This is a genomic window from Ruegeria sp. CDSA193 (genome assembly GCF_059611885.1).
The window spans coordinates 112662-223968 of the sequence record NZ_JBXWPN010000001.1 but is presented as its reverse complement, the minus strand read 5'-3'; the positions used below and the strand labels follow the sequence as shown (position 1 = coordinate 223968).

General features: G+C 55.2%; 117 protein-coding genes, 1 tRNA gene and 1 other RNA gene (2 of these 119 only partly in view). 67 read left to right on the top strand and 52 right to left on the bottom strand.

What is annotated here, in order from left to right; genetic code table 11:
* Positions 1-547, bottom strand: partial view of a mechanosensitive ion channel family protein gene (locus AC2FLG_RS01160; RefSeq protein ID WP_496704671.1) — the 5' end (the start) only. Its footprint begins 1703 nt before the window's first position; 547 of the gene's 2250 nt are visible here — the first part of the coding sequence; its start codon is at positions 545-547; its stop codon lies off the left edge, out of view.
* A 277-nt stretch (positions 548-824) separates the two neighbouring features.
* The gene (locus tag AC2FLG_RS01155) at positions 825-1730 is read right to left on the bottom strand and encodes a LysR family transcriptional regulator (RefSeq protein ID WP_142633997.1); all 906 of its coding nucleotides are present in this window, start codon (positions 1728-1730) and stop codon (positions 825-827) included.
* A gap of 169 nt (positions 1731-1899) precedes the next feature.
* Between AC2FLG_RS01155 and AC2FLG_RS01150 the strand changes: the two genes are divergently transcribed.
* From AC2FLG_RS01150 to AC2FLG_RS01105, 10 genes are all read left to right on the top strand, one after another.
* Positions 1900-5319: an indolepyruvate ferredoxin oxidoreductase family protein gene (locus tag AC2FLG_RS01150; protein ID WP_496704670.1), complete on the top strand. Its 3420-nt coding sequence runs from the start codon at positions 1900-1902 to the stop codon at positions 5317-5319.
* A gap of 78 nt (positions 5320-5397) precedes the next feature.
* On the top strand, positions 5398-6276 hold the full coding sequence (locus tag AC2FLG_RS01145) for a lysophospholipid acyltransferase family protein (RefSeq protein WP_271946941.1): 879 nt from the start codon (positions 5398-5400) through the stop codon (positions 6274-6276).
* Between the two features lie 8 nt (positions 6277-6284).
* A complete protein-coding gene (murI, locus tag AC2FLG_RS01140; RefSeq protein ID WP_271946944.1) occupies positions 6285-7094 on the top strand; it encodes a glutamate racemase in 810 nt (269 codons plus the stop codon).
* 94 nt (positions 7095-7188) lie between these two features.
* Positions 7189-8217, top strand: a complete 1029-nt coding sequence (gene argC, locus AC2FLG_RS01135; RefSeq protein WP_496700241.1) for an N-acetyl-gamma-glutamyl-phosphate reductase — start codon at positions 7189-7191, stop codon at positions 8215-8217.
* 7 nt (positions 8218-8224) lie between these two features.
* Positions 8225-8671 (top strand): cytochrome c maturation protein CcmE, encoded by a 447-nt coding sequence (ccmE, locus tag AC2FLG_RS01130; RefSeq protein WP_142633987.1) that lies wholly within the window; start codon positions 8225-8227, stop codon positions 8669-8671.
* 121 nt (positions 8672-8792) lie between these two features.
* Positions 8793-9404 carry a holin-associated N-acetylmuramidase gene (locus AC2FLG_RS01125; RefSeq protein ID WP_496700242.1) on the top strand — a complete coding sequence of 204 codons (612 nt, stop codon included), beginning with the start codon at positions 8793-8795 and terminating at the stop codon, positions 9402-9404.
* On the top strand, positions 9395-9973 hold the full coding sequence (locus tag AC2FLG_RS01120; protein ID WP_496700243.1) for a holin family protein: 579 nt from the start codon (positions 9395-9397) through the stop codon (positions 9971-9973). The genes AC2FLG_RS01125 and AC2FLG_RS01120 overlap by 10 nt, the downstream gene beginning before the upstream one ends.
* Before the next feature lie 75 nt (positions 9974-10048).
* A complete protein-coding gene (locus AC2FLG_RS01115) occupies positions 10049-12013 on the top strand; it encodes a heme lyase CcmF/NrfE family subunit (RefSeq protein WP_496704668.1) in 1965 nt (654 codons plus the stop codon).
* A complete protein-coding gene (locus AC2FLG_RS01110) occupies positions 12010-12468 on the top strand; it encodes a cytochrome c-type biogenesis protein (protein WP_496691288.1) in 459 nt (152 codons plus the stop codon). The genes AC2FLG_RS01115 and AC2FLG_RS01110 overlap by 4 nt, the downstream gene beginning before the upstream one ends.
* A gap of 71 nt (positions 12469-12539) precedes the next feature.
* Positions 12540-13316 (top strand): enoyl-CoA hydratase-related protein, encoded by a 777-nt coding sequence (locus tag AC2FLG_RS01105; protein ID WP_142633977.1) that lies wholly within the window; start codon positions 12540-12542, stop codon positions 13314-13316.
* Between the two features lie 5 nt (positions 13317-13321).
* On the opposite strand, the gene bmt is transcribed toward AC2FLG_RS01105, so the two are convergent.
* Together bmt and AC2FLG_RS01095 are read right to left on the bottom strand one after the other, a co-directional pair.
* Positions 13322-14335, bottom strand: a complete 1014-nt coding sequence (bmt, locus tag AC2FLG_RS01100) for a betaine--homocysteine S-methyltransferase (RefSeq protein WP_496704667.1) — start codon at positions 14333-14335, stop codon at positions 13322-13324.
* A gap of 118 nt (positions 14336-14453) precedes the next feature.
* Entirely contained in the window at positions 14454-14771 is a 318-nt protein-coding gene (locus tag AC2FLG_RS01095; protein ID WP_271946966.1) for a DUF1476 domain-containing protein, read from the bottom strand.
* Positions 14772-14957: 186 nt separating this feature from the next.
* Between AC2FLG_RS01095 and purC the strand changes: the two genes are divergently transcribed.
* The 7 genes from purC (at position 14958) to AC2FLG_RS01060 (ending at position 23923) form a co-directional block, all read left to right on the top strand.
* Positions 14958-15713 (top strand): phosphoribosylaminoimidazolesuccinocarboxamide synthase, encoded by a 756-nt coding sequence (purC, locus tag AC2FLG_RS01090; RefSeq protein ID WP_271946969.1) that lies wholly within the window; start codon positions 14958-14960, stop codon positions 15711-15713.
* A 129-nt stretch (positions 15714-15842) separates the two neighbouring features.
* Positions 15843-16502: a MarC family protein gene (locus tag AC2FLG_RS01085; protein WP_271946972.1), complete on the top strand. Its 660-nt coding sequence runs from the start codon at positions 15843-15845 to the stop codon at positions 16500-16502.
* 95 nt (positions 16503-16597) lie between these two features.
* On the top strand, positions 16598-16828 hold the full coding sequence (gene purS, locus AC2FLG_RS01080) for a phosphoribosylformylglycinamidine synthase subunit PurS (RefSeq protein ID WP_496704665.1): 231 nt from the start codon (positions 16598-16600) through the stop codon (positions 16826-16828).
* A 22-nt stretch (positions 16829-16850) separates the two neighbouring features.
* A complete protein-coding gene (purQ, locus tag AC2FLG_RS01075) occupies positions 16851-17519 on the top strand; it encodes a phosphoribosylformylglycinamidine synthase subunit PurQ (protein ID WP_142633965.1) in 669 nt (222 codons plus the stop codon).
* Positions 17520-17555: 36 nt separating this feature from the next.
* Positions 17556-19334 carry a sensor histidine kinase gene (locus AC2FLG_RS01070; RefSeq protein ID WP_496691283.1) on the top strand — a complete coding sequence of 593 codons (1779 nt, stop codon included), beginning with the start codon at positions 17556-17558 and terminating at the stop codon, positions 19332-19334.
* Positions 19335-19346: 12 nt separating this feature from the next.
* Positions 19347-20681 (top strand): sigma-54-dependent transcriptional regulator, encoded by a 1335-nt coding sequence (locus AC2FLG_RS01065; RefSeq protein ID WP_142633961.1) that lies wholly within the window; start codon positions 19347-19349, stop codon positions 20679-20681.
* 506 nt (positions 20682-21187) lie between these two features.
* On the top strand, positions 21188-23923 hold the full coding sequence (locus AC2FLG_RS01060) for an Rne/Rng family ribonuclease (protein WP_496704663.1): 2736 nt from the start codon (positions 21188-21190) through the stop codon (positions 23921-23923).
* Between the two features lie 45 nt (positions 23924-23968).
* Here AC2FLG_RS01060 and AC2FLG_RS01055 read toward each other — a convergent pair whose 3' ends face one another.
* Positions 23969-24202, bottom strand: coding sequence for a sulfurtransferase TusA family protein (locus tag AC2FLG_RS01055; RefSeq protein ID WP_271946987.1), 234 nt, complete (start codon positions 24200-24202; stop codon positions 23969-23971).
* Positions 24203-24307: 105 nt separating this feature from the next.
* Between AC2FLG_RS01055 and AC2FLG_RS01050 the strand changes: the two genes are divergently transcribed.
* The 4 genes from AC2FLG_RS01050 (at position 24308) to AC2FLG_RS01035 (ending at position 28638) form a co-directional block, all read left to right on the top strand.
* Positions 24308-25060: a cytochrome c biogenesis CcdA family protein gene (locus tag AC2FLG_RS01050; protein ID WP_271946989.1), complete on the top strand. Its 753-nt coding sequence runs from the start codon at positions 24308-24310 to the stop codon at positions 25058-25060.
* Positions 25061-25123: 63 nt separating this feature from the next.
* Positions 25124-26338 carry a hypothetical protein gene (locus AC2FLG_RS01045; RefSeq protein ID WP_496704661.1) on the top strand — a complete coding sequence of 405 codons (1215 nt, stop codon included), beginning with the start codon at positions 25124-25126 and terminating at the stop codon, positions 26336-26338.
* Complete coding sequence (locus AC2FLG_RS01040) at positions 26335-27684, top strand: cytochrome P450 (protein WP_496704659.1); 1350 nt, start codon at positions 26335-26337, stop codon at positions 27682-27684. Before AC2FLG_RS01045 ends, AC2FLG_RS01040 begins: the two co-directional genes overlap by 4 nt.
* A 72-nt stretch (positions 27685-27756) precedes the next feature.
* Positions 27757-28638, top strand: a complete 882-nt coding sequence (locus AC2FLG_RS01035) for a fructose bisphosphate aldolase (RefSeq protein WP_281972141.1) — start codon at positions 27757-27759, stop codon at positions 28636-28638.
* A gap of 6 nt (positions 28639-28644) precedes the next feature.
* On the opposite strand, the gene AC2FLG_RS01030 is transcribed toward AC2FLG_RS01035, so the two are convergent.
* The 4 genes from AC2FLG_RS01030 to fumC all read right to left on the bottom strand — a co-directional run bounded on the left by AC2FLG_RS01030 (position 28645) and on the right by fumC (position 31098).
* The gene (locus tag AC2FLG_RS01030) at positions 28645-29247 is read right to left on the bottom strand and encodes a DNA-3-methyladenine glycosylase I (protein WP_496704657.1); all 603 of its coding nucleotides are present in this window, start codon (positions 29245-29247) and stop codon (positions 28645-28647) included.
* Positions 29248-29315: 68 nt separating this feature from the next.
* Positions 29316-29531 (bottom strand): ribbon-helix-helix domain-containing protein, encoded by a 216-nt coding sequence (locus AC2FLG_RS01025; protein ID WP_271947000.1) that lies wholly within the window; start codon positions 29529-29531, stop codon positions 29316-29318.
* Positions 29528-29704, bottom strand: coding sequence for a DUF4169 family protein (locus AC2FLG_RS01020; RefSeq protein ID WP_281972139.1), 177 nt, complete (start codon positions 29702-29704; stop codon positions 29528-29530). Before AC2FLG_RS01020 ends, AC2FLG_RS01025 begins: the two co-directional genes overlap by 4 nt.
* Complete coding sequence (gene fumC / locus AC2FLG_RS01015) at positions 29704-31098, bottom strand: class II fumarate hydratase (RefSeq protein ID WP_281994652.1); 1395 nt, start codon at positions 31096-31098, stop codon at positions 29704-29706. The genes AC2FLG_RS01020 and fumC overlap by 1 nt, the downstream gene beginning before the upstream one ends.
* Before the next feature lie 206 nt (positions 31099-31304).
* Here fumC and AC2FLG_RS01010 point away from each other — a divergent pair, with 206 nt between their 5' ends.
* On the top strand, positions 31305-31868 hold the full coding sequence (locus tag AC2FLG_RS01010) for a hypothetical protein (RefSeq protein ID WP_271947005.1): 564 nt from the start codon (positions 31305-31307) through the stop codon (positions 31866-31868).
* A gap of 34 nt (positions 31869-31902) precedes the next feature.
* On the opposite strand, the gene AC2FLG_RS01005 is transcribed toward AC2FLG_RS01010, so the two are convergent.
* The 7 genes from AC2FLG_RS01005 to AC2FLG_RS00975 all read right to left on the bottom strand — a co-directional run bounded on the left by AC2FLG_RS01005 (position 31903) and on the right by AC2FLG_RS00975 (position 36643).
* Entirely contained in the window at positions 31903-32361 is a 459-nt protein-coding gene (locus AC2FLG_RS01005; protein ID WP_496704655.1) for an SspB family protein, read from the bottom strand.
* Between the two features lie 76 nt (positions 32362-32437).
* Entirely contained in the window at positions 32438-33694 is a 1257-nt protein-coding gene (gene chrA, locus AC2FLG_RS01000; protein ID WP_496704653.1) for a chromate efflux transporter, read from the bottom strand.
* Entirely contained in the window at positions 33691-34494 is an 804-nt protein-coding gene (locus AC2FLG_RS00995) for a chromate resistance protein ChrB domain-containing protein (protein ID WP_496700252.1), read from the bottom strand. The genes chrA and AC2FLG_RS00995 overlap by 4 nt, the downstream gene beginning before the upstream one ends.
* Before the next feature lie 129 nt (positions 34495-34623).
* Positions 34624-35055: an ester cyclase gene (locus tag AC2FLG_RS00990; RefSeq protein WP_142633933.1), complete on the bottom strand. Its 432-nt coding sequence runs from the start codon at positions 35053-35055 to the stop codon at positions 34624-34626.
* Positions 35056-35155: 100 nt separating this feature from the next.
* Positions 35156-35501: a transfer-messenger RNA gene (gene ssrA / locus AC2FLG_RS00985) on the bottom strand.
* 37 nt (positions 35502-35538) lie between these two features.
* The gene (locus tag AC2FLG_RS00980; RefSeq protein ID WP_496688002.1) at positions 35539-35901 is read right to left on the bottom strand and encodes a DUF4345 family protein; all 363 of its coding nucleotides are present in this window, start codon (positions 35899-35901) and stop codon (positions 35539-35541) included.
* Between the two features lie 7 nt (positions 35902-35908).
* Entirely contained in the window at positions 35909-36643 is a 735-nt protein-coding gene (locus AC2FLG_RS00975; RefSeq protein WP_142633929.1) for a FadR/GntR family transcriptional regulator, read from the bottom strand.
* Positions 36644-36730: 87 nt separating this feature from the next.
* On the opposite strand from AC2FLG_RS00975, the gene AC2FLG_RS00970 reads away from it, so the two are divergent.
* The 17 genes from AC2FLG_RS00970 (at position 36731) to AC2FLG_RS00890 (ending at position 52521) form a co-directional block, all read left to right on the top strand.
* Complete coding sequence (locus AC2FLG_RS00970; RefSeq protein ID WP_496704652.1) at positions 36731-37522, top strand: DUF2182 domain-containing protein; 792 nt, start codon at positions 36731-36733, stop codon at positions 37520-37522.
* A 4-nt stretch (positions 37523-37526) separates the two neighbouring features.
* Complete coding sequence (locus AC2FLG_RS00965; RefSeq protein WP_142633927.1) at positions 37527-38231, top strand: DUF1326 domain-containing protein; 705 nt, start codon at positions 37527-37529, stop codon at positions 38229-38231.
* Positions 38232-38371: 140 nt separating this feature from the next.
* Positions 38372-39475, top strand: coding sequence for a dimethylsulfoniopropionate demethylase (locus AC2FLG_RS00960; RefSeq protein ID WP_281994646.1), 1104 nt, complete (start codon positions 38372-38374; stop codon positions 39473-39475).
* 85 nt (positions 39476-39560) lie between these two features.
* Positions 39561-40556 carry an acryloyl-CoA reductase gene (gene acuI / locus AC2FLG_RS00955; protein WP_496704651.1) on the top strand — a complete coding sequence of 332 codons (996 nt, stop codon included), beginning with the start codon at positions 39561-39563 and terminating at the stop codon, positions 40554-40556.
* Positions 40557-40742: 186 nt separating this feature from the next.
* Complete coding sequence (frr, locus tag AC2FLG_RS00950; RefSeq protein WP_142633921.1) at positions 40743-41306, top strand: ribosome recycling factor; 564 nt, start codon at positions 40743-40745, stop codon at positions 41304-41306.
* A 30-nt stretch (positions 41307-41336) separates the two neighbouring features.
* Positions 41337-42047, top strand: coding sequence for an undecaprenyl pyrophosphate synthase (gene uppS, locus AC2FLG_RS00945; protein WP_496704649.1), 711 nt, complete (start codon positions 41337-41339; stop codon positions 42045-42047).
* Positions 42044-42826, top strand: coding sequence for a phosphatidate cytidylyltransferase (locus AC2FLG_RS00940; RefSeq protein WP_496704648.1), 783 nt, complete (start codon positions 42044-42046; stop codon positions 42824-42826). The genes uppS and AC2FLG_RS00940 overlap by 4 nt, the downstream gene beginning before the upstream one ends.
* On the top strand, positions 42826-44001 hold the full coding sequence (dxr, locus tag AC2FLG_RS00935) for a 1-deoxy-D-xylulose-5-phosphate reductoisomerase (protein WP_496704647.1): 1176 nt from the start codon (positions 42826-42828) through the stop codon (positions 43999-44001). Before AC2FLG_RS00940 ends, dxr begins: the two co-directional genes overlap by 1 nt.
* A gap of 1 nt (position 44002) precedes the next feature.
* Positions 44003-45355, top strand: coding sequence for an RIP metalloprotease RseP (gene rseP / locus AC2FLG_RS00930; RefSeq protein ID WP_496693192.1), 1353 nt, complete (start codon positions 44003-44005; stop codon positions 45353-45355).
* Between the two features lie 92 nt (positions 45356-45447).
* Positions 45448-45576: a hypothetical protein gene (locus AC2FLG_RS00925; protein ID WP_271947040.1), complete on the top strand. Its 129-nt coding sequence runs from the start codon at positions 45448-45450 to the stop codon at positions 45574-45576.
* 128 nt (positions 45577-45704) lie between these two features.
* Complete coding sequence (gene bamA / locus AC2FLG_RS00920) at positions 45705-48065, top strand: outer membrane protein assembly factor BamA (protein ID WP_281972129.1); 2361 nt, start codon at positions 45705-45707, stop codon at positions 48063-48065.
* A 6-nt stretch (positions 48066-48071) separates the two neighbouring features.
* Positions 48072-48656 (top strand): OmpH family outer membrane protein, encoded by a 585-nt coding sequence (locus tag AC2FLG_RS00915; RefSeq protein ID WP_496704645.1) that lies wholly within the window; start codon positions 48072-48074, stop codon positions 48654-48656.
* A gap of 72 nt (positions 48657-48728) precedes the next feature.
* Positions 48729-49202 carry a 3-hydroxyacyl-ACP dehydratase FabZ gene (gene fabZ, locus AC2FLG_RS00910; RefSeq protein ID WP_496691266.1) on the top strand — a complete coding sequence of 158 codons (474 nt, stop codon included), beginning with the start codon at positions 48729-48731 and terminating at the stop codon, positions 49200-49202.
* Positions 49199-49984: an acyl-ACP--UDP-N-acetylglucosamine O-acyltransferase gene (gene lpxA, locus AC2FLG_RS00905; protein WP_271947043.1), complete on the top strand. Its 786-nt coding sequence runs from the start codon at positions 49199-49201 to the stop codon at positions 49982-49984. Before fabZ ends, lpxA begins: the two co-directional genes overlap by 4 nt.
* 4 nt (positions 49985-49988) lie before the next feature.
* Positions 49989-50783 carry an LpxI family protein gene (locus AC2FLG_RS00900; RefSeq protein WP_142633903.1) on the top strand — a complete coding sequence of 265 codons (795 nt, stop codon included), beginning with the start codon at positions 49989-49991 and terminating at the stop codon, positions 50781-50783.
* Positions 50783-51940, top strand: a complete 1158-nt coding sequence (lpxB, locus tag AC2FLG_RS00895; RefSeq protein WP_281994639.1) for a lipid-A-disaccharide synthase — start codon at positions 50783-50785, stop codon at positions 51938-51940. The genes AC2FLG_RS00900 and lpxB overlap by 1 nt, the downstream gene beginning before the upstream one ends.
* The gene (locus AC2FLG_RS00890) at positions 51940-52521 is read left to right on the top strand and encodes a hypothetical protein (RefSeq protein ID WP_271947048.1); all 582 of its coding nucleotides are present in this window, start codon (positions 51940-51942) and stop codon (positions 52519-52521) included. The genes lpxB and AC2FLG_RS00890 overlap by 1 nt, the downstream gene beginning before the upstream one ends.
* On the opposite strand, the gene mnmA is transcribed toward AC2FLG_RS00890, so the two are convergent.
* Entirely contained in the window at positions 52518-53663 is a 1146-nt protein-coding gene (gene mnmA / locus AC2FLG_RS00885) for a tRNA 2-thiouridine(34) synthase MnmA (protein ID WP_496704642.1), read from the bottom strand. The genes AC2FLG_RS00890 and mnmA overlap by 4 nt on opposite strands.
* A gap of 129 nt (positions 53664-53792) precedes the next feature.
* Here mnmA and sciP point away from each other — a divergent pair, with 129 nt between their 5' ends.
* The 4 genes from sciP to recG all read left to right on the top strand — a co-directional run bounded on the left by sciP (position 53793) and on the right by recG (position 59222).
* Complete coding sequence (sciP, locus tag AC2FLG_RS00880; protein ID WP_281994636.1) at positions 53793-54086, top strand: CtrA inhibitor SciP; 294 nt, start codon at positions 53793-53795, stop codon at positions 54084-54086.
* Between the two features lie 82 nt (positions 54087-54168).
* Entirely contained in the window at positions 54169-54885 is a 717-nt protein-coding gene (gene ctrA / locus AC2FLG_RS00875) for a response regulator transcription factor CtrA (RefSeq protein ID WP_281972126.1), read from the top strand.
* Between the two features lie 123 nt (positions 54886-55008).
* Positions 55009-57135, top strand: a complete 2127-nt coding sequence (gene ligA, locus AC2FLG_RS00870; RefSeq protein ID WP_496704640.1) for an NAD-dependent DNA ligase LigA — start codon at positions 55009-55011, stop codon at positions 57133-57135.
* On the top strand, positions 57132-59222 hold the full coding sequence (gene recG / locus AC2FLG_RS00865; protein ID WP_496704639.1) for an ATP-dependent DNA helicase RecG: 2091 nt from the start codon (positions 57132-57134) through the stop codon (positions 59220-59222). Before ligA ends, recG begins: the two co-directional genes overlap by 4 nt.
* 421 nt (positions 59223-59643) lie before the next feature.
* On the opposite strand, the gene AC2FLG_RS00860 is transcribed toward recG, so the two are convergent.
* Both AC2FLG_RS00860 and AC2FLG_RS00855 read right to left on the bottom strand, forming a co-directional pair.
* Positions 59644-60282: a MarC family protein gene (locus AC2FLG_RS00860; protein ID WP_496700262.1), complete on the bottom strand. Its 639-nt coding sequence runs from the start codon at positions 60280-60282 to the stop codon at positions 59644-59646.
* A gap of 60 nt (positions 60283-60342) precedes the next feature.
* The gene (locus tag AC2FLG_RS00855; protein WP_281972123.1) at positions 60343-60795 is read right to left on the bottom strand and encodes an iron-sulfur cluster assembly scaffold protein; all 453 of its coding nucleotides are present in this window, start codon (positions 60793-60795) and stop codon (positions 60343-60345) included.
* Between the two features lie 48 nt (positions 60796-60843).
* On the opposite strand from AC2FLG_RS00855, the gene hisI reads away from it, so the two are divergent.
* A complete protein-coding gene (hisI, locus tag AC2FLG_RS00850; protein WP_496704637.1) occupies positions 60844-61233 on the top strand; it encodes a phosphoribosyl-AMP cyclohydrolase in 390 nt (129 codons plus the stop codon).
* Positions 61234-61237: 4 nt separating this feature from the next.
* On the opposite strand, the gene gluQRS is transcribed toward hisI, so the two are convergent.
* The 4 genes from gluQRS to AC2FLG_RS00830 form a co-directional block, all read right to left on the bottom strand.
* Positions 61238-62134, bottom strand: a complete 897-nt coding sequence (gene gluQRS / locus AC2FLG_RS00845; RefSeq protein WP_496704635.1) for a tRNA glutamyl-Q(34) synthetase GluQRS — start codon at positions 62132-62134, stop codon at positions 61238-61240.
* On the bottom strand, positions 62131-62745 hold the full coding sequence (locus AC2FLG_RS00840; RefSeq protein ID WP_496704634.1) for a class I SAM-dependent DNA methyltransferase: 615 nt from the start codon (positions 62743-62745) through the stop codon (positions 62131-62133). Before AC2FLG_RS00840 ends, gluQRS begins: the two co-directional genes overlap by 4 nt.
* A 37-nt stretch (positions 62746-62782) precedes the next feature.
* Positions 62783-64123, bottom strand: coding sequence for a methylenetetrahydrofolate--tRNA-(uracil(54)-C(5))-methyltransferase (FADH(2)-oxidizing) TrmFO (trmFO, locus tag AC2FLG_RS00835; protein WP_496704632.1), 1341 nt, complete (start codon positions 64121-64123; stop codon positions 62783-62785).
* 261 nt (positions 64124-64384) lie between these two features.
* A complete protein-coding gene (locus AC2FLG_RS00830; protein WP_282021264.1) occupies positions 64385-65170 on the bottom strand; it encodes an enoyl-CoA hydratase in 786 nt (261 codons plus the stop codon).
* 58 nt (positions 65171-65228) lie between these two features.
* Here AC2FLG_RS00830 and AC2FLG_RS00825 point away from each other — a divergent pair, with 58 nt between their 5' ends.
* Positions 65229-65672 (top strand): PaaI family thioesterase, encoded by a 444-nt coding sequence (locus tag AC2FLG_RS00825; protein ID WP_142633872.1) that lies wholly within the window; start codon positions 65229-65231, stop codon positions 65670-65672.
* A 59-nt stretch (positions 65673-65731) separates the two neighbouring features.
* On the opposite strand, the gene AC2FLG_RS00820 is transcribed toward AC2FLG_RS00825, so the two are convergent.
* Positions 65732-65959, bottom strand: a complete 228-nt coding sequence (locus tag AC2FLG_RS00820) for a DUF1127 domain-containing protein (protein ID WP_496704631.1) — start codon at positions 65957-65959, stop codon at positions 65732-65734.
* Positions 65960-66058: 99 nt separating this feature from the next.
* Between AC2FLG_RS00820 and AC2FLG_RS00815 the strand changes: the two genes are divergently transcribed.
* The 4 genes from AC2FLG_RS00815 (at position 66059) to rpsI (ending at position 69100) form a co-directional block, all read left to right on the top strand.
* Positions 66059-67462 carry an aminotransferase-like domain-containing protein gene (locus AC2FLG_RS00815; protein ID WP_496704629.1) on the top strand — a complete coding sequence of 468 codons (1404 nt, stop codon included), beginning with the start codon at positions 66059-66061 and terminating at the stop codon, positions 67460-67462.
* 109 nt (positions 67463-67571) lie between these two features.
* Positions 67572-68003: a GNAT family N-acetyltransferase gene (locus AC2FLG_RS00810; protein ID WP_496704627.1), complete on the top strand. Its 432-nt coding sequence runs from the start codon at positions 67572-67574 to the stop codon at positions 68001-68003.
* 147 nt (positions 68004-68150) lie between these two features.
* Positions 68151-68609 carry a 50S ribosomal protein L13 gene (gene rplM, locus AC2FLG_RS00805; RefSeq protein WP_113790645.1) on the top strand — a complete coding sequence of 153 codons (459 nt, stop codon included), beginning with the start codon at positions 68151-68153 and terminating at the stop codon, positions 68607-68609.
* Between the two features lie 5 nt (positions 68610-68614).
* A complete protein-coding gene (rpsI, locus tag AC2FLG_RS00800; RefSeq protein WP_271947073.1) occupies positions 68615-69100 on the top strand; it encodes a 30S ribosomal protein S9 in 486 nt (161 codons plus the stop codon).
* 102 nt (positions 69101-69202) lie between these two features.
* Here rpsI and AC2FLG_RS00795 read toward each other — a convergent pair whose 3' ends face one another.
* From AC2FLG_RS00795 to AC2FLG_RS00745, 11 genes are all read right to left on the bottom strand, one after another.
* Positions 69203-70291 carry an SGNH/GDSL hydrolase family protein gene (locus AC2FLG_RS00795; protein ID WP_496704626.1) on the bottom strand — a complete coding sequence of 363 codons (1089 nt, stop codon included), beginning with the start codon at positions 70289-70291 and terminating at the stop codon, positions 69203-69205.
* A 153-nt stretch (positions 70292-70444) separates the two neighbouring features.
* Positions 70445-71110: a YrbL family protein gene (locus tag AC2FLG_RS00790; protein ID WP_496704624.1), complete on the bottom strand. Its 666-nt coding sequence runs from the start codon at positions 71108-71110 to the stop codon at positions 70445-70447.
* Positions 71111-71254: 144 nt separating this feature from the next.
* Positions 71255-72415, bottom strand: coding sequence for an ABC transporter substrate-binding protein (locus AC2FLG_RS00785; RefSeq protein ID WP_281994628.1), 1161 nt, complete (start codon positions 72413-72415; stop codon positions 71255-71257).
* A gap of 29 nt (positions 72416-72444) precedes the next feature.
* Complete coding sequence (locus tag AC2FLG_RS00780) at positions 72445-74331, bottom strand: AMP-dependent synthetase/ligase (RefSeq protein WP_496704622.1); 1887 nt, start codon at positions 74329-74331, stop codon at positions 72445-72447.
* A gap of 4 nt (positions 74332-74335) precedes the next feature.
* Positions 74336-75109 carry an ABC transporter ATP-binding protein gene (locus AC2FLG_RS00775; RefSeq protein ID WP_496704620.1) on the bottom strand — a complete coding sequence of 258 codons (774 nt, stop codon included), beginning with the start codon at positions 75107-75109 and terminating at the stop codon, positions 74336-74338.
* Positions 75106-75870 (bottom strand): ABC transporter ATP-binding protein, encoded by a 765-nt coding sequence (locus AC2FLG_RS00770; RefSeq protein ID WP_496704619.1) that lies wholly within the window; start codon positions 75868-75870, stop codon positions 75106-75108. Before AC2FLG_RS00770 ends, AC2FLG_RS00775 begins: the two co-directional genes overlap by 4 nt.
* Positions 75867-76964: a branched-chain amino acid ABC transporter permease gene (locus tag AC2FLG_RS00765; protein ID WP_496704618.1), complete on the bottom strand. Its 1098-nt coding sequence runs from the start codon at positions 76962-76964 to the stop codon at positions 75867-75869. The genes AC2FLG_RS00770 and AC2FLG_RS00765 overlap by 4 nt, the downstream gene beginning before the upstream one ends.
* 3 nt (positions 76965-76967) lie before the next feature.
* Complete coding sequence (locus AC2FLG_RS00760) at positions 76968-77843, bottom strand: branched-chain amino acid ABC transporter permease (RefSeq protein WP_282027411.1); 876 nt, start codon at positions 77841-77843, stop codon at positions 76968-76970.
* A gap of 74 nt (positions 77844-77917) precedes the next feature.
* On the bottom strand, positions 77918-78946 hold the full coding sequence (locus AC2FLG_RS00755; protein WP_496704617.1) for an alcohol dehydrogenase catalytic domain-containing protein: 1029 nt from the start codon (positions 78944-78946) through the stop codon (positions 77918-77920).
* 201 nt (positions 78947-79147) lie between these two features.
* Complete coding sequence (locus tag AC2FLG_RS00750; RefSeq protein ID WP_281972111.1) at positions 79148-79669, bottom strand: hypothetical protein; 522 nt, start codon at positions 79667-79669, stop codon at positions 79148-79150.
* A gap of 344 nt (positions 79670-80013) precedes the next feature.
* Positions 80014-80103 (bottom strand) — tRNA-Ser (locus AC2FLG_RS00745).
* Positions 80104-80286: 183 nt separating this feature from the next.
* On the opposite strand from AC2FLG_RS00745, the gene AC2FLG_RS00740 reads away from it, so the two are divergent.
* From AC2FLG_RS00740 to AC2FLG_RS00700, 9 genes are all read left to right on the top strand, one after another.
* On the top strand, positions 80287-81069 hold the full coding sequence (locus AC2FLG_RS00740; protein ID WP_282021541.1) for a DUF2059 domain-containing protein: 783 nt from the start codon (positions 80287-80289) through the stop codon (positions 81067-81069).
* Positions 81069-81866 carry a DUF2059 domain-containing protein gene (locus AC2FLG_RS00735; protein WP_496704615.1) on the top strand — a complete coding sequence of 266 codons (798 nt, stop codon included), beginning with the start codon at positions 81069-81071 and terminating at the stop codon, positions 81864-81866. Before AC2FLG_RS00740 ends, AC2FLG_RS00735 begins: the two co-directional genes overlap by 1 nt.
* A gap of 210 nt (positions 81867-82076) precedes the next feature.
* Positions 82077-82694, top strand: a complete 618-nt coding sequence (locus AC2FLG_RS00730; protein ID WP_271947092.1) for a 50S ribosomal protein L21 — start codon at positions 82077-82079, stop codon at positions 82692-82694.
* Positions 82695-82705: 11 nt separating this feature from the next.
* A complete protein-coding gene (gene rpmA, locus AC2FLG_RS00725) occupies positions 82706-82975 on the top strand; it encodes a 50S ribosomal protein L27 (protein WP_120635433.1) in 270 nt (89 codons plus the stop codon).
* A 93-nt stretch (positions 82976-83068) separates the two neighbouring features.
* Positions 83069-83677, top strand: coding sequence for a LysE family translocator (locus AC2FLG_RS00720; RefSeq protein WP_496688076.1), 609 nt, complete (start codon positions 83069-83071; stop codon positions 83675-83677).
* Entirely contained in the window at positions 83674-84210 is a 537-nt protein-coding gene (locus tag AC2FLG_RS00715; RefSeq protein ID WP_142633834.1) for a GNAT family N-acetyltransferase, read from the top strand. The genes AC2FLG_RS00720 and AC2FLG_RS00715 overlap by 4 nt, the downstream gene beginning before the upstream one ends.
* 37 nt (positions 84211-84247) lie before the next feature.
* Positions 84248-85282: a GTPase ObgE gene (gene obgE / locus AC2FLG_RS00710; RefSeq protein WP_496691244.1), complete on the top strand. Its 1035-nt coding sequence runs from the start codon at positions 84248-84250 to the stop codon at positions 85280-85282.
* Entirely contained in the window at positions 85270-86376 is a 1107-nt protein-coding gene (gene proB / locus AC2FLG_RS00705; RefSeq protein WP_496700296.1) for a glutamate 5-kinase, read from the top strand. The genes obgE and proB overlap by 13 nt, the downstream gene beginning before the upstream one ends.
* Before the next feature lie 24 nt (positions 86377-86400).
* Entirely contained in the window at positions 86401-87663 is a 1263-nt protein-coding gene (locus AC2FLG_RS00700) for a glutamate-5-semialdehyde dehydrogenase (protein WP_496704613.1), read from the top strand.
* Here the strand turns inward: AC2FLG_RS00700 and AC2FLG_RS00695 are convergent.
* On the bottom strand, positions 87660-88256 hold the full coding sequence (locus tag AC2FLG_RS00695; protein ID WP_496704611.1) for a histidine phosphotransferase family protein: 597 nt from the start codon (positions 88254-88256) through the stop codon (positions 87660-87662). The two genes, AC2FLG_RS00700 and AC2FLG_RS00695, sit on opposite strands and share 4 nt — an antisense overlap.
* 42 nt (positions 88257-88298) lie before the next feature.
* On the opposite strand from AC2FLG_RS00695, the gene AC2FLG_RS00690 reads away from it, so the two are divergent.
* The 5 genes from AC2FLG_RS00690 to tsf all read left to right on the top strand — a co-directional run bounded on the left by AC2FLG_RS00690 (position 88299) and on the right by tsf (position 92087).
* Entirely contained in the window at positions 88299-88481 is a 183-nt protein-coding gene (locus AC2FLG_RS00690; protein ID WP_271947102.1) for a DUF3553 domain-containing protein, read from the top strand.
* 97 nt (positions 88482-88578) lie between these two features.
* Positions 88579-89334 carry an L-ornithine N(alpha)-acyltransferase gene (olsB, locus tag AC2FLG_RS00685; protein ID WP_496688091.1) on the top strand — a complete coding sequence of 252 codons (756 nt, stop codon included), beginning with the start codon at positions 88579-88581 and terminating at the stop codon, positions 89332-89334.
* A gap of 4 nt (positions 89335-89338) precedes the next feature.
* Positions 89339-90175, top strand: a complete 837-nt coding sequence (gene olsA, locus AC2FLG_RS00680; protein ID WP_271948058.1) for a lyso-ornithine lipid O-acyltransferase — start codon at positions 89339-89341, stop codon at positions 90173-90175.
* A 167-nt stretch (positions 90176-90342) separates the two neighbouring features.
* Positions 90343-91134 (top strand): 30S ribosomal protein S2, encoded by a 792-nt coding sequence (gene rpsB / locus AC2FLG_RS00675; protein WP_142633821.1) that lies wholly within the window; start codon positions 90343-90345, stop codon positions 91132-91134.
* 77 nt (positions 91135-91211) lie between these two features.
* Entirely contained in the window at positions 91212-92087 is an 876-nt protein-coding gene (gene tsf / locus AC2FLG_RS00670; protein WP_142633819.1) for a translation elongation factor Ts, read from the top strand.
* 394 nt (positions 92088-92481) lie between these two features.
* Here tsf and AC2FLG_RS00665 read toward each other — a convergent pair whose 3' ends face one another.
* From AC2FLG_RS00665 to AC2FLG_RS00655, 3 genes are all read right to left on the bottom strand, one after another.
* Positions 92482-93237 (bottom strand): LuxR family transcriptional regulator, encoded by a 756-nt coding sequence (locus tag AC2FLG_RS00665; RefSeq protein WP_142633818.1) that lies wholly within the window; start codon positions 93235-93237, stop codon positions 92482-92484.
* Positions 93238-93242: 5 nt separating this feature from the next.
* Positions 93243-93683, bottom strand: coding sequence for a type II 3-dehydroquinate dehydratase (gene aroQ, locus AC2FLG_RS00660; protein WP_496701019.1), 441 nt, complete (start codon positions 93681-93683; stop codon positions 93243-93245).
* Positions 93684-93806: 123 nt separating this feature from the next.
* On the bottom strand, positions 93807-94802 hold the full coding sequence (locus AC2FLG_RS00655; RefSeq protein ID WP_496704609.1) for an NADPH:quinone oxidoreductase family protein: 996 nt from the start codon (positions 94800-94802) through the stop codon (positions 93807-93809).
* Positions 94803-94953: 151 nt separating this feature from the next.
* On the opposite strand from AC2FLG_RS00655, the gene AC2FLG_RS00650 reads away from it, so the two are divergent.
* Together AC2FLG_RS00650 and AC2FLG_RS00645 are read left to right on the top strand one after the other, a co-directional pair.
* Entirely contained in the window at positions 94954-95772 is an 819-nt protein-coding gene (locus AC2FLG_RS00650; RefSeq protein ID WP_271947112.1) for an SDR family NAD(P)-dependent oxidoreductase, read from the top strand.
* A 25-nt stretch (positions 95773-95797) separates the two neighbouring features.
* Positions 95798-96817 carry a phosphotransferase family protein gene (locus AC2FLG_RS00645; protein WP_496704607.1) on the top strand — a complete coding sequence of 340 codons (1020 nt, stop codon included), beginning with the start codon at positions 95798-95800 and terminating at the stop codon, positions 96815-96817.
* Between the two features lie 12 nt (positions 96818-96829).
* On the opposite strand, the gene AC2FLG_RS00640 is transcribed toward AC2FLG_RS00645, so the two are convergent.
* Positions 96830-97441 (bottom strand): 2-hydroxychromene-2-carboxylate isomerase, encoded by a 612-nt coding sequence (locus AC2FLG_RS00640; protein ID WP_496695450.1) that lies wholly within the window; start codon positions 97439-97441, stop codon positions 96830-96832.
* Positions 97442-97624: 183 nt separating this feature from the next.
* On the opposite strand from AC2FLG_RS00640, the gene AC2FLG_RS00635 reads away from it, so the two are divergent.
* Together AC2FLG_RS00635 and AC2FLG_RS00630 are read left to right on the top strand one after the other, a co-directional pair.
* On the top strand, positions 97625-98842 hold the full coding sequence (locus tag AC2FLG_RS00635) for a serine hydrolase domain-containing protein (RefSeq protein ID WP_496704606.1): 1218 nt from the start codon (positions 97625-97627) through the stop codon (positions 98840-98842).
* A 49-nt stretch (positions 98843-98891) separates the two neighbouring features.
* Positions 98892-99761, top strand: a complete 870-nt coding sequence (locus tag AC2FLG_RS00630; RefSeq protein WP_496704605.1) for an acyl-CoA thioesterase — start codon at positions 98892-98894, stop codon at positions 99759-99761.
* Here the strand turns inward: AC2FLG_RS00630 and AC2FLG_RS00625 are convergent.
* The 12 genes from AC2FLG_RS00625 to AC2FLG_RS00570 form a co-directional block, all read right to left on the bottom strand.
* Positions 99758-100525 carry an SDR family oxidoreductase gene (locus AC2FLG_RS00625; RefSeq protein WP_496704603.1) on the bottom strand — a complete coding sequence of 256 codons (768 nt, stop codon included), beginning with the start codon at positions 100523-100525 and terminating at the stop codon, positions 99758-99760. The genes AC2FLG_RS00630 and AC2FLG_RS00625 overlap by 4 nt on opposite strands.
* 120 nt (positions 100526-100645) lie before the next feature.
* On the bottom strand, positions 100646-101875 hold the full coding sequence (locus AC2FLG_RS00620) for an acyl-CoA dehydrogenase (protein WP_281972097.1): 1230 nt from the start codon (positions 101873-101875) through the stop codon (positions 100646-100648).
* Between the two features lie 121 nt (positions 101876-101996).
* Positions 101997-102686: a phosphate regulon transcriptional regulator PhoB gene (gene phoB, locus AC2FLG_RS00615; protein WP_496704602.1), complete on the bottom strand. Its 690-nt coding sequence runs from the start codon at positions 102684-102686 to the stop codon at positions 101997-101999.
* 11 nt (positions 102687-102697) lie between these two features.
* Positions 102698-103399 (bottom strand): phosphate signaling complex protein PhoU, encoded by a 702-nt coding sequence (phoU, locus tag AC2FLG_RS00610; RefSeq protein ID WP_271947126.1) that lies wholly within the window; start codon positions 103397-103399, stop codon positions 102698-102700.
* A gap of 16 nt (positions 103400-103415) precedes the next feature.
* A complete protein-coding gene (pstB, locus tag AC2FLG_RS00605; RefSeq protein ID WP_142633794.1) occupies positions 103416-104213 on the bottom strand; it encodes a phosphate ABC transporter ATP-binding protein PstB in 798 nt (265 codons plus the stop codon).
* Between the two features lie 12 nt (positions 104214-104225).
* A complete protein-coding gene (gene pstA / locus AC2FLG_RS00600) occupies positions 104226-105587 on the bottom strand; it encodes a phosphate ABC transporter permease PstA (protein ID WP_496704600.1) in 1362 nt (453 codons plus the stop codon).
* Positions 105584-107056 (bottom strand): phosphate ABC transporter permease subunit PstC, encoded by a 1473-nt coding sequence (gene pstC, locus AC2FLG_RS00595; protein WP_496695461.1) that lies wholly within the window; start codon positions 107054-107056, stop codon positions 105584-105586. The genes pstA and pstC overlap by 4 nt, the downstream gene beginning before the upstream one ends.
* Before the next feature lie 78 nt (positions 107057-107134).
* Positions 107135-108175 carry a substrate-binding domain-containing protein gene (locus AC2FLG_RS00590; RefSeq protein ID WP_496704598.1) on the bottom strand — a complete coding sequence of 347 codons (1041 nt, stop codon included), beginning with the start codon at positions 108173-108175 and terminating at the stop codon, positions 107135-107137.
* A 195-nt stretch (positions 108176-108370) separates the two neighbouring features.
* Positions 108371-109417, bottom strand: a complete 1047-nt coding sequence (locus tag AC2FLG_RS00585; protein WP_496704596.1) for a sensor histidine kinase — start codon at positions 109415-109417, stop codon at positions 108371-108373.
* 34 nt (positions 109418-109451) lie between these two features.
* Positions 109452-109976, bottom strand: coding sequence for a gamma carbonic anhydrase family protein (locus tag AC2FLG_RS00580; RefSeq protein ID WP_496704594.1), 525 nt, complete (start codon positions 109974-109976; stop codon positions 109452-109454).
* Complete coding sequence (gene gmk / locus AC2FLG_RS00575) at positions 109973-110614, bottom strand: guanylate kinase (RefSeq protein ID WP_142633784.1); 642 nt, start codon at positions 110612-110614, stop codon at positions 109973-109975. Before gmk ends, AC2FLG_RS00580 begins: the two co-directional genes overlap by 4 nt.
* Before the next feature lie 16 nt (positions 110615-110630).
* On the bottom strand, positions 110631-111307 hold the 3' portion of the coding sequence (locus tag AC2FLG_RS00570; protein ID WP_496704592.1) for a YicC/YloC family endoribonuclease. 214 nt of this gene lie beyond the right edge of the window; the window shows 677 of its 891 coding nt (coding positions 215-891); its start codon lies beyond the right edge, outside the window; the stop codon is at positions 110631-110633.

The window sequence follows — 111307 nt, the reverse complement described above, 5'->3', positions numbered from 1 at the left end:
CTGCGATTTCCCGGCAGAAACGGCGGAACAAGTAACGTACCGCGCTCCAAAGATCGGCATCGGAATTCCCATCGGGCTCTTCGTGCCATTTGCGGGTGAGAAACCCAAACAATTTTTCAGCAGCGTATCCGGCCACCAGAACTGCTAGGATCAGCCCAAACAGGCCAAACACCCCGGTAGATCCGAATTTCGCTGAGAAATTGCTGAACGCTTCAACCTGGGCGCTGACAATATTTGGCAATGTGGTCAAAACCTGCGTCCAAGAGGTAACCATCTCGGCCCAGATTTCACTGATTTCGGTAAGCGGATCTTCATGGTTTTCGTTTGCTGCCGCCTGCCTTTCTGCAACCGCGTCGAGCCGTTCCAGCAAAATGGCGCGAACCTGATCGTCGGACATACGTGCCACCAAGCCATCAACCTGATCGGGCGTCAGGTCCTCTGGAATTGTGACCGTAGACGACGCGGTCCCACTGTCTTGTGCGTATACTGGTACCGCAAGAAGAATGGCGGAAATCAACGCCAGTAATAGGCGGAGTGGATGGTGCATGAATTTTCCCTCGAACACGAATTTTTGATCTTTTACGGGATCATAGGCGCGGAGGTGGAAATTTCCCAGCAGTTTTCGGCTGTTCGGTGTCACCGATTAAGCCAGGACCAAAAAAAAGGCCGAGCACTAAGCTCGGCCGTAGTCCAACAGGGAGGTATGAAGATGATGAGCGTTACAGCATCACCGCCTTCGAGTGCTCATTTAGGCATCAGTTTGATAACGATCAAGGCGTTTCAGTGTGATAGTCCGTCATGTCCGCTATGACGTTGACGCATAGCTATAGTTTCCCCATTTTCTTCAGGTGTTTACGCTGCGCGATGATCTCGTCCTGCACAAAATCGCGGAAGGCTGCTACGCGTTTGGAATGGCGTAACTCTTCGGGATAGGCGAGATAAACAGGAACGTCAGCCGTTTCGATGTCTGAAAGTACCGGCAGCAGATGCGGGAAATCATGCGTGACATAATCGGGCAGCAAGCCAATTCCCAGATTGTGCAGTACGCCCTGCAAGACACCGAAATAGTTGTTCACTGTCAGCAACGACGCCGGGTTATAGGTCATCAGATGCCGTACCATTGCCGCACTGGCCCCTACTTGGGGGGCTGAGGGGGTCTGACAGATAAGTCGATGGCTCGAGATTTCTTCGAGGGAGGCAGGTTGACCGCTTTCCTTTAGATATTCCGGGGTAGCATAAAGCAGCATCTGTACTGTCATCAGGCGCTTGCGCACCAGATCAGCCTGGCTAGGCTCTTTCATACGAATGGCGACATCGGCCTCGCGCATTGGCAGGTCAAGAACGCGTTCCTCAAGCATGAGGTCGATATTTAGGTCCGGGTATTGTTCATACAGCTTTGGCAACCTCGGAGCGAGCCATAGAGTCCCAAAGCCAAATGTGGTTGTGACCCGCAGCACACCAAAGACTTCTTCTTCGCTGTCTCGTATGCGCGCCGCTGCCGCGTCCAGTCGCTTGGACATTGCCGAGGTGGCGTCGAACAGCAGCTCACCCTGTTCGGTCAGAATCAGGCCGCGGGCGTGACGATGGAACAACGTCGAATCAAGTGACTCTTCCAACGCCCGAATTTGTCTGCTGACTGCCGATTGAGATAGGTTCAGCTTATCGCCTGCATGTGTCAGGCTGCCCGCATCTGCAACCGCGTGAAATATCCTAAGCTTGTCCCAATCCATCGCCGCAACTTTCGTTATCCTGCCGAACGCCTATATGAAATAGGTGACAACTTCCACATTCAAACGGCGAAATCCTTGCGTTTCAGAGGATAAGCTCTAGGCAGGTCAGTTATTATGACCTAATATGGAAGCAGATGAAGCACACTGATCTGACGAGGGGAGGCGTTTGATGAGTAAGCCACAAATTTCTTTGAACGACCGTTTCGACCTAAATAAAAACACGGTTCTATTGAACGGCACTCAGGCGCTTGTGCGCCTTATGCTGATGCAAAAGGCGCGCGACACGAAATCGGGTCTGAACACTGCAGGATTGGTGACGGGATACCGCGGATCGCCTCTTGGAGCGGTCGACCAGCAGATGATGCGCGCGCAGAAACAGCTGACAGAAAGCGATGTCACTTTTCAATACGGTCTGAACGAGGATCTTGCGGCAACCGCGCTTTGGGGCAGTCAGCAGGCCGGGTTAAGGGGTGACGGCAAGTTCGATGGCGTCTTTGGTCTGTGGTACGGAAAAGGACCTGGTGTAGATCGGTCAGGCGACGTGATGCGCCATGCCAATATGGCAGGGACGGCGGCACATGGTGGCGTTCTGATGGCCATGGGGGATGATCACACGGGCGAAAGCTCGACCGTGCTGCATCAGTCCGAGTGGTCGCTGGTTGATATGTACATGCCAGTGGTCAGCCCGGCCGGAGTACAGGAGATACTCGACTACGGCGTTTACGGATTCGCGCTCAGTCGGTTCGCCGGTGTCTGGGTCGGCCTCAAGACCATGAAGGACACGATCGAGGTGACCTCGGTCGTTGATGGCAACCCTGATCGCATGAAAGTCGTGGTGCCCGAGTTTGATATGCCCGAAGGAGGGCTGAACATCCGGCTTGGCGATACGCCTCATCTGCAGGAAGAGCGCATTATTGATTACAAGCGTTTTGCGGCTGAAACGTTTTCACGCGCTAACCGGATGGACAAACGTGTCTGGGGCAAACCCGGTGCAAAGATCGGACTGGTGGCCGCTGGCAAGAACTGGCTGGACCTCGCCCATGCGCTTTCCCTGCTGAATATTGATGAGGCCGAAGCCGAGCGCCTTGGCATCACGACCTATAAGGTCGGACAGACGTTCCCACTGGACATGGCCGGATTTCACGACTGGGCAGAGGGTCTGGACCTGATCGTAATCGTTGAGGAAAAACGCAAACTGATCGAGGTTCAGGTTAAGGAAGCGATCTTTGACGACCGCCGTGGTCGACGAGTCTATGGCTGGTACAAGGGCGGTGCTGGGACGCTGCATCGGGAAGAGCTGTTTCCCACCCGCGGTGCCCTTGATCCGAACATGATCGCTGAAAAACTGGGCGGTATTCTGATTGAAGAAGGCCGTGATACCGACGGGGTCCGCGCAGGTTTGACCAAGCTGACCGAAGCGCGCCGGGCGGACAATGCCGAGGAAATAGCTTCGCGCCTTCCGTATTTCTGTTCAGGATGCCCGCATAACAGTTCGACCAAGGTACCAGACGGAAGCCGGGCCTATGCAGGCATCGGATGCCATTACATGGTTCAGTGGATGGATCGAAGCACATTTGGCTTTACTCAGATGGGTGGCGAAGGGGCAAACTGGATCGGGGAAGAGCCGTTCTCGACCACCAATCATGTGTTCCAGAACCTCGGAGACGGCACCTATAACCATTCCGGTGTTCAGGCGATCCGGGCAGCTTTGTCGGCGGGTACGAACATCACCTTCAAGATTCTGTTCAACGATGCGGTCGCAATGACGGGCGGGCAGGGCAATGAGGGTGATCTGACCGCCGAAAGGATCGCGGCCGAGGTCAAGGCTATGGGCGTCACACATGTCGCGTTGGTCTATGACGAAAAAGAAGATGTAAACTTCAAAGCCCTACCCGCAGGAGTAGAGAGCTTTGAGCGCGCCGAACTGATGACTGTGCAAGAGAAATTCCGCACCTATGAGGGCGTCTCGGTCATCGTCTATGTCCAGACCTGTGCCGCTGAGAAACGCCGTCGCCGTAAACGCGGAACCTTTCCCGACCCGGACAAAAGGGTCTTTATCAATACGGATGTCTGTGAGGGCTGCGGTGACTGCGGCATCCAATCGAACTGTGTTTCGATTGTTCCCAAGGAAACCGAACTTGGCCGGAAGCGCGCGATTGACCAATCAAGCTGTAACAAGGATTTCTCCTGCCTGAGTGGGTTCTGCCCCTCCTTTGTGACGCTGGAAGGCGCGAAGATTCGCAAAGAAGCGACGACCGAACTTGATCTGCCCGATCTTCCGATGCCCGAGCTGCCTGAAATCATGGGCACACATAATGTTGTCATTACCGGCATCGGTGGGACCGGAGTTGTCACGCTCGGGGCGATTCTGGCACAGGCGGCCCAGATTGACGGCAAAGGCGCCGGAATGATGGAGATGGCAGGCTTGGCTCAGAAAGGCGGTGCGGTTCATATTCATTGCCGTATAGCCAACCGGCCAGAAGATATCAGTGCAATACGTGTGGCAACGGGTGAAGCCGACACATTGATCGGTGGTGATTTGGTTGTGTCCGCCGGGGCCAAAACACTTGGCCTGACACGCTTGGGTCAGACCGGAGCGGTGGTCAACAGCCACGAAACCGTTACCGGTGACTTCACGCGCGACACTAAGTTTAGGATTCCTGGTGAGAGGCTGGAATTGGCGCTGCAAGCACGATTGAAAGAAGACGTTTCCCTGTTTGATGCCACTGAGCTTGCGCGCGCAGTGATGGGAGACTCAATCTATTCGAACATGATGGTTTTTGGGGCCGCATGGCAGCGCGGGCTGATACCCGTCAGCCTCGATGCGGTGATTGCAGCCATTGATCTGAACGGAACGGCGGTAGAACGCAATAAAAGAGCCTTTGAGATCGGTCGTTGGGCGGTTTTACACCCGGAAAAAGTCGATGAGATTCTACGGCCAAGTGTTTCCGACCTCCCGAAATCACCAGAGCAGGTCATCGCGTTCCGCGCAGATCATCTGACCCAGTATCAAAGCGCTCGTTTGGCGAAACGCTACCGCAAAATCGTTGACTCGTTTGAGGATGCAGAAATTCGTGATGCTGTCGCAAAAGGGTATCATAAGCTGTTGTCTTACAAGGACGAATACGAAGTGGCCCGGTTGTTACTGTCCAGTCGGGAGAAAGCCGCCGCTGAATTTGATGGCGAATTCAAAATGACTTTCCACCTTGCCCCACCGCTGCTTGGTGGCAAAGGACCAGATGGCCGACCCCGCAAACGGAGTTTCGGCGAATGGATGCTGAAGCCGCTGAAATTCATGTCTCGGCTAAAAGTTCTTCGAGGTACTCCGCTGGATATCTTTGGCTATAGTGTCGAACGTCGAATGGAGCGCGCGCTGATCAAGCAATATGAGCGTGATCTCAAAGAGATCACTCCGCTGATTTCCATCCAAACAAAGGATGCCGTAATTGCGCTCGCCAAGTTGCCCTTGGATATTAAAGGTTTTGGACCCGTCCTTAAGGCGAATGAGGCGAGCGCCGCCAAACGCAGAGAGGAATTGTTGACCACGATACGGAACGGAGGACCTGAATTACAGGCCGCCGCCGAGTAATTCGTCACAACCGTGTCACGACAGCTAGGCAAAATTGTTACTTGCATTTAAAATGCAGGTACAAAACCGGAGACTTCCATGCCCTCGCGACGCCATGTTGCACGTGACATTTCTTATGCCTATTCCGCTGAAACCAAAAGCGGACGGATGGTCATCAAGCTTATGGAGAACACCACAGGCCGCCTGCGCCTTATCAGGCGTGCTGATGGGTATGAAAAAGACGTGGCCAACGGGCGAGATTTCTGGTCGGTCATGGTTGAGAGATACGGTTTGTCTCTGGATGTGGTTGGCGGGTCATTGTCTAATATTCCCCGTGATGGCCCTCTGATTCTGATTGCCAATCACCCATATGGAATTCTGGATGGGTTGATGATGGGGCACATGTTGTCCAGTACGCGTGGGGATTTTCGCATTCTGGCCAACCATGTGTTTCGTAAGGCAGAGGATCTGAATCGGGTCGTTCTGCCGATTTCATTCGACGATACAAAAGCTGCGATGAAGCAGAACCTGGAGACCCGCAAGAAAGCTTTGAACTATTTGGGCGAGGGCGGCGCGATTGGCATATTTCCCGGCGGTACCGTCAGCACAGGGGCAAAGCCTTTCTCGTACCCGATGGACCCGGGCTGGCGTGGCTTCACGGCGCGGATGGTTGCCAAATCAGACGCGACAGTTGTGCCGGTCTTTTTTGACGGTCATACCTCACGCCTGTTTCAGATCGCCAGCCATCTGCACAATACATTGCGCATGGGATTGCTGATCAAGGAATTCAAAAAACGCGTTGATACCCCGGTCCAGGTGGTGATCGGAGAGCCCATCGGCCGCGACGTTCTGGACCCGTTGGCCAAGGATACGCGCAAGATGATGGATTTCTTGCGCAAAGCAACGTATGAGCTGTCTCCAAAGCCACTAAAGTCTTATGACTATGGCTATGAATTTGAGGAACGGCATCGCGCCTAAAGGGGCAAATGGCAGTAGGCATTTTTGATTCTGGTTTGGGCGGTCTGACCGTTCTGAACGCCGCGCAGAAACGTCTTCCCGACGTTGATTTCCTGTATTACGCGGACAGCGCACATGCGCCATACGGGGTGCGTGATGTAGAGAATATCTATGAGCTGACCCGGGGTGCGGTGAACGACCTCTGGAACCGGGGATGTGATCTAGTGATTCTGGCCTGCAATACGGCCAGCGCTGCTGCTTTGCGGCGGATGCAAGAAGAGGGCGTGCCTCAAGGCAAGCGCGTCTTGGGCGTTTTTGTTCCATTGATTGAAGCGCTGACTGAGCGGCAATGGGGCGACAACAGCCCGCCGCGTGAAGTCGCGGTCAAACATGTCGCTTTGTTTGCGACCCCGGCCACCGTATCCAGTCGCGCGTTTCAACGCGAATTGGCCTTTCGTGCGATTGGCGTAGATGTTGAGGCGCAGGCCTGCGGTGGGGTCGTTGATGCAATCGAGGAAGGCGACATGATCCTGGCCGAAGCGCTGGTGCGAAGCCATGTGGACGCCCTGAAACGCAAGATGCCAGAGCCTCAGGCCGCAATTCTGGGCTGTACGCACTATCCCTTAATGGCTGAGGCGTTTCAGAAGGCCTTAGGACCCGACGTTGAGGTGTTCAGCCAGGGTGATCTGGTTGCAGAAAGTCTGGCAGACTATTTGCAGCGGCACCCGAACATGCAGGGTGCGGCGAAGGGCGGTTATCTGACCACTGGTAAGCCAGGCGTTGTCAGTGATCGCGCCACCCAGTTCCTCCGACGACAAATTACTTTCGAGGCTGTCTGACTTTGGTCAAAGACGCGGCCTGAAAGAACCCGTAATCCCATGACCGTCACAGTGGCGGGCATGAACAGTGGCATACAGTTTCAAGAGGTCCAAGATGACCCACAAAATCGCAATTCTGGGCGCTTCGGGTTATACCGGCGCTGAACTGGTTCGGTTGATCGCCGAGCATCCGAATATGGAAATCGCTGCACTTTCTGCCGAGCGGAAAGCCGGACAGCCGATGGCGCAGGTATTTCCACATTTGCGGCACCTGGAATTACCGGTTCTTTGCAAGATTTCGGAAATCGACTTTTCAGGGATCGACCTGTGCTTTTGCGCGCTGCCACATAAAACCAGCCAGGAAGTTATCCGCGATCTGCCGAAGGACCTTAAAATCATCGACCTGTCCGCCGATTTCCGGCTACGCGACCCTGAGGAATATGAAAAATGGTATGGCAACCCTCATGCGGCTTTGGAGCAGCAGGAGGAGGCCGTTTACGGCCTGACCGAGTTTTATCGCAATCAAATTCGCACGGCCCGCTTGGTTGCCGGAACAGGCTGCAACGCCGCCACCGGACAATATGTTTTGCGCCCCTTGATTTCGGCTGGTGTCATTGATCTGGATGACATCATTCTGGACCTCAAATGCGCGGTGTCTGGTGCCGGGCGGTCGCTGAAAGAAAACCTGCTGCATGCCGAACTTAGCGAAGGGTATAACGCATATGCTGTTGGCGGTACGCATCGGCATTTGGGGGAATTCGATCAAGAATTTTCTGCCCTTGCAGGGCGCCCGGTCAATGTTCAGTTCACTCCACATCTGGTTCCAGCAAACCGGGGTATCCTAGCCACTACATATGTCAAAGGTGACCCCACGAGCGTTTATGAAGCGCTCGTGAAAACCTATGAAAGCGAACCATTTATCCAGATTCTGCCATTTGGCGAAACACCCTCGACCCACCATGTGCGCGGCTCGAATTTCTGCCATATCGGCGTGGTCAGCGACCGGATCGAGAGGCGCGCCATTGTGATCGGAGCACTGGATAACCTGACAAAAGGTAGCAGTGGCCAAGCCTTGCAGAACGCTAACCTAATGTTAGGTGAAGCTGAAACTGCGGGTCTGATGATGGCCCCACTTTTCCCATGAGGAACAAATGAAAACGCTCAAGAAACGTCGTCGCGTTCAGATCATCCTTCTGTCAATCGTTGCTTTGGCAGTGTCTACGGCGTTGATCGGATACGCTATGCAGGACGGCATCAATTTCTTCCGCTCGCCCAGTGAAGTAATGGCAGAGCCGCCAAAACCGACTGAAGTATTCCGGATCGGTGGTCTGGTCGAAGAGGGTTCGATCGTGCGGGGGCAAGGGGAAACCGTGCGTTTTGTGGTGACGGACGGAGGCGAAAGTGTGCCGGTCACGTTTACTGGAGTTTTGCCTGATTTGTTCTCGGAAAACCAGGGTATGATTGGCACCGGAAGCTACGTAAACGGAGTCTTTGAAGCCTCAGAAATTCTTGCGAAACACGATGAGACCTATATGCCAAAAGAGGTTGTGGACGCGTTGAAAGAACAAGGTATTTACAAGGAGGCCGGCGAGAGCTGAGCCATAGGCTTTGAGATCGGAATTCGGGCGTTGCGTGGATCGATATGCAGCGCCCTTTCTATTTTCGCTGTATTAACAGAATTGTCCGAGCGTTTGTCTGTCCCAAGTTGGAGAACAGTACATGCAGACGGTTCGGCAGATCGCGGAACAGATAGTTACGCGTGAAGGTGGTTTTGTCGATGACCCCGACGATCCGGGTGGAGCGACAAAATTCGGTGTAACAGTCCATACCATGCGCAGATTGCAACTGGACCTGACGCAGGACGGGATGGTTGATGTATCCGATGTAAGGCGGCTGAGCCGGTCGCAGGCCGTTGAAATCTTTATCCGCCACTATTTCTCAAAACCGCGATTACACCTACTGCCTAACATTCTGCAGCCATCTGTCTTCGACATGTACGTGAATTCAGGCGCTCAAGCTGTTAAAATTATGCAACATTTGCTGCGTGAAATGGGGTATCGTGTCGTCGTAGATGGCGTTGTAGGCCCGCAGACGGCGCAGGCTTGTAGTGCTGCGTCTGAACCGGACCCTGTCGCGCTGCGGGATGCCTATGGCGTTGCCAGGAGAAACTATTATTTCCGGATAGCGGAACATCGTCCAGCCTCTCGCAAATATGCTCGGTCCCGGTCTGGGGCAAAAGGTGGCTGGATACGACGCGCTGAGGAATTCCTGTCACCGACCTATCATCTTAGCGACGCAGAATTTCAAAGGAGGGTTTCTGAATGGGGCTGATCTCGGGGATATTTGCGTTCTTGTTTGGCGAGGGCCGGAATGTCGTGCGTGAAACAACCGAAGTCTTTCGTGAAAATGCTGAGCAGGGCGCTAAACGCGACCTGACGCGACAACAGGGAGTACTGGAACAGTATAGGGCTGAGTTCGAGCGGGTTCAAAAAGGTGCATTTGACCGTTTTATGGATGGGCTCAACCGGCTGCCGCGCCCCGCCATGGCCTTGGGAACATTGGGACTGTTTGTCGCCGCTATGGTAGATCCGCTTTGGTTTGCCGCTCGGATGCAGGGGATTGCGTTGGTGCCTGAGCCCTTGTGGTGGTTGTTGGGCGTGGTCGTCTCGTTCTATTTCGGCGCAAGACACCAGACCAAGGTGCAGGATCTGCAGCGTGAAATTTCGGCAACGATGACACGTACTCCGAAAGTTATGGAAAACATCGAAACACTGGCAGAGATGCGGGACCGTTTGATTGGGGTCGCTGATACTGGGACAGATGCAGGCTTAGCCGATGAGGTCCTAAAGCCCGATTTCAACCCTGCGCTCGAGGATTGGCGGCGGGGTCGGTCCGCCTGACCCGCGACACTATGTGCGTCCTGCAGAGGCGAAAGTGATTGGTGATTGTCCCTCAACAGGAATATATGCGGGACCATGATTACAGAACTTGGTCACTTCGCGCTGATACTCGCCTTTCTCGTCGCCATCGTTCAGACGGTCATTCCGCTGATAGGGGCGGCGAAACGGTGGACTGGCTGGATGTCCTTCGCAGAAACCGCCGCTATTGCACAGTTTCTGTTAGTCGCCTTCTCTTTCGCGGCGTTGGTCTGGGCCTTTACCACCTCTGATTTCTCATTGCGGATAGTGGTTGAAAACAGCCATTCCGCCAAACCGATGCTGTATAAAATCAGCGGCACGTGGGGCAACCACGAAGGGTCAATGTTACTGTGGGTCCTGATCGTCGCAATTTTCGGGGCCATGGCCGCTTTTTTTGGCGCAGGGTTACCTCCGACGCTCAAAGCGCGCGTGCTGGCGGTTCAGGCGGCCGTAGGGGTGGCGTTTTACGCTTTTATCCTGCTCACCTCGAACCCATTTGACCGTCTGATTATCGCGCCGTTCGATGGGCGGGATCTCAACCCATTGTTGCAAGATCCAGGCTTGGCATTCCACCCGCCGTTTCTGTATCTGGGCTATGTCGGCCTGAGCATGGCATTCAGCTTTGCAGTGGCCGCGCTGATCGAAGGGCGCGTGGATGCCTCTTGGGGGAGGTGGGTGCGTCCCTGGACGCTGGCCGCATGGATTTTTCTGACCATTGGGATCGCGCTTGGATCCTGGTGGGCCTACTACGAGCTGGGCTGGGGCGGGTTCTGGTTCTGGGATCCGGTCGAAAACGCTTCTTTCATGCCGTGGCTATTGGCGGCAGCCCTGTTGCATTCTGCTATCGTGGTCGAAAAGCGTGAAGCGCTGAAGAGCTGGACCATCCTTCTGGCGATCATCGCCTTTGGCTTTTCGCTGATCGGGACGTTCATTGTGCGATCGGGGCTTTTGACTTCGGTACATGCCTTTGCCAATGATCCTGAACGCGGCGTGTTTATCCTGATCATTCTTGTGGTCTTCATTGGCGGTGCGTTGACACTCTATGCGGCACGCGCGCAAGCGATGGAGGCCAAGGGCGTGTTTGGTATGGTCAGCCGCGAAAGCGCCCTGGTGCTGAACAACATTCTATTGGCGGTCAGCTGTTTCGTTGTGTTCTTCGGAACCTTGTGGCCGATGGTGGCCGAGATGGCATTTGATCGCAAACTCTCGGTCGGCGCGCCGTTCTTTAATGCTGCGTTCACACCGTTCATGGTTGCGTTGGGGATTGTATTACCGCTTGGTGCAATGCTTCCTTGGAAACGTGGAAAGCTTGGCAAGGCGGCGCATTCGTTGCGGTTCGCATTCCTTCTGGCGGTTGCGCTTGGCTTGCTCGTTTGGGTCATGCAGACCGGTCGCAGCGCATTGGGACCCGTGGGGCTGTTTCTGGGGGCTTGGATCACATTTGGCGCTATTGTGGACCTTTGGAGCCGTACCGGAAGAAAAAACAACCTACAGCGTCTGTTCAGACTGCCCGGTGCCGATTGGGGCAAGGCTGCAGCCCATACCGGACTGGGGGTTACGATCTTTGCCATCGCCGGGCTGACCGCATGGGAGGTCGAGGATATCCGCGTTGCGCAGACGGGGCAGCCTTTCGAGGTTGGCCAGTTCACCCTGACACTTGAACAGGTTCGGAATGTCGAGGGGCCCAACTATTTCTCAACTACAGCCGATGTAAAGGTCGAACAGGCCGGTCGAACAATCGCAACACTGCATCCGGAAAAACGCGACTACCCAGTTTCAAGGATGCCAACGACTGAAGCTGCGATTGACTATCGGTTTCTCAGGGATCTTTACGTCGTCATTGGAGATCAGCAGGCAAATGGTGGCTGGGTCGTGCGGACTTATATCAAGCCTTTAGCGAATTGGATTTGGGGCGGGTGCCTACTGATGGCGCTCGGAGGCGTTCTTAGCCTGTGCGACAGGCGTTTTCGCGTTGCGGCAGGCGCGCGCAAGACGCCGACGCAGGGGGTTCCGGCGGAATGAAACGGTTTCTACTGATACTACTTTTACTGGCAACGCCAAGCATGGCTGTCCAACCTGACGAGGTGCTTGATGATCCGATCCTGGAACAGAGGGCGCGGGATCTGAGTGCCGGCTTGCGCTGTCTGGTTTGCCGCAACGAAAGCATAGACGAAAGCAATGCAGGATTGGCCCGTGACTTGCGCCTGTTATTGCGCGAACGCCTTGTGGCCGGCGATACAGATGGACAGGCGATTGACTTTATCGTTGATCGCTACGGCGAATATGTTTTGCTAAGGCCAACAACGTCAGGATCGAACATCCTTTTGTGGCTGGCCGGTCCGATCATGCTTTTGATCGCTGTGGCGACTGGTTTCAGCTTTTTACGCAAAAGATCGGCGGAACAGGACCGAAGGGAAGGTGACGGCCTCCTTAGCGACGCCGAGAAAGAACGATTACGCGAAATCCTCAAAGATTGACCTTCGGTTCACCTTTTCCTTCATTGGAAATTGAGGCAGGGTCGCAGGCGCAGCGAACCTTGGAGGGGTGGATGGAATACGAAGCGATCCTGTTGGACATTGCGGATGATCTGGCAGTGGTAACTCTGAACCGCCCAGAGAAGTTGAACGCAATGACCGCTCAGTTGCGGGCCGAAGTCACGCACGCGATGAAACACGCTGCCACCCATGCCCGCGCGATTGTTTTGACCGGTAAGGGAAACGCTTTTTGCTCGGGTCAGGATTTAGGTGATGCCTCAAGCACCGGGAAGATTGATCTTGAGCGCACGCTGCGCGACGAATACGAGCCCATGCTTGAAGCAATCTATAATTGCCCGGTTCCAACAATCGCCGCAGTAAATGGCGCTGCTGCAGGGGCAGGGGCCAATCTGGCGCTATGCGCGGATATCGTGATCGCGACGGAGAGTGCTTACTTCCTGCAAGCTTTTGCCCGTATCGGCCTGTTGCCCGACGCTGGAGGCACCTGGTTTATGCCGCGCCAGATGGGGTTCGCCAAAGCCATGGGCGCTGCTCTTTTTGCCGATAAGATCAGTGCTCGTCAGGCCGACGACTGGGGCCTGATCTGGGAAGCCGTTCCCGACGCGGAGTTCGAAGCGCATTGGCGCAAGCGGGCCATGTATCTGGCCAAAGGTCCAACCTCAGGGTTTGGCGCCATCAAAAAGGCTATTCGCGGCACCTATGAAAACACTCTGCCGCAACAGCTCGAGGCAGAGGCGCATCTGCAAGGTGAATGTGGCCGCAGCCGAGACTTTTCCGAAGGCGTCGTTGCCTTCATGCAAAAACGCCCCCCGAAATTCGAAGGGCGTTGAGGTTTTCAGGCGCGGCGGCGTTTACGCACGCGCCGTTCCGGAAGGGCGGACTCGCCAGTCCCGTCAGTTGCGGATGAGAACGGGCCCAGCGCGTCCGTGATCTGATCAAGGGTTGGGCGTATACCGGACGGGGCACCGTCAAGCGCAGCTCTCATGTGCCGCAGATGCTCGGGCATTGTGCCGCAACATCCGCCGATAATGCTTGCGCCGGCCTCTCGCGCCATGGTCGCATAATGGCCCATCAGTTCCGGCGTGCCGTCATAATGAATATGTCCATCCACATATTTCGGAATACCGGCATTGCCTTTTGATATCAGCGGCCGTTCCGTACCTTGTGCGACAAATCCAAGGACAGTGCGCAGAATATCAGACGCGCCAGTCCCGCAATTTGCGCCAAAGGCAACCGGCGGGTTAGGGAGCGTTTCAACCAACTGAGCAAAGTCGGCGGATGTGACACCCATCATGGTGCGGCCAGCCGTGTCAAAGCTCATCGTGCCACACCAAGGCATATCGACCAGCGCAAAGGCTTCTGCCGCGGCCCTGAACTCTTCCGGGGCGCTGATGGTTTCGACCCAAAGAACATCGACACCGCCGTCCTTCAATGCCTGCGCCTGTTCGTGGAACATTTCCACGGCATCGGCATGGGACAGGGCGCCAACAGGCTGCATGATCTCGCCGGTTGGTCCGACCGATCCCGCGACGATAACCGGACGGTTGGCTTGGTCAGCAACCTCACGGCCAAGTTCTGCGCCTGCGCGGTTCAGTTCAGCGACCCGGTTTTGAGCCTCGTGCAGTTTGAGACGCGCAGATGTCCCGCCGAATGTGTTGGTCAGGAAAAGGTCGCTGCCTGCGTCCACCGAACCCTGATACAGCGCGCGGATTTTATCCGGTGCATCGACGTTCCAAAGCTCGGGCGCGTCGCCCGACTGCAGGCCCATGTTGAATAGGTTTGTACCTGTTGCTCCATCCGCCAAAAGAGTCGTGTTGGAGTCCAGAAGTTTGCTGAGCGCATTTGTCATAAGAATATTCCGAAACTGGCGAGCCGCGCTAAAAATGCGAGACGCCCCGTGTCTCATGACCGGGGCGTCAAATCAAATTCATAAATCTCATGAAGATCATGAATATTGCGGGGAGACCTTAGCTGGTTTCGTTGAGAACCTGTGCTTTGGCCTCGACCAGAAACTCGGCCATCTTTGCACGGATATCGTCATCCGAAGACAGATCCCCGAGATCGCCGGAAACTTTGCGCACGACATCTTCGTGCCCGGTTTCTTCCAGGTCTGAAATCACAACGGATTTTGCGTATTCATCGGCTTCATTACCGGTTTTGCCCAGTTTTTCGGCTGCCCAAAGGCCAAGCAGTTTGTTGCAACGCGCCTGTGCTTTGAACTGCATTTCTTCATCATGGGCGAATTTTGCTTCGAATGCATTTTCGCGCTCGTCAAACGTAGTCATCAGTTGGACCCCTTGGGTTGGTAGTTCTTTCCTTAATGATATGACGATACGACGATCCGGGTGCAAGGTATTTGCGCTGCGTCAAAGCCTCTCGGTCCTCGGAACTTGCGGGAAGGTGGGGGTTGGACTAAGAGAGCGCCAAGGCGAAGGAACTTTTTCCCTCGCGACAGTCTGGAAAGGTCGCTCATGGCGCGTCGCAAGAAAATTTACGAAGGTAAGGCCAAGATTTTGTATGAAGGCCCTGAACCGGGTACAATCGTGCAGTATTTCAAGGATGACGCCACCGCCTTCAACGCTGAAAAGAAGGACGTGATCGACGGGAAAGGTGTGCTGAACAACCGCCTGAGCGAATACTTCATGAACGGGTTGAATCAAATCGGTGTACCGACCCATTTCATCCGTCGCCTGAACATGCGCGAACAGTTGGTCCGCAACTGCGAAATCGTACCGCTTGAAGTTATTGTGCGCAATTTCGCGGCTGGCACGATGTCCAAACGCCTTGGCATTGCCGAGGGGACACAGCTGCCGCGCCCGATAGTAGAATACTGCTACAAGGACGACGCATTGGGTGATCCTCTTGTCACCGAAGAACATATCGCCGCCTTTGGATGGGCCAGCCAGCAGGACATGGAAGACATTCTTAGCCTCGCATTGCGGGTGAATGACTTCATGAGCGGTGTGATGCTGGCGGTTGGCATTCGTCTGGTCGATTTCAAAATTGAAATCGGTCGCGTCTATGAAGGTGACTTCCAGCGCCTGATCATAGCGGATGAAATCAGCCCAGACAGCTGCCGTCTTTGGGATATCGAAACCGGCCAGAAGCTGGACAAGGACGTGTTCCGCCGCGACCTGGGCAGCCTGACCGACGCCTACTCGGAAGTTGCGCGTCGACTAGGCGTTCTGCCGAAAAGCAATGTGTCCAAACCGACCTTGATCAACTGATCGAACGCCGAAGAACAACGCAAAAACGCCGCCGATATTGGGCGGCGTTTTTATTTGAGATCGGGTATTTGACAGGGCCGCAGCTTGTCCGGCATTGTTTGTTGAACAAGCGTAATCGGGTGAACAAAAATGGCCGAGCTATTTGATCAGGCAGTATTTTTAAAGTTCCTCGCTGCGCTGCTGGCGATTTTCAACCCGCTATACGGCATCCCGATCTTCCTCAGCATGACCGAGGGGTACAGCCCGCCAGAACGTAAACGCGTTGCAATGGTTGTGACAGCCACGGTGGTGATTGTATCACTGATTTCGGTACTGATCGGCGAAGAAATTCTGGCGCTTTTCGGTATCGACATTCCGTCTTTTCGCATCGCCGGTGGGTTGATTATTCTAGGGGTTGGCATGTCGATGCTGAACGCTTCTGACCGGTCAGAAAGCGATCAGAAAGCCGTTAAAGATGGCGCGCAGAAGAAGAACATTGCGGTTGTTCCCCTGGCTATCCCGTTGACGATTGGGCCCGGCACTATCGCGACAACCATTGTGTTCGCGCATAGTTTGCCCGACGGCGCCGAGGTAGTAACGTTGGGGGCGGCCGTTTTGATTGCCTGCGCTATTGTCGGGCTGGGATTGTTATTCGCTGACCCTATTTCCAGGTTCTTTGGGCCGACAATGATCAATGTGATCACCCGTGTTATGGCCATCATTTTGGTTGCCGTAGCGGTTGAAATGGTTCTGACAGGGACCTTCAACGCAATAGATACGCATTATCCCGCGCTAAAGGGTTCCGGGTAGGTGCTGACAAGGGTTGTCGAACGCCGACAGTCGCGCTATCCCCGCGCACAACGGAACGGGCCTCAATTACCGGCCCTCAGCTGGAGTTGCAGTAAATGAAAGCACGTGTGCATGTGATGCTGAAAACCGGGGTACTTGACCCGCAGGGTGAAGCGGTGCGCCACGCATTGGGTGCCATGGGTTTTGATCAGGTCGAAGGCGTCCGTCAGGGCAAGGTGATTGATCTTGAACTCGCCGAGGGTGCGACGAAATCGGACGTCACCGAGATGTGCGAAAAACTGTTGGCTAACACGGTCATCGAACGCTACGAGATCGAACTGGTCTGAACCGCTTGCAGGAGGGCTAGCCATGCGCGCAGCTGTCATCGTTTTCCCCGGTTCCAACTGTGATCGGGATCTTGCCGTTGCCTTTGAACAGGCCGGATTCCAGGTAGACATGGTCTGGCATAAAGATGCCGCTCTGCCCAAGGGCGTGGACATTGTCGGTGTCCCCGGCGGGTTTTCTTATGGAGACTACCTGCGCTGCGGAGCGATTGCCGCACAATCCCCGATCTGCAAGGCCGTGGTCGACCACACCGAGCGGGGCGGATACGCCGTTGGTATCTGTAACGGGTTTCAGATCCTGACCGAGACCGGAATTCTGCCCGGCGCTCTGCTGCGCAATGCGAACCTGAAATATATCTGTCGTACTGTAGGCCTGAAGGTCGCAACCAGCGACAGCGCCTTTACCCAAGGCTATAACGCTGGCGATGTGATCGGCATTCCGATTGCGCATCATGATGGAAACTATTTCGCGGATGAGGCTACATTGTCCGCGCTCCGGGATCACGACCGGATCGCATTCACCTATACCGAGAATCCGAACGGCTCGGTTGGCGACATTGCGGGCATTCTGTCTGAAAACCGCCGTGTTCTTGGTATGATGCCGCATCCCGAACGAGCGGCAGACGAAGGGCATGGTGGCACCGATGGAACGGCATTGTTTCGCGCATTGTCGGGCATCGTCGCACCTGCGTGACTTGAGCTTGCATCTTAGCCCGCGTAACTTTCGGGGATGAGTTCCGACACACGCTCTACCTGGTCTGCACTGTTCAAACCGCTCCGCGCTGCGCCTCTTGGCTGGCCTTTGCGCGCGGCTGTTCTGGTGCTTTTGCTGGCAACGGTTGCGACGATATGGATAACCAACAGTCTGCTGACGGATCGGTTTACTGAATCCACGCGAAACCGGGCCGAGCTGCGCCTTGCGCTGTATTCCGGAAACCTGCTGAGCGAGCTGCGCAGAAATGCGATTGTACCGCAGCTGCTGGCGCGGGATCCGACGCTGATCTCGGCGTTGCAATCCAGCGATTTTACACTGTCTACGCAGCGACTTATTTCTTTTGTCGAAGAGATAGGCGCCGCATCCTTGATGCTTTTGGATCGGGATGGCCGATCTGTTGCCGCAACTGATCGCAACCGGTTGGGCGAGACGCACAGAAACGCGCCGTATTTTGTAGATTCCATTCGGTCAAACTCGACCATCTTCACCGTGATTGAAAAGGAATCCGGTGGTTACAGCTTTATCTATTCGCGCCGGATGGAGGCCTCGTCGGACATCCTTGGTGTCATCGTTGTCGAGGTTGATCTGCAGAAATTCGAACGCGCCTGGGCAGGGATCTCCGATGCTGTTCTGGTCGCTGACAGTACGGGCACCATTATTCTGTCGACTGAACCGCAATGGCGCGGAGTAGAGGAGGGGGCCGCCATGCTGCGGCAGCCGCCGCAAAGTGCCATCCAGCGCGCTATCAGGGCCACGACCGATTGGACGGCTCTGCCCCCTGACGCCTATTTACAGGGCGAGGCGGTGATCCGCATGGAGACACGCATTCCATTCCGCGGCTGGACCATGACCTCGTTCACGACCTACGCCTCGATCCGTGAGAAGGTAAACAGCGTTCTTGCATTGGAAATCATGGGTTTTGCGATTCTGTTGGCGCTTGCCTTCTATGCGCTCAGCCGTAGGGCCACGTTCAGAATGGCCTTGTTCCAGCGCGAGTCGGCAGAGCTTCGCGCATTGAACGCAAGGCTGCAGCGGGAAATCGCTGAGAGGGAACGGGTTGAAAAGACGCTGGAAGTGGCCGAACAGACGCTTGCCCAAAGCTCGAAACTCGCCGCCTTGGGCGAGATGTCGGCCGCTGTCAGCCACGAGCTGAATCAACCTTTGGCTGCAATGAAGACCTATCTTGCCGGCGCGCGTTTGCTGCTGCGACGGAACCGCCCCGAAGAGGCGCTGGCCAGCTTTGGCCGCATCGACGGTCTGATTGAACGAATGGGCGCAATAACACGCCAGCTCAAGTCCTATGCCCGCAAGGGTGCGGATGCGTTTTCACCAGTTAACCTTGGCGAAGCGCTCGCTTCATCCCTCTCAATGATGGAGCCGCAACTGCGTCAGAGGCACGTCAAGATTACGCAGATACTACCGGAAGAAACCGTACTGGTCATGGGCGACCGCATGCGGATCGAACAGGTGATGGTGAACCTCTTGCGTAATGCCTTGGACGCCACCAAGTCTGTATCGGAACCGGATGTTGAAATCATACTGGCCGCGGGTGACCAGGCGGTGCTGACTGTACGCGATAACGGCTATGGGATTGAAGACATCGAAAACCTGTTTGAACCGTTCTACACGACCAAACAACCCGGCGATGGAGTCGGTCTGGGGCTTGCCATCTCATCCGGTATCGTGAACGACCATGGGGGACGGCTGACCGCGCGCAACAGCCAGCACGGTGGCGCGGTGTTTGAGATGCAACTGCCGATACTTGGAAGCGATGGCCTTGAGGCCGCTGAATAACGAGGAATGAAAATGGCACAGGCCATGAAAATCGCCATTGTTGATGACGAACAGGACATGCGCCAGTCGATCAGCCAATGGCTGGCACTGTCGGGATATGACACTGAAACCTTTTCCAGTGCCGAGGATGCACTGAAAGTTCTGGGTCCGGATTATCCGGGTATCGTCATATCGGACATCAAGATGCCTGGTATGGACGGTATCCAGCTGTTGAAAAAGCTGATGGGCGCGGACAGCACCTTGCCGGTGATCATGATCACAGGCCACGGTGACGTGCCAATGGCGGTTGAGGCCATGCGCGTTGGCGCGTTTGATTTCCTGGAAAAGCCGTTTAACCCTGATCGGATGTCCGAACTGGCCAAACGTGCCAGCAACGCCCGCCGGTTGACGCTGGACAACCGGGCCCTGCGCCGCGAGCTGTCCGGTGGCACTCAGATCATGAACAAGCTTATCGGTGCCAGCCCCGTGATGGAGCGCCTGCGTGAGGATATTCTGGATCTGGGGCAGGCCGACGGTCATGTTCTGATCGACGGAGAGACCGGCACCGGCAAAACTCTGGTCGCACATGCGTTGCATGCCGTTGGCAGCCGCGCCGGCAAGAAATTTGTCCTGGTTTCCTGTGCCGCGCTTGAGGAAGAGGCGTTGGGGAAGCGTCTGTTCGGCCCGATGATGCCCGAAGACAGCCAACTGCCCGCGATTGAAGAAGCCCGGGGTGGAACCCTGGTTCTGGAGGATGTCGAGGCGCTCAGCGATACGCTTCAGGCGAAACTGCTGAGTGTCATGAACGATCAGGGCACGCCTGCTGAAACCCGCATCGTCGCCATTTCCAACCTTCAGGAAGCTGGGAAAACCAGCGAGGACGTTCTGCGCCCCGATCTCTTCTACCGGCTTGCAGCGTTGCGGATCACAATGCCGCCGCTGCGTCAGCGCGGCGAAGACATTCTGACCCTGTTCACACGGCTGAGCGAGCAATTCGCCGAAGAATACGGCTGCGATGCACCTCAGGTCAGTGCGCAAGAGGCGGCTCAGCTTTTGCAAGCGCCGTGGCCCGGAAACGTACGGCAGCTGATAAACATCGCGGAACGTGCCGTGCTGCAATCTCGTCGCGGATCGGGGACGATCGCGTCCCTGTTGATGTCTGATCACGAAGAAATGCAGCCCGTGATGACGACTGAAGGCAAGCCGCTCAAGGAATATGTCGAGGCATTCGAGCGGATGCTGATCGACAATACCATGCGGCGGCATAAGGGGTCGATTGCCTCGGTTATGGATGAACTATGCCTGCCGCGTCGGACATTGAATGAGAAGATGGCCAAATATGGCCTGCAACGTTCCGATTACCTGTGACGGGCTTGAGGCGATGCCTTTGTCGCCCTTTGGGTGATACCAAGTAATGTTTTTAGCTGGATAACGAGATCCCGACCGGTGGTCGGGGTCTTCAATGCAGTTTGCCCATTGTCTTTTCCACAGGACTGCTTTTATTGTAACCAGACGGGCCGGGCGGATTTGACGCCGAAAAGTCCCGATCTTTGAGATTCGCTGCTACGCCACTGGTGGAGACCAGGTCCCACACTGGCCAAGCAGACCGATTGTGCCCCTTAACGGGGTGATTGAACGCCTGAGCCCGCAGAAAAGCGGGCGAAAGGAATAAATGGGCAGGCAGCGGTCGTTCGCGCCTGTCGGAGAAGAACCGCGATGACGCGCGCGCAACGACTGAGTGTACGGGCAGGGGGCCACAGTGCCAGACCCTGCAGCGCGCCGTCTGAAATCGCCCTGACAAGACACCACCCCAAAAGCACCTGTCCTCCTGGACGGGTTAGGACAACGCGTTTGGCGCGGTGCACCAAGGAAACATGGCTAAGAAAATGCTTATCGATGCCACCCACGCGGAAGAAACCCGCGTCGTGGTGGTTGACGGAAACAAGGTCGAGGAATTTGATTTTGAATCCGAAAACAAACGTCAGCTTGCTGGCAACATATATCTAGCAAAAGTTACACGGGTCGAACCCTCGCTGCAGGCAGCTTTTGTTGACTATGGCGGAAATCGCCACGGATTCCTGGCGTTCTCCGAAATTCATCCCGACTATTATCAGATTCCCGTCGCTGATCGCGAAGCTCTGATGGAAGAAGAGCGCGCCTATGCCGAGGCAATGCGTGCGCGTGATGAGGCTGAGGAAACCAAGCCCAAAAGACGCCGTTCGCGCTCGCGGGCCAAGGCCGCCGATATCAAATCGGATGATGCAGTGGAATCGGTCGAGGTCTCGTCCGAACCCACAGGCATGGAAACGATTGACCTGGACGAGAGCGATGAGGCCAATGATCCTTCTGTAGAAGAAGGAACATCTCCGGCCGATCATGTGGCAGAAACTCCGGTAGAAGAGCCGACGGACGAACCGGAGGCGGAAGAAGCAACCGCAGAGACTGAAGACGCGCCTGCGGAAGAAGTCGACCAATCAGATGCTAGCGCTGATCAAGTCGGCACGGACGAAGAGGCCGGGGCGCAGGAAAGCGCCGCGACTGAGACGGACGCGGATGACGCGACAAGCGCTGAAGCCAACGCCGAGGACGCCTCTGACGAGGTTGGCGACGACGAAGAAGAAAACACCCGTACGGACGCCACCGCAAAAGACGAGACTATTGAGTCGGTTGCCGACGAAGATGACAGCGAAGACATCCGTCCTCCGCGCAAACCGCGCGCGCGCCGGTACAAGATTCAAGAAGTCGTCAAAGTACGCCAGGTTCTGCTTGTGCAGGTCGTCAAGGAAGAGCGTGGCAACAAAGGAGCAGCTCTGACCACTTATTTGTCACTTGCTGGCCGATATTGTGTTTTGATGCCGAACACCGCGCGGGGCGGCGGCATCAGCCGAAAGATTACCAACGCGCCTGATCGCAAAAAGCTTAAGGAAATTGCGGCTGAGATTGACGTCCCGACAGGGGCGGGTCTTATCATTCGGACCGCCGGGGCGAAACGCACCAAATCCGAAATAAAGCGCGATTACGAATATCTGCAACGTATGTGGGAACAGATCCGCGAGCTGACGTTGAAATCCATCGCGCCTGCGAAGATCTATGAAGAAGGCGACCTGATCAAACGGTCGATCCGCGATCTCTATAATCGCGACATCGACGAGGTTTTGGTCGAAGGCGAAGGCGGATATCGCATCGCCAAGGACTTCATGAAAATGATCATGCCGTCGCACGCCAAGAATGTGCAGCGGTACGAAGACGCGCTGCCATTGTTCGCGCGCTATCAGGTGGAAAGCTATCTGGCGGGGATGTTCAACCCGACTGTACAGCTGAGATCGGGTGGCTATATCGTGATCGGCGTAACCGAAGCGCTTGTCGCGGTCGATGTGAACTCGGGTCGGGCAACCAAAGAGGGTTCGATCGAGGAAACGGCACTGAAGACCAACCTTGAGGCCGCCGAAGAGGTGGCTCGCCAGTTGCGCCTGCGTGATCTGGCCGGTCTGATCGTCATCGACTTTATCGATATGGACGAGCGGAAGAACAACGCCGCTGTCGAAAAACGCCTGAAAGAAAAACTGAAAACAGACCGTGCGCGCATCCAGGTTGGTCGCATATCTGGTTTTGGTCTGATGGAAATGAGCCGACAGCGCCTGCGTCCGGGTATGTTGGAGGCAACGACACAGCCTTGTCCGGCCTGCCATGGCACCGGCCTGATCCGTTCGGATGACAACATGGCGCTGAGCATTCTGCGCCAGATCGAGGAAGAAGGCACGCGCCGTCGCTCACGCGAGGTGCTGGTGCGCTGCCCGGTCAGCATCGCCAACTTCCTGATGAACCAAAAGCGCGAGCATATCGCACAGATTGAGGCGCGCTATGGTCTGTCGGTTCGCATCGAAGGGGATGTGCATCTGGTAAGCCCTGATTTCTCGATGGAGAAGTTCAAGACCGCCAGCCGGATTGTTCCCGAAGCCAGTGCGCCGGTTGTATCGGTTGATGCCACGCTGATGGAAATGGTCGACGCCTCTGAAGAAGAGACCGTCGAGGAAGAAACGCCGCAGGCTGAAGATGAAACCAAACCCAAGCGCAAGCGCCGTCGGCGTCGTCGCAAGAAGGGCAATGGTGGTGCCGAGGGGCAGGATTCTAACGGGCAGGAGGCTGATGAAGATACAGCTGAAGCGTCCGAGGAAGCTGTGGAAGAGCCTGCAACAGATGCCGTAGTAGCGGTGGAAGAGACGCAGGAAGAAGCGCCTGCCAAGCCTAAACGCCGCCGGGCTCCGCGTCGCAAAAAGAAGGACGCCGAAGATGCCGAGACGATAACCGAACAGGTCGTCAAAGCTGAACCAGAGGCCAAGGTCGAATCTGAAACGGAAGCTCCGGCAGAAATCGAAACTGTCGAAGCCGAAGCAGCACCGAAACAGGAAACGGTTTCGGAAACTGCCGTGCCGACAGAAGAAACGCCGGAAGCGGCAGAGCCTGTTCAAGAGGTTGTTGCGGTTGAAGCCACTGAGGAACCAACAGTAGAAGTCACAGAGCCTGTGCTGGAAGTAGTTGCGGATGAACCGGAAACGCCATCGGAGCCTGCCAAGCCAAAACGGCGCGGTTGGTGGTCGTTGGGCCAGTAACTTGAAAAGGCGGGCCTCAGAGCCCGCCTTTTTATTTGACGGGTCTCAAACGGACTTCTGGATGGTGTAGACCTGATGCCCGTCAGATTCTTCCTGTGACAGCAAGCGATGTCCACTTTCCATGCAGAAATGTGGAACATCAATGACTGCAGCGGGATCATCCGCCAGCACTTTCAAGACCGCTCCCGCGGGCATTGACTTGAGCCGTTTACGGGCCTTCAGGACGGGCAGAGGGCACAGCAGCCCCAACGCGTCCAGTGTCTCGGTTTGGTTTGACATGTACCTGAGATATTTCCACTTTCAAACGGTGTCCAGCGTGCAACCACGAGGATGTGACCGAATGGCCCCGTGACGCGGGCGACTTCATGACATATGTGCTGAAACATGTTCGGAATTGATATCATTGACGCAGGGCTGTTGCCCGCCATGTTCATCGCATTGCTCGGTGGGTTGATCAGCTTTTTATCGCCCTGCGTGCTACCGATTGTGCCGCCCTATCTCGCCTATATGAGTGGCGTCACGATCAACGAGATGCAGGATGAGGCCCGTGCACGCAGAAAGGCGACACTTTCGGCGCTGTTCTTTGTTATGGGGCTGTCCACGGTGTTTCTGTTGCTTGGCTTCACAGCCTCTGCTTTTGGGGCGTTCGTGCTGCAGAACCAGGTGCTGTTCGCCAAGATCTCGGGCGCGGTTGTCATAGTCTTTGGCCTGCATTTCCTGAACGTTTTCCGCATCCCATTCCTTGACCGTGAGGCCCGGATCGAAGCCGGCGACAGCGGCGGGTCTGTCTTTGGGGCCTATATTCTGGGTCTGGCCTTCGCCTTTGGCTGGACACCCTGTATCGGCCCGCAACTGGGTGCGATCCTGTCGCTGGCTGCCTCCGAGGCATCCGTCGCACGTGGGACATTGTTGTTGGGCGTCTATGCAGCGGGTCTTGGCATACCTTTCCTGCTCGCCGCGATGTTCCTGAACCGATCCATGTCGGTGATGAACCGAATAAAGCCCCATATGGCACTGATCGAGAGGATCATGGGTGGACTGTTGCTGTTTGTTGGTATCATGCTGATCACCGGCCTGTTCACTGAGTTCAGCTGGTGGCTGTTGGAAGCCTTCCCCGCGCTGGCAAACTTTGGGTAACCCTCTTATCTGACTTACTTTGGCTGTAATGCTGCGCTAACCTGCGTCGCAGAAGGTAAGACCATGAGCAGTCAGACAAATCAGCCTCGGGTGAAACGGCGTAGGGTATTCTATATTCCCGGATATGACCCGATCCCCCCACGGCGCTATCGCGAGCTTTACCGCAGTGAAAGCGCAAGACAGGCGGCTATTTCAGGGTATGAAATCTCGGTCTCGCCCAAAACCGGAGAGGGCTTGTATGGATGGCACGTCCATTCGGTTCAGGACGGGGCTGAAGTTCACACAGATGTCGAGGTGCTGGTCTGGTCCGACATCGTACGCTCCAGCATGTCGAACTCGATTGTGGCCACCTATCTGCAGATGTTGCGTACGGCATGGATCTATATCTCGACCGGCGTGTTATGGCGCCTGATGCGATTGCGCAAAGGACCGGTGATTGCCGCGCTTTATCCGATCGTGATGCTGATCGCACAGCTTTTGGTCGCAATGGCTGTGGTCATCGGATTGACGGTTCTGCTTGCGCCGGTCCTGTCTTTGGTGGCGTTGGTTCTGTCTATTGGTGTTGCCTATGTGCTGATGCTGTGGTTCCGGAAAATCGACAACAAGCTGTTCGTCTATTACCTGATGCACGATTACGCCTATTCAGCGGCTTCAGGCGGAAAAACGCCTCCTGAATTGGCCGGACGCCTATCGGAGTTCACAAATGCGATTGCCGCAGCTCTTACCGATGAAACGGATGAGGTTCTGATCGTCGGCCACAGTTCCGGCGCTCATCTGGGTGTCACGGTTCTGGCCGATCTGATCCGATCCGGACGGGTGGGCACAGACGGGCCAGAGCTTTCCTTTCTGACATTGGGGCAGGTGGTTCCCATGGTCTCGTTCCTACCCAACGCATATGATTTGCGCGCGGACCTGAGGTTTCTTTCGAAACGCGAAGACTTGGCTTGGGTCGACATTTCTGCACCCGGGGACGGCTGCGCATTCGCTCTGTGTGATCCTGTCGCTGTAAGCGGGGTCGCGGATGCCGATCAGCGCTGGCCTTTGGTGCTATCTGCTGCGTTTACGCAAACGCTGTCAGCAGAACGGTGGCGCGCCCTGAGGTGGCGGTTTTTCAGACTGCATTTCCAATATCTCTGCGCCTTTGATCACCCGGACAGGTACGATTATTTCCGCGTGACTGCCGGGTCTCTGTCGCTTGGGCATCGGTTCGCAGGGCGTAAACCCTCGGGATCACGGATTGTGCGATCTGTATCCAAGTATGTTTCGGTGCAAGCATGACCCCGCCAAAGCCCACATCGCGGCCAGACAGGGTTTCGCTGTGGCGCTATTTCAGGTTGTTTCGCAAGGACATCCTCTCGGCACAGCCGCAGCGATTGTACCGCGCATGGATGGCCGAGTTTAAGACGCCGTTCTTTCGATCATATCTGACGAACCAACCAGAACTTGTTGAAACCGTTCTGAAAAAACGCCCCGATGATTTTCCGAAATCAGACCGTATTGGCGAGGGTCTGCGGCCGTTGCTGGGGAATTCGGTCTTTCTGACCAATGGTGAAAACTGGAAACGCCAGCGCCGGGTTATCGACCCGGCGTTTGAGGGCGGGCGCCTGAAAGATACCTATCCGGCCATGGTCCAGGCGGCAGAGGCCTGCGTCGCACGTTTGCGCGGGCAGGCCGGTTCTGTCATCGAGTGCGAAGAGGTTACCAGTCACGTCGCCGCGGATGTGATCTTTCGAACGCTTTTTTCTGTACCGATTGAAGACCGCGTTGCGTCTCAGGTTTTTGAGAAATTCCGAACCTATCAAAGAGAGCAACCGCTGTTGAATTTGGCGGCGTTTCTGCCTCTGCCCAAATGGATGCCGCGGCTACATTCCAGAAAAACTCGCAAGACCGCGCGTGAAATCAGGATGCTGATCACCGAAATGACCGCTCAACGCGCGAGGATGATTGAGGCCGGGCAGGCGCCGCATGATCTGGCGACAAAGATCATGACAACGGCTGATCCCAAGACCGGCAAGTGTTTTGACACGCAGGAGATGGCTGATCAGGTGGCGATCTTCTTTCTGGCAGGCCACGAGACCAGCGCTTCTTCGTTGGCTTGGGCATTGTACCTTTTGGCGACCCACCCGGATTGGCAGGACAAGCTGGCGGCCGAGGCGCAAGGGCTGGACCTATCCGATTTTACCTCCGTATCGCTGTTGAAGCTCAGCCGCGACGTGTTTCGCGAAACGCTGCGCCTGTACCCTCCGGTCCCGATGATGGTGCGAGAGGCCACATGCCGCGAAAACTTCAGGGGCCGGGCGATTAAACCAGGCTCGCAGATAGTCATCAGCCCATGGCACCTGCATCGGCACGAACGTCTGTGGGCAGACCCCGACGGGTTCGACCCGTCCCGCTGGGCCAAGGGCAATGAGGAAAGTTGTCCCAGAGAGGCTTTCATCCCATTCTCGGCCGGGTCGCGCATTTGCATCGGTGCCGGTTTTGCAATGGTCGAAGGTCCGTTATTGCTGTCGTCACTACTGCGGAAGTTCAGGTTCGAAATCTCGGACATGCCAGAGCCGGTTCCGGTGGCTCATCTGACCGTCAGATCCAAAGATGGAATTTGGTTGCGCCTGGTTGAGCGCTAACAAACTACCATCGGCATGCTCCATGCTGTATGCGGTTGAAAAACGCGGAATCATTTCGAACGGGAAAGTCATATGTCCAAAACACAACAGCGCGAGCAGATGTCCAACGGTGCCGGTTTTATTGCAGCACTGGACCAAAGTGGCGGCTCGACCCCCAAGGCGCTGGCGCTTTATGGGGTAGACGCGTCAGAATACGGCTCGGACGCAGAGATGTTCGGCGAAATCCAGAAGATGCGCGCGCGTATCATTCTGGCGGATGGCTTCACAAACGACAAAGTCATCGGCGCGATCCTGTTCGAACGCACGCTCGGCGAAGAGATTGATGGCCGCAAAGTCGCAGATTTTCTTTGGAACGTAAAAGGCATTGTTCCGTTTCTGAAGATCGACAAGGGCCTCGAGGATGAGGCCGATGGCGTTCAGGTCATGAAACCGATCCCCGGTCTGGCCGACACTTTGGCTAAAGCCGAAGGCGTTTTCGGCACTAAGGAACGTTCCGTGATCCATGAGGCCAACGCCAAAGGCATCGCAAACGTTGTAGCTCAGCAGTTCGATGTGGCGCGTGAAGTCGTTGCCGCCGGGTTGGTTCCGATTGTCGAGCCCGAGGTGAACATCAACTCGACCACCAAAGCCGAAGCCGAAGCAATTCTAAAATCGGAAATCTTGCAGAACCTAGATCAGTTGGATGATGGTCAGGATGTCATGCTTAAGCTTACCATCCCCAGCCAGGCTAATCTGTATGACGATCTGGCTGACCACCCCAGAGTTTTGCGGGTCGTAGCCCTGTCCGGCGGATATTCGACCGAACAAGCCTGTGATCTGCTGGCGCAGAATAGCAAGATGATTGCGTCTTTCTCTCGTGCGCTGACCGAAGGACTGTCGAAAAAGCAGTCAGATGCCGAATTCAATACGGCCCTCGGCAGCAATATCGATAAGATTTCTCGCGCCTCTGCCTAAGCTGCGCTATTCCGGTTTAGCGAAATCGCGGCGCATCTGCGCCGCTTTTGCCCGCATAGAGCACTCGGTCGCATGATCGTTTACAAGACCCATGGCCTGCATGAATGCAAAAACCGTGGTCGGGCCCACAAACTTCCATCCCCGCTTTTTAAGGTTTTTGGACATGGCAATAGATTCAGCCGAAGTTGAGGCTGTTTGTGGCGCTGGCGGTGAACTGGCCTCATAGCGCCAGACATAAGCTGCAATCGACCCCTCAGCTGCCACCAGCTCCTGGGCGCGCCGGGCGTTGTTGATGACTGCTTCGATCTTTCCGCGATGCCTGACAATGCCTGCATCCAGCAAAAGACGGGTGACATCGGCCTCATCAAACTTCGCTATTGCGTTGTAATCAAAATGTTTAAATGCTTTTCGAAAGTTCTCGCGTTTGGAAAGAATGGTGCGCCAGCTGAGGCCGGACTGAAAGCTTTCAAGGCACAGCTTCTCAAACAAACGCTGATCGTCGCTGACCGGATAGCCCCATTCATTGTCGTGATAGTCGAAAAACTCTGGCGCAGACTGACACCATGCACAACGCGGTTGACCGTCTGGGCCGGTAACTGTTTCGCTCATCACTAAGTTCCCTTTTTGTTCTGGTGTGAGCATAGGCATTTTCCAGAGGCCAAATCAAGAACGGAAAGTCAGCCGCGATACCAGTTCAGAATATAAACGCGTATTGCCGAAGCCAATCCGACCTCAGGGTCACGGTTAAAATCAATTTCCGCAGCTAAGGCATTGATTGCCATATCCTTATCAGCTGCAATGGCACGAAAGGCTTTCCAAAACTCGTCCTCAAGAGATACCGAGGTTCGATGGCCCTTAAGCGTCAATGAGCGTTTGATGGGACGTCCGCTCATTTGTCGATCTCATGTCCGTCCAGATCGCGCCGCGACTTATCCAGATGCTTTTTGCTGGCGTCTTTCTCGGCTTTGTTGCGCCCGAATGACACGGCGTTTTGGTCCGCGCGGGCCTTTTTCTCGGCCCGCGCCTTGTCTTTTCTGTACCGGTTCAGATTGACCGGCTTTGCCATCAGTCCTTGGGTCCAATCATTTGTTCGGGGCGCACAACCGCGTCAAAGGTTTCGGCGTCGACAAAGCCAAGCGCGATGGCCTCTTCCTTAAGGGTGGTGCCGTTTTTATGCGCGGTCTTGGCAACAGTCGTTGCGTTGTCGTACCCAATGGTTGGCGCCAGCGCGGTGACCAGCATCAGCGATTCCTTCATCAGCTTTTCGATGCGTGGTTCGTTGGCCTGAATGCCTAGCAACATCCGCTCGGTAAAGCTGTCTGTGGCATCACCAAGTAACTGGATCGACTGCAAAAGATTGTAGGACATCATAGGGTTATAGACGTTCAGTTCGAAATGCCCCTGGCTGCCGGCGAATTTTATGGCGGCATCGTTGCCCATGACGTGTGCTGCGACCTGTGTCAGTGCTTCGGCTTGTGTTGGGTTTACCTTGCCTGGCATGATGGACGATCCGGGCTCATTCTCTGGCAGGATCAATTCGCCCAGACCGGAACGCGGTCCAGATCCCAACAGCCTGATATCATTTGCAATTTTATAGCAGCTACCAGCGATGGTGGCCAATGCGCCTGACAGGAAAACCATCGCATCATGGGCGGCCAGCGCCTCGAATTTGTTCGGAGCGGTCACAAAGGGCAGGCCGGTGATATCCGCCATGTTCGCAGCGACCGCCTCGCTCCAACCGGTTTGGGTGTTCAGGCCAGTGCCAACAGCGGTTCCGCCTTGGGCAAGCTCGTAAATTCCCGGCATCGCGGCGTTGACCCGTGCGATACCCTGACGAATTTGATGGGCGTAGCCGCCAAATTCCTGACCCAGTGTCAGCGGCGTGGCATCCTGCGTATGGGTCCGGCCGATCTTGATGATGTCTTTGAATTCTTCGGCCTTCTGCTCCAGCCCCGAGGCCAGCTTTTCCAGACCCGGCAGCAGAACGTCCCGAACGCTCATACCCGTGGCGATATGCATGGCCGTCGGGAACGTGTCGTTGGAGGACTGGCCCATGTTGCAATGATCGTTTGGATGAACCGGGTCTTTTGTGCCGATTGTACCACCCAGGATTTCGATAGCCCGGTTCGCAATAACCTCGTTAGAGTTCATGTTCGACTGGGTGCCGGATCCTGTTTGCCAGACGACCAGCGGAAAGTTGTCATCGAACTTACCTTCAAAAACCTCACCCGCGGCCTGAATCACCGCATCCGCAATCCGCGCGTCCAGTTTCCCGGTCGACTTGTTCTGCATGGCGCAGGCTTTTTTGATCACACCCAATGCCCGCACGATGGCCACAGGCTGTTTTTCCCATCCGATCGGGAAGTTCATAATCGAACGCTGGGTCTGTGCACCCCAATATTTGTCTGCGGGAACCTCCAGCGGGCCAAAGCTGTCGGATTCGGTGCGGGTTTGAGACATCGGTCACTCCGTCATGTATACCATTGCATGCCAATTACAGTCAGCAGCGTCGCGGTGCAATCGGCCAGTTGCGCGCACCATAAACTTATGCCTGACAAAGGTATAGGCGCAGAGCTGCGTCATTTTTCTCGTCGCAATCGCCATCACCGCCATTGTACGCGCCGGTGGGTGAGCTACTATAGAGTCAGAGCACGCCGGAGGCCGCAATGCGTCTGAATCACCCGACCACTTGCCTGAAATTCATTATCTATTCCTTTGCCACCGTTTTGTGGGCCTCCTTGGTGGTAAATCCGCTTCATGCGGCAGATATTGAGCCCTTTGTTGGCAGCTACGTTGGGTCTGCCAATGTTGTCGATGCAAACGGGACCGAAACACCTCGTGATATGAGTGTGTCAATCCAGGAATTGAAGAACGGGTTCAATGTTAGTTGGAAGACGACAACTTACAAACTGAATGGCCGCGTCAAGGAACAGGCATTCTCGATTGATTTTCAGACCTCGGACAGATCGGACATCTTTTCCGCGGCCATGAAGCGCAATGTATTCGGCCATGAAGTTCCGCTTGATCCGATGCAGGGGGAACCGTTCGTCTGGGGCCGGATTGAGGGTCAAACTCTGACCGTGTTTTCGTTGTTCATTGCAGAAAATGGCGGCTATGAGCTGCAGCAATATGACAGAACGCTGGCAGAAGGCGGTCTGAACCTGTCATTTTCCCGTTTCCGCAACGGTACCAAATCACGTTCCGTAGAGACGTTCCTGACGAAAGAGTAAGCCCCGCAAACCGCGAGGCTTTCCAGCGCATATACTATTTTCTGAAGCTGTCCAGCGACACGACATCAGCGTCATGCTGTTGCGGTTCTTCTTCGACCTCGATTATCTCATCGTCCATCGGATCAAAGTCATCCTCTTCATTCGGGCTTTCAAAACGCAGGCCAAATTCCACAGAGGGGTCGACGAATGTTTTGATCGAGGCATAGGGGATGTACAAAGGTTCCGGCGCGTCGCCAAAGTTGAGCGTGATGGCAAATCCGCTATCGCCGACCTCAAGATTTTCGAACCAATGCTGCATCACGACAGTCATCTCTTCCGGATAACGATCATGCAGCCAGTCGGCAATTTCCACGCCGTCACACCTGGTATCAAACGTAATGAAAAAGTGGTGCGCACCCGGCAGGCCATTTTCTGAAACGCTGGTCAGAACCGTCTTGATCAGCCCGCGCATGGCGGTGTGCATCAGGTTCCCATAGTCGATGTCTTGCGACATGTGTCATCCTCAAAAGTGGCTTCCCTCAGCATAAGGGATTCCTTTGGAAACGAAAGGCCGGTTAGACGCTGACTGTTCAGAGAAAAAACAGGCCGGTGCCAGCAGCTAGCATAACCATTAGCGTAAGCGCCATGCCGAATTTAAGTTTAAAAATCAACGCTCCGGCGAAGACAGTCAGCACAGCGGCTTTCACATCCAATGAGGTCAATTCAGGCCAGGGCAGGCTGATTGGTCCAAAGGTTCTATTTGGCAGTTCTGAAAACAGCACATTCAGGGCAAACCACACGGATAGGTTGAGAATCACCCCAACTACAGCAGAGGTAATACCTTGCAGGGCCGCCGATAACCGGGGCCGCGCAGCGATGTGGTCAAGATAGGGGGCTGTGAGGAATATCCACAGAAAGCAGGGAACGAATGTTGCCCAAAGTGCAACGATACCTGCGGCGATGGCCAGCATCGATCCGCCCGAGATCTGACCGGTCAGCATAGCGACAAATTGTGTTACCAAAATCAAAGGCCCCGGTGTCGTTTCCGCCAGACCAAGCGCGTCGATCATCTGATCTGTGGATATCCAGTTATACTGATCCACAACGGTCTGCGTCATGTAAGCTAGAACAGCGTAGGCCCCGCCAAATGTCACAACTGCGAGGCGGGCAAAGAACCAGCCAAGATCGCTGAGAAGTTTCTGACCAGAAAGACTTAACAGCCACAACGGGCCAAGCCACAGAACCAACCAGATCGACGCGTTCCGCAGCACTTCGCTTAGGCGCGGGGTGGGGGTGTCGACCGGTCGGGCGGCGACGCCGTTGAAGCTCAGATACCCCCAAAGGGCTGCCGCCGCGATGATCGCGGGGAAGGGGAGGTCGAACAGAAAGATTGCCAGAAACGCGAGGCCCGAGATCGCACGATGTGAGACGTCCGACAGCGCTTTGCGGGACAGGTTTCGCAGGGCCTGTAGCACGATGATGATCACCGTAGCTTTCACGCCCAGAAACGCGGCCTGCACCAGAGGAAGCGCGCCATAGGCCGCGTATAGTGTCACCAATGCTGAGATAATGATCGCACCGGGCAGAACAAACAGGCTGCCTGCGATCATACCGCCCGAGACGCCGCGCAGACGCCAGCCGGAATAGGTTGCAAGCTGCATCGCCTCGGGGCCGGGCAGTAACATGCACAGCGACAGCGCCCGAAGATAGGTTTCCTCATCCAGCCAGGGGCGCTTTTCGACGAGTTCCTGATGCATCAATGAAATCTGAGCTGCGGGTCCGCCGAAGGACAGCAATCCAATGCGGCCGAACACTCGGATGAGTTCAGGATATGTTGGTGTGCTCATTTCTCGACTGCCGGCCAATCATGTTTCTCGTCAAACCCGTCGCGGGCCCAGAGATACAAGGCATCGTACAGATGCATCCCGGCCTCGATGGCCTGATGGTCGTCTTTATATAGGCGCGATAGCCCCACTGAAACCGCAAGAAGCCCGGCTGCTTCGGGCGCCAGATCATGCCTGTTCGTATCCGCGGCCCGGACAACTGTCGCAAGCCTGTTCATTGCGGGCGTGGCGAGTTGGAAATCTTTTACCAAAGCATCAAATGTGCAGTTATCCCCTCGATGGCTCCAGCAGACGCCCTCAACATCGAACGGGGTGGCGTTAAAGACTTCGGATACCTTTGCCACTTCGGATGGGGCAACAAACAGAAAACGTGCGTTGGGGTCGATGAACCGGCGGATCAACCAGGGGCAAGCGATGCGGTCAATCTTAGGCCGATGGCGCGTTACCCAGAGTGAAGGAGACGCTGGTATATCTGCAAATGGGATGCGCGGTGCATCGGGCGTCTCGCGCCAAGCATACATGCCGCCTTCCAGATACTCAGCGGCCACGCCTTCACTCCTCAGCCAGGAAACAACGGCCTGACTCAGCTTTTTGCCCTTTTGGCAAATGATGATGCACGGAACGTTTTCTATGATCCCCTTTAGCCCATCCAGATCCTTCGCCGGATGACGAAACGAGCCAGGTATCAGATAGGGATCCTGTTCAAAATCGGTGTCAGTGCAGATGTCCACTAGAACAGGCGCCCGGGACGTTCCGATCAGACGTAACAGTTGTTTCGGTGTGATAGCATTAGGCGCAGGCATGGCATGTCTCCTGTGATCGACGGATACATGCGAAACTTGGGCTGTCGCCTCACGGGGCGTTCGCAATCTTACCCCATAGGCTTTGCTACCGCGACAGGCCGGTCGGGGTCAAGATTGCGAGCTCATTTCCTAGGCCCAGTCCAGCCGTTGACCAGTCATGCATACGGGCAGGGTGTCCTTGGGAAACTGACCAAGCTGTTCAAATAAGGAAATGAAGTCAAACTGGTTATACGCCTCGACAATACGACCTTCTTTAATGCGGCCAATCATACTGCCAGAGGCCTGCAGTGGTGCGCCGTTATCGGCGCGTGTTGTGCTGACCTGCAATATCGCCGATACCCAATCGCCATTTTCGATGATTTTGGGCAGCTCAACATGGATATCGCCCAGAATGTGGCGAAACGCCATGACCAGATCCCGAAAATCATCGGCCCCCACCTGCATTTCCGGAATCAGTCCTTCGGCTGTCGTTTCCGGCGCGAAATACCGATCAATCGCATCGGTATTTCCGTTTTCCCAAACCTCTGAATACCATTCTCTGAGTATATCTGCGTGTGACATCCCAGCTCTCCTTTTCCTCACGGGCCGAGCATGACGCGAATGAGTGAACAAACTCTGAACGTGAACACAGACAGGGTTAAACAGCAGACATTTAAGGGAAAATGCAGGTTTCTGTTGCCAGGTACCTGCGAACCCCGCCTTACGCTGCTAGGCGCAAGGGCTTAAGTTTCGGTCTTGCTACTGCTTACGCAGCAACTGCAACCGGAGCACGATTGTCATTTGCAATTGTACTGTTTGGGCCGGTACGGTGGCACCCCGCCGAGACAAAGCTAACCCCTTTAGACGTTCGTCGATCCTATTTCGGCCCCGCGATCCTCAAATGAAGGATGTTGGTGGAGCCGCCGGGTACCGCCCCCGGGTCCGATCCGCTTATTACGAGCGCGTTTATGTCCATAGTCCCGAAGGACATCCCTTATATAGGTGAGCCACAAGGGGAAAGCAAACCCCATACTTCAACGAAAAGACGGATTATATAATAACGTCTTAGCTTGTTCGGTTAATGTTTGCCAGGATCAGCCACAGCGCCAATATCAGCTCGATTCCCCCAAATGTCATCGCTTTGATCAAAGGGGGGTGATCCAGAATGACGGAAACAAACCGGCCCAAGGCTGCGCCGGCATAAACAACGCCCAACATCGCATAGGCCATGGGAGTGTTCAGCCAAATGACCGCAATTCCGGTGACAACAAAAAGCCCACCGACCGAAGCGCGCAATTCGCTTAACCCCATGGTGCTGTTCGTAGGCGCCAGGTCCAGCGAGGCCGCGGTCCAAGCGGGTGCTAGAAACCCAAAGAGGCCGAAACCGATTGTCAGAACCGCCGCGGCAATATTCAAAATCGACGTCATTGTACCCTCATTCGGTTGGTTTGCGCCGCTGTTTGGCGACGTCCAGGGCAAGCTTACGGGTATAAGCTTCGAGATCCACCAGTGCTGAATCTACCGCAGCAGCGTCCCGCCGATCCAAAGCATCGGCAATCTGGTTGTGCAATACGATGATCTCTTCTCGGGACCGCGCCGTAAACGTGATCATGTTCATCAAAGGCTGCATCGCCTCGACGGCGCCGGCCAGTTGATAGGACAACACCGGATTGCCGGCCCCATCGACCAATGCCCGGTGAAAGGTCACATCCGAGGCGCAAAAGGCTTCGTCTGTCAGCCCGGGTTGAGCCTGCCGAAATATCTCGGCACGCATCGTCGCCAGATGATCCGCCGTCCTGCGTTCGGCTGACAAAGTTGCGCAGGCGCGTTCCAGCGAATACCGAGCCTCGCAAGCCGTTTCAAAACTGACCGCGTTCATGGACAGCAGCAACGTGGATGTGGTGATCTGTTGGGAATACGCATCCTGATAGCTCAGCCGATTGACAAATGCGCCGCCCGTCGCGCCACGTTGGGTGCGGATCAGGGACTGTGCCGCAAGGCGTTTAAGGGCCTCACGCACGGTTGGTCGGGACACCTGAAACTGGTCGGACAGTTCCGCCTCAGAAGGCAGGCGTTCATCTACAATCAACCGACCCGATATGATCGCATCTCGGATTGATTGGGCGATCTGAACCGAAAGATCAGCAGGTTTCTTGGGGTCGATTTTCATTTTGAGCAGGGCCGCAGGCAAATTTTCATTTGTCTGACATTTAAAAGTCTGACATTTGAATTGCAAGGACTGAGTCGGGAGGAACAAGTGAGTCGCGCAGTTCTACGTAATGGGTTTTGGCTGGGATTCTACGCTCTGATCCTGTGGGCGTGGTGGATGATGTTCGTGATGAACCGCGCCATGGATCTGGATTGGATCGGCCGTCCCGGAGCAATGGGGCAGGCGATGCGCGCCATGGACCCCAGGATGGACATGTATATGCCCATGGCAGAGTTCGGCCCGCTGTTTTGGATGTGGGCCATCATGATGGCCGCAATGATGTTGCCGACCATTATTCCAACTCTGCGCAGCTACGACGATCTAATCCGCAGTGCAAATGGCACACGCTCCGGCTGGATTGGTGTCTTGATTGGCTACTTCGTGGTCTGGGTCGGGTTTGCCGCGCTCATTACCGGGGTGCAACTGGTTCTGCTGTTTGGCGGCGTTGTCGACATGCTGGGCATTGCGAAATCCGGGCTTGTTGCGGGCGGGTTGATGATCGCCGTCGGCGCCTTTCAATTCACCCGCGTCAAAGAGCTGTGCCATGGGGTCTGCCATGCGCCAATGACCTATTTCCTTGGCCACTGGAAAACCGGGTTTTCAGGCGGTTTTCGCATGGGGCTGGGCCTTGGCGCGTTCTGCGTCGGATGCTGCTGGGGCTTTATGGCGCTCGGCTTTGTGGGTGGCGTCATGAGCCTGCTGTGGATGGGTCTGGCGACCTTTTTCATGGTTCTCGAAAAACTACCCCAGATCGGTCACGTGATTACACGACCGCTGGGATTTGCTCTTATCGCGGGCGGCGGTGCCTTGCTCGTGTACCCCTTTATCTATGGAGGATAAGCTATTGGCTAAGAATAAAAAACCAGAGGCAGATCGCCTGCCGATCAGCCAACGTATCGACAGCCGTATGCCCAACCCCAAGCGGCGTGAGATGAGCCCGACGAATTGGGCGATCAAGGGAGAGCTGATCCTTAACTGCTCGTGCGATCTGTTCTGCCCCTGTGTCGTATCGCTGGGCGCGCATCCTCCGACCGAGGGTCATTGTCATGCCTGGATGGGAATTGTCATCGATGAAGGCCATTTCGAGGGCGAGGACCTGTCGGGCCTCAATGTTGGCCTTCTGGTCGATATTCCGGGTCGCATGGGTGAGGGGCAGTGGAAAGTTGCCGCCTATGTCGACGAACGAGCCAGCGGCAAGGCCTATAACGGACTGCTCCAAATTTTCAGCGGACAGGCCGGGGGCACGACTGGCTTGTTTACCATGCTGGTCAGCGAAATTATCGGGGCCGAACGTGCCCCGGTTCAGATCGAACGCGACGGGACCAAGCGCCGCATCATGATTGGTCGGAAAATCCAGGGCGAAATCGAGATGTTGGCGGGCAAAGACCCCGAGCATCCGGTGATGGTCTCAAACTCGAAATACTGGATGGGACCGGACATTATCGTGGCGCGCGGCACCAAATCCAAGGTCCGCGATTACGGTCGGGTCTGGGATTTCGGTGGAAAATCCGCCGAAATCTGCCCAATCGACTGGCAGGGGCCGAAATAATACGAAATCACAAAGGATTACGTGCAATACGTGATCCAAATTTTCAATCGCCAGACACGCCATCGCGGCCTGCTGCACCAGATGCTGACGGGACCGCAGGCTTCGAATTGTGATCTGGCATTATGCCCGAGGAGGCTTGAGTGGCCAATATTTCCTTCTCTCGCCGGTTGCGGCGCACACCTTTTTCCGAAGGGGTCGAAGCCGCAGGCGTTAAGGCATTCACGGTTTATAACCGGATGCTATTGCCAACTGTATTCGACAGCGTCGAGGCTGATTACCGGCACTTGAAAAAGCATGTGCAGGTCTGGGATGTCTCGTGTGAGCGACAGGTTGAACTCAGAGGTCCCGACGCGGCACGCCTTATGCAAATGCTGACGCCACGCGATTTGAGAGGCATGTTGCCCGGCCAATGCTATTACGTCCCTATCGTTGATGAGACCGGTGGCATGTTGAATGATCCGGTTGCGGTGAAACTGTCCGAGGACCGTTGGTGGATCTCAATCGCGGATAGCGATTTGTTGTTATGGGTCAAAGGAATCGCGAACGGCTATCGGCTGGATGTTCTAGTGGATGAGCCGGACGTCTCACCCCTGGCCATACAAGGTCCGATGGCGGATGAGCTGATGTCCCGCGTATTCGGCGAGCGCGTCAAAGATATCCGGTTCTTCAAATTCGACATGTTCGAATTTGCGGGCCGCGATCTGGCCATCGCCAGGTCAGGGTATTCAAAGCAGGGCGGGTTCGAGATTTATGTCGAGGGCAGCGATATCGGAATGACGCTGTGGAATGCGCTGTTTTCGGCGGGCGAGGATTTGAACGTACGCGCAGGTTGTCCCAACCTGATCGAACGCATTGAGGCTGGGTTGCTGTCCTACGGAAACGATATGACCGACGACAACACCCCACATGAATGTGGCCTGGGCAAGTTCTGTAACACACACACGGCGATTGGCTGCATTGGCCGGGACGCATTGTTGCGGGTCGCGAAAGAAGGGCCGATCCAGCAAATCCGTCCGATTGAAATCGCTGGGCCGGCCGTTGGTGCCTGCGTTGCTCCATGGTCGGTATACGCTCAGGGGAAACGGGTCGGTCAAATCACTTCTGCCGCTTGGTCTCCGGATTTCAACACCAATGTTTCCATTGGGATGCTCAAGCTCAGCCATTGGGACGAAGGCACGAAGATAGAGGTCGAAACGCCCGACGGTATGCGTGAGGCGACTGTAAGGGAAAAATTCTGGATCTGATCGAAAACGCCGCATCGGGTCGAGAAACAGGATATTACACGGGGTCGGGGCTGTACTCTGACGTCCAAAACAGGAGGACATTTTGATGTTCAACGCACTGGTGATGGAAAAAGACGAGGAAAGCGGGCTGGCCAGCCCCTCGGTTCAACAGCTTTCGGAAGGGGATCTGCCGCAGGGTGAGGTTACCGTGGCGGTTCAGTATTCAACGGTAAATTATAAGGATGGTCTTTGCCTGTCGCCCAAAGGCGGGGGGCTGGTACGCAGCTATCCGCATGTTCCTGGCATCGACTATGCGGGGACGGTCGAGTCGTCTTCGGATGAGCGATATAAACCGGGTGACAAAGTGGTCCTGACCGGTTGGCGTGTCGGTGAGGCGCATTGGGGTGGGTACTCACAAAAAGCCAATGCCCGTGCCGATTGGTTGGTTCCGCTGCCCGATGGGTTGGAGGCCCGCCAGGCGATGGCCGTCGGAACCGCTGGTTTCACCGCGATGCTGGCGGTTATGGCACTTGAGGATCATGGGCTGAAACCGGGGCAGGGTCCGGTTTTGGTTACAGGGGCAGCAGGTGGTGTTGGTTCGGTCGCGACGGCGATTCTTGCCAATTTGGGATACGAAGTGGCAGCCGTCACCGGACGACCGGAAACCAGCGATTACCTGAAGTCTTTGGGCGCCACGACCATTGTGCCACGCGAAGAGTTGAACGAGACAACTAAGCGCCCCCTGGAAAGCGAGGCATGGTCTGGCTGTGTGGACGCGGTCGGTGGCGCAATGCTGGCACGCGTTCTGGGGCAGATGAAATACGGCGCTTCGGTCTCGGCCGTGGGGTTGGCTGGCGGCGCGGGCCTTCCGGCAACTGTTATCCCGTTCCTTTTACGCGGTGTGAACCTGTTGGGGATCGACAGCGTGATGCAGCCTTATGAAAATCGGCTGCGGGCCTGGCAGCGGATAGCAACCGACCTTCCGATGGACAAGCTTGAGGCGATGATCCACCCCGCAAAGCTGAGCGATCTGCCCCAATTAGGGGCGGATATCCTGCAAGGTCAGGTTAAAGGTCGTGTTGTCGTAGACGTAAACACCTGATCCGGAATGAATATGTCTGACCGACCGCTTTGATTTGCGGTCGGTTAATTTTGTGGCTGCAGGTTCGGGAAAATCCGGCAAACACCTCTGGTCAATGGCGTAAATACGGATCATCATTGCTATACATCCCAAATTGAATGGCTTATGAGCCATGCAAACAGTACCTGAAGACGGGGAGTGAGCAGAATGTCTGACGATTTCGAACTGGACACAGACGACCTGAAGCGCCGCATGGACGGCGCAATGTCAAACCTCAGAACCGAATTTGCATCGCTGCGCACCGGGCGCGCCTCGGCCTCGATGCTCGAGCCGGTGATGGTCGATGCCTATGGTTCGATGACGCCGATCAACCAGGTGGGAACGGTCAATGTGCCCGAGCCGCGTATGGTAACGGTCAATGTCTGGGATAAAGGGCTGGTTGGCAAAGTGGAAAAAGCGATCCGTGAAAGTGGGCTGGGCATCAACCCTCAGCTCAACGGAACGATCATCATGCTACCGATCCCGGAACTGAACGAAGAACGCCGTCGCGAGTTGGGCAAAGTCGCCGGGCAATATGCCGAACACGCACGGGTCTCGATCCGGAATGTGCGCCGCGACGGGATGGATCAGATCAAGAAGGCCAAGGCCGACGGTATGTCCGAAGATGACCAGAAGTTTTGGGAAAGCGAAGTGCAGGATCTAACCGATCAGATGATCAAGGTAGTAGATGCCGCGCTTGAGACCAAGCAGGCAGAAATCATGCAGGTCTGAGACCGGGTGATGCCCTCTTCCTCGCATACCATGCCCGAAAGAGGGCCCCAGCATGTCGCGATCATCATGGATGGTAATGGTCGCTGGGCGCAGGCCCGCGGGCGACCTCGTCTGTTTGGCCACCACGCCGGGGCAAGACGTGTGCGCGATGTGGTCGCGGCCTGCCCGAGGCTTGGTATTAAATATCTGACTGTTTTTGCGTTTTCGACCGAGAACTGGAAACGCACTCAGGTCGAAGTTGCCGGTCTGATGAGCTTGTTTCGGCGCTATATTATCAAGGAAACCCGGACGCTCCGAGACTCGGGTGTTCGGGTGCGTTTCATCGGTGACAGGGTCAGGTTGGATGCCAAACTGATCGAATTGATGGATACGCTTGAGGCCGAGACCGAGGGAAATGATTTGGTTCACCTTACCATTGCGTTGAACTATGGCGGTCGGGATGAAGTCGCGCGGGCTACCAAACGTCTGGCCCAGGATGTCGCTGACGGGCGCTTACATCCTGATGATGTAGACGAAGAAACGCTGCCGAAATATCTGGACACACATGTTCTTCCCGATCCTGATCTGGTGATCCGAACCAGCGGCGAGGCGCGTATTTCCAATTTTCTGTTATGGCAATCCGCCTATTCGGAATACGAATTCATCGACACGCTCTGGCCAGACTTCACTGCGGCAGAGCTTGAGCGCCTGTGCCGGAGCTATGGCAGCCGCGACCGACGGTTCGGAGCTGTACCGGCATGAGTGACGGGCGCTGGTCCGACCTGACTGCCCGCGTATTGTCGGCGGGAGTCCTTGTTGCCGTTGGCGCTGTCGAGGTCTGGCTGGGCGGTCTGTGGTTCGAAGCCTTCATTTCCATTGCTTGCGGGCTGATGACCTGGGAACTGGTCCGTATGATCGACCCGGGCAGGAAAGCTGTTGCGATCCAGCTTGCCATATTGACCGGTTTTGCGGTGGTGCTGAGTTACCATCTTCCGGCACTCTACAAACTTCCCTTCTTGCTTGCTCCGGCACTGGTCGGGGCAGGGCAGGTCAGCCGGTACCGGGGTATCTATACTCTCTTCGCGCTGTGGATCGCGGCCGCGGGGCTGGGCTTTATCTCAATCCGGACGAATATGGGATTTGTCTGGATGGTCTGGCTGATATCGGTCGTCGTCGCCACGGATGTCGCCGGATATTTTGTCGGAAAGGCATTGGGTGGACCAAAATTCTGGCCACGATTCAGCCCGAAAAAGACGTGGTCGGGAACAGCAGGAGGCTGGGTAGCGGCTGCCATTGTTGGCTTAGCCTTTGCGGCTTACGGCGGCTTCGGAACTTGGTTCATCGTGATCTCGGTTCTGGCGTCAATGGCCAGCCAGGCCGGCGATATTGTCGAAAGCGCGGCCAAACGAAAATTCGGCGTCAAGGACAGTTCGAACCTGATTCCCGGCCATGGCGGCTTCCTTGATCGATTCGATGGGATGATGGGGGCCGCTCTGTTCGTTCTGCTTGTGGGGTTGATTTATTCCCCCGGAGCCATGTGATGCGCAAAATCTCTGTTTTTGGCGCGACGGGTTCTATCGGGCAAAACACGATAGATCTGATTGACCGAAATCCATCAGCGTATGATGTTGTCGCCCTGACCGGTGGAGCCAATATCGAACAACTTGCGCGTGACGCCAAACGTTTGAAGGCGGATATCGCGATTACAGCCCACCCAGACCGGCTTGAGGACCTGCGAGCGGCCTTGGCCGGTTCTGATGTCGAGGTCGCCGCCGGCGCGAATGCTCTGGCCGAAGCTGCGGCGCGACCGGCTGACTGGGTCATGTCTGCCATCGTTGGGGCTGCGGGGTTGCAACCAGGGCTGACGGCGCTTGAACAGGGCGCGACGCTGGCTTTGGCGAATAAAGAAACGCTTGTCTGCGCGGGTTCTTTGGTTCTGGATACTGCCCGAAAGCACAATGCCCGATTGCTACCGGTGGACAGCGAACATTCTGCCGTTTTTCAGGCTCTGGTCGGTGAAGATATGGCATCGGTCGAGCGTATCATCATCACTGCCAGCGGCGGCGCCTTCCGGGATTGGCCACTGAGCAAATTGGCCTCAGCCACGGTTGAGCAGGCCTCGAGCCACCCGAACTGGAATATGGGGCAGCGGATCACGATTGATAGCGCTTCGATGTTTAACAAGGCGCTCGAGGTGATCGAAACACGCGAATTCTTCGGAATATCCCCGGATATGATCGAAGTGATTGTGCATCCGGAATCCATCGTTCATGCGATGGTCGGGTTTAACGATGGCGCGGTTATGGCCCATATGGGCGCGCCAGATATGCGCCACGCGATCGGATATGCCCTGAATTGGCCAAAACGTCAGACCCTTCCGGTCGAAAGGCTGAACCTTGCAAAGCTGGGACAGTTGCGATTTCAGGAACCAGACGAAAACCGATATCCGGCTTTGCGGTTAGCGCGCGACGTCATGGAGCGGGGCGGGCTGTCCGGAGCGGTTTTCAACGGAGCCAAAGAATGTGCACTCGACCATTTCATTGCAGGTCGCATTGGTTTCCTTGATATGGCAGACATCGTGGCCGCCGTCTTGGATCGTTTCGATGCACAAGACAACCATATTGACGCCCCAATGACCCTTGATAACGTGCTGCAAACCGACCATCTGGCACGTATATGGGTCGATAACGCCGTTGCGCAACGAGCAGGAAAATAAATTGGACGTACTCTCACTGATCCCACAATTCGGCAATTTGATTTACACCATATTCGCCTTTGTGATCGCGTTATCCGCCATCGTAGCCGTACATGAATACGGGCATTACATCGTTGGCCGTTGGTCCGGCATCTACGCCGAAGTGTTCTCAATCGGTTTCGGTCCCGTACTCTGGAGCCGTATCGACAAAAGAGGAACGCGCTGGCAGATCGCAGCGCTTCCATTCGGCGGGTATGTCAAGTTTTTGGGTGACGCCAATGCAGCATCCGGCAAAGACGAAGCGGCTATGTCTGAAATTTCTGAGCAAAGCCCGGAGGAGCTGCGCCGCACAATGCATGGCGCGCCACTTTGGGCCAGGACGGCAACTGTTGCGGCAGGGCCAATCTTTAATTTCGCAATGTCGATACTGGTCTTTGCCCTAATTTTCTTTACGCAAGGCGCAACCAGAGACCCTCTGACCGTTGGGTCTCTGCATCCTCTGCCGGGGACAGTGCAAGAGCTGCGTGAAGGTGATGAAATCCACGCGATTGCAGGTATTGACCTGCCAGATTTCGAGCAAGAAGGATCGTGGAGCGAGTTCGTAGACTCTTTGCCCGTTGACCCCGTACTTGATTACACAGTTCTTCGTGACGGTGACACATTGGACGTTTCCGCACCTTGGCTGTTCCCCCCCCTGATTCAACAGGTTGTTCCGCGCAGCGCAGCAATGGATATCAGCTTGGCACAGGGGGATGTCATAACAGCGGTTAATGGCGACCCGGTTTATGCCTTTGAACAGCTCAAGGACCATGTGGAAAGCTCTGATGGGCGGCCACTGCTGTTGAATGTCTGGCGTGACGGAGCGGAACTGGAGTTTGCCCTGGCTCCACGCCGCACGGATGAGCCGCAGTCTGATGGTGGTTTTGTAACGCATTGGAGGATCGGGATCGTCGGCGGCATGATGCTAGAACCTGCAACCGAAAGGGCGGGCATCCTGACATCTCTTGGCGGCGGTGTGCGACAAACATTGCGAATTATTGACGGGTCTCTTTCAGGTATCTGGCACATGGTGACCGGAGCGATCAGCACCTGCAACATGTCCGGCCCGATCGGAATCGCCGAAACCTCGGGTGCGATGGCCAGCCAGGGAGCGCAGAACTTCATCTTCTTTATCGCCGTTCTGTCAACTGCTGTCGGTTTGCTGAACCTGTTTCCGATTCCGGCTTTGGATGGAGGACACTTGGTATTTTACGCATATGAGGCCATCTCGGGGAAACCACCCAGCGACAAAGCGCTGCGGATTTTGATGGGCATCGGAGTGTCAATCATTCTGGCTCTGATGCTGTTTTCCGTCTCAAATGACCTATTCTGTTGATTTGGGCGGAGCTTGCACAATCTAGTCGCAATTCCGCCCCAATTCCCTCATAGGATGTGTTCGTTTCATAATTTTGTCTGTCAGAGGCGATCATGGCGAATGCTATCAAAAAATCATATCGCAGCTTTAGCTTCCTGCTTGCGCTGAACTGGGACTCGATCTTGTTTTTCGGCGCGACTGCGTTGGCTATGGGTGGATGCGCTTATCTGATCACCATGTGATTCTGTTCCTTTCTTTTTATTTGCTGAACAGCGGCCCAATGGGCCGCTTTCTGTTTTTCGGCTTTTGACAAGGCCAGACAATCCCGTTACTCAGCTTTAAAGTCTTAAAATTCTGGGTAGAGAAAAATATGACCGACAGGCGAGGCGCAGGCACATCCTGCGGGGGGCAAAAGCCGGTAAACAAGATTTTGTGGCAGGCCCTAACATTCTTTTTCTTATTTGCCACAGTTAGTTTGCTGTCACTGCCGCAGGCTGCTCAGGCGCAAAGCTACACCATCAACTCGTTCGAAGTTGAGGGGAACAGGCGCATCGAGACATCGACAATCATCGCACGTTCGGGAATCGAACCTGGGCAGACGGTGACAGCAGGACAACTCAACGATGCCTTCCAACGGCTGCTTGACAGTGGTGTTTTTGAAACAGTCGATTTGACCCCTCGTGGCAGCACTTTGGTCATCAAAGTTCAGGAATATCCTACGATCAACCAGATCAGCATCGAGGGTAACAAGAGGCTTAAGGATGAGCTGTTGCTCAATGCCGTTTCGTCTCAGCCCCGCCGGGTCTTTACACCTCAGGTCGCTGAAGCTGACGCAGACATGATTGCCGAAATCTATTTGGCTCAAGGACGTGTTGCAGCAACCGTCATCCCCAGAATCATCCGCCGCAGCGACAATCGGGTAGACCTCGTTTTTGAAATCTCCGAAGGTACGACGATCGAGGTTGAGCGCGTAAGCTTTGTTGGCAACCGGGCCTATTCCGACCGGCGTCTGCGCCGTGTGCTTGAAACCAAGCAAGCCAATTTCCTGCGTACATTCCTGCGGGGCGATACTTTTATCGCTGACCGGATCGAGTTCGACAAACAAGTCATCCGTGATTTCTACTTATCGCGTGGCTATGTCGATTTCCGCGTCAACAGCGCCAATGTTGAATTCACACGTGAGCGCGACGCGTTTTTCCTGGTGATGAATGTAACCGAAGGTCAGAAATTCTCATTCGGCAAGATCACCACCGTAAGCGAAATACCCGGTGTGGATGCGGCCGAATATCAGGCCGCACTCAAGGTCAAGCCGGGTGTCACCTATTCTCCTTCACTGGTCGAAAACTCTATCGCCAGGCAAGAGCGTTTGGGCATTCGGCAAGGGGTGGACTTTCTGCGGGTTGAGCCGCGCGTCACGCGCAATGCACGTGATTTGACGCTGGATGTTGAATTCGTTCTGACCAAAGGACCGCGTATCTTTGTCGAGCGTATCGACATCGAGGGCAACACCACAACGCTTGACCGCGTGATCCGTCGTCAATTCGACACCGTCGAGGGTGACCCGTTCAACCCGCGAGAAATTCGGCAGGCGGCTGAACGTATCCGGGCATTGGGCTATTTCGCTGTCGCTGACGTTGAACCGCGCGAGGGTTCGACGCCCAGCCAAGTGATCGTGGATGTCGACGTCGAAGAACAGCCAACAGGCTCGCTCAGCCTCGGTGGTAGCTACTCGATCTCTGACGGTTTCGGCATTGCGATCGGCCTAAGTGAGTCAAACTTTCTAGGCCGTGGACAGACCGTCGGGGTTACGATTTCGACCGCACAGGATTCAGAAGAGTACTCCCTGAATTTCACCGAACCCTATCTTTTGGGCCGCAAGCTTCGCTTTGATCTTGGTCTGGGTTTGGCGTCGACCGACTCCAGTTTTGCCAGCTATAACACCGAGCGTGTGTTCTTTAACCCTCAGTTGAGCTATGCGATCGGAGAGCTGTCTTCGTTGCGCGTACGCTATGCCTGGGAAAACAGCGAGATGAAGCAGCAGGACAACGAGGCAAACGGCGCGGTCATCGCCTCTGAGATTGATCAGGGTGAACGCACGACCAGTTCTCTGGGTGTGTCCTATGTATATGACAGCCGCCTTGGTGGGCTTAACCCCAATGCCGGTGTTCTGTTTGAGGTTGGCCTGGATGCCGCTGGACTGGGTGGAGACAACAAGTTCTACAAAACCAGCGCACGCGGGATTGCCCAAACACGCGTTCTGAGTGAAGAAGTCGTTCTTCGTGCATCGCTTGAAATGGGTGCAATGCACTGGACTGGCAACGATTTCAGCCGGACGTTGGATCGCTTTGTGTTGGGCCCCAATAAATTCCGCGGGTTCGAGCCAGCGGGTTTGGGGCCACGGGATCTGTCAAATGGTCAGGATGACGCTATCGGCGGGAATTACTATTGGGTCGCGCGTCTGGAATCGGACTTTCCTCTGGGCTTGCCCGAAGAATTGGGCCTGCGTGGAGGCGTGTTCTATGATTTCGGTAACCTGTACAATATCGACGATGTAAACACTTCGGGTGCCAACATTGTCGGTGCGGATGGGTCTATCCGTCATGTTCTGGGTGTTGCAGTCCTATGGGAAACACCGTTTGGCCCGCTGCGCTTTAACTTTTCGCAAGCGCTCAAGAAAGAGGACTTTGACAAGGAACAGAATTTCGACCTGACCATTCAGGCGAGGTTCTGATCTCGGATGCGAGGTAGTCTTCAAACCTATATGCAGGGCCCCATTCGGGCCCTGTGTCTTTTTCTGACCTTAACCCTGGCAGGACCGGTTACCGGACAGCAGCTTGGCGTAACACAAGCCAGCGTCCTGACAATCTCCAGCGAACGGCTGTTTTCTGACTCGGCGTTTGGACGTCGCATTCTCAGTGAGATCGAAGCAGAAGGGGCTCTGTTGGCTGCTGAGAACGAGCGGATCGTTGCAGAGCTCAGCGCGGAGGAGAAGGACCTCACCGAAAAGCGCGCCTCTCTGTCTGCTAAAGAATTTCGTCCCCTCGCAGAGGCGTTCGACAGAAAGGTTCAGAACCACCGAGAAGGGCAGCGCGCCAAGCTTGATGCCCTTGCGCGTCGCAGTGAAGATGCACAACAGATGTTTTTTGAACTCGCCCGCCCAGTTTTGATCGATCTTTTGCGCGAATCTGGCGCCTCGGTCATTATTCAACGCTCCAGCGTGTTTCTCAGTTCGGATCTGTCCGATGTGACAGATGCCGCCATCACCCGAATTGATACAGCCATTGGTGATGGAACAACACTTGACGAAGGTACAGGCGAATAGGTTTGCTTGCCCTCGGGTCGCGGTGTTGCTAACCACATTGAAAAGAGAAATCCAGAACAGGATATCAGAACTATGAGCACGGACACCAAAAGCGCCGACATTCAGCTGATTCAACGGATATTGCCGCACCGCTATCCGTTTCTGCTGGTCGACAAGGTGGTCGAGATTTCAGGCTATCAGTCAGCGGTCGGCATCAAGAACGTCACTATGAACGAGCCGCATTTCCAGGGCCATTTTCCTGGTACGCCGATCATGCCTGGTGTGACCATTGTTGAAGCAATGGCGCAGACCGCAGGTGTTATGCTTGGCGTTGGGATGGATGTCATCGACAGCGACTTGTTGATCTATTTCATGAATATCGACAAGTGCAAGTTCCGCCGCAAAGTCGTGCCCGGTGACGTGCTCGAGATGCATGTTGAAACTGTGCGCGGCAAGAAGGGTGGCAAGATTTTCAAGTTCTCTGGCAGGGCCACGGTTGATGGAGAGGTCGCAGCCGAAGCTGAGTTCTCAGCCTATGTTGATTGGGACATGGAAAAGACAACATGAGTGGCATTCACCCTAGCGCAATCATCGAAGACGGTGCTCAGATCGGAGAGGGCTGTGTCATCGGCCCTTTTTGTTTTGTTGGTTCAAGGGTGCGGTTGAAAGACCGGGTAGAACTGAAGTCGCATGTTGTTGTTACCGGTGACACCGAGGTGGATGAAGACACCATAATCTTCAATTTTTCGGTCATCGGTGAAATCCCGCAAGACCTTAAGTTCGGCGGTGAAGATACGCGGTTGGAAATTGGCAAACGAAACCGTATCCGTGAACATGTAACAGTGAATTCTGGAACAGACGGCGGTGGCGGTGTAACCCGGATTGGCGATGACTGTTTGCTGATGGCTGGTGTTCACGTGGCTCACGACGTTCAGATTGGGAATCGCGTGATCATGGTGAACCATTCTGGTGCGGCGGGACATTGCATTATCGAAGACGATGTTATCGTCGGTGGGATTTCGGGTTTGCATCAATGGGTTCGTGTGGGCCGAGGGGCGATTATCGGCGCGCTGACGATGGTGCCCAACGACGTGATTCCCTATGGGCTTGTTCAAGCGCCTCGCGGCGAGCTGGACGGCCTGAATCTTGTTGGCCTCAAACGGCGTGGTGTCGCACGAGCTGATATTTCAGCTTTACGCGCAGCGTTTCGCGAATTGTCCGATGGTGACGGAACTTTTATGGACCGCGCCAAGCGCTTGGGTGAAGATGCCGAAAGCGAATATGTCCGCGAAATCGTCAATTTCGTAACCGGCGATTCGGATCGGTCCTTTCTGACACCGAGGAAGTAACATCATGTTGGCACTGATCGCGGGAACAGGTGTGTTGCCGGACGAAGTGGTTTCCTGTCTGGCTGAACGGCCCTTGATCTGCGCGATGGAAGGCTTTGCCCCGGATACTCTGTCTGCTGACATCGTTTTCCCGCTGGAACAGCTTGGATCATTCATCGCGGATCTCAAAACCCGTGGCGTAACTGAAATCTGTATGGCCGGAGCGGTTAAACGTCCCGCCGTTGACCCGTCGCGCATTGATGCCGCGACGATGCCGTTGGTGCCTATTCTGGTGCAGGCGATTCAATCCGGCGATGACGGCGCATTACGGGCTGTCATTGGGATATTCGAAAACTCAGGCCTGAATGTCCGTGCCGCGCATGAGATTGCGCCTGAACTGCTGCCTCCGCTTGGTTGTTTGACAGAAGCACAGCCCTCAGACGCGGATCGCGCAGATGCGGATCGGGCATCCAGTATCCTGCGTGCCATGGGGGCAGCTGATATCGGCCAGGCCTGTGCAGTTTCCAAAGGGCAGGCTTTGGCGATCGAAGGAATTTTTGGCACCGCATGGATGCTCGAGTCTCTGACTCAACGGCCCGATGCGGGGGGTGGGGTGCTTTTCAAGGGTCCAAAGCCTGATCAGGACTTTCGCGCGGATCTGCCAGCTATTGGACCTGAAACCATTTCCAGCGCCGTCGCAGCTGGTTTGTCCGGGATCGTGATCGAAAAGGGCGGGGTGCTTGTATTGCAGCGACAACGTGTAATTGCTGAGTGCGATCGCCTGGGTTTGTTCCTTTATGTGCGTGAGCGAACCAACTGATGCGGGTGTTTCTGGTCGCCGGCGAACCTTCGGGCGATCGATTGGGCGGCGCGTTGATGGAAGGGCTACGTGCCCTTGTCCCAGATGTTACATTCGACGGGGTCGGCGGACCATTGATGCAGGCCCAGGGTCTGAACAGCCGCTTTCCGATGTCCGAATTGTCAGTGATGGGCTTGATCGAGGTATTGCCAAAATTCTTTCACCTCAAGCGCCGGATATCTGAGACAGCGCAGGCCGTTCTGGACACCAAACCTGACGTATTGATCACCATCGACAGTCCGGACTTCTCGTTGCGCGTTGCCAAGTTGGTCAAAGCAGCAAGCGATACTCGAACCGTCCACTATGTGGCCCCCAGCGTTTGGGCCTGGCGACCGGGGCGTGCGGATAAGATGGCCAAGGTCATCGACCATGTGCTGGCGTTGCTTCCGTTTGAGCCGCCCTATATGGAACGCGCCGGGATGGAATGTGATTTTGTTGGCCATCCGGTTGCAAGCGAACCCATCGCGTCTGATCGCGATATCCAAGAGTTTCGCGCCGCCTATGATCTTGGGGATGCTCCGCTGGTTCTTGCCTTGCCGGGGTCGCGCAAGGGTGAGGTTGACCGTCTGGCCCCTGTATTCGGTCAGGCCTTGGGGCAGTTCCTAGCCGACCGGCCGGGTACGCGGGTTATTGTTCCGGCGGTTGCGCATATGGTCGAGGCCGTAACCGAACATCTGCAGACATGGCCAGGCAATCCCGTCGTGATCGACCCGCGCAATGTTCCGACCGAAGAGGCGGTTCAGCAGAAACGCGCAGCCTTTGCCGCAGCGGACCTTGCTCTGGCGGCATCGGGTACCGTGTCGCTTGAACTTGCAGCCCAGGCAACACCCATGGTGATTGCCTACCGCCTCAGCTGGCTGACCCAGAAACTGGCAGTACGTATGGTCAATCTGGACACGGTTACATTGGTCAATCTTGTCTCGGAAACGCGTTCCATCCCGGAATGCCTGCTGGATGACTGCCTGCCGGACAAGATTGCCGTAGCGCTACGAGAGGTCGCCCTGAAACCTGACGCGCAGCGCAGCGCGATGGATCTGACAATGGAGCGCCTGGGCCGTGGCGGCGACGCCCCTGGTTTCAGAGCTGCAAAGGCCGTGTTGGCCAGAATGCCGTCCTGATGGCCGAGTTCATCCTCTTTGGTTTTTCGGCCTTTCTGGCATTGATACTGACCAATCTGGATAATCTTGCCGCCTTGGTGGCGCTGATCTTGGTGTCAGGGGATAAACGGGCCGTCTTTGGCTTTCTGTTCGCACAGGGCTTGGTGATTTCGGCGTCCTTGCTGTTCGCCATGGGGATCGAGGGCGTAATACCGGGCTGGGCTGGGTATCTGGGGATGATCCCGCTGACACTGGGCTGTCTGGCCGCCATCCGCCAATGGCGCGGGCAGGGCGTCGACACTCCTGCGCATCTCGAAGCCGGAGCATCAATTTTGGTGACAACCTTACTGTTTACCAGCCTGTCGATGGACACTTTGGCCGTTCTGGCGCCGTTATTGGCGGATTCAACGCCAGGCTTTCGGATCGCCGGAGCCTTCGGCGCAGGGCTTGCCGTGGTAGGATTGGCCACGCTGGCGCTGCTGGGCGCCAAATCTCCGCTCATCAGTGGTCGCATCGCGCGCAAGCTTGAGATGCTTGTTCCTTACGTGATGATCTGCGCTGGCCTTTATATTCTCAGCAACTCGTGGACTGACGCAGTTTAATATCCGCGCCAAATCCAGCCGCCGCCAAAGATGCGGCTGCCTTCGGACGCATAGAAAACACAGGCCTGACCGGGCGACACACCTTCTTCTGGGGTCAGCAACTCGACCTCTGCCGTGGTGTCCGAAAGCGGGCGGATGATGGCCTCACGCGGGGGGCGGGTCGAGCGAACCTTGACCAGGACGTGCCATTCATCGCGTGACGTAAACGGCTCATCACCCAGCCAGTTGATCTCACGCACCGGAATGGTGCGGGTGGCCAACATCTCTTTGGGGCCAACCACAACCTGTTTCTTGTCGACATCCAGCTTCACCACGTAAAGCGGATCGCTGAGGCCTCCGATACCAAGCCCGCGGCGCTGACCAATGGTATAGTGGATCACCCCGTTATGCTGGGCCAGCACACGACCATCCGCATGAACGATCTCACCCGGTTCCGCCGCGCCGGGGCGCAGCTTTTCGATTACGCTGGCATAGTTGCCGTTGGGCACGAAACAGATGTCTTGACTGTCGGGCTTGTCGGCAACAGCCAGCCCATATTGCGCAGCCATTTCGCGCGTTGCGTCCTTGGAGGGCAGGTGGCCCAGCGGAAAGCGCAGGAAATCCAGCTGTTCCGGTGTCGTCGAGAACAGGAAATAGGATTGATCGCGGTTGGCATCCTCGGCGCTGTGCAATTCCGGCCCGTTGGGGCCTGTCTTGCGCTGAATATAGTGGCCGGTGGCCATGCAATCAGCCTCAAGATCCTTGGCGGTTTCCAGCAGGTCCTTGAATTTCACCCGTTCGTTACAGCGAATGCAGGGAACCGGCGTCGCACCGGCCAGATAGCTGTCGGCGAATTCGTCGATCACGGCGTCCTTGAAGATGTTCTCATAATCCAGAACGTAATGCGGAAACCCGCGTTCCTCGGCCACGCGGCGCGCATCATGAATGTCGATACCGGCACAGCAGGCCCCCTTTTTGGCCAACGCAGCACCGTGGTCATACAGCTGCAGGGTGACGCCGATGACGTCATACCCCTGTTCCGCCAAATGCGCGGCAACGACCGAGCTGTCCACACCTCCGGACATGGCAACAACCACCCGCGTTTCACACGGGGGCTTGGCAAATCCAAGTGAGTTCAGCGGTGTCTCGGTGTCGAGGGCCATGACGGTTCCAGTACGGGTTAAGAAAGACCGGCAGAATATAGGAAAATTCTAGATACTCTCAAGGGGCGGTTTCACAACACATTAAGTAGCATGGTGTCAGCTTTGTCGCAGCACGAAGAGGACCGAAAGATGTATTTGCACAAAGTAGAGGGGCCCAGGTCGGTAACCCTGCCGGATGGAACGGTTTTATCCCGGGCTGATCTGCCGCCAAAAGAGACAACCCGCTGGGTGGCATCCCGTAAAGCGATTGTAGTCCGTGGCGTTCTTTACGGATTGATCACGCTTTCGGAAGCCAAAAACCAATATGGCCTCAGCGATGAAGAATTTAATTCCTGGGTTTCTGCGGTCGCAGAACACGGAACGGACGCATTAAAGGTCACCACGATAAAAAAATATCGACAACCTAAAGGAGAGTGTGAATAAATGATTCAACGGTAACGTCAGATTAACCATTTTTGAGCAGGCTCGATTTTAATCGGTAAATTGAGCTGAATTGGAGCAGTAAATGCGTATACTTCTTGTCGAGGATGATCCAACCACGTCCAAAAGCATCGAACTGATGCTGACACATGCCAATCTGAACGTATATGCGACAGATTTAGGCGAAGAAGGGATCGACCTCGCAAAACTTTACGATTACGACCTGATCCTGCTTGATCTCAACCTTCCGGATATGAACGGGCATGAAGTGCTGCGCCAGTTGCGGGTTGCGCGGGTGGAAACGCCGATCCTGATCCTGTCGGGGGCCGACGATACAGAAAGTAAAATTAAAGGCTTCGGATTTGGTGCTGACGATTATCTGACCAAACCGTTCCATAGAGAAGAATTGGTTGCACGTATCCACGCCATTATTCGCCGCTCAAAAGGGCATTCTCAATCCATAATCCACACCGGGCGCGTTGCAGTGAATCTGGATGCGAAAACCGTCGAAGTGGAAGGCAAGGCGGTTCACCTGACCGGCAAAGAATATCAAATGCTCGAACTTCTGAGCCTTCGAAAGGGAACAACCCTGACTAAAGAGATGTTCCTTAACCATCTCTATGGGGGAATGGATGAGCCCGAATTGAAGATCATTGACGTCTTTATCTGCAAATTGCGCAAAAAACTTAGCAATGCCACCGACGGCGCAAATTATATCGAGACCGTCTGGGGCAGGGGATATGTGTTGCGCGATCCTCAGAAAAACAGCGTCGACGAACCTCGCATTGCGGTTGGCGCCTAGGCGCGCAAGTTTTACGTCGCCAAGGGTCCGGGGCGACACCCTCGCTCACTGAACAGCACGTCTGGACCTAGCCATGCCCTCGCCCTATCACTGAACTCCAAGAACATTTGACGGGGCGAGGGCATGAGCAATTCCATTTCTGTATCAGACCTGACGGAAGATCAGGCACGCAATGAACTGGCGCGGCTGGCTGGGCTTTTACATCATGCGAACGCATTGTATCACCAGAAAGACGCCCCCGAGATTTCTGATGCCGACTATGATGCGCTGAAACTCAGAAACTCAGAAATCGAGTCGCGATTTCCGCAACTCAAGCGATCTGACAGCCCATCGGATATCGTTGGTGCCCGCCCCGCCGATGGGTTCTCCAAGATTTCACATGCCGTACGCATGCTGTCTTTGGGCAACGCTTTTCAAGACGAAGACGTCTCTGATTTCGATCGGTCCGTCCGAAAATACCTAGGGTTGGATGACGAGACGAGTTTGAGCTATACGGCTGAGCCCAAGATCGACGGTCTCTCCCTTTCGCTTCGGTATGAGAGGGGTAGGCTTGTCCAGGCGGCCACGCGGGGAGACGGAGAAGTCGGGGAAAATGTTACCGCAAATGCGCTAACCATATCGGATATTCCACAGGTAATCACCGGCGCACCAGACATCCTTGAGGTTCGCGGCGAGGTCTATATGTCTCACGACGACTTTGATCGTCTAAATGAGAGCCAGTCCAAGAAAGGCGAAAAAACCTTCGCCAACCCGCGAAATGCCGCCGCCGGATCCCTTCGTCAGTTGGATTCCGCAATTACCCGTTCTCGTCCCCTCAAGTTTTTTGCTTATGCCTGGGGGGAGCTGTCTGAGCCTCTGGCAAGCACCCAATACGAAGCCATACAGCGCCTGAAGGAATTCGGATTTTCAACCAACCCGCTAACCCGTTTATGCGCGGATACAAAGCAGATTCTGGATCACTATCGCAGCATCGAGCTGCAGCGCGCGACGCTTGGATATGACATTGATGGTGTGGTCTACAAGGTAAACGATCTTGCGCTGCAATCACGGCTTGGGTTCCGATCCAGCACACCACGTTGGGCAATTGCGCATAAATTTCCGGCCGAGCTTGCCTGGACCCGTCTTGAAACGATCGACATTCAGGTTGGCCGCACCGGCGCGCTGAGCCCGGTGGCCAGGCTGCACCCGGTTACTGTCGGCGGTGTGGTCGTGTCGAACGCAACGTTGCACAACGAAGATTACATTTCTGGTAAAGACGCAAAAGGCGGCGAGATACGCGAAGGCAAAGACATTCGGATCGGCGACTGGGTTCAGGTTTATCGCGCCGGCGATGTGATCCCGAAGGTTGCCGATGTAGACATTTCGAAACGCCCGGATGATGCCGAAAAGTTCATCTTCCCGGAAAAATGCCCCGAATGTCACAGCGATGCGATCCGCGAGGAAGGTGACGCGGTCCGTCGCTGTACCGGCGGTGTTATCTGCCCTGCGCAAGCCGTTGAGAAATTGAAGCATTTCGTCTCACGCAAGGCGTTTGACATCGAAGGGTTTGGAGCAAAGCAGATTGAGATGTTCTATGACGATCCCGATCTGCCAGTTCGGACCCCGGCTGATATTTTTACTCTGAAACAACGAGATAGTGCGAACCTGAACAGGCTGGCTAATCGCAAGGGATGGGGGGCGCAGAGCGCCACCAATCTGTGGCAAGCGATTGATGAAAAACGAGTTATTCCACTGGGTCGGTTGCTGTTTGCACTGGGCATTCGACATGTCGGCGAGGCAGCGTCGAACCTAATCGCAACGCATTACGGATCATGGGATGAGCTGGAAAAAGCGGTTACCATAGCGCATAGTCAGACCGGGTCAGAATGGGATGAGCTGCTGAACGTTGACGGTGTTGGTGAGGTTATGGCCCGCGCATTGGTTTCAGCCTTCGCCCAACCTGCCGAACGGCAGAGCATCGACGATCTTGTGGCTCAGCTTGATGTCCAAGACGCGAAACGGCCCGATACCTCGGGTAGCCCCGTTGCGGGAAAGACCGTGGTTTTTACGGGATCGCTTGAAAAGATGACCCGCGCCGAGGCCAAGGCTCGTGCCGAGGCATTGGGCGCCAAAGTGTCGGGATCGGTCAGCAATAAAACCGATCTTTTGGTTGCAGGACCGGGTGCTGGATCAAAGGCGAAAAAGGCGGCTGAACTTGGTATTGAGACGCTCGACGAAGATGGCTGGTTGCAGCTGATCGACGGCAAATGAGTGGTCGGCCCGAATCTCTGTTCCCGCTGTTTTCGCGGCTGGAAACGCTTGACGGCGTGGGGCCGAAAACGGCTCAGGTCTTGGCGCAGTCAGGTGTCGAGACCCCGCGCGACGTCTTGTTCGGGCTGCCTTATGCGGTGATTGATCGGCGCAGGCGCGATACCATTCAAGGCGTCGATTTGCCCTCGACGCTGACCGTAGAAGTCACCGTTGGCATCCATCGTCCCCCTAGAAACAAGGGCGGTGCGTATCGTGTCCATGTTGAAGACAGCCAGACTGAATTTCAGTTGGTGTTCTTTCATGCCCGCGGCGATTACTTGCAAAAAGTGCTCCCTCAGGGCGCGCGCAGGGTGATTTCTGGCAAGTTAGAGCTGTTCGACGGGATCGCTCAGATGGTCCACCCGGATCACATGCTGCCGCCAGCGGATGCGAAGGATATCCCTGAGTTTGAACCTGTCTATCATTTGACCCAGGGGCTGACCCAGAAAACTGCCTTCAAGGCGGCGCGTAGCGCGGTTGCACTCTCGCCGGAATTGACGGAATGGATTGATCCCGCGCAGGTCGCAAAAGAGAACTGGCCAGACTGGCTGAGCGCTGTACATGCAGCGCATAATCCGCAGGGTGCGGATGATGTAGCGTCTTTTTCTCCAGCGCATGAGCGTTTGGCCTATGATGAGCTGTTCGCGCATCAACTGACCTTGGCATTGGCCCGCCAAAGAGAGCGCAGGGTCAAGGGGATCGCCAGCGCTGGTACGGGCAAGCTGCAATCCCGTGTGTTGTCGAACCTGCCATACAAGCCCACCAACGCCCAACAGCGCGCTATTCAAGAGATCGCCGGGGATATGGCCTCGGATACGCGCATGAACAGATTGCTTCAGGGGGATGTTGGGTCCGGCAAGACTCTGGTTGCGTTCATGGCACTGCTGGTCGCGGTCGAGGCGGGCGGGCAGGGCGTCATGATGGCCCCTACCGAGATACTCGCTCAGCAGCATCTGGAAGGGTTGCGCCCCCTCGCCGAAGAGGCGGGCGTGGTTCTGGAAATCCTGACCGGTCGCGACAAGGGGGCGGATCGGCGTGCCAAGCTGTTGGCGCTTCAACGGGGGGATATTCACATTCTGGTGGGCACTCACGCCGTATTTCAAAGCGATGTCGCGTTTCAGGAATTACGGCTGGCAATCGTCGACGAACAGCACCGATTTGGGGTCCGTCAACGCATGGAGCTGTCGGAAAAAGGCAGGGGGGCGGACGTTTTGGTCATGACAGCAACGCCTATTCCACGCAGTCTTGCCCTGACTCAATACGGTGACATGGACGTGTCCGTGCTTGATGAAAAGCCGCCGGGGCGAAAACGTGTCAAAACAGCGGTTGTGAGCACTGAACGGATTCAAGAAGTTGTCTCGCATCTGCAAAAAGCTATTGCTGAGGGCCGCCAATGCTATTGGGTCTGCCCGCTTGTCGATGAATCCGAAGTATCGGATCTGACCGCTGCCGAGGAACGGTTCAAAAGGCTGCGTGCCATTTTGGGGGACGGGATAGTGGGGCTGGTTCACGGCCAAATGCCGCCCGCCGACAAAGACGCAGCGATGAAGGCATTTCAGCAGGGGCAAACCAAAGTTCTGGTGGCGACCACGGTAATCGAGGTTGGCGTGAATGTTCCAAATGCCTCGATCATGGTCATCGAAAGGGCCGAGATTTTTGGCCTGGCGCAGCTGCATCAGCTTCGCGGTCGTGTTGGGCGAGGCGAGGCAGAATCGACATGTCTGCTGATGTATCAGCCACCCCTCGGCGAAGGGGGGCGCAAAAGGCTGGAAGTTCTGCGCGAAACAGAAGACGGGTTCAGAATCTCAGAGACGGATCTGCAAATGCGTGGAGCGGGCGATCTGATCGGTACCGCGCAGTCAGGTCTGCCAAAGTTCCGTATCGCCGATTTGGAAAGGCAGGCCGGTTTGATGGCAGTTGCGCAGTCTGACGCAAGGGCTCTGCTGGGCGTGGACGCTAAACTTGAAACGCAAAGGGGCAAGGCGGCTCGTGTTCTTTTGTGGCTGATGAAACAGGATCAGGCAATTCGTTTGATATCAGTTGGTTAGGCGAAAGTGGGAACATTAGTTCACAAATGTTCTCAAAAAGTTCTTTACCAAGACAGCAAAATATGAGAACAAAAGGTCAACAAAGGATTAAAACCCTGACCGGAGGAACCCATATGCTGACCCAGATCAAGACCACCCTAAGTCGTTCCCAGTCGACGCTGTTGCAGGACGCAGCAGGTGCGGTTGCACTAGTGGTCATACTTATGGTCGCACTTCATCTTCCCGGAACGTATTAAGCCTTTCTGCCTGCGATCTCGTGCCGATCACGCCGCGCTTGTCATCCCCATTTCAATCAAGGGTGACCTGCCTGTCCCAATACCCTTGAAGGGCCATGCCTCGGCCCCGCGCGGATATCCGGACCCCACATGAGAAACGCATTACCTGCCGCCGCCCTTTCCGCCCGAAAGGAGCGGCGGTTTTTTTAAAGCTGGCCGGTTTTCATAATTTCCAACAACGCCGACAGAACCGAGTTTACTGCGACCGATGCCAGGATCATCCCCATGACACGGCTGATGATGGCGGCGCCTGAATGGCCGATCAGCCGAATGATCGGTTCGGCCAGCAACATCAGGACAAAGGCAATCGCAACAACCGACAGCATGACCAAAGCAGTGATCCCCTGATCAGCAACACTGTACCTGTTGTTATCGGTCAAGATGACGATGGCCAGCATCGCACCTGGTGAGGCAAGCGAGGGGACGGCAAGAGGAAAGATCGCTGGGTTGTGTTTGTGGAGTTCGTCTTTAATGTCGTCCTTGGCGGCGCGCTGCTCGACTTCCTGTTTGGGCTCGCCAAAAATCATGGTCAGCGCGAACAGGAAAAGGATAATGCCGCCAGCGACTTGAAAAGAGTTCAGGCCGATATCCAGCGCCTCGATTAGCAGTTGCCCGAAGACCAGGAAAAACAACAGAATCCCGGCGCTTATAAGCGAGGCCACAAGCGCCATTTTGCGGCGTGCAGCGGCCCCAAGCCCTGCAGTAACGGCGATGAAGACCGGGATTGTTCCAATCGGATCAATAACAACCCAAAGCGTGACAAAATGCTCAAGTAAACCGTTCAAAACTGGAATTCCCTTCGTTTATTCCGAAAGGCTATAACGTTTCGCCCGTCAAAACCATGTTTAGGCGCAATTTGCACGTTCCGCCTGTTCAAATGCCTCTGCGGTTGCATCAAGAACCAGCAGGATCGAGGCATGACGGTTCTTATATTCCCGTGCGGGCATCAAAACCTCAAGCCCATCAAATGGGGCCTCGGGTGCCGATCCATCCTTTTTCAGCATCGCGGATAGTTGCTCGCGCGCCTTTTCGACCTGAGCACGCGTTGTTCCGACGATTGCCCCGCCAACAACCGAAGCGGAGGCCTGTCCCAAAGCGCAGGCTTTCACGTCCTGACCGAACTCTGAAATTCTGCCATCCTGAACTTTGACATCAACCGTGATGGTCGACCCGCATAGGGGCGAGCGTTTTTTCACCGTAGCGTCAGCATCATCAAGCCGGCATAGGTGTGGGATGTCAGCAGCAAGGGCCAGAATTCGGCCAGAGTATAGCTTTATCAGGTCATTCTCGCCGGACATGGCTTTCCCTCGTTGAATGTTCCCAATACATAGTGGCCATCCACCGGGATGCAAAAGGTTTTTGTCATGTCTTCTTCAGTCGCGTTCAATGCATCGAGTTTGAAATTCAACGAGGCTGGGCTGATTCCAGCCATCGCTCAGGACGAAAATACGGGCGAGGTATTGATGATGGCCTGGATGAACCAGAGCGCCATTGAAAAGACGCTCGAAACCAGACGCGTTACCTATTGGTCCCGCTCGCGCCAGTCATTCTGGATCAAGGGCGAAAGCTCGGGCCATGTGCAGGAATTGGTTGATCTCCGCGTGGATTGTGACCGGGATTGCCTGCTTGTTCTTGTGCGCCAGACCGGCCCGGCCTGCCATACCAACCGTCGGTCGTGCTTTTACACAGCGGTCAGAGACGGGGACGAGGTCGAAATCATGACCCCTATGGCTTGATCGGTCAAAGCCCCACCATCGCCCGAATATCTTCGGGCGTCGCCCCTTCGTCGCGGAACTTGGCAATGGCGCGCGCATCGTCGCGTTTGGCCAGCCGTTTGCCGGCCTGATCGCGTATCAGGCGGTGATGCAGGTAGATGGGTGTCGGCAAATTCAACAACGCCTGCAGCAGCACGTGGATACGTGTGGCTTCGAACAGATCCTGACCGCGAACCACATGCGTAACCTCCTGAGCCGCGTCATCCAGAACGACCGACAAGTGATATGACGTGTCCATATCGCGGCGCGACAGAACAACATCCCCGATCGTGTCCAACATCTCTGCCTGTGTGAACCGGACACAGCCGAACTCAGCGCCTGGATCTTCTCCAATCTCTTGAAACGATGCGGTGTTATTATCGCTCTGAAACAGGCTGGATGTTTGTTGCAAAGCTTCGGCCATATCCAATCGCAACGGAATACTAAGCGGGCGTGGTTGACCCGATGAACCCTGTTGTTTCCAACGTGTGCGACACGTTCCCGGATAGATAATCCCGTCCGGACCAAGAAGTGGGGCTCCTTCCTGGGGAGCGCTGGCCGCGTTGGCGATGTCTTTTCGGTTGCAGCTGCACGGGTACAGCAGCCCCCGCGACCACAGATCGTCCAGCACGGAATCATAGATTGCGGTTCGCGTGGATTGGCACAGCACCGGTTCAGGCCAAGACAGGCCAAGCCAATGCAAATCATCGTAAATCTGGGTTTCCCATTCCGGACGCGAGCGAGATCGGTCGATGTCCTCGATTCTCAGCAAAAACAGCCCATTATTCGACTTTGCAAAATCATGGGCCAAAATCGCCGAATACGCGTGGCCCAGATGCAGTGGTCCTGTGGGCGAAGGTGCAAATCTTGTTACTAAAGTCACACTTTTTCAACAATATAGACGTCAGACTTCATGTCCATTCCCGGAAGGTGCGGGCCGTATTCGCGGAACAGCAATCGTGCCGCGCCCATATCCAGCCAATCGCTGAGGCGAACGGTATAGCTGTGATCTTCAAGCGTATGATCATTAAAGGAAAAAGCAATAAGGCCGCCTGACGGTAACGCGTTGATGAGCATATCCAAAGTCTCAGGTGGTGCGGCACCCACGCCGATGACCCCGATTGCGGTGATGACCTTATACGCGCCAGACTGCAGAGGGCTGGGATCTGCGATGTCAAAGCTGATCAGGTTGCGATAAACCCCTTTGGCCTTGGCGCCCTCTAACATCTGCGGGGTGGGGTCTATTCCATCGACGACCTCAAACCCGACCGCGTTCAGCGCGACACCTGACAGGCCGGTACCGCAGCCATAGTCCAGAATTGGGGTTTTGGGCTCGGGCAGTTGCGACCAGAGAGCCCGGGCGATACGTCCCGGGGTCGCATAACCGTTTGACCCAACCTCATCATCATAAGACGAGGCCCATTTTTGATAATGTGCTTTGGTCGCCTGAGGCGAATCCAGCCCATAGACATCCTTTAGGAATTTATCGCTCATACCGATATGTTAGGACGTCGGGGCCGGACCCGTCCAGTCACCAATGCGCCAACCACTTGGTCCATTCTTCCTTGGCCCGGTCAGTATAGGCCTTGTAGCGGTCTTTTCGGCCACGCCGACCGCCTTTTAACCCATCGACAGGACGGAACAGACCGAAATTCACGTTCATAGGCTGGAATGTCTTTGCCTCGGCACCGCCAGTGATGTGGTGGATCAAAGCGCCCATGGCACTGTCCTGCGGAACTTCGGGAACGGTACGGCCCAACATCTCGGCAGCAGCCAGACGTCCGGCCAAAAGACCCATCGCGGCGCTTTCCACATAACCTTCGACACCGGTAATTTGACCAGCGAACCTGATATTGGGCTTTGATTTCAGTCGCATCTGGGAATCCAGCAATGTCGGAGAATTGATGAACGTATTGCGATGAATACCGCCCAGCCGCGCAAAACTGGCATTCTCCAACCCCGGAATCATGCGGAACACATCGGTTTGGGCTCCGTATTTCATCTTGGTCTGAAAGCCGACAATGTTGAACAATGTTCCTAGCGCGTTATCCCGGCGCAGTTGAACCACCGCGTGAGGCTTTACCTCGGGCTGATGCGGGTTCGTCAGGCCGACCGGCTTCATCGGTCCGTGGCGCAACGTTTCACGACCGCGCTCGGACATAACCTCTATCGGAAGACAGCCATCGAAATAGCCTGCGGTCTCTCCTTCATGGAACTCGGTCTTATCGGCGGCCAGCAGGGCGTCGATGAAGGCGTCGTACTGGTCTTTGTCCATCGGGCAATTCAGATAAGCGGTCCGCTCTTCTTCGGTTTCGCCCTTGTCATACCGCGATTGCATCCACGCTTTGCTCATGTCGATGCTGTCTGCGTAGACGATCGGTGCAATGGCATCAAAGAACGCCAACGACTCGGCGCCGGTTTCCGCGCGGATTGCTTCTCCCAATCCAGCAGACGTCAGTGGGCCGGTGGCGAAAATCCATTGGCCGTCATCGGGCAGGGCGGTCACTTCTTCGCCAGTGATTTCGACAAGGGGGTGAGCCTTTAACTTGGCCGTCACAGATTCCGCAAACGGATCGCGATCCACAGCCAATGCGCCCCCGGCCGGAAGTCGGTGCGCATCTGCCGTTTTCAAGATCAACCCTTCGGCCTCGCGCATTTCCCAATGCAGCAGTCCAACGGCGTTCTGTTCGTCATCATCCGACCGGAATGAGTTCGAGCAGACCATCTCGGCCAAGTTGCCGGTCTGATGCGCAAAAGTTCCGACTTTTGGGCGCATCTCGTGAATCACGACCTCGACGCCCATTTCCGCCGCCTGCCAGGCAGCCTCGGACCCGGCCATGCCGCCGCCCACGATATGCAATTTCTGTGTCATAAGCTGCCACATAGGGCACAGAAGATCGCAACGCAACACAGCAGCGATGGCGCACGGGAAATCATGTTTTCAAGGGATTTTTGGGGTCGCCGATGCGGGAATGTCTGCGCCAGTGAGAGAAACCAGCTCGGAGGGACCTTCCGCCCACGGCGACCCAAAAAGTGTTCAAGGCATTAGCCTCGTCTCAGCATTGCCACAGTAACGCCCATTTGAAAAGTCCAAAAATGGCGACATTGCGGAAAAATATGCATGACAAATTCCTTATTGGCTCCAATTTGGATCTCTTTTTCCGATAAATGCAGATATTCCTTCTTCGGTATCCCGATGCATCATATTCTGAGCCATTACCTCGCCGGTATAGGAGTAGGCCTGATCCAATGGCATATCCAACTGGCGGTAGAAGGCCTGTTTTCCGACTTTCACGGCAGATCCCAGTTTGGAGGCAAGCTGCTCGGCCAGTGAAACAGCCTCATGCTCCAACAGCATTTCTGGCACCACGCGATTGACAAGACCCAGCTCAGCAGCTCGTGACGCCGGAATGAAATCCCCGGTCGTCAACATCTCGAAGGCGTGTTTGCGTGGAATGTTTCGGCTAAGAGCAACCATTGGAGTCGAACAGAACAGCCCGATATTCACACCGTTTACGCCAAACCGCGTCCCTTCAGCAGCTACAGCAAGATCGCAGGTTGCAACCAACTGGCATCCGGCCGCCGTAGCAATGCCGTGCACCTGGGCAATAACCGGCTGCGGAAGCGACTGAATTGAAAGCATCATTTTCGCACAGCGATTGAATAGGTCCTGGAAATAGGCTTTACCGCCGTCTTCAGACTGGCGCCCTGCTGTCATCTGTTTCAGATCATGACCCGCACAAAAAGCTTTGCCTTTACCAGAAAGGATCACCGCCCGGATGGAACTGTCTTCGCGCAGGGCATCAAGTTCAGTCTGTAGCGCAGCCAGCATTTCGTCACTTAGGGCGTTGAGTCGGTCTGGCGCATTCATTGTAAGCCTAGCCACGGCGTCTGCGTCATTTCGTTCCAGAATTCCCATCTTGCCCTCCGATCTGATGTGAGGCCAACTCTAGGTCGGCAAATCCAGGAGGGGAAGTATGTCATTGGCAATGAATCGGGAGGAACTGGAGGATTATATGAGCCAAATCTTCCCCCAGGTCAGTCAGGATTATTCGGTCCAGGATCTGACCGAAGAGTCCATCGTCATGAGACTTGCCGTTGGCGATCGTCATTTGCGCCCCGGTGGGACCGTCTCGGGGCCGTCTATGTTTGGATTAGCTGATGTAAGCGTTTACGCACTGATCCTGGCGCGCAGGGGCCAGCAGTCTCTGGCCGTGACAACCGGTTGTTCAATGGACTTCATGCGTAAACCGGATGGAAATGCAGATTTGATTGCGCGCTGCACCTTGCTGAAGCTAGGAAAAACCCTTGCCGTAGGTGACGTTCTAATATTTTCGGAAGGGTCAGACAAACCCGTCGCACGCGCAACGATGACTTATTCTTTGCCACCAGAGGGGTCAGCTGCGGCAGCTTTTGGGTGAAAAAATGGCCGGGATAAACCCGGCCAAGGAAGAGGTCCCATATAGGGACTGGGGATTACCTAGCCCTGCCAAAAAGGGCGTTCGACCTCTCGTCTGGCCTGATAATTAGTCAGGCCCACATCCTTCAGCAGCCTGTCATCGAGATTGGACAAGTTAATTCGGCTGCGGCGTTGCCGCTCCCATTTTGTGACCGTCGCCGCAAACCGCACGGCCAGTGCGGCAATCAGCGGCAGCCGGGGGCTGTCGTTAAGCGCTATCAGGGCGGGGTTGTGCATTGCGCGTGTCATCTTGGGGTTCCTTTCAAATTGTATTGACACAAACGTAATATGTTCGGTATGAACATTTGATACATTCATAATTGTGCTGCAATCAAAGGAAGAATTGTAATGGATACAATTTGGCCAGAGTCACTGCCTAAATCCAAAGGGCCAAAATATACACTGGTCGCCGATACAATTCGAAAAGCTATAGATAACAATATTTTGGAAGTCGGTACAAAGCTGCCGCCGGTGCGGGAACTTGCCTATAGGTTACAAATCACACCGGGCACCGTTGCGCGCGCCTATACGATACTCACAGACGAAGGTCTGCTCAGCGCCGAAGTAGGACGTGGTACATTTGTGGCCCCGCCCAAGGCGCCTCTGCTCGATGATGTCTGGGCTCGGCAACTTCATCTCAGAGATGACAAATATGACGCCAATGTCAGCCTGTTCAGCCCAAGGCTCGCCGATATGGGGCAGGTGGCCCTGATCCGCGAATGTATGCAGAAAGTGGCACAATCCGATCCACGCCTGTTTATGAACTATCCAACCCGCGATGCGTATAAACCTATGCGACAGGCTGTTGTAGATTGGCTTTCCGATTTGCCATTGGGACCAATTTCGCAGGACGATATCGTTCTGACCCACGGCGGACAAAACGGCCTTTGCCTTGTATTTCAGACAATATTACGCGGACCAAAGCCGATCGTTCTGGTTGAGGATCTGTCATATGCGGGGTTCCGACGGGCCGGTGAGTTGATGCGTGCAGAGGTCGTTGGCGTAAAGATGGACAAATGGGGCGTGGATCCCAACGCTATGGAGCATGTCCTTCGCCAGTCGGCGGCGCAGGCCATATGTGTCTCACCCGAGGTTCAAAATCCGACCGGCTCACATACACCACTGGAACGCCGCAAAGAAGTTGTGGAAATCGCGCGGCGGTTCGGCGTCCAGATAATCGAGGACGACTGCTACCGCATGGGTGATGCAAGAGCGCCCAGCTATCGCGCCCTGGCGCCGGAAAGGGGATGGCATGTGTCGTCGATCTCGAAGATCTTGACGCCCGCACTGCGTGTCGGGTTTGCCATAGCGCCGCGCGAGCGCAGCGTTGATCTGCGCCGTTCAGCGGAATATGGCTATTTTGGCCTTGCTCAGCCGCTTGCCGAACTGGCGCGGCTGATGTTGTCTGATCCGCGGACGCGCCAAATCGCAAAAGATGTCCGGACCCGGATGGGGGAATATGTGCGCGTGGCCGTAAACGCCCTGGGTGGGTTCGACCTGAACTGGGCCTCAGATGTACCTTTTGTCTGGCTGAACTTGCCTTCTGGCTGGCGAGCAGCTGCGTTCAGCCGCGCGGCCGAGCGAGAGGGAATTCAACTGCGGTCTGCCGATGAGTTTGCTTTGCGTGACGGGCGCGCACCCAATGCGGTTCGCATAGCCATGAACGGGCATGTATCGTTGGATCAATTCGAGGACGCAATGCAGCGTCTCAGGCGTCTGCTGGATAATCCACCCGAACAGATTTCGGTGTAAGGGGACGCTTAGTGGATATTCGGGAAATGCGGGGCAGGGGATTTGTCGTCACACCTATGCTCAAAAGTGACTTCGAAGACCTGCACCTTGCAGCCAGCGATCCGTTGATTTGGGCGGGCATCCCGCCAAATCCCGCCATCAGAAAGAAGTTTTCGCCCCTTATTTCGATTTTCTGTTGAGCGCAGGTGGGTCAGTGACAGTACGCGAAGAGGCGACAGGCCGGGTCATCGGGTGCTCTCGCTATTATGAGCCTCCCGAAGTTCCCGGGGGCATCGGCATCGGATACAGCTTTATCACCCGTGATCACTGGGGCGGAGCCAGCAATCGGGCGATCAAATCGCTGATGGTAAATCAGGTGTTCGGCGAACTGGATGAGGTCTGGTTTCATATCGACCCAACCAACTTGCGTTCACAAAAAGGGACCGCGAAACTTGGGGCGCGGTACGTTGATACCCAGCAACTTGTTCTTGGTACCGGGGCTGGGCAGTGGATGCGTTGGGTATTGACGGAAAAAGATTGGCAAAAACATGGGGTAAAATAATACCTATTTTGTAATACATTGTTTTTGCTAAGTTAAAACTGATTTGTGTGTATTGACCCGCCTTTCGCGTGGGTTTAAACCCCATCCATCGAATTCGGACCGCTCCGTATGGGGGCGGTCTTTCACATCAAACAGGACTATCCTGCCATGAAAACCTTTTCTGCAACACCTGCAGACATCGACAAGAAATGGATCCTGATCGACGCCGAGGGCGTTGTTCTGGGCCGTCTTGCCTCGATCGTCGCCATGCGTCTGCGTGGCAAGCACAAAGCGTCGTTCACCCCGAACATGGACATGGGCGACAATGTCATCGTGATCAACGCTGACAAAATCCAGATGACCGGCAAGAAGCGCGAAGAGAACTTCTACTGGCACACTGGCCACCCGGGCGGCATCAAGTCGCGCACCAAGCAGCAGATCCTCGAGGGCAAATACCCCGAGCGCGTCGTGACCCAGGCGGTCAAGCGCATGCTGCCGGGCAACCGCCTATCGCGTCAGGTTATGACCAACCTGCGTGTTTATGCCGGTGCCGAGCATCCCCATGAGGCGCAAGCGCCCGAAGTTCTGGATGTTGCATCCATGAACAAGAAAAACACCCGGAGCTAATGACCATGGCTGATCAGATCAATACTCTCGAAGAGCTGAGCGCCGTAGCAGGCGTTGAAGTTGTGGCCGAAGAAGTCATCGTGCGTGAACCCGTACGCGACGAACTGGGTCGTGCCTATGCCACCGGCAAGCGTAAAGACGCTGTTGCCCGCGTTTGGATCAAGCCGGGCTCCGGCAAGGTCACCGTGAACGGCAAAGACCAGGATGTGTATTTTGCACGCCCCGTTCTGCAGCTGATCCTGCGCCAGCCTTTCCAGGTTGCCGGCGTAGAAGGTGAGTTCGACGTTGTTGCAACCGTCAAAGGCGGTGGCCTGACCGGTCAGGCCGGTGCGGTCAAGCACGGCGTGTCGAAAGCGCTGCAACTGTACGATCCCAGCCTGCGTGGCGCACTGAAGGCCGCTGGCTTCCTGACCCGCGACAGCCGCGTTGTGGAACGTAAGAAATACGGTAAGCGCAAAGCGCGTCGTTCGTTCCAGTTCTCCAAGCGATAATCGCTCGTACGAACTTTTAAGACTGTTTCAAACGGCCGCACAATGTTGCGGCCGTTTTTCTTTTGTTGATAAGGATTTGGGGTGCCGAATCTGTTGTCGAACTCAGCCGGCTGTTTTGGTTTCGATCAGCGGGGCCAGAATCTGGAACATGAATTCGGACAGAACCCTGTTGCCGTCCGCATTCAGATGGCCATCGTATCGGAAATACAGGTCTTCACCCTTGGTGCCGTATTCCTCGGCGAGGTAGGGCAGCGCTTCGTGCCACTGAAATCCTTGCTCGGCCACCACACCCTCCATTAGGCGGTCGGGTAGGCCGGGATCGACCTCGGGATCGGAAGATGTTTTCGCGGCCTGAAGAACCTGAAACAACTGTGGGACGGACACGACCACAAGCTCGGACCCCTGCGACTGCGTGAAGGTTGCCATGCGGGAAAACACCTGCTTTGTCGTCTCGACTTTGGCTTGAAACAGATCGCTCATCGGGGTGGTGAAAAAGGCCTTTCGAGGCGTCATCAGGTACAGTTGGGTATAGGTCTGATCGTTCGCCATCAGCATTCGCTTTAACAGCGTAACCGAGTGTAGCGAGGATTTCTTGATATTCCCCGAGCCTACAACCGAACTGACATCGCTAAAGGCGACATCAACGCCATCAACGGTCCGAATGGGCTCATTTGCGAACATATCATTGGGAAGAAAGGTAACCAGCACGATATCAGGGTCATATTTTTCGCTTAACCGCTCGAGATACAGCGCCTGTTGAGATGTGTTATATCCCGGAACACCTGCGTTGATCAGCTGAACAGGCATGCCTTGATCCAGGAACTTCTGGGCCAAGAGTTCTGGCCAGATATCGCCCAGCTCATTTGATGCGCCGAAGGTAAAGGAATCTCCCAGCAACAGGATCTTGATGGTTTTTCCATCGTCTAATGCACTGGCTGGAAAGCGGGTTTCACGAAACCCGTTTTCGTCGACTTTATACTCGACCGTGAACTCTGGTGCATTGATGGCGACGACAGTGTTTGGCCTGTTCGTATGCCCGACGACCGGGTCCTTCAATCCAAGTGGACCACCCTCTGGATATGTTGTCAGAACGCCTTGTGGTGACAGCCAACGGATGCCCAGCTCCACACCAGCAAGAAGCGTTGCAGAGATCATCACGATGATCAGAAAGTTCAGAATTTTTGACCGCATTTTTTATCTAACTACCTAGAATACCATTTACCGAATTGGTCCCGTTATCGTTGTAATGACGAGGACGCACAAAAAACATTTCTGAATGTTGAGATTAACAGCCCGCACACGTCAAGCGTGAGACGAAAAGAAAGTCACTCCAACACGGATTTGTCAGTCCGCTTCACGTCCTAAAGCCTGTTGAGCCAAAGCAAGGAATTTCTGCCGAGTCTGGTCGATCTTTCGTTTGTTCAGGCTTGGGAACCACCTGCGAACTGGGATCGCCTGCTTATTTCCGAAACTGTCTATCCAGACCCATCGTCCTGAGCCGTCGGCCAACGTCTGATAGACGATGTTGCCGGGGTTCTGGTTACTGACCAAAACGTTCTCTTTGACCAAAATGTCAAAATGCGCGTTCAAAGAATCCAAGTGATGCGGCATAAGGCGACGGCTTTGGACCAAACCAATAAGGCTGGGCGATAGATGTCCGTCAGGCTCGGAAATCCGCTCGTACATGAGCGCCAGACCCAGGTCCGTCTGAACCACACCTCGCACCTCACATACGGGGATAGGAGCAGCGGATTTCTGGTGACGCACCATAAGATCAAACGACTCGTGAAACTCGCGCAGAAATCCTTTGAACGCCGTCGAGCGTCGAAACATCCGATCAAACCAGGTATCCGTCACAAGATGAGCTTCGTCATCTATCGTCTGAGGTTGCGGGATCTTCAGCAGAGTGTCCGGCAGATCAGGGTGTTGATAGACAAATTGCCGATTACCCTGCGCGATGATCTTACGATCTTTCAACGACAACAGATTTTCGATTCGAGTTTTTTCCATTTCGCCTAACTATAGCGGTTTTGCATTGGAACCAATTATCCGCAGGTGGATAGCCCAAAACAAAATGAAAAAGCCGTCCGTATTGGAACGGACGGCTCGTGGTTTCTAACGCCTGAATGCTGATCAAACTCTGTTTTTCAGACGTTACTCTTCGTGGACCAGCTTCCAAGCACCGTTTTCAACAACGCTCACAAACACCGTGTCAGCACCTTGGTGGTCGTCCGGAGAAAACGAGATGTGATTTCCAACCAGTTCGTCGTTGTAGTCGAGTGTCTCCATCGCAGCGATAAAGCTGTCATGAGTCAGATCGGGGCCGGCGGCGTCCAGCGCCTTAACCATCATTTCAGCCGCAGAATAGCCCAACATCGCAAATCCAACGGGGTCTTCGCCTGTTGCAGCCTTATACTCTTCGATGAAGGCTGCAGGGGCCGGTTGATCCGCGCGGGCCCACAAGTCCAGCCATGAGGCGGCGGCATAAAAACCATCCGTCACGCCACCCGGCACCTGGGCAACGACGGTCAGGAAGCTGGCTGATGTTCCCAAGAATTTCATATCCGTTAGACCCATCTTTTTGGCGGTGCCAACCACAGTGATCGCCTGCCGAACCCCAAGGGCCATGGTGACGATGTCGCAGCCTTCATCTCTGAGCTTGCTCAGAGAGCCCACGAAATCGGTCTCATCGGGCTTGTGGGTGGTTTCTGTGCCAAAACCGATCCCAGCCTCTTCGGCACCCGCCTTGCTGCCTTCCAGAATCTCCTCGCCGAAATCGGTGGGCAGATACATGGTGCAGACTGTTTGCGATCCGAATTCGCTGGCCAGATAGTTCACGCCGACACGCGCCTGATCGAAATAGGTGGAAAAGGACGTGAATTTGTTGCGCACTGGTTCTTGCAGCATTTTCTGCGACGACGTCAAAGGCGCGACATTCGGAATGCCCTTGGGATCCAGCAGTTTGAATCCGGCCAGGTTCATCGGCGTACCCAGAGATTGCAACATCGCAAACACCTTGTCGCGGTTCAGCAACTTGTTGTAGCCCTGCATCGCGCGCGGCATCTGATAGCCATTATCCTCAACCACAAAACGGATGGTCCGACCGTGAACACCACCTGCAGCGTTCACGCGGTCGAACACCACATTGGCGCCTTTGGTGGCTGGGACACCAACAGCGGCGAAGATTCCGCTCAGATCATTGACCGAGCCGATTACGATCTCATCATCCGTAACACCCTGTGTCTGAGCGCTGGAGAGTGTCGCGACAGCCGTCAAAACTGTGGCAGCGGACAGCCGTTTAATCAGATTCCTCATTATAATCCTCCCTTTGGATAACGTTTTGTCTAATTGTACATGTCTTCAATAAGATGTTCGTGTTTCTTTTCCACAAAGCTGCGCTTGAGCTTCATTGTGGCCGTCAGTTCGTCATCATCTGCCGTCAGCAGAACATCTATCAGGCGGAAATCCTTGATCTGCTCAACCCGTGCGAAATCCTTGTTTGCGGCACCCACTTCGTCTTTGATCTGGTCCCGAACTTCGGCGGAGGCACAAAGAGAGGCAAAATTCGAGAAGGGGACCTTTCGATCCTGCGCAAATTTCTCCACGTTTTCCTGATCAATCATGATTAGTGCAGTCAGGAACTTGCGCTTATCGCCAATTACAACTGCGTCCGAGATAAAGGGGCTGAACTTGAGACGGCTTTCAATCTCGGCCGGGGCGATATTTTTGCCGCCCGCCGTGATTATAAGATCTTTGAGGCGACCCGTAATGGTCACGAAACCGTCTTGGTCGATCTGGCCCATATCACCAGTACGCAACCAACCATCGGCAGTGAAAGTCTCGGCTGTTTTGGCGTTGTTTCGCCAGTAACCCTGAAAGATGTTCAACCCTTTAAGCTGAATCTCTCCACCTTCGGAAATACGGACGTCATTAACGGGCACAGCCTTTCCAATGGTTCCGATCCTGTTGTTTCCAAGTGTATTCAATGTCGCCAGGCCCGATGTTTCGGTCATACCAAAACCTTCGACCAGAGGTACACCAATGGCCCAGTACCATTTCAGCAAGTCCGTCGAAATCGGGGCGGCGCCGCTTCCACCGCGCCGCATATTGTCCAACCCCAGCATCCGGCGCAGGTTACGCAGAACCAAACGGTCCCAAAGCCAGTACTGCGCGGCAACACTGGCCGGGACCGGCTTGCCCGCCAGGATATATTCGGCACGTGCCAGACCCGCCTTTACCGCCATTTCAAAGGACGCGCGCCCGGTCGAGGTTGCATCCTGGGCCATGATCTGAACCTGAGAATAGATCTTTTCCCAGACACGCGGGACCGCCGTAAACGTCGAAGGAGAAACCTCTTGCAGATTTGCGAAAACAGTCTCGGGGCTTTCGGCAAAGTTGACGACAGATTTCGTTGCAAGCGGGAAATATATGGAAACATCACGCTCGAGGATGTGGCAGAGCGGCAAAAAGCACAGCTGTTCATCTGTTTCCAATGCGGGCAAGGAATGAGCGCCGGCTTCGATTGCGGCAAGGATGTTCTCGTGGCTCAGCATTGCGCCTTTTGGCATGCCGGTCGTGCCCGATGTATAAACCAGAAGAGCGGTATCCTGCGGGGATGCCAGCGCGATTTCCGCTTCAAAGCGGTCGGGCTCTTCCATCTCGACATGCTGGCCCAGCTCATAAAGATCGCTGATCATCATGCAGCGGTCGTGGTCCAGATCATGCAGGCCTTCATCCTCGAGGATGATGACCTTCAAAAGGGTCGGCAGATCCCCTTCGACCTCGAGGAACTTGTCCAACTGCTCTTCGTTTTCGACCACCAGGAAACGGCTGTCACTGTCATTGATCAGGTATTTCACCTGGGCGGCCGCATCCGTCGTGTAGATGCCCGAGGCGATCCCCCCGACGCCCTGAATGCCCATATCGAACCAGGCCCATTCTTTTCGGTCTTCGGACAGGATCGAAACGACTTCACCACGTTTCAACCCCAGTTTTTGCAGGGCGAGGCCGATCCATTTTGCGTGCTGCCAGTAATCTGCCCATGAATAGGACTTCCAGATACCGAAATCTTTCTCACGATGTGCAGTACGCGTGCCCAAATCGGCGCAGCGCTTTTGAAACAGCTGGCCGATGGTTGTGCATTCATCCACATAGACCGGTCGCTGACCGGGGTTTGCGTTGTACTGAACACCATTAATCATGATCTGAGAGGGCAGGGTGCTTATATTCATGCGCTCACCTCCACGTCTTCTTGCGTTTCCAGCGGCGGTTTTCACGCGCACCTTCTTCCTGCACGCCCAGATAGAAGTTCTGGATGTCTTCAGACTGCATCAGCTCATCCGCGGGGCCATCCATGACGATGCGCCCGACCTCCATGACATAGCCGTGATGCGCCAGTTCCAGCGCAGCATTGGCATTCTGTTCAACCAGCATCATCGTCATGTTCTGCTCATCATTCAGGCGCTTCAGGATGCCGAAAATCTCTTGCACAAGCAAAGGGGACAGGCCCAGAGACGGCTCGTCCAGCAACATAATCCTTGGATTTGCCATCAACCCCCTCCCGATTGCCAACATCTGTTGTTGGCCTCCGGATAAGGTCCCCGCCTCTTGATTGCGGCGTTCTTTCAGGATCGGGAAGTATGAAAAAACCAGATCGCGATCATGATCAATTTGTCCCCGGTCCGACGAGGTATAGGCCCCGAGACTCAGGTTCTCATCCACGGTCAAAAGGGGGAATACTTCGCGCCCTTCGGGTACGTGGACGACGCCTTTCTGCACAACTTTATGTGGCTCAGCCCCTTGAATTTCGACCCCGTCAAGGCTGATCTTGCCCTTTTCCGGGTCCATTACGCCGGACACGGTTTTCATCAATGTGGTCTTGCCGGCCCCATTGGCCCCAAGGATCGACACGATTTTACCAGGATGCACATCCAGCGACACGCCCCGGATTGCCATGATTGGCCCGTAAAAACTTTCGACATTGCGAATGGTCAGGATCGGATCGCTCATGAAACTTTCCCCAGATAGGCCTCAACCACTGCCGGGTGTGACTGTACCTGCGCAGGGGTTCCCAGTGCGAGCATAGCCCCATCCGCCATTGCAAGGACCCGATCCGAGACGCCCGAGACCAAAGCCATGTCATGTTCGACCATCAGCACCGTAATCCCCATCTGCCGCCGGATATCATCTATCCACCAGCGCATATCGGTCGTTTCCTCGACCGACAGCCCCGAGGCCGGTTCATCCAGCAGTAACAACTTGGGATCGGTGGCCAGGGCGCGGGCAACTTCAACCACTTTGCGCACACCGTAAGGTAGGCCTGATATCATCTTGTCGCGATAGGCCTGCAGATCAAGAAAATCGATGATTTCTTCAACCTTTTCACGGTTTTCGATCTCTTGCCGCCGGGCCGACGGCAGGAACAGCACCTCGGAAAAAAGTTTTGTCTTGCGGTGCCGATGACGCCCGACCAGCAGGTTCTGCAAAACAGTGGCGTGTTCGAACAGTTCGATATTCTGAAACGTCCGCGCAACACCAAAAGCTGCAACGCCTGACGGTTTCACCTGCAGCAAGTTATGCCCGTCATACCGGATTGAACCCTCTATTGGTTCATAAAAGCGCGAGATCAGATTGAAAACGGTCGATTTACCCGCGCCATTGGGGCCGACTATGGCAAAAACCTCGCCGTCTTCGACCGAAAAGGACAGGTCGTTCACAGCCGTGACGCCACCAAATTTCAAGGTGACATTCTTAAATTCAAGCAGGCTCATCTCAGACGCTCCGTCTTGAGATAGGATTTCTGACGTTTGAACATGTCCTTGCGATAGAAGGGAAACAGTTCAAACCATGTCCGGATCTTAAGCCAACGTCCATACATCCCCATGGGTTCGAACAGGATAAAGGCGATCAGGATCATGCCGAAAATACCAAATTCCAATCCCGGAATTGCGACGGTGCTGCCCCCGAAAACTGCGCCGACATACTCTTTTGCGATCGACAAAAGTTGCGGCAGAAACCCAATGACGACAGCACCCAGGAATGCCCCGTGGATTGAGCCCAGACCACCGATCACGATCATCATCAGCAACTGAATTGAAATTAGGACGCTGAATGTCTCGTTATTGAACGCGCCCGAGAACATCCCCATCAGAGCGCCCGCCCAGCCAGTCACAGCGCAGGACAGGGCAAATGAGATCATCTTGGTCTGCGCAATATCAACACCCATCGCCTGGGCCGAGACCTCAGAATCTCGCACGGCGATGAAACTGCGCCCAAGCGGTGCGCGCAGCAGGTTGATATAGCCCAGAGTGACCAGAACCGCGACTGCAAGCACCAGCCAGAAGAATTGGACCGGCGTAGCCCAGCGATCGACCATGAATCCAAATATCTCGACCCCGCCGATATATTTACCGGCGACCCCGCCGGTGATCGGCTCGGCCAGGACAATCACGTCATCCATCAGGATCGACAGGGCCATGGTAAAGATTGCCAGGTAGATACCGTGCAGGCGCAGCGCGGGGATAGCAACGGTCACCCCTGCTATCCCGGTCAGGATACCGGCGATCGGGAAGGCCAGCAGGAATGGCAAGCCTGCCTCAATCAAGATGATATTCGCATAGCACCCAAAGGCCAGAAAAGCCGCATGTCCAAGGCTGACCTGTCCGGTATGGCCGGTCAGTATCATCAACCCAAGACCTGCAATCGCCCAGATCAAAACATTTGTCAGCTCACCCAGATAGAATGCGTCCAACCACCATGGAGCGGCGATCACGACGCCTAGAAGGATCAGGTATAGGCTAAGTTGATACCGGTCTTTCCAAGGCCGGATATCTTGCATGTAACTGGTCTTGAAAATGATCCGCATGGCTTAAACCTTTTTGACCCTAACTTGGCTGAACAGCCCATTGGGGCGAAAGATTAGGACAGCCAACAACAGCGCATAAGGTGCAATCTGACTGTACCCAGCAGCGATATAGCGACTGGCAAACGGTTCGATTACGCCAACGATCAAACCTCCAGCCAATGCTCCAGGTAAACTTCCGAATCCGCCAATGACCGCAGCGGCGAAGGCCTTAATGCCCAGAAGTCCGGTTGCCGGGTCCACGGATCCTTTGGCGGCAAACAAAATGCCTGCGATACCCGCAACCATGCCGGCCAACGCCCAGATGAAACCCTGCACTCGTTTTACCGGGATTCCCATATAATAGGCCGCCAGCTGATTTTGTGAGGCACCCTGCATTGCAAGCCCAAGCTTGGTGCGACTGAAGAACTGGTACAGCCCCCAGGTCAGCAGAACGGTCACGACGATAACCGCCACGTCCTCCATCCCCAGTACAAGGCCGCCGAAATGCACTTCTTTTCCGGCCAGTGGATTCTGTAGCGTCTGCGGTTCGTGCCCCCAGATCAGACCGGCCACAAAGCGGATTACAAAGCCCAGGGCGATGGTCAGAATGACCACGGCCGTCTGGCTTTCCCCGAAAAGTCGCCGAATGATCAACCGGTCCAGCAAGTACCCCAGCGCGCCCATGATCCCCAACGAGATCGGCAAGGCCAGCCAAAAAGGCAGCCCCATATATTCGGCATTTGTAAGCCCGATGGTAACAAAGGCGCCCAGCATCATGAGGTCACCCTGTGCGAAGTTCACTGCCTCGGTCGCCTTGTAAATCAGAACAAATCCGAGCGCGATCAGCCCATAGACACAGCCATTCGCCAGCCCGCTAATCAGCAGCTGCGCATTATCCAAACTCACCTCCCTATACCGGTTGCTCCGGGTTCATTTAGATCCCGGGCCTCCTCCTTAGCCCGGGGTTTGTACTACTATGGCGTGATAATTACCTTTCCGTCACTCTTTTGCAGTGCATCGACCAGCCCGGACATAACATTTTTTAATGTGAGCTTTTCTGAAACATCTGTTTTCCAACGCCCGTCCGCAAAGCGGGCCTGAACCTCGGCAACGACACGTACCACATCTTCGCGAGGCGTCGCTGTCATCCATTGTGTCAGCCAAAACCCTTCGATTTTCTTACCCATAAAGATGAGCTGTCCCGTCTGCGTTAGTTTGGGCAGTTCAGGGCTGAGCTTGCCATAACACACCCAGCGCGCACCATTCGGCATCGCACAGAAAATCTGTTCGGAAATCTGGTCGGCGACGGCATCCAGAAAGACCCGAGGTTTAAGCTCTTTGCTAAGCGCTGCGAATTTCTGCAGCATGTCGGGGTCTGATGTCACCAGCACCTCATGCGCGCCCAGCTCTTTCAATGCAGCAACGGTCTCAGCGCGTCTCACGATCGCAATCGGCTTGAGCACAAGATCGCGACCGAGGCTGCACATAAGCTTGCCCAACTGACTGGTTGCGGCAGATACGATAAAAGCATCTCCGGCCTGACGCGCCAGATCGACCATCGCCATGGCCGTCATCGGGTTCACAATCTGTGCTGACCCATCGTCATCCGAGATATCCGGGCGCAGTGGAATACACATTTGTGCATCGGTCAGAGCGTACTCGGCCCAGGCACCGGAAAGAGTGGCCATGAATGCCACGCGCTGTCCCTGCAAACCCTCGGCTCCGGCACCGGTGGCGACGACGTCTCCACATCCCTCAAACCCGGCCGGAGATCCCTTTACCCTAGGCTGCCCGTATTCACCCTTGATAAAATGCAGGTCGGACGGATTAACCGATGATGCCCTCAGGCGGATCAGAACCTGACCTGCGCCCGGCTCGGGCACAGGCATTTCCGTTTCGGCCAGCCAATCAGACGCATTTTGGATGTTGGGACCAGTGGCTTTGCCCGAATACCCATGATGTGTTTGAACGATCGCAAACATGGAAGAGGGAAGGGGGGTCATGAGCGTACCTTTTCTGAACGATAGGAAACTGTCGGGTCCTGCTTGACTGCATCAAACCAACAATTTCGAAAATGATGGCCATGATCGACATCAACCGTGGCATATGTGTTCAGATCAGCCAAGCAAATGGCCAAAGGCGCGTCAATCGAACTATTCTTTGACGTAGGGAAAGACCGCCTGTTTCGGCGGTCTTTCTAATTCTTACTGACCAGTCAACAGGGCCTGAAGTTCCTGAATTTTCAGCGCGATTGTTGCAGGTGAGGCTTTGATATCATCGAGAATACCAACCGCTTTTACCTTCAGTTCTTCTGCCAGTGTGCTTTCCTGAACTGAGGCCACCATGGCGTCATAGTCAAAGTTATCAACACTCATAGCGCCGCTCTCAACCCAGGAATTCAGCAGCTCTTGCCCCTGGTTGGTGAGGGCAGCGACCTCTTCTCCAGCCTGATCGGCCAGCTCAGTCGCTGTTTCACCGGCTTGAGTGGCTAGGTCAGACGCGGCTTCGCTGGACTGTTCGACGATTTCAGCCGCCTGTTCCGTAACGGAAGACGCAGCTTCACCAGCCTGTTCGGTAACCGATTCTACGGCTTCAGACACGGCGTTTCCGGTTTCTTCAGCGGCGGCTTGCGGCTGTTCGACCGGAGCGGCAGGTTGATTCAGATAGTAATAGATTGCGGCGCCAACGCCGGCGACGACGACCCCTAGCAAGATTATACGCGACATGGGATTCTCCTTTGAAATATGTGTCGCCGAGATGGGGGGAAACTAGCGGACTGGAAAGGGGAATTCGTGGAACATCCTCTCAGAACAAGGGATTGAGCCAGTGTACGCCGATCTGGGCCGATCCCATGGCAATAACACGCCAACGTTGAACAACCAGTGGCCGAGATGTCATTCTTGTCAACCAACCCACAGGGTCGCACAAATGCCTGTTCGACAGGAAAGCACAGAGGCTAAGAATTCTCGTAGGTAGGCGCGCAAAGCGAATAAGGCGACAAAGACCTGCATTTCAGGTGCTTGAGCTAAATTCCGGAAAGCTGGTTGCCAATCATGCGCTGAATGGCTGATGGCGGAGAGACAGGGATTCGAACCCTGGGTGGGCTTGCACCCACAACGGTTTTCGAGACCGCCCCGTTCGACCACTCCGGCACCTCTCCGCGGGGGTCTGTGAGGGGGGGATTTAGTGATGAACACCCGGGGGTGCAAGCAGAAAGTTTCATAATTTATCAATCCCAGGATTTTCCGTTGCCAGATGCCGCAAAACCCCTAGGCTTCGGTACATGAGACATTTTACGCACCACATCACCACCGCCCTTTCGCTGTTTCTTTTCACAGTATTCATGCTGCCAATCCCGGCATCCGCTGCCGGGCGCGATAGGATCGAGGCATTCTTGACCACGACCGGTTTCGACGTTGCCCTTGAAAGTATTGCTCTGGCCTCGGCCTCGGCACCTCAGATGCTGGGTTTTGACCCCGATGGATTCGGGTCGGACTGGGCGCGGCTGACCGAAGAAGTTTTCGATACCAAAGACATGCATGAAACTGCAGTTTCGATTTTAGAGCAGACGCTCAGCGATCAGGCGCTAAATCACGCGGTAGAATTCTATGCATCAGATCTGGGTCAAAGACTGGTCTCTGCTGAAAACGCTTCCCATCTGATCGAAGATGACGAAGCGAAACAACAGCAGGGGCAAGAGATAGTCGCTCAACTTGTCCGCGAAGGCTCTCAACGTGTTGAGAGTCTAAAAAGGATGAACACTGCCATCGACTCAAGCGGTACTTCTTTGCGCGCCCTTCAGGAAATACAAATCCGGTTCCTCCTCGCCGCCAGTGCTTCAGGTGTGATCGAACTGCAGTTGGATGCAGATGAATTGCGCGCAATGATGAAACAGAACGAAACCGGGATGCGACAGGCCTTACAGCTCTCCGCACTTGCCGGTGCTGCTTATACCTATCAGGATTTCTCGGATGCGGATGTCATCACCTATGTCGAGGCGTTGGAACAGCCTCTAATGCAGGAAGTCTACGAACTTTTGAACGCCATTCAGTATGAGATAATGGCTATGAAATTCGAAGTCCTGGCAACCAAAATGGCCGAGCTTCACCCCGCACAGGACATCTGATGCGCATTCTGATCGTTTTTGCCCTGATCTTCTGGGCCACATCATCCGGCGCCGTGGAAAAAGCAGATCGGCTGGCGCAAGCAATGCGTCTGGAGAACCTGATCGAAATCCTCCTGTCCGAAGGCGGAAAGATGAGCCAAGAGATGGACGCCACTTTGTTGGATGGCAACGGTGGCGCTCTGTTCGAAACTCGGGTCGAGGCGATTTATGATCCCGATTGGATGTATGATCAGTTGGTCCAGGGATTCCAGCAAAGCCTGGATGAAGTGCATTTGGAACGCGCCATCGCCTTTTTTGAAAGCGATCTTGGCCAGACCATCGTTTCCCTTGAGAATTCCGCACGGCTTGCTTTTGTTGATCCGGCAATCGAAGACTTGGCAAAACAGGCCTATTTCGAAAACACCAAAGACAGCATGCAGTTCAAACTGGTCGAAGAGTACATACTGGCCAACGACCTGATCAAACAAAACGTGCGGAGCGCTTTGAGCGCGGATTACAACTTTTTCAGGGGGATAAATGACGGCCAGGTTCTCGATGACAGCGACCTTCTGGACAACCTTCTGCTGCAAAAGGACGGGATCGAGCAAGAGACAGAAACCTGGCTGTATTCCTTTCTGTTGATGGCCTATAACCCTTTGAGCAACGCCCAAATGCGCAAGAACATCGCGTTTTCTCGAACGGATACAGGGCAAGCGCTGAACAGCTCACTGTTCGAAAGCTTCGACAGTATGTATGATCAGATCTATTACGATCTGGGAAAGGCGGTAGCGGCTGTCTTACAGGGCTCTGATCTTTAGTCGCCATTTCATGTTGACTTTCCTCTGCAATCTTTGGATAAGCGCCCATCCCGGCCGGAATCTCCGCGCCGGGTATCGTTATTATTGACCCAAGGGGCTGATCCATGGGTCATTCACACAGCCCGAAAAAGGGCGCGCTGTTCGAGGTGGCTGAGGCCGAAAACACCCGCAAGGGGACCACAGAACGCGGGTTAGACAAAGGAAAGACGCATGTTTGCGGTCCTCAAGACTGGCGGCAAGCAGTACAAGGTTCAGGCGGGTGATATCCTCCGCGTTGAAAAATTGGCTGCCGACGCAGGTGAAAAAGTTCAATTCAACGATGTTCTGATGCTGGGCGGTGACGCTCCGGTTGTTGGTGCACCGTTTGTAGATGGTGCAGCCGTTCAGGCCGACGTGATCGAACAGATCAAGGGTGACAAGGTCATCAACTTCGTCAAGCGCCGTCGTAAGCACAGCTCGAAGCGTACCGTTGGCCACCGTCAGAAGCTGACCCTGGTCAAGATCACCGACATCCTGTCGTCGGGCGCTGACAAGTCGGGCATCAAAGCTGCAACCGGTTCTGCACCGGCTGGCGAAGCTGCACCCGCAGCGAAAAAGCCCGCCAAGAAAGCAGAAGCCAAAGCAGAGGCACCCGCCGCTGTTGCTGCTGCAGACGATCTGACCGCGCTGAACGGTGTCGGTCCTGCCGCTGCCAAAAAGCTGAACGAGGCCGGTATCGAGAGCTTTGCCGCTCTGGCCGCCTTGTCGGACGAGCAGATTGCTGCTATCGAAACGGTCAAAGTGAAGCCCGAATGGGTTGAGCAGGCCAAAGAGCTTGCTAAAGGCTAAGGAGAGAGAGAATGGCACATAAAAAAGCTGGCGGTTCCTCCCGTAACGGTCGCGACTCAGCTGGTCGCCGCCTTGGCGTGAAACTGTATGGTGGCCAGGCCGCCATTTCAGGCAACATCATCGTGCGTCAGCGCGGCACCAAGTTCTGGCCGGGCGAAGGCGTAGGCATTGGCAAAGATCACACCATCTTTGCAACTGTTGATGGCGCTGTGAAGTTCCACAAAGGTCTCAAAAACCGCACTTTTATTTCGGTCCTGCCAGTGGCGGAGGCCGCAGAGTAAGCCGAAACCCATAAGGTTTGAAAATTCTTGGGGGACCGGCAGAAAATGCCGGTCCCTTTTTTCGTTTTAACGCAGGTTCGATCAAACAGTCCGATGACAGTCGCAACCACCAGTTTCCTGATCTTTGCCGCCAGTCAGGTCGGCACGCCGGGACCGGCCAATATGGTCCTGCTGGGAACCGGTGCGCGTTACGGGTTTCGGGCAGCGCTGCCTTTTGTGGGCGGCGTCATTCTGGGCAAGCAGCTAATCATCTGGCCGGTGGGCTTTGGGTTGCTGCAATTGGCGGATCAGGCGCCGGCGGTGTTTGCTGTTCTGAAATACGCCTCGGCGGCCTATATCATGTGGCTGGCCTGGAAGATCGCCAACACGCGGCTGTCCCGGCAAGAGGCTGATGGCGCAGCGCCAGGGTTTCTGGCTGGATTGATTGTTCATCCGCTCAATCCCAAGGCCTGGGCCATGATCGTTGCGGGGTTCACGGGGTTTGTCGCCGTCGGAACACCAACTTTTGAGGCAACGCTCGCAATCGCGGCTTGTTTGTTGATTTGTCAGGTGATTCTTCATCCAATCTGGACATTTGCCGGAGATAGAATTGCCCACGCGGTTGAAGGTCGGCCGATGGAAAAATATCTGATGTGGACGTTAGCAGGTCTCACTGTTGCGTCTGTACTTTTTGTGTTGTTCGGAGGAGGAACGCACCTATGAAACTTGAGACGATCATAAACCAGCCGGTCATAGAAACCGAGCGGTTCGATCTGCGCCCTCTGCGCCGGTCGGATCTGGGTCTCATCGAACATTATGCCGGAGATGAACGGGTTGCGCGTATGACGACAAGGATTGCGCACCCTTTGCCGCCCGGCGCGGTTGAGGCCTTTGTGACCCGGTCCATGGCCGAAGACCGCAGCGAGGATGTCTGGGCGATGGACGCGACCAAGGATGGCGGTCCGGAGCTGATAGGCCTGATCTCGCTGGAACGCCTGGATCGCAACCAATCCGAGGTCGGCTATTGGGTAGCTCCTGTCTATTGGAACACCGGGATCGCATCTCTGGCGGTCGAAGCACTGGTTGTCGCCAATCCGCTTGAAAACACGTCGATGTTCGCAAGCGTATTTCAGGACAATCCAGCCTCAGCCAGGGTGCTGACGCATTGTGGTTTCGAATACCTGGGTGATGCCGAAATCTATTCGGTGGCGCGTGATGCGAACGTGCCCACTTGGACATACAGTAAAAAACTCTGACTTGTGGCCGGTGGGGCCTTTGCAGTAGGGGACAGTCATGAAATTTCTCGATCTTGCAAAGGTCTACATCCGGTCCGGGGCCGGCGGTGGCGGCTGCGTTAGTTTTCGGCGCGAAAAGTACATTGAATACGGCGGTCCCGATGGCGGGGACGGCGGTAAAGGTGGCTCTGTCTGGGTCGAAGTTGTGGATGGGTTGAATACCCTGATCGACTTTCGCTACCAGCAGCATTTCTTTGCCAAGAACGGTCAGCCTGGCCGTGGGCAGCAGCGCACCGGAAAAGATGGTGATGACATCATTCTTCGCGTCCCGGTCGGCACTGAGATCCTGGACGAAGACGAAGAAACGGTTATCTGCGATCTGACAGAGGTGGGCCAAAGGGTCCTGCTGGCCAAGGGCGGCAATGGCGGTTTTGGCAACCTGCACTTCAAATCGGCCACCAACCAGGCTCCTCGTCGGGCTAATCCGGGTCAGGCAGGTATCGACCGCACGATCTGGCTGCGCCTGAAACTGATTGCCGATGTCGGCCTGTTGGGAATGCCTAATGCCGGCAAATCGACCTTTCTTGCTGCGACATCGAACGCACGCCCCAAAATTGCCGATTACCCCTTTACCACCTTGCACCCCAATTTGGGCGTGGTGGGTGTCGACAATGTGGAATTCGTGGTGGCCGACATCCCCGGTCTGATCGAGGGCGCACATGAAGGACGTGGCATCGGAGACCGTTTTCTGGGCCATGTCGAACGCTGCGCGGTATTGCTGCATTTGGTTGATGGCACCTCGGAAAGTGTGGCCGAAGACTATCGCACGATCATTCACGAGCTTGAAGCCTATGGTGGTGAGTTGGCCGATAAGCCTCGCATCACCGTCTTGAACAAGGTCGACGCCCTGGATGACGAGGAACGCGAACTGGCCAAGACCGAGCTTGAAGAGGCCGTCGGAGGCTCCGTAATGGCAATGTCTGGTGTGGCACATCTGGGTGTAACCGACGTCCTGCGGGCTTTGCGCGGTCGGATAGACGATGACCGCGTGCGCCAGAAACCCGCCGAGGAAGAACTGCCTTGGCAACCCTGACCGCAGCCAAACGCCTCGTGGTCAAGATCGGATCCGCCTTGCTGGTGGATCGGAACACAGGGTTGCTGCGATCTGATTGGTTACATTCGCTTGCTCAGGACGTCGCATGGCTGAAGGGGCAGGGGACCGACGTCATTTTGGTCTCATCGGGGTCAATCGCGTTGGGGCGTGGCGTTTTGGGTCTGCCCATGGCCACGCTTCCGTTGGAACAGTCGCAAGCCGCCGCCGCTGTCGGGCAAATCCGGCTGGCCCGCGCCTATGAAGAAGCCCTGACGCCTCACAACATTACCACTGCACAAGTGCTCGTCACGCTGGAGGATAGCGCGGATCGTCGCCGCTATCTGAATTCACGCGCCACCTTGGAAACGCTGCTGGGGCTTGGAGTCGTTCCGATTGTCAACGAGAACGATACAGTCGCCACGGATGAGATCCGATATGGCGACAATGATCGTCTGGCCGCTCAGATCGCCGTCACTGTTGGCGCTGATCAGCTGATCCTGCTGTCGGATGTTGATGGCTTCTACTCGGCCAATCCAAATGAGGATGCCTCTGCCAGGCGTTATGACGTCATCGAAAACATCACGCCCGAGATTGAGGCGATGGCGGGTGATGCCGGTTCCGGCCTATCAAAGGGCGGGATGAAGACCAAACTGTTGGCGGGAAAAATGGCCACGGCTGCTGGTTGCGATATGGCGATCACCGAAGGATCCCCTCTGAACCCGTTGAAAACGCTTGAAAACGGCGCGAACTGCACATGGTTCACAGCGACAGTTGACCCGCATGCCGCACGCAAACGCTGGATTTCAGCGATGAAACCCCGAGGTGAGATCGTTGTGGACGCGGGGGCCGCGCGGGCGCTGAGCAATGGCAAAAGCCTTTTGCCAGCAGGAATAGTCGAAGTATCCGGAGATTTCGGGCGCGGTGATCCTGTTTCGATCATGGACCAACAGGCGCGACGGCTTGCGCAGGGGCTCAGCCGCTATACCGCGCAAGAAGCAGACGCTATCAAGGGGCGCAAATCGACCGAGATAGAAGCCACTCTAGGCTATCCTGGCCGCGCGGTGTTGATCCACCGCGATGATCTGGCTGTTTGACAAATTGACTGAAAGGCACCTGAGATGAAGGATTTCGACAGCATCCCCGACCTGATGACCGATCTTGGGAAACGCGCCAAGGCCGCCGCTGCCGAGCTGGCATTTGCAAGCGCCGAGCGTAAACATGCTGCCCTGATTGGGGCCGCCGAGGCTGTTTGGGCCAATCGTGAACAGATCATTGCGGCCAATAAGAAAGATATGGAATTCGGGCGCGACAAAGGGTTGAGCCCGGCGATGATGGATCGCCTGATGCTGGATGAGACCCGCATTCAGGGCATGGTCGACGGGCTGCGCGCCGTTGCAGAGCAGGCCGATCCTGTTGGTGAGGTTCTGACCGAATGGGACATGCCCTCGGGGTTGAACATCCAGCGTGTGCGGACACCTTTGGGGGTTATCGGCGTGATTTATGAGAGCCGCCCAAATGTTACGGCGGATGCGGGAGCGTTGTGCCTGAAATCCGGGAACGCGGTCATCCTGCGTGGCGGATCAGAGGGTTTCCATTCCTCGACAGCCATCCATGCCTGTTTGGTTCAGGGCTTGAAATCGGCGAACCTGCCCGAGGATGCCGTTCAGCTTATCCCAACCCGCGACCGGGCGGCGGTTCAGGAACTCCTGACCATGACCGATTATGTCGACGTGATCGTTCCCCGTGGGGGCAAAGGGCTGGTCGGGCTAGTCCAGCGCGAGGCCCGGGTCCCGGTATTTGCCCATCTGGAAGGCATTGTGCATATCTATATCGACAAGGCCGCTGACCCCCAAAAGACGCTGGAGGTGGTTTTGAACGCCAAAACCCGTCGTACCGGAATCTGCGGTGCTGCCGAATGTCTGCTGATCCATCAGGATATCGCTGAAACGCTGGGACGGGATGTCATATCGGCGCTTCTGGCCGCAGGTGTCGAAGTACACGCCGAAGGTACTTTGGCCGTTGATGGCACTATCGCGGCCACTTCTGATGATTGGGGCAAAGAGTTTCTGGATAGTATCATCGCGGCCAAGCCGGTGACTGATATCGACGCCGCCATTGCTCATATCCGCAGGTTTGGGTCGAACCATACCGATTGCATCATGACCGAGGATCACGCTGCAGCCGCCCGGTTCTTTGAACGGCTTGATAGCGCGATCCTGATGCATAACGCCTCAACCCAATTCGCCGATGGCGGTGAGTTTGGCATGGGGGCCGAGATTGGCATCGCCACCGGAAAGATGCACGCGCGCGGCCCCGTAGGGGCGGCTCAACTGACCAGTTTTCAGTATCTGGTGCGCGGTTCAGGGACTGTTCGGTCTTAGAACCGGATTTCGACGCGGGTTGAGGCCGTATCGGTCGCGACCCGCCGTCCCATCGACGATGCGGATTCAGGCAGCAGCGCAAATTGAACCTGCGCCGGGGTGACCTTGTTGGTAAACCGTCCGCTGGGCAGGTTCTTCCATAGCTCGGTTTCCAGCTTCAATTTGTCCGCGGTCCCTGTCACAGACCAGTTCTTCCCGTCGTTTACGATCGTTACATCCCCGCCAAATGGCATCGCGCTTTCGCAGCACATCAACGCCAGAAAGGCCAGTTTCACCTGATTACGCGGTACCGCTTCGGTCAGGTTCCAGTTGACGCGAACACGACCTGCGCGTTCGACATCATTCAACAGCTCTAAAACCTCGGCCCGCCCAAGGGGATGATCGCTGGCCGACCCAAAAGCGACCCTGAAAAAGCGGATGCGTGCGCCGGCGCTGCCGACACTTCCCGCGATCAGTTCCATCTCGGGGCCTTGCACCGCGCCAACCATTTCAAGCAGCTCCAAGCCGTTGGTGATCGCCCCGATCGGGCTGATCAGATCGTGGCAGATCCGCGAGCCGATCAGTTCGGCCAGGTTGACGTCCAAGTCGCTCATGCGTACCTCCTGCTGTATCTGCCGCCGGACCGGAGCCCCTTGATGACAGATCTGAATGCCATTCTCGCACCGGGCATGTATGTCCGCCACCCCGATTTCCCCGATTGGGGCATTGGACAGGTACAATCCAACATCGCAGGTAAGATCACCGTAAACTTCCGCGAGCAGGGAAAAGTGGTAATCGACGGGACACGCATCGCCCTGATGCCGGTCTTTGATCCGTGAAACTGGTTTAAGAAAGGTTAACGTTTGATCGAAGCGCTCTATGTTGCCATTCCCCTGAAACCTGCGGTATCAGCGCGGAAACAATACGGAACCTCTGATGCCGGACGCAGGCCCTTCTTTCACCGTCAAACTCGCCGAAAATGACACCGAATTGCGGGCTGCACAGCGGTTACGCTATGACGTGTTCATACGTGAACTGGGCGGCGGTGGGGAAATGGTCGACCACGATGCCGGGCTGGAGCGTGACAGGTTCGATCCCTATTTCGATCACATGTTGGCGGTTGACGATCAATCTGGCAAAGTTGTTGGCGTTTACAGGCTGTTACCAGGTGATCGTGCTTCTGAAATCGGACAGTTCTATTCCGAAGATGAATACGATCTTTCCATCTTGAAACAAGGCGGACGCAAGCTGTTGGAGTTGGGACGTTCATGTCTACATCCCGATTATCGCGGCGGCACAGCAATGTATCACCTGTGGAACGGGTTGGCCGCCTATGTTGCCGAGCGCGAGATCGAGGTCTTGTTCGGCGTCGCCAGTTTCCACGGCACCGATCCTCAAGCTCTGGCTCAGCCTTTGTCCATGTTACATCACAATCACCTTGCGCCTCCGGACCTTCGGGTTCGGGCTCAGCCCGAAGTGTTCCAGCCCATGGATATGCTGGATAGCGATAAACTGGATCGGCGCGCAGCGATGGTGCAGGTTCCAGCACTGATAAAAGCATACCTGCGTCTCGGCGGGTTTGTGGGCGAGGGTGCCTTTATCGACCATATGTTCAATACCACCGATGTTTGCCTTATCCTCGACACGGCGCGGATGAATGAGCGACAACGGCGCATCTATGGTGGAGCGTAACGTGATGAGTGACGCCTCATGGCACAGTGAAGACGCACCTGACCCAATCAATCTGGGGGTCTGCGGATGGCTATTGGTCTTCCTTCGGGGTTTACCACTTGCTGTATTTGTATTCAGCGGGCTGATTGTCCTGCTGATCCTTCGCATGATCGAGCGCCCGCTCTATGGGGTTCACCGTCCGGTCACGCCCTTCATCACGCAGTTCGTATGCCGTAATGCGTTCCGGATTCTCGGGATTAGCTACCGTACAACCGGCGAGCTTATGACCCAGCGTGGTGCGGTTGTTGCGAACCATTCCTCGTGGCTTGATATTTTTGCGCTGAATGCCCGTAAAAGAATCTATTTTGTCTCGAAGGCCGAGGTAGCCAAATGGCCCGGTATAGGCTGGCTGGCGCGAGCGACAGGTACTGTTTTCATCGAGCGCGACCGCAAGAAGGCACGCGAACAGACACTTCTGTTTCAGGAGCGCCTGACAGCCGGTCACAAGCTGCTGTTTTTTCCAGAGGGTACGTCGACCGACGGTCTACGGATTTTACCATTTAAAACAACACTTTTTGCGGCATTCTTCACCGAAGATCTACGCGATTTCATGTATGTTCAACCGGTGTCGGTCGTTTACCATGCACCTAAGGGTGAGCCTGACCGGTTTTATGGCTGGTGGGGTGACATGGATTTTGCACCGCATCTGTTAAAGACTTTGGGAGCACGTCGCCAAGGTGGCGTAGAGCTAATTTATCATTCGCCAGCCAAGGTCAGCGACTTTGAGAACCGAAAGGCCCTGGCCGCCTATTGCGAAGATACCGTGCGTCAGGCGCACAGCCTTGCGCGGCTTGAAAAATAGGGCGATTGGCCCTTGCACTGCCTGAAAACCTGCCGTATACGCGCGCCATTCAAACCCGCAGGCGGGGTTTGGGCTTTATAAGGGAGACATCCTTATCTGGCCCGCCGGTTGGAGCATCCGCTTCTTTCACCCCCGCCGAGGCGTAAACCGGAAAAAGGAAATAAAGCATGGCTCTTCCCGAGTTCTCCATGCGTCAGCTGTTGGAAGCTGGCGTTCACTTTGGTCACCAGACACAGCGTTGGAATCCCCGCATGGGCCCGTTTATCTACGGCTCGCGCAATGGCATCCACATCATGGACCTGACCCAGACCGTTCCGATGCTGGACCAGGCTCTGCAGGCTGTTCGTGACACTGTTGCCAAGGGCGGCCGCATTCTGTTCGTAGGCACCAAGCGTCAGGCCGCAGGCCCAATCGCCGAAGCAGCTGAAAAGTCAGCCCAGTACTACATGAACCACCGTTGGCTGGGCGGCACGCTGACCAACTGGAAAACCGTTTCCCAGTCGATCAACCGTCTGAACCAGATTGACGAAGCCATGGAATCGGGCGCCGAAGGCCTGACCAAGAAAGAGCGTCTGGGCATGGAACGTGACCAGGGCAAACTGCAGGCTTCGTTGGGCGGTATCCGCGAAATGGGCGGCGTCCCGGACCTGCTGTTCGTCATCGACGTCAAAAAAGAAGCACTGGCCATCGCCGAAGCCAACAAGCTGGGTATCCCGGTCGTGGCAGTTGTCGACACCAACTGCTCGCCCGATGGTGTCGATTACATCATCCCTGGCAACGATGACGCAGCCCGCGCGATCTCGCTGTACTGCGATCTGGCAGCACGTGCCGCTCTGGACGGTATGACCGCTCAGATGGGTGCAGCAGGCGTTGATCTTGGCGCATTCGAAGAAGCACCGGTTGAAGAAGTCGTTGCGGAAGAAGCACCCGCAGCAGCAGAAACACCTGCCGAAGCGTAAGCTGCCCGTCACGTAAATGACATCTGGGGCAGGGTATGACCTGCCCCAATTCCGTTTGAATTGAGGAGAGCCAAAAGATGGCAATCACAGCAGCAATGGTAAAAGAACTGCGCGACACCACTGGCGCAGGCATGATGGACGCGAAAAAAGCGCTGACCGAAACCGGCGGCAACATGGACGAAGCCGTTGATTGGCTGCGCACCAAAGGCTTGGCCAAAGCGGCCAAGAAATCGGGTCGTACCGCGGCGGAAGGTCTGGTTGCCGTTCACGTAAACGGCAACAATGGTGTTGCAGTTGAAGTGAACTCGGAAACCGACTTCGTCGGGAAAAACGCCGAATTCCAGGAAATGGTTGGTAAAATCGCATATGCCGCAGAAGGCGTCGACAATGTCGAAGCTCTGCTGGCAGCTGATCTGGGTGGCAAAACCGTTGCGGAAACGCTGACCGACAAGATCGCCACCATCGGTGAGAACATGTCGGTGCGCCGTATGTCCAAACTGTCGGGCGACACTGTTGTATCTTACGTCCATAACGCAGCCACTAACGGCATGGGCAAGATCGGCGTTCTGGTCGCTCTGACCGGCGGTGACGAAGCCATCGGCAAGCAGATTGCGATGCATATCGCGGCTGTGAACCCGGCAGCTCTGTCCGAGGCAGACATGGACCCGGCGATCGTCGAGAAAGAAAAGCAGGTCCAGATGGACATCGCGCGCGAATCCGGCAAGCCGGAGCAGGTCATCGAAAAGATGATCGTTGGTCGCATGAAGAAGTTCGTCGCTGAATCGACCCTGTTGAACCAGCAGTTCGTTGTAAACCCTGACCTGACCGTTGAGGCCGCTGCCAAAGAAGCAGGCGCGACCGTCACCGGATTCGTGCGTCTGGAAGTTGGCGAAGGCATCGTTGTCGAAAAAGAAGACTTTGCCGCTGAAGTTGCAAAAGCAGTTCAGGGCTAAGCATCACAGGCCCTGAACAGGGCCTGTATCAATCTGAGAAACCGGGTACGCCATGCGTATCCGGTTTTTCTTTGCCCTTAGTGTAGAAATGATGCCAAGAAACGAAAAAGGACGCCGAAAGCGTCCACAAGTTAAACCTAGTTTAAATGAGGGGCCCCGCAAAGATGGGGATGGACGAGGCCCCCCAAAATTCCGACAAAGAGACGCGGACAAATAGGCGCCCTATTGTCAGAGCGATCGGAGAGCTTTGTTATTGCAAAGATCCGACCAAATGTTCCCAGGCTAAAGCCACCACTCACGGAACAATACCACTTTGCAACTTTAGCGTTAGATTCGGAAAGTCATGTTTTCCTTACCCTAGGTAAATTGACGCATATTCGCGTCACTCCCTGAGTCAAACCCCAACGATGAACATCTGATTTTGAAGAGATGCTTTCAAAACTGCCTGCGCCGTTGTCTCGACCACGAGGGCCTCGCGCGCCAGACGCAGATGCTTTTCGACAGTGGCCGAAGTCAGCCCCATCAGAATCGCAATGTCCTGAGTTGTTTTGCCGTCGCCGACCCACTCAAGCGCCTCACGCTGACGTTTTGTCAGGGCACGATTTGGTGCGTTATAGGGCAGGGTGAGGATTTTCAGATGAGCAACGTTGTTCATCAGAAGAATATCCTGGCCAAATTCCTCCCAGACAGCATCCACATCGTCTTGTGTACGCGATCCATGCGCTGAAAGCGAAATTGCCCCTTTTGACCGAACCGAAACCGAGTCGAAACTGACCGTATAGCCGGCGACGACACCTTTGGTTTTGTTGAACTCGATGACGTCTCGCTCTTTTGCGGTCAGGGTGCCATCAGTCATCAGATCCTGGGCGATCCTCCAGCTTGCGGCCCCTTCATTATGCAAAGCCCATTTCAGCATTGGAGCATGGAAATACAACCCGCCTCCCAGAAACCCATCCAGGTAATCTTTGCTGTGATTGGTCAGGATTACAAAATCCTCGGGATCCCCCAGCGACGTTTCGGTGCGATATCGCGTATATCCGTACAGCAAACGATCGAACCCATATTCTGCCATTTGCCGGCAATGGGCATCCCAGAGCTCTTCCAGGGTTTTGGTATAGCTGAGGAAATTCAGATACTCAGAAAGCTTCATAGCGATCATTCACCCTGTAAATGGAACCGCAACGCATCCAGCGCCAGCACATATCCCTGCGGACCCAATCCGCAAATCATGCCTACAGCCACACGTGAGATATAGGATCGGTGTCGAAACTCCTCACGCGCGTGGATATTGGACAAATGAACCTCGATGACCGGCAGCTCAACCGAGGCGATTGCGTCCATCAGGGCAATCGAGCTGTGCGTATAGGCACCTGCGTTCAAAACAATGCCGTCCTGCACACCTTTGGCGGCATGAATGGCATCAATCAACGCGCCTTCGTGGTTGGATTGGAAATGAGTCACTTCCATCCCGATAGACTTACCGTGGTCGAGGCACATATCCTCGACCATTTGCAGCGTTGTGCTTCCGTAAACCTCGGGCTGTCGCGTGCCCAGCAGATTGAGGTTCGGACCATTCAGAATAAGAGCTTTATGCATTGTTATACTGTCCCCATAACAAGGTTCTTAAACGTGAACAGGTAGAGATGTCCACCGAACCTGGATCATGCGTCAGAACCGCGGCCTATAGGACACGAGGCTGAAGTTTCAGAGATTGGCTGGCTATGCCATGGTCACGACAATTTTCCCAAGGGCCTTTCGGCTGGCCAGAAGGTCTAGCGCCTTTTGGGCTTGATCCAGAGGGAATAGCGCACTGATCTGTGGTTTGATCTGCCCTTTGGCGTATAACCCGAACAAATCTTCCATGTTTTTGCCATGTCCCTTCGGGTCGCGAAACACCGAGGCGCCCCAGAAAACACCGACAATTTGACAACCCTTAAGCAGAGGGAGGTTCAATGGTATCTGAGGGATTCCGGCTGGGAAACCGATGACCAGGAATCGCCCCTTCCACCCCAAGCTGCGCAGCGCTGGCTCTGAATAGGCACCGCCAACGGCATCGTAGACGACATCAACGCCCTGACTACCGGCTAAGGCCTTGATGTCCGATCCAAAGGCCTTCTGCGCCTGTTTGTCCATGTCGCGCGCGTAAATGATCGTTTCGTCCGCCCCGATCTGACGACAGAAATCTGCTTTGTCCTGCGATGAGACTGCCGCAATAACCCTAGCCCCCATGGCATTGGCTAGCTCAATCGCAGCCGTACCAACTCCGCCTGCGGCACCCAGAATCAGGACCGTTTCCCTTTGTTGCAGCGCAGCGCGGTCCTTCAGTGCGTGATATGAGGTGCCATAGGTGAAGATAAAGCTCGCCGCGTCCTCAAATGGCATTGAGCTCGGGAATTTAACAGCTGTCGCCGCTTTGACCGCCAGATGTGTGGCAAAACCTCCGTGTCCGGTCAGGGCCAGCACACGGTCGCCAACGTTAAAGCCCGAAACACCTTCGCCCAACCCGATAACCTCGCCAGCAATCTCACCTCCGGGGGCAAACGGTCTTGGTGGCTTTATCTGATACAGGTCGCGTATCATCAGTGTATCCGGGAAATTAACGCCTGCGGCCCGCACGCGAACAAGCAATTCGCCCTTGCCCGGCGACGGATCGGGCAGGGTGGTCAGTTCCAATGTCTCCGGCCCGCCCGGAGCGACGCTGAGTAAGGCTTGCATGTTTACGCTAATGTCCCTGTTATTCGGTAAGGAGGAACTTTTGGCCTACTGTTCTGAGTTGTCAAGAAACCACCCGGCACAACCGGGTTAGGCGTTACTCTTGACCGACAAATGAGACAGTTTGCCAAAATCAAAAACCGAGGAGCAGGTCATGACCCCCGAAACTCTTTTCTCATTGCAGGGCAAAACCGCTCTGGTCACGGGTGGGGCCACCGGAATTGGCCGAATGGCGGCCGAGGCGCTGGTCCGGGCGGGTGCACGTGTACTGTTGGCATCTCGTAAAGGTGACGCGTGCGAGGCGGTCGCGGCCGAATTGAACGCACTGGGCGCCACAGGAACCGCCGAAGGGTTTGCCGGTGATGTCGGATCAAAAGAGGGTGTCGGCAATCTGGTGGCCGAAGTGCTCAAGCGCACGGACCGGCTGGATATCCTCATGAACAATGCCGGTGTTTCCTGGGGCGCACCGATGGGTCAGTTTCCCTACGAAGCCTGGGAAAAAGTCATGTCGATCAATGTGACAGGAATATTCGAACTGACCCAAAAACTGTTGCCGATTCTGATGTCTTCCGGGACTGCCGAAGATCCATCCCGCATCGTCAATGTTGGATCGGTTATGGGCGAAGTTCCTATGGGCGACGGTGCGTATAGCTACTCTGCCTCAAAGGCGGCTGTGCTGCATCTAACCAAAATCATGGCCAAAGAACTTGCTCCGCATCACATCACCGTCAATGCGCTGGCACCTGGACCCTTTGTCTCTCGGATGACGGCATTTGCCACATCTGACGAAGGGACGCGCAAGAAAGTCGGCAAATCCGTGCCCTTGGGTCGCGTTGGACGTGACGAGGATATCGCAGGCTGTATGCTGTTCCTGTGCGGTCTGGGCGGCAGCTATGTCACCGGCGCGGTGATCCCGGTTTCGGGCGGAATCAATGTTGTCACCGCCGGCAACATCTTTGCTGAAGCACTCTGAAGCATCGGCCAAAGGGAGCCACAAAATGGACAGCGCAATTCTGGATCTGAAACGCGTCGATGCCTATCTCGGCACGCATCTCAAAGGATATCGGGGTCCGTTGGAGGCGAAAAAATTCGAGGTTGGCCAATCAAACCCAACTTTTGAGTTAAAAACGCCTGAGAATTCCTATGTCCTGCGCCGCAAGCCGCCGGGAGTGTTGCTGAAATCCGCCCATGCCGTTGACCGCGAGTTCAGGGTTCAAAGTGCTCTGGCCGAAAGCGATGTGCCTGTACCCAAAATGCTGCTGCTTTGCGAGGATGATGACGTCATCGGGTCGGCGTTTTATGTGATGGAGCATCTCGAAGGCAGGACGTTTCTTGAACCCACAATGCTTGGCGAAAGAACCGAAACCCGCACGGCAATTATCGACGAGATGAACCGCGTTCTGGCGGCGCTGCATAAGGTCGATATCGATTCTGTTGGCCTGTCCGACTATGGCCCGCCGGGAAGCTATTTTGAGCGTCAGATCGGGCGGTGGACAAAACAATTTCGGGCGTCCGAAACCACTCAGATTCCGGATATGGATACCTTGATCGAGGCTTTGACCAACGCAACCCCCAAGGATGATGGTCAGAGAACGCTGGTTCACGGCGATTACCGCATCGATAATCTGATGTTCGAAAAGCAGGGCACACGCTGTCTGGGCGTACTGGATTGGGAATTGTCGACAATCGGGCATCCCTTTGCCGATCTCGCAGCCGTTATCATGCAATGGCAGATGCCACCTGGAAAAGAGGGGCGGGGTCTGGCTGGCATAGACCGGTCCTCGCTCGGCCTGCCATCCGATCAGGCTTTCATTGATCAATACTGCGAGCGCCGCGACCTTCCCGGAATTGATAACTTTGGGTTCTATCTGGCGTTCAATTTCTTCCGAATGGCCGCGATCTTACAGGGTGTTTATAAGCGGGCGCTTGACGGAAACGCCTCTGATCCGAAAAGAGCTCAGATCTTTGGTAGTTACGTTCCTAAGTTTGCACAACGAGGGCTGACTGCATTGGGCTGAGGATGAAACCACCTAGGGCGTATGAAATCTCGACAATTCAAGCTCAAGGTTGGCCAGGCTGTTTTTGCCAAAGAACATCTCAGTATCTACAAACATGCTGGGGACACCGAAAACACCCCGCTTGACCATAGCCTTGGTTTGGTTTTTCAGGTTTTGCTTTACGTTCAGATTGGTCATGGCCTCGCGCAGTTTTCGTATAGGCAAGCCGTTATCCTGAAGAATGTCGCAAAGGACACCCAGATCATCCACTTTTTGGCCGTGCACCCAAATAGCATCAAATATGGACGATATATATTTGTTTTCCCATGATTTACCGGATGCTACCAAAGCCCCGCGCATGGCGAATTTGGTGTTCATCGGGAAATGTGGGCTCATATGAAAGCTCAACCCACGGTGACGCGCAAAGCGATGGAGATCGCGGGTCAAATAGGCCGTCTTCTGCCGGTTCTCTGAAAAAGCCTTAAACGGGCTTTGGTTATTGGTGGCTTTGAAAACAGTGGCCAGCAGAACCGGAACATATGTAACACCGACTTCGTGCTTTGCAGCGATATCAGATATCATCTTCTGCGCGAGGAAGGCGTTCGGACTGCAAAAATCATAAACAAATTCTATATGTTGCGGCATATTTCTCCTCCATTAGGCGAGAGCCGAACCGGACACGAATCTATCTGCGACCACATTAGCAGGCAAAACCCTTCTGGCGTACAGGGACATCGTTGGATTGAGGTGATTTAGCTGTCCTTTTTCCGCTTAACCCCGCAATATCCGGGAAAGATACGTTAATTTCTCAAAGTTGAGCACACACAGATGAAGTTCGAACAAGCCCGGCTAGATCGTATTTGCGATTGGATGCAATCCTATGTGGATGATCGCAAATATGCCGGAAGCTCATTCTTGATGATGCATCAGGGCAGGGAGGTTCTGTTTCATTCCTGCGGGCTTAGAAGCGTTGAGAACAATCTGCCATTCGAGCGGGATACCCTCGTTCGCATCTATTCGATGACCAAGCCGATAACCACTGCGGCCCTGATGATCCTTGTCGAACGCGGTGAGGTTCACCTCGGCGCTCAAGTGTCTGAATATATATCTGATTTCACCGCAACACAGGCGCTGGTACCCGGCGCCACAAGGTTGGATCAGACCGAACCTGCACCTGCACCAACGCTTCATCAGCTGCTGACCCATACAAGTGGCCTGAGCTATCCTTTCAACCCCGGCATCCTGGCTGCGGCAATGGACGAACTTGATCTTGTTTTCGGCCCTAAAGAAGGGTCTTTGGCCGAAAGAGTATCTTTGCTGTCCACTTTGCCTTTCGCCTTTCAGCCGGGAACACGATGGGAATATTCGGTGGGGATAGACGTTATTGGTCGTGTGATAGAAGTTCTTTCTGGCCAATCTTTGGAGCATTTCCTTGCGGAAGAGATTTTCAAACCTCTTGGTATGCCTCAGACCGGGTTCAGGGTTCCGGCGGGAGCGGGGGATCGGTTTGCCTCTCTCTATACGCCTTTGGCGGGCAATGCGATGGCGCTAAACGAAGCCCGTACGGGTGAGCAGACATTGCGTCTGGTCGACAATGCCGACGCATCGCCCTTTGAATCGGCAACAATGTACTCTGGGGGCGGAGGGTTGGTTTCAACCATTGATGACTTTGCTAGATTTTCAGAGATGCTCCGAAATCGCGGAAGGTTCGGTGATCAACAGATTCTGGCACCAAAAACTGTAGAATTCATGCTTCACAACCACTTACCCGGCGATATTGCCTCGATGGGACCGCAGAGTTTTGCGGAACAACCCATGGAGGGCATGGGCTTTGGCCTTGGTGGCGCTGTCGTCATTAACCCCGGCAGAACCTGTGTTCCGGGCAGCATGGGGGATTTCAGCTGGGGTGGTATGGCATCGACCTTCTTTTGGGTTGATCGTCAGAACGATTTTACAGCGATCTTTTTCACCCAACTGTCACCATCCAGCTCTTATCCCTCCCGCGCAGAATTGAAGGCGCTCACCCTCGGGTCAATCATTGAATGACATTCGGCGCGCTGATACCCATTCGCCAAGATTAATCGGAGTACCGCATATGACCGAAGCAGAGAGAGTTCTTCTGGATCTTCTGGACGTTGAAAGACTGGAAGTGGACCTGTTTCGGGGAACAGGGTCGGGCGGCGAAACACCTATGCGGATTTTCGGCGGTCAGGTCATCGCACAAGCACTAGCCGCCGCATATCGCACCGTCGACAACCGCCTATGTCATTCCCTGCACGCCTATTTCATCCGCCCAGGCGACCCAAGCATTCCCGTAATTTATCAAGTTGATAGGGCCCGTGACGGAGGTTCCTTCACGACGCGCCGTGTGGTTGCAATTCAGCATGGTAAGCAGATTTTAAACATGTCCGCCTCATTCCACATTCAGGACGAAGGTTGGGATCATCAGCACGACATGCCTGAGATGGAAACGCCCGATTCCTACCCATCGCGATCAGAGCTCAAGAAGAAATATCTGGACAAAGTACCGCCCAGCTTTCGCGGAGAACTAACACGCGAGCGCCCGATCGAAGTCCGCGAGGTCGGCCATCTGGATCCTTTCAACCCAGAGAAATCGGATGACCGCAACCAGATTTGGTTCCGAATGGGCGCCGCGGCCAATGCCGATGCGGTCACGCAGCATCTGTTGCTGGCCTATGCTTCAGATATGTATCTCATGAGCTCGGGCATGCGCCCGCACGGCCTAAGTTGGTTTACTGGTGAAGTGAACGGCGCCAGCCTGGACCATGCGATTTGGTTTCACGCGCCGCTCAAGTTCGAGAATTGGCATCTGTATTCCATGGATTCGCCATGGGGCGGGCGAGGGCGCAACTTCAACCGTGGATCAATCTATTCCGAAGATGGCGTTCTGGTCGCATCAGTTGCCCAGGAAGGCCTGATGAGGCGCCCTCAGAACAAAAGTTAAGTCTCTTCAATAAACATTTGATTTAACTTCTGCATTCCTGAAATCCACCTGTCATAATCTCCGGATTTATGGCGAATGTAGTCCAGAACCTGTGGATGCGGCAGTACCAGAAATTGCTCAGAAGATATTGCCTTTACGCAAGCCTCGGCAACATCTTCAGGTTCCAACATTCCGTCAATCGAAGCCACGGAAGTTTCGTGCCCGCGCGTCATATCGGACCGTACGGCCTGTGGGCAAAGTACCGAGACCCGCAAACCTTTATGCCCGTATGTAAGCGACAACCATTCAGCAAACCCAACGGCTGCGTGCTTTGTGACGCCGTATGGCGCGGCACCTGGCTGGTTCAGCAATCCCGCAGCAGACGCCGTGGTCATAATGTAGCCTTCGCCACGCTCCAGCATTCTGGGCACCAAATGCCGCGCGGTCCAAACATGGGACATCACGTTGATTTTCCAGATACGATCCCAGTCTTCATCCGGAACCTCCAAGCCACCAATCGTCAATATCCCGGCATTTGCACAATACAGATCGATAGGGCCAACCGCGCTTTCTACGGCTTCGATCAACTCGGCGGTATTAGCCTCAAGCGAAACATCACAATGGAATGAATGGCCGCCAATCTCTTTTGCGACAGCGTCTGCGCCGGTTTTGTTGATATCAGCGCAGACAACCGTAGCACCTTCGCGAGCAAATCGCTGTGCCAATCCTTTTCCGATGCCATCCGCGGCACCGGTCACAACAACGATCTTTCCGTTCAATTCCATTTGATCCTCATGATGCAGTAGGTGTCAGGAACAGATCGTAAGGTATTGTGAGGATTTGAAAAGTTTCCCAAGCGCATTGGTATTATTTAACATAATACCAATTACACGAATTCTGGAAACTTAGTAAAACGCCTGCAATCCCGTCTGTGCACGCCCCAGGATCAACGCGTGAACATCATGCGTCCCCTCGTAGGTGTTGACCGTTTCTAGGTTCACCATATGTCGGATGACCTGAAACTCTAGCGAAATGCCGTTGCCGCCGTGCATGTCACGCGCATGACGTGAAATATCCAGGGCTTTGCCGCAATTGTTGCGCTTAATGATCGATATCATCTCGGGCGCGGCTTCGGCCTTGTCCATCAGTCGCCCGACACGCAGGCTTGCCTGAAGACCCAGAGCAATTTCTGTTTGCATATCCGCCAATTTGCGCTGGAAAAGCTGCGTCTGCGCCAATGGCTTGTCAAATTGTTTCCGGTCCAACCCATATTGGCGTGCCGCATGCCAACAGCTTTCGGCAGCGCCCATAACACCCCAGCTGATTCCGTAGCGTGCGCGGTTAAGACATCCAAACGGGCCTTTCAGGCCTTGAACATGAGGCAACAAAGCATCCTCGGTGACTTCGACACCCTCCAGCACAATTTCACCGGTGATCGAGGCGCGTAGGCTCAGCTTGTTCTGGATTTTCGGCGCGCTCAAACCTTTGAGGCCTTTTTCAAGGACAAAGCCACGGATCTTTCCGTCATGTGCATCAGATTTGGCCCAAACGACAAACACATCCGCAATCGGGGCGTTCGATATCCACATCTTGCTGCCAGATAGACGATATCCACCGTCGATCTTTTCCGCACGCGTTTTCATACCTGCCGGATCAGAGCCCGCATCAGGTTCGGTCAGACCAAAACATCCGATCCATTCGCCGCTGGCCAGTTTCGGAAGGTATTTCCGGCGCTGCTCCTCGCTGCCATAGGCATAGATCGGATACATCACCAACGAGCTTTGTACAGACATCATCGAGCGATAGCCCGAATCCACGCGTTCCACTTCTCGGGCGACAAGGCCGTAAGAGACATATCCGCCCCCTAGCCCGCCGTATTCTTCCGGGATCGTAGTGCCCAGCAGACCCATTTCACCCATTTCACGAAAAATCTCGGGGTCAGTTTCTTCGTTCTGAAATGCTTCTGTCACCCGCGGCTGAAGCTTTTCCTGCGCATAGGCTTGCGCACTGGCCGCAATCATACGTTCGTCTTCGTCTAGCTGGTCTGACAGGCGGAACGGATCATCCCAGGCGAACTGGCCCATGTCAGGCGCATCTTTGGCGCGTAATGTCGGCTTGGTGTCAGGGGCATTCATGGTGCGTCTCCGCTTTGTCAGCTTCGCGGCAAACTAACCCGTCGGCCCGCCAAAAAACAGTAAGAGTTTCGCATCCACCCTTGAGTAAAACTCATAGCTTGCAGCCGCCTACCCCACGCGTTCAACCCAGCGCGTATCCCGCACCGCGAACAGTGCGAACCGGATCATCTCCACCATACTGCGTTAGTGCTTTGCGTAAGCGGCCGATATGAACGTCGACCGTTCGTGTATCGACATAAATATCCCGCCCCCAGACGCGATCCAATAGCTGTTCTCGGCTCCAGACGCGGCCCGGCTTTTCCATGAATGTGCTCAGCAAGCGAAATTCGGTTGGGCCAAGCTTTAGTGGTTTGTTGTCGCGGCTGACCTTATGAGTTTCAGAATCCAAAACGATGTCTGCGAATTCCAGCCTAATTCCTACAGTCGCAGGCCGGACACGCCGCAACTGGGTGCGTACCCGGGCCATAAGCTCGACAATCGAATAGGGTTTGACCACATAGTCATCAGCCCCGGTTTCCAGACCTCGTACTTTGTCGATTTCTTCCGACCGGGCCGACAGCATGATAATTGGGATCGACCGGGTGTCGGAGCGGGTTTTCAGCCGGCGGCAAACCTCGATCCCGCTGAGATTGGGCATCATCCAGTCCAGTACGATAATGTCCGGACTGTCTTCATCGACCAGCAACATGGCCTCTTCACCATTGGCTGCTTTGGAAACGCGAAAGCCTTCTGCCTCGAGATTGTAGGCCAGAACTTCGCGCTGAGCCGGCTCATCCTCGACAACCAGAACGGTCGGTTGATCAGCGGACATTCTCAAATCTCCTAGACGGATTGCGATGTAAAATCGGCTTTGGGACGCGCTTCTGTCGGGCGCTCTCCGGTCACCAGATAGACGACCTGCTCGGCAATGGCCGTCACATGATCGCCCATACGTTCTATATTCTTGGCGATGAAATGCAGGTGCATACAGGATGAGATGTTGCGCGGGTCTTCTGCCATGAAAGTCAGGAATTCTCGGAACAGACCATTATACATCTGGTCGACTTCCTCATCACGTTCGATGACATCCGCCGCCAGCTCAGCGTCGCGCTGGACATAGGCGTCCAAAGCGTCCCTGAGCATCCGCTCGACCTCACGTGCCATACGTCGCAAGGCGGCGGCACTGCCATTGATCTCACTGGTATTGACCAGAACGGTCGTGCGTTTGGCTATGTTCTTTGAATAGTCGCCGATACGTTCCAGGTTGGCGGAAACCTTCAATACCGATAGGACCAGACGAAGATCGCTTGCTGTTGGCGCACGCAGCGCGATCAAACGCGCCGTTTCTTCGTTGATCAGCTCTTCCAACGCATCAATGGCCTTGTCGCCCTGACGCACCTCTTGCGCGAGCTCGACATCGCGCGATTCAAGCGACCGTGCCGCGCTCATGATTGCGGCTTCGACGAGGCCGCCCATTTTCATGATATGCGCCTGAATGGCTTCCAGATCCCGGTCGAAGGCGGATGCGATATGTTGTTCTGTCATCTCTGAATACCTATGTTCAGCCGATACGGCCGGTGATGTAGCTTTCGGTGCGGGGATCTTCGGGGTTGGTGAAAATCTGTCCGGTTTCACCAAACTCGACAAGGTTGCCCAAATGGAAAAACGCGGTCTTCTGGCTGACGCGAGCGGCCTGCTGCATCGAGTGGGTAACGATCACCACCGAGTATCGCGACCGCAATTCGTCGATCAGTTCCTCGACCTGCGCAGTCGCAATCGGATCAAGGGCCGAGCACGGCTCGTCCATCAGCAGGACCTCAGGTTCCGTAGCCACCGCACGGGCGATGCACAAGCGCTGTTGCTGACCGCCGGACAGGCCGGTTCCAGGCGCGTCAAGACGGTCTTTGACCTCATCCCAGATGGCGCCGCGGCGCAGTGATTTCTCAACAATCTCGTCCAGTTCAGCTTTGTTTCTGGCCAACCCGTGGATACGCGGGCCGTAGGCCACATTGTCATAGATCGACTTGGGAAACGGGTTCGGTTTCTGAAACACCATACCAACCTTGGCACGCAGTTGAACCGGGTCGACGCGTTTGTCATAGATATCTTCGCCATCCAGCAGGATATCGCCCTCGACACGGCAGATGTCGATCGTGTCGTTCATCCGGTTCAGGCAGCGCAGGAAGGTGGATTTTCCGCAACCCGAGGGACCAATAAAGGCGGTAACGGTCTTGTCTTCGATCCTGACGTCGACGTCTTTGATGGCGTGATTTTCACCGTAATAAACCTGAACCTTGTTCGCGGCGATCTTGATGTCTTTGGCGTCCACGGTTCTCTCCACTCGTGTCATATCGTTCATAATGGCCCCCATTTACCAGCGGCGTTCAAAGCGGCGGCGCAGGATAACTGCGATTGCATTCATAGTGACAAGGAAAAGCAGCAGGATGATGATGCCCCCCCATGCGCGCTCGTAAAAGGCCGGGTCCGCGCGCTTGGACCACTCGTAAATCTGTGCGGGCATGGCCGAGTTTGGTGACAGAAAGCCCTCGACAATCCCGTCGGGCGGGTTCGAGGCGATAAAGCCCACCATCCCGATCAGCAGCAGCGGAGCGGTTTCGCCAAGCGCCTGTGCCAGACCAATGATGGTGCCCGTCAGGATGCCGGGTGCCGCAAGCGGCAGCACATGGTGGAACACCGCCTGCATTTTCGAGGCCCCTACCCCCAACGCAGCGTCCCGGATCGACGGCGGCACCGCCTTGAGTGATGCTCGGGTCGAAATGATAATTGTTGGCAGCGTCATCAGCGTCAGAACCAGACCACCAACCAGCGGCGCAGAGGTCGGTAAATGCATATAATTGATGAACACGGCCAAGCCCAGAATACCAAATACAATCGAAGGAACGGCCGCCAGATTCGAGATGTTCACCTCGATGATATCGGTAAACCGGTTCTGAGGCGCGAATTCTTCCAGATAGATCGAGGCGGCAACCCCGATCGGTAGGGCCAGCGCCAACACGACCAGCATCATGAACAGAGAACCCAGCATGGATACTCCGATCCCGGCAGCCTCGGGCCGCTGATCGGAGGCGTCCGCCCCGAAGATAAAGTCAGGGTTGAACGCCTTGTACAGCACACCAGCAGCACGCAACTGATCCACGAAATCCAGCTGTGCGACAGAGATGCTTTTGTCATTTGCGATGGAATGGCGTGTCACACGGCCCTTCAGATAGCCATCAACGCGGCTGTTCACCAAAAAGCGGAAGCTGACCGACGCACCGATCTCATCCGGGTTCGAGATGACGTAATTACGCAGGTCCGCCTGTGCGGATTTGGAAAGGATTTGCCCCATCTCTTTGGGCGACAGATCGGACTGGATGCCCAGTTTCTGCACCTCAACCTCCAGTGCGGAGGCGATCAAAGGCGCGTATCCGAAGGTCGAAACCTTGCTGATATCCGCGATGTCACGGTTGCCCTTTTTGTCGAGCTTGTCTTCCTTCAGCTCAACCGTCAGCTCAAGAAAGCTTTGCTGAAAGGCGCCGGTACCGGAGGTGACGATATTGGTCACCAACACGATCAACATCACAAGACCGACACCAATGGCCGCGATCCCGTACATTTTGAACCGGGATTCGGCCGCATTGCGACGCTTGGTTCGCGTGTCCTGATTGAACAGCGAAGCCCCTTTGTGTTTAGCGGCAGGTGCTGCGTCTTGTTTTTGGGACATGTCAGTCATTCATACTGCTCCCGGTATTTGCGCACGATATAGAGGGCGAAGATGTTCAGCCCCAGCGTGATGATGAACAGGGTCAGACCCAGGGCAAAGGCCACAAGAGTCTCCGGGCTTGCGAAATCAGTATCCCCGGTCAGCTGGCTGACGATCCTAGTGGTGATTGTGGTCATGGCTTCGAAAGGGTTTCCCGAGAATTTGGCAATCGCACCGGCGGCCATCACGACAATCATCGTCTCACCGATTGCGCGGCTGGCGGCCAACAAGATTGCCCCTACGATCCCGGGCAAAGCTGCCGGCAGGACGACCTGTCTGACAGTTTCGGAATGCGTTGCGCCTAGGCCTAGCGATCCGTCTCGCATCGACTGGGGCACCGCGTTGATGATGTCGTCAGAAAGTGACGACACGAACGGGATGAGCATGATGCCCATGACCAGACCCGCCGTGAGTACAGCATTCGAACTGGCCATCCAACCAACGCCCAAAGCTCCCCCCTGCCCGAACACAGATACCAGTGCCGGACCGACCGTCAGCAGCGCGAAAAGACCGTAAACGATGGTTGGGATACCGGCGAGGATTTCCAGCAAAGGCTTGGCCACAGACCTTGCCACGCTCGAGGCATATTCGGAAAGATAGATCGCAGCGTACAGCCCAATCGGAACCGCAACCAGCAACGCGATCAGAGAAATATACAAAGTCCCCCACAGCAGTGGGAGGATCGACAGTTCACTTCCGCCCCGGAAGTTCGGGGCCCAGGTGCTTCCAAAGAAAAAGTCTTTCCACGAATGAAGTTCGAAGAAATTCATCGTTTCAAAAAACATGGACAGGACGATGCCGACTGTGGTCAGAACTGCGATCGAAGCGGCCAGCAGCAGCAGCGCCAGAATGCCTTGTTCGACAACATTTCGGGCGCGAAATTCTTTATGAGTGCGGATATAGGCAAATGAGGCCCCGATCAGCGTCACAACCAAAACCGCGATCTGCATCGCAATGGTTCCGCTTGCGCTCATCGAGCGATATTTCTGCGCCGCCAGCAGAATGGGTGCGGTTACCTCTTGCGTAATGATCTGGCCAGCCTCTTTCAGTCGCGCGGTCACATCGGCAAAATCCTCATGCGCGCTGCGGGCAAAGTCTTCGGTCATGGTGCCTGCGGCAACCGCGCCGTCCAGGCCGTTGGCGACCCGGCGCACTTCGCTCATCAGCAAGCCGCGGGTCGACCCCTCGGGGATTGCCGAGTCCGGCAGCAACCCAGAGGCAGAATTGCTGACGATCAAGGGCTGCGCCAGCAACCAGATGACCAGCAAAACGAACCCCGGTATCAGCGCCGTCAAAGCAACGTTATAGCCGTAATAGGATGGAAGTGAGTGCAGATTGCGCAGGTTTCCGTCCGCGCTGGCCATCGCGCGGGACCGGCCCGCAAAATAGCCAAGAACAGCAATCGCCAGCAAAATGAGCAGCAGCCAGGTTAGTGCCATGAGAACTCCGTCAAGCGGCAGGAGTGGATTTAAGAAAACCGGGGCGTAGACACCGCCCCGGTTCAGTCGTGTGAAAGCTTAGGAACCGCCGCCCAAAGTGGTTTCGCTGGCTACGATTTCCTGAACCTTGACCAGCTCAGGGTCTGATACCAGACCGTATGCAGCCAGAGGACCATCGGGGCCTGCAACCTCATCAGCGACGAAGAACTCTGCATATTCTTTCAGCCCGGGGATAACGCCGATATGTGCTTTTTTCACATAGAAAAACAGCGGGCGCGATACCGGGTATTCGCCAGTTGCGATGGATTCGGTCGAAGGCACGATGCCTGCCATGGTCGCAACCTGCAGTTTGTCGGTGTTGTTCTCGTAGAACGCCAGACCAAAGACGCCGATGCCGTCTTTGTTGCTGTCGATACGAGCCAGGGTCTCGGTATAGTCGCCGTCGATGTCGACCGAAACGCCATCGGTACGCAGAGCGATACAGGCTTTTTCAGCGGCTTTTTTGTCGTCGCCATTTGCGGCTTTGTAGACATCAAAGTCACCCAGATGCTCACAACCGGCCAGGATCACCTTGTCTTCGAACACTTCACGCGTGCCGTGCTTGGTGCCGGGGATGAAGGCAGCGATCGGCTGCGGCGGGAATGCCGGGTTCACGTCGGCCCAGGTCTTGTTGGGATTGTCGACCAACTGGCCATCAACCACGATCTGAGCGGACAGCGCTTTGTACCAATCTTCCGGCGTGAACTCGAAAGAGTTACCGTTGATGTCGGATGCGAAAACGATGCCGTCATAGCCGATCTGAACTTCGATGATGTCGGTAACACCGTTTTCGGCACAGGCTTTGATCTCTTTTTCACGGATCTGGCGCGAAGCGTTCGCTACGTCGATGGTGTTTTCACCAACACCTTCACAGAACCGCTTGAGGCCGGCCGAAGATCCGCCCGATTCAACAACCGGGGTCTGGAAGTCAAAGTTTTCACCAAAAGCTTCTGCAACGATCGAAGCATAGGGCAGAACGGTGGAAGAACCAGCAACCTGAACTTGATCACGCGCGGTGGCCGCAGTGGCCGAAACAGCAGCGATAGCCAGAACCGAAGCCGACAGTTTTACAAAGGACATTTCAGTCTCCTTGAGAAATATGTTTCTGGATCATCCTCATGATGATCTTGGCCGAACCTCTAAAAGTCGTGCGTAAGCCTTTTGTGACAAGTGTGTAACGGTTTCATGACACGTTTGGATTTTCAGCCGATACGCCACGGGACATATGCTGTGAAAGAAACAAAACAGATCCGACAACTGGTTTGATCCGAGCGATCAGCGCGGCAAAATCACTGTAAAAACAGAGCCTTTTCCAAGATCGCTTTCCACCCGCAATCTGCCGCGATGGCGGTTTAGAATATGTTTTACAATCGCCAAGCCCAACCCGGTTCCACCCAGTTGCCGTGACCTATGACTGTCCGCGCGATAGAATCGTTCGGTCAAACGCGATACATGCTTCGGGTCGATTCCAGGTCCCCTATCCACGATCTGAACGCGAACACCGGGACCGCGCATGGCGGTGTCGTGATCCGAAGATTTGACGCGAACTTCTACCCGACCACCGCTGCCGCCGTATTTAATTCCGTTCTCGATCAGGTTGGTAAATACTTGGAGCAACTGGTCGCTGTCGCCAACTAGCATTATTTTGTCGTCGGGCGCATCTAGGCTCAGCACTACATCCGCGCCATCTGCCAATGGGCGCAGAGAATTGAGGGTCGATTTAAGAAGTGCTGTCAGCTCAAGTTGTTCTTTCGGGCGAACCCGCTCTTCGCTTTCGACCCGGTTCAAAGACAGAAGATCGCCGACAAGCCGGTTCATGCGATTTGCCTCGTCGTTCATGATCTGAAGAAAACGATCCCGGGCAGCCTCGTCATCTCGGGCCGGACCGCGCAAGGTTTCAATAAAGCCCATTAATGCCGTCAGCGGGGTACGCAATTCATGGCTGACATTCGCGACGAAATCACGTCGCATCTGATTTGCTTGCTCAACATGCGTAACGTCCTGGAATACAGCAAGCAACGCACCGCCGGATACTGCACCGACCCCATTCATGTACCGGCACTGAACTTCGAATGTTGTATCCTGGGCTCCGTCATTGGACAGGTGCCGAGTGTTGGACGTTCCCTTCGTGCGCAGGCTTTGTTCAATCGCTTCGATAACCTGCGGCTGTCTGAGGATGGTCGCGAAATGCCGCTGCAGGACATTCTGGCCCAATAACGTCTTTGCTTCGGTATTGACCGCAATAATCCGTTCCGTCTGGTCAACCATCAGCGCGGGCATCGGGATGGCGGTTACAATTTCTTCAAGTTGGTCGTTGGTCATAAAGGGGCAGTTCTCTTAGCAACGCAGTTGGACGCTAGGATAGCTCTCGCATTGTATCGCGAAAATGACGCATGTTTTCTTGATAATGCAAGGCGCTGAAGGTCAGCTTCTGGGCGGTCGCATTGTCGATCTCGCGCACGACTTTACCCGGTGAGCCCATGACCAGAGAGTTATCCGGTATCTCTTTTCCTTCGGTCACCAAAGCCCCTGCCCCGATCAGACAGTTTTTGCCGATCTTGGCACCGTTCAACACGATGGCCCCCATTCCGATCAGGGTATTATTCCCGATCGTACAGCCATGCAGCATGACCTTATGCCCAATCGTGCAGTTCTTCCCGATGGTCAGAGGATACCCCGCATCAATATGCATGACGCAGTTTTCCTGAACATTGCTGCCCTCACCAACCCGGATTTCTTCGTGATCAGCGCGGATCGTGCAGCCGAACCAGACCGAGGCCCCCTGTTCAAGCACGACTTTGCCGATCAGATTGGCGTCTGGGGCGACCCAGGTGTCCTCGTGGATTTCCGGTACATCAGAGCCAAGGGCATAGATGGTCATGACTGATCCTCGAATTCGTTTTGCAGCGTACGGACATGATCCTGAAGCTTGGGTTGCTGGATACGCCGCATTCGCTCGGCACTGACGATGGTTTTCAGCTTTTCTTCGGTCTCGTCCAGATCGTCATTGACCAGCACATAGTCGTAATATCCCCAATGACTGATCTCATCCCAGCTTTTAAGCATCCGCTTGGAAATAACCTCTTCACTGTCCTGACCGCGGCTTTCCAGTCGGCGGCGCAATTCGGGGATCGACGGTGGCAGGATGAAAATCGACAGGGCGTGTTTGCCCAGATCCGAGTTCCTAATCTGCACCTCGCCCTGCCAGTCGACATCGAACAGAACGTCCTTGCCGTCATTGATGGACTCGCGAACTGGCCCAGCCGGAGAGCCGTAGAAATTGCCAAACACATGGGCATGTTCCAGCATCTGTCCCTCGGACACCTGCTGTCGAAAGGTATCTTCTGTCAGGAAATAATACTCACGCCCATGTTCTTCCCCAGGCCGGGGCGCGCGTGTTGTGGCCGAAACCGAGAACTCCAGATCCGTGTCCCATTGCATCAGACGCTTGGCCAACGTGGATTTCCCTGCGCCCGAAGGCGAGGACAGAATGATTAATAGGCCGCGTCGATCCGCCATCAGGGCGCTCCTGTCATTATTCTACGTTCTGCACTTGCTCGCGCATCTGATCTATTACCGCCTTCAACTCAAGCCCAACCGATGTCAAATCGGCGCTTTGTGCCTTGGAACACAGCGTATTGGCCTCGCGGTTGAACTCTTGCATCAGAAAATCAAGCTTGCGCCCCACGGCGGCATCCTGTGCAAGCAAATCGCGTGCGGCAGTGACATGGGCCTTCAGCCTGTCAATTTCTTCCGTTATATCCGACTTGACTGCAATCAGAGCCAACTCTTGTGCAACCCGGTCCGGATCCGCGCCTTGCGCATTATCCATCACGCGCTGCAGATTTTCTTGTAAGTTTTCAGCGATTTTATCCCGGCGCTCTTCAGCGAGCTTGGCGGCTTGCTCCGTAAGGCTTGAAACCTGCGATAGCTGCGCCTCAAGCACATCGGCCAGGGCCCGGCCTTCGGATTCACGCATCTTAATGAAATCGCTCAGCAAATCATCAAACGCGCCGGTTAGATGTTTGACCAAGGGGGCCGGATCATCCGCATCCCCACCGGTTTCCAACATGCCTTTGACAGCAATAAGCTCGGCCGCCGTCGACGGGGCCAGCGCTAGTCCCCGTTCTTCTGCCATCGTCTGCGTTCGCGCCAGAGCTTCCAGAGCAGCGGCCATCGCAACCGGGTTCAGCACAAGATCGGCTGTCGTTT

Excerpts from the sequence above, each read along its gene's own strand:
- AC2FLG_RS01050 (WP_271946989.1), top strand. The coding sequence starts at position 24,308 with ATGTTCGGAATTGATATCATTGACGCAGGGCTGTTGCCCGCCATGTTC.
- pstA (WP_496704600.1), bottom strand. The coding sequence starts at position 105,587 with ATGACTGACATGTCCCAAAAACAAGACGCAGCACCTGCCGCTAAACAC.
- frr (WP_142633921.1), top strand. The coding sequence starts at position 40,743 with ATGTCTGACGATTTCGAACTGGACACAGACGACCTGAAGCGCCGCATG.
- AC2FLG_RS00750 (WP_281972111.1), bottom strand. The coding sequence starts at position 79,669 with ATGTCGCGTATAATCTTGCTAGGGGTCGTCGTCGCCGGCGTTGGCGCC.
- AC2FLG_RS00740 (WP_282021541.1), top strand. The coding sequence starts at position 80,287 with ATGCTGCCAATCCCGGCATCCGCTGCCGGGCGCGATAGGATCGAGGCA.
- AC2FLG_RS01005 (WP_496704655.1), bottom strand. The coding sequence starts at position 32,361 with ATGTCGCAAGACATCGACTATGGGAACCTGATGCACACCGCCATGCGC.
- lpxA (WP_271947043.1), top strand. The coding sequence starts at position 49,199 with ATGAGTGGCATTCACCCTAGCGCAATCATCGAAGACGGTGCTCAGATC.
- AC2FLG_RS00780 (WP_496704622.1), bottom strand. The coding sequence starts at position 74,331 with ATGAATATAAGCACCCTGCCCTCTCAGATCATGATTAATGGTGTTCAG.
- aroQ (WP_496701019.1), bottom strand. The coding sequence starts at position 93,683 with ATGCATAAAGCTCTTATTCTGAATGGTCCGAACCTCAATCTGCTGGGC.
- hisI (WP_496704637.1), top strand. The coding sequence starts at position 60,844 with ATGCAAAAGGTTTTTGTCATGTCTTCTTCAGTCGCGTTCAATGCATCG.
- AC2FLG_RS00825 (WP_142633872.1), top strand. The coding sequence starts at position 65,229 with ATGTCATTGGCAATGAATCGGGAGGAACTGGAGGATTATATGAGCCAA.
- AC2FLG_RS00855 (WP_281972123.1), bottom strand. The coding sequence starts at position 60,795 with ATGTCCGGCGAGAATGACCTGATAAAGCTATACTCTGGCCGAATTCTG.
- AC2FLG_RS00715 (WP_142633834.1), top strand. The coding sequence starts at position 83,674 with ATGAAACTTGAGACGATCATAAACCAGCCGGTCATAGAAACCGAGCGG.
- AC2FLG_RS00650 (WP_271947112.1), top strand. The coding sequence starts at position 94,954 with ATGACCCCCGAAACTCTTTTCTCATTGCAGGGCAAAACCGCTCTGGTC.
- AC2FLG_RS01040 (WP_496704659.1), top strand. The coding sequence starts at position 26,335 with ATGACCCCGCCAAAGCCCACATCGCGGCCAGACAGGGTTTCGCTGTGG.
- AC2FLG_RS00820 (WP_496704631.1), bottom strand. The coding sequence starts at position 65,959 with ATGACACGCGCAATGCACAACCCCGCCCTGATAGCGCTTAACGACAGC.
- AC2FLG_RS00765 (WP_496704618.1), bottom strand. The coding sequence starts at position 76,964 with ATGCGGATCATTTTCAAGACCAGTTACATGCAAGATATCCGGCCTTGG.
- purQ (WP_142633965.1), top strand. The coding sequence starts at position 16,851 with ATGCGCGCAGCTGTCATCGTTTTCCCCGGTTCCAACTGTGATCGGGAT.
- pstB (WP_142633794.1), bottom strand. The coding sequence starts at position 104,213 with ATGAACGATATGACACGAGTGGAGAGAACCGTGGACGCCAAAGACATC.
- pstC (WP_496695461.1), bottom strand. The coding sequence starts at position 107,056 with ATGGCACTAACCTGGCTGCTGCTCATTTTGCTGGCGATTGCTGTTCTT.
- AC2FLG_RS00585 (WP_496704596.1), bottom strand. The coding sequence starts at position 109,417 with ATGACCAACGACCAACTTGAAGAAATTGTAACCGCCATCCCGATGCCC.
- obgE (WP_496691244.1), top strand. The coding sequence starts at position 84,248 with ATGAAATTTCTCGATCTTGCAAAGGTCTACATCCGGTCCGGGGCCGGC.
- rpmA (WP_120635433.1), top strand. The coding sequence starts at position 82,706 with ATGGCACATAAAAAAGCTGGCGGTTCCTCCCGTAACGGTCGCGACTCA.
- AC2FLG_RS00700 (WP_496704613.1), top strand. The coding sequence starts at position 86,401 with ATGAAGGATTTCGACAGCATCCCCGACCTGATGACCGATCTTGGGAAA.
- AC2FLG_RS00790 (WP_496704624.1), bottom strand. The coding sequence starts at position 71,110 with ATGGAAAAAACTCGAATCGAAAATCTGTTGTCGTTGAAAGATCGTAAG.
- uppS (WP_496704649.1), top strand. The coding sequence starts at position 41,337 with ATGCCCGAAAGAGGGCCCCAGCATGTCGCGATCATCATGGATGGTAAT.
- AC2FLG_RS00645 (WP_496704607.1), top strand. The coding sequence starts at position 95,798 with ATGGACAGCGCAATTCTGGATCTGAAACGCGTCGATGCCTATCTCGGC.
- AC2FLG_RS00990 (WP_142633933.1), bottom strand. The coding sequence starts at position 35,055 with ATGTCACACGCAGATATACTCAGAGAATGGTATTCAGAGGTTTGGGAA.
- AC2FLG_RS01070 (WP_496691283.1), top strand. The coding sequence starts at position 17,556 with ATGAGTTCCGACACACGCTCTACCTGGTCTGCACTGTTCAAACCGCTC.
- ccmE (WP_142633987.1), top strand. The coding sequence starts at position 8,225 with ATGAAAACGCTCAAGAAACGTCGTCGCGTTCAGATCATCCTTCTGTCA.
- sciP (WP_281994636.1), top strand. The coding sequence starts at position 53,793 with ATGTATTTGCACAAAGTAGAGGGGCCCAGGTCGGTAACCCTGCCGGAT.
- AC2FLG_RS00625 (WP_496704603.1), bottom strand. The coding sequence starts at position 100,525 with ATGGAATTGAACGGAAAGATCGTTGTTGTGACCGGTGCCGCGGATGGC.
- AC2FLG_RS00730 (WP_271947092.1), top strand. The coding sequence starts at position 82,077 with ATGTTTGCGGTCCTCAAGACTGGCGGCAAGCAGTACAAGGTTCAGGCG.
- AC2FLG_RS00695 (WP_496704611.1), bottom strand. The coding sequence starts at position 88,256 with ATGAGCGACTTGGACGTCAACCTGGCCGAACTGATCGGCTCGCGGATC.
- dxr (WP_496704647.1), top strand. The coding sequence starts at position 42,826 with ATGCGCAAAATCTCTGTTTTTGGCGCGACGGGTTCTATCGGGCAAAAC.
- AC2FLG_RS00770 (WP_496704619.1), bottom strand. The coding sequence starts at position 75,870 with ATGAGCCTGCTTGAATTTAAGAATGTCACCTTGAAATTTGGTGGCGTC.
- AC2FLG_RS00815 (WP_496704629.1), top strand. The coding sequence starts at position 66,059 with ATGGATACAATTTGGCCAGAGTCACTGCCTAAATCCAAAGGGCCAAAA.
- fabZ (WP_496691266.1), top strand. The coding sequence starts at position 48,729 with ATGAGCACGGACACCAAAAGCGCCGACATTCAGCTGATTCAACGGATA.
- AC2FLG_RS01145 (WP_271946941.1), top strand. The coding sequence starts at position 5,398 with ATGCCCTCGCGACGCCATGTTGCACGTGACATTTCTTATGCCTATTCC.
- AC2FLG_RS00915 (WP_496704645.1), top strand. The coding sequence starts at position 48,072 with ATGCGAGGTAGTCTTCAAACCTATATGCAGGGCCCCATTCGGGCCCTG.
- AC2FLG_RS00795 (WP_496704626.1), bottom strand. The coding sequence starts at position 70,291 with ATGCGGTCAAAAATTCTGAACTTTCTGATCATCGTGATGATCTCTGCA.
- AC2FLG_RS00690 (WP_271947102.1), top strand. The coding sequence starts at position 88,299 with ATGACAGATCTGAATGCCATTCTCGCACCGGGCATGTATGTCCGCCAC.
- AC2FLG_RS00975 (WP_142633929.1), bottom strand. The coding sequence starts at position 36,643 with ATGAAAATCGACCCCAAGAAACCTGCTGATCTTTCGGTTCAGATCGCC.
- fumC (WP_281994652.1), bottom strand. The coding sequence starts at position 31,098 with ATGTCTCAAACCCGCACCGAATCCGACAGCTTTGGCCCGCTGGAGGTT.
- rpsB (WP_142633821.1), top strand. The coding sequence starts at position 90,343 with ATGGCTCTTCCCGAGTTCTCCATGCGTCAGCTGTTGGAAGCTGGCGTT.
- mnmA (WP_496704642.1), bottom strand. The coding sequence starts at position 53,663 with ATGGCCCTCGACACCGAGACACCGCTGAACTCACTTGGATTTGCCAAG.
- phoU (WP_271947126.1), bottom strand. The coding sequence starts at position 103,399 with ATGACAGAACAACATATCGCATCCGCCTTCGACCGGGATCTGGAAGCC.
- AC2FLG_RS01065 (WP_142633961.1), top strand. The coding sequence starts at position 19,347 with ATGGCACAGGCCATGAAAATCGCCATTGTTGATGACGAACAGGACATG.
- murI (WP_271946944.1), top strand. The coding sequence starts at position 6,285 with ATGGCAGTAGGCATTTTTGATTCTGGTTTGGGCGGTCTGACCGTTCTG.
- AC2FLG_RS00620 (WP_281972097.1), bottom strand. The coding sequence starts at position 101,875 with ATGAATGCCCCTGACACCAAGCCGACATTACGCGCCAAAGATGCGCCT.
- bamA (WP_281972129.1), top strand. The coding sequence starts at position 45,705 with ATGACCGACAGGCGAGGCGCAGGCACATCCTGCGGGGGGCAAAAGCCG.
- AC2FLG_RS01025 (WP_271947000.1), bottom strand. The coding sequence starts at position 29,531 with ATGAGCGGACGTCCCATCAAACGCTCATTGACGCTTAAGGGCCATCGA.
- AC2FLG_RS01120 (WP_496700243.1), top strand. The coding sequence starts at position 9,395 with ATGGGGCTGATCTCGGGGATATTTGCGTTCTTGTTTGGCGAGGGCCGG.
- AC2FLG_RS00580 (WP_496704594.1), bottom strand. The coding sequence starts at position 109,976 with ATGACCATCTATGCCCTTGGCTCTGATGTACCGGAAATCCACGAGGAC.
- AC2FLG_RS00720 (WP_496688076.1), top strand. The coding sequence starts at position 83,069 with ATGACAGTCGCAACCACCAGTTTCCTGATCTTTGCCGCCAGTCAGGTC.
- lpxB (WP_281994639.1), top strand. The coding sequence starts at position 50,783 with ATGCGGGTGTTTCTGGTCGCCGGCGAACCTTCGGGCGATCGATTGGGC.
- AC2FLG_RS01020 (WP_281972139.1), bottom strand. The coding sequence starts at position 29,704 with ATGGCAAAGCCGGTCAATCTGAACCGGTACAGAAAAGACAAGGCGCGG.
- AC2FLG_RS01150 (WP_496704670.1), top strand. The coding sequence starts at position 1,900 with ATGAGTAAGCCACAAATTTCTTTGAACGACCGTTTCGACCTAAATAAA.
- AC2FLG_RS00840 (WP_496704634.1), bottom strand. The coding sequence starts at position 62,745 with ATGAGCGATAAATTCCTAAAGGATGTCTATGGGCTGGATTCGCCTCAG.
- chrA (WP_496704653.1), bottom strand. The coding sequence starts at position 33,694 with ATGAGCACACCAACATATCCTGAACTCATCCGAGTGTTCGGCCGCATT.
- AC2FLG_RS00775 (WP_496704620.1), bottom strand. The coding sequence starts at position 75,109 with ATGAGCGATCCGATCCTGACCATTCGCAATGTCGAAAGTTTTTACGGG.
- olsA (WP_271948058.1), top strand. The coding sequence starts at position 89,339 with ATGAGTGACGCCTCATGGCACAGTGAAGACGCACCTGACCCAATCAAT.
- rpsI (WP_271947073.1), top strand. The coding sequence starts at position 68,615 with ATGGCTGATCAGATCAATACTCTCGAAGAGCTGAGCGCCGTAGCAGGC.
- AC2FLG_RS00785 (WP_281994628.1), bottom strand. The coding sequence starts at position 72,415 with ATGAGGAATCTGATTAAACGGCTGTCCGCTGCCACAGTTTTGACGGCT.
- acuI (WP_496704651.1), top strand. The coding sequence starts at position 39,561 with ATGTTCAACGCACTGGTGATGGAAAAAGACGAGGAAAGCGGGCTGGCC.
- AC2FLG_RS00940 (WP_496704648.1), top strand. The coding sequence starts at position 42,044 with ATGAGTGACGGGCGCTGGTCCGACCTGACTGCCCGCGTATTGTCGGCG.
- AC2FLG_RS00890 (WP_271947048.1), top strand. The coding sequence starts at position 51,940 with ATGGCCGAGTTCATCCTCTTTGGTTTTTCGGCCTTTCTGGCATTGATA.
- bmt (WP_496704667.1), bottom strand. The coding sequence starts at position 14,335 with ATGACAAATGCGCTCAGCAAACTTCTGGACTCCAACACGACTCTTTTG.
- trmFO (WP_496704632.1), bottom strand. The coding sequence starts at position 64,123 with ATGACACAGAAATTGCATATCGTGGGCGGCGGCATGGCCGGGTCCGAG.
- purS (WP_496704665.1), top strand. The coding sequence starts at position 16,598 with ATGAAAGCACGTGTGCATGTGATGCTGAAAACCGGGGTACTTGACCCG.
- AC2FLG_RS00735 (WP_496704615.1), top strand. The coding sequence starts at position 81,069 with ATGCGCATTCTGATCGTTTTTGCCCTGATCTTCTGGGCCACATCATCC.
- AC2FLG_RS00995 (WP_496700252.1), bottom strand. The coding sequence starts at position 34,494 with ATGCCTGCGCCTAATGCTATCACACCGAAACAACTGTTACGTCTGATC.
- AC2FLG_RS01085 (WP_271946972.1), top strand. The coding sequence starts at position 15,843 with ATGGCCGAGCTATTTGATCAGGCAGTATTTTTAAAGTTCCTCGCTGCG.
- AC2FLG_RS00655 (WP_496704609.1), bottom strand. The coding sequence starts at position 94,802 with ATGCAAGCCTTACTCAGCGTCGCTCCGGGCGGGCCGGAGACATTGGAA.
- rplM (WP_113790645.1), top strand. The coding sequence starts at position 68,151 with ATGAAAACCTTTTCTGCAACACCTGCAGACATCGACAAGAAATGGATC.
- argC (WP_496700241.1), top strand. The coding sequence starts at position 7,189 with ATGACCCACAAAATCGCAATTCTGGGCGCTTCGGGTTATACCGGCGCT.
- AC2FLG_RS00590 (WP_496704598.1), bottom strand. The coding sequence starts at position 108,175 with ATGTCCTTTGTAAAACTGTCGGCTTCGGTTCTGGCTATCGCTGCTGTT.
- phoB (WP_496704602.1), bottom strand. The coding sequence starts at position 102,686 with ATGTCCGCTGATCAACCGACCGTTCTGGTTGTCGAGGATGAGCCGGCT.
- olsB (WP_496688091.1), top strand. The coding sequence starts at position 88,579 with ATGCCGGACGCAGGCCCTTCTTTCACCGTCAAACTCGCCGAAAATGAC.
- ligA (WP_496704640.1), top strand. The coding sequence starts at position 55,009 with ATGAGCAATTCCATTTCTGTATCAGACCTGACGGAAGATCAGGCACGC.
- AC2FLG_RS00630 (WP_496704605.1), top strand. The coding sequence starts at position 98,892 with ATGACCGAAGCAGAGAGAGTTCTTCTGGATCTTCTGGACGTTGAAAGA.
- AC2FLG_RS01045 (WP_496704661.1), top strand. The coding sequence starts at position 25,124 with ATGAGCAGTCAGACAAATCAGCCTCGGGTGAAACGGCGTAGGGTATTC.
- AC2FLG_RS01115 (WP_496704668.1), top strand. The coding sequence starts at position 10,049 with ATGATTACAGAACTTGGTCACTTCGCGCTGATACTCGCCTTTCTCGTC.
- AC2FLG_RS00900 (WP_142633903.1), top strand. The coding sequence starts at position 49,989 with ATGTTGGCACTGATCGCGGGAACAGGTGTGTTGCCGGACGAAGTGGTT.
- AC2FLG_RS01030 (WP_496704657.1), bottom strand. The coding sequence starts at position 29,247 with ATGAGCGAAACAGTTACCGGCCCAGACGGTCAACCGCGTTGTGCATGG.
- AC2FLG_RS01095 (WP_271946966.1), bottom strand. The coding sequence starts at position 14,771 with ATGACTACGTTTGACGAGCGCGAAAATGCATTCGAAGCAAAATTCGCC.
- AC2FLG_RS00980 (WP_496688002.1), bottom strand. The coding sequence starts at position 35,901 with ATGACGTCGATTTTGAATATTGCCGCGGCGGTTCTGACAATCGGTTTC.
- AC2FLG_RS01125 (WP_496700242.1), top strand. The coding sequence starts at position 8,793 with ATGCAGACGGTTCGGCAGATCGCGGAACAGATAGTTACGCGTGAAGGT.
- AC2FLG_RS00755 (WP_496704617.1), bottom strand. The coding sequence starts at position 78,946 with ATGACCCCCCTTCCCTCTTCCATGTTTGCGATCGTTCAAACACATCAT.
- AC2FLG_RS01110 (WP_496691288.1), top strand. The coding sequence starts at position 12,010 with ATGAAACGGTTTCTACTGATACTACTTTTACTGGCAACGCCAAGCATG.
- ctrA (WP_281972126.1), top strand. The coding sequence starts at position 54,169 with ATGCGTATACTTCTTGTCGAGGATGATCCAACCACGTCCAAAAGCATC.
- AC2FLG_RS01105 (WP_142633977.1), top strand. The coding sequence starts at position 12,540 with ATGGAATACGAAGCGATCCTGTTGGACATTGCGGATGATCTGGCAGTG.
- recG (WP_496704639.1), top strand. The coding sequence starts at position 57,132 with ATGAGTGGTCGGCCCGAATCTCTGTTCCCGCTGTTTTCGCGGCTGGAA.
- AC2FLG_RS00635 (WP_496704606.1), top strand. The coding sequence starts at position 97,625 with ATGAAGTTCGAACAAGCCCGGCTAGATCGTATTTGCGATTGGATGCAA.
- AC2FLG_RS01010 (WP_271947005.1), top strand. The coding sequence starts at position 31,305 with ATGCGTCTGAATCACCCGACCACTTGCCTGAAATTCATTATCTATTCC.
- AC2FLG_RS01035 (WP_281972141.1), top strand. The coding sequence starts at position 27,757 with ATGTCCAAAACACAACAGCGCGAGCAGATGTCCAACGGTGCCGGTTTT.
- tsf (WP_142633819.1), top strand. The coding sequence starts at position 91,212 with ATGGCAATCACAGCAGCAATGGTAAAAGAACTGCGCGACACCACTGGC.
- AC2FLG_RS01055 (WP_271946987.1), bottom strand. The coding sequence starts at position 24,202 with ATGTCAAACCAAACCGAGACACTGGACGCGTTGGGGCTGCTGTGCCCT.
- AC2FLG_RS00640 (WP_496695450.1), bottom strand. The coding sequence starts at position 97,441 with ATGCCGCAACATATAGAATTTGTTTATGATTTTTGCAGTCCGAACGCC.
- AC2FLG_RS00830 (WP_282021264.1), bottom strand. The coding sequence starts at position 65,170 with ATGGGAATTCTGGAACGAAATGACGCAGACGCCGTGGCTAGGCTTACA.
- AC2FLG_RS01060 (WP_496704663.1), top strand. The coding sequence starts at position 21,188 with ATGGCTAAGAAAATGCTTATCGATGCCACCCACGCGGAAGAAACCCGC.
- AC2FLG_RS01155 (WP_142633997.1), bottom strand. The coding sequence starts at position 1,730 with ATGGATTGGGACAAGCTTAGGATATTTCACGCGGTTGCAGATGCGGGC.
- AC2FLG_RS00665 (WP_142633818.1), bottom strand. The coding sequence starts at position 93,237 with ATGAAGCTTTCTGAGTATCTGAATTTCCTCAGCTATACCAAAACCCTG.
- gmk (WP_142633784.1), bottom strand. The coding sequence starts at position 110,614 with ATGGCGGATCGACGCGGCCTATTAATCATTCTGTCCTCGCCTTCGGGC.
- purC (WP_271946969.1), top strand. The coding sequence starts at position 14,958 with ATGGCGCGTCGCAAGAAAATTTACGAAGGTAAGGCCAAGATTTTGTAT.
- AC2FLG_RS00925 (WP_271947040.1), top strand. The coding sequence starts at position 45,448 with ATGGCGAATGCTATCAAAAAATCATATCGCAGCTTTAGCTTCCTGCTT.